The 115,343-nt window shown below is 61.6% G+C and carries 102 protein-coding genes (1 of these 102 only partly in view); 34 read left to right on the top strand and 68 right to left on the bottom strand.

Annotated elements, in window-relative coordinates; translation table 11 throughout:
* The first annotated feature begins 589 nt into the window (after positions 1-589).
* Together mutS and fdxA are read left to right on the top strand one after the other, a co-directional pair.
* Positions 590-3,157 carry a DNA mismatch repair protein MutS gene (gene mutS / locus AD662_RS05565; protein WP_174553530.1) on the top strand — a complete coding sequence of 856 codons (2,568 nt, stop codon included), beginning with the start codon at positions 590-592 and terminating at the stop codon, positions 3,155-3,157.
* A 142-nt stretch (positions 3,158-3,299) separates the two neighbouring features.
* A complete protein-coding gene (gene fdxA / locus AD662_RS05560) occupies positions 3,300-3,623 on the top strand; it encodes a ferredoxin FdxA (RefSeq protein ID WP_018603631.1) in 324 nt (107 codons plus the stop codon).
* A gap of 1,438 nt (positions 3,624-5,061) precedes the next feature.
* On the opposite strand, the gene rpoS is transcribed toward fdxA, so the two are convergent.
* The 8 genes from rpoS to AD662_RS05520 form a co-directional block, all read right to left on the bottom strand.
* The gene (rpoS, locus tag AD662_RS05555; RefSeq protein ID WP_003198289.1) at positions 5,062-6,069 is read right to left on the bottom strand and encodes an RNA polymerase sigma factor RpoS; all 1,008 of its coding nucleotides are present in this window, start codon (positions 6,067-6,069) and stop codon (positions 5,062-5,064) included.
* 106 nt (positions 6,070-6,175) lie between these two features.
* A complete protein-coding gene (locus tag AD662_RS05550; protein WP_053185918.1) occupies positions 6,176-7,024 on the bottom strand; it encodes a peptidoglycan DD-metalloendopeptidase family protein in 849 nt (282 codons plus the stop codon).
* Between the two features lie 211 nt (positions 7,025-7,235).
* Positions 7,236-7,871: a protein-L-isoaspartate(D-aspartate) O-methyltransferase gene (locus AD662_RS05545; protein WP_170862085.1), complete on the bottom strand. Its 636-nt coding sequence runs from the start codon at positions 7,869-7,871 to the stop codon at positions 7,236-7,238.
* 41 nt (positions 7,872-7,912) lie between these two features.
* The gene (gene surE, locus AD662_RS05540; RefSeq protein ID WP_038856712.1) at positions 7,913-8,662 is read right to left on the bottom strand and encodes a 5'/3'-nucleotidase SurE; all 750 of its coding nucleotides are present in this window, start codon (positions 8,660-8,662) and stop codon (positions 7,913-7,915) included.
* Positions 8,650-9,708 carry a tRNA pseudouridine(13) synthase TruD gene (gene truD, locus AD662_RS05535; protein ID WP_053185915.1) on the bottom strand — a complete coding sequence of 353 codons (1,059 nt, stop codon included), beginning with the start codon at positions 9,706-9,708 and terminating at the stop codon, positions 8,650-8,652. The genes surE and truD overlap by 13 nt, the downstream gene beginning before the upstream one ends.
* Complete coding sequence (gene ispF, locus AD662_RS05530; protein ID WP_003184863.1) at positions 9,705-10,178, bottom strand: 2-C-methyl-D-erythritol 2,4-cyclodiphosphate synthase; 474 nt, start codon at positions 10,176-10,178, stop codon at positions 9,705-9,707. The genes truD and ispF overlap by 4 nt, the downstream gene beginning before the upstream one ends.
* 43 nt (positions 10,179-10,221) lie before the next feature.
* On the bottom strand, positions 10,222-11,067 hold the full coding sequence (gene fghA, locus AD662_RS05525; RefSeq protein ID WP_018603685.1) for an S-formylglutathione hydrolase: 846 nt from the start codon (positions 11,065-11,067) through the stop codon (positions 10,222-10,224).
* Positions 11,068-11,075: 8 nt separating this feature from the next.
* The gene (locus AD662_RS05520) at positions 11,076-12,188 is read right to left on the bottom strand and encodes an S-(hydroxymethyl)glutathione dehydrogenase/class III alcohol dehydrogenase (RefSeq protein ID WP_018603686.1); all 1,113 of its coding nucleotides are present in this window, start codon (positions 12,186-12,188) and stop codon (positions 11,076-11,078) included.
* Between the two features lie 107 nt (positions 12,189-12,295).
* On the opposite strand from AD662_RS05520, the gene AD662_RS05515 reads away from it, so the two are divergent.
* A complete protein-coding gene (locus AD662_RS05515; RefSeq protein ID WP_018603688.1) occupies positions 12,296-13,192 on the top strand; it encodes a LysR substrate-binding domain-containing protein in 897 nt (298 codons plus the stop codon).
* A 172-nt stretch (positions 13,193-13,364) separates the two neighbouring features.
* Here the strand turns inward: AD662_RS05515 and ispD are convergent, their stop codons facing one another.
* The 23 genes from ispD to rpsB all read right to left on the bottom strand — a co-directional run bounded on the left by ispD (position 13,365) and on the right by rpsB (position 39,794).
* A complete protein-coding gene (gene ispD / locus AD662_RS05510; protein WP_018603690.1) occupies positions 13,365-14,072 on the bottom strand; it encodes a 2-C-methyl-D-erythritol 4-phosphate cytidylyltransferase in 708 nt (235 codons plus the stop codon).
* Positions 14,069-14,347, bottom strand: a complete 279-nt coding sequence (ftsB, locus tag AD662_RS05505) for a cell division protein FtsB (RefSeq protein ID WP_018603692.1) — start codon at positions 14,345-14,347, stop codon at positions 14,069-14,071. Before ftsB ends, ispD begins: the two co-directional genes overlap by 4 nt.
* A gap of 171 nt (positions 14,348-14,518) precedes the next feature.
* Complete coding sequence (gene eno / locus AD662_RS05500; protein ID WP_018603694.1) at positions 14,519-15,808, bottom strand: phosphopyruvate hydratase; 1,290 nt, start codon at positions 15,806-15,808, stop codon at positions 14,519-14,521.
* A 252-nt stretch (positions 15,809-16,060) separates the two neighbouring features.
* Entirely contained in the window at positions 16,061-16,906 is an 846-nt protein-coding gene (gene kdsA / locus AD662_RS05495) for a 3-deoxy-8-phosphooctulonate synthase (RefSeq protein ID WP_003198268.1), read from the bottom strand.
* Positions 16,907-16,910: 4 nt separating this feature from the next.
* A complete protein-coding gene (pyrG, locus tag AD662_RS05490) occupies positions 16,911-18,542 on the bottom strand; it encodes a CTP synthase (RefSeq protein WP_018603697.1) in 1,632 nt (543 codons plus the stop codon).
* Positions 18,543-18,816: 274 nt separating this feature from the next.
* Complete coding sequence (tilS, locus tag AD662_RS05485) at positions 18,817-20,142, bottom strand: tRNA lysidine(34) synthetase TilS (RefSeq protein WP_053185911.1); 1,326 nt, start codon at positions 20,140-20,142, stop codon at positions 18,817-18,819.
* 151 nt (positions 20,143-20,293) lie between these two features.
* A complete protein-coding gene (locus tag AD662_RS05480; RefSeq protein ID WP_003198261.1) occupies positions 20,294-21,241 on the bottom strand; it encodes an acetyl-CoA carboxylase carboxyltransferase subunit alpha in 948 nt (315 codons plus the stop codon).
* A gap of 149 nt (positions 21,242-21,390) precedes the next feature.
* On the bottom strand, positions 21,391-24,912 hold the full coding sequence (gene dnaE, locus AD662_RS05475) for a DNA polymerase III subunit alpha (protein ID WP_024619347.1): 3,522 nt from the start codon (positions 24,910-24,912) through the stop codon (positions 21,391-21,393).
* Positions 24,913-25,139: 227 nt separating this feature from the next.
* Positions 25,140-25,799 (bottom strand): ribonuclease HII, encoded by a 660-nt coding sequence (gene rnhB, locus AD662_RS05470; RefSeq protein ID WP_053185908.1) that lies wholly within the window; start codon positions 25,797-25,799, stop codon positions 25,140-25,142.
* Positions 25,796-26,926 carry a lipid-A-disaccharide synthase gene (gene lpxB / locus AD662_RS05465; protein WP_018603706.1) on the bottom strand — a complete coding sequence of 377 codons (1,131 nt, stop codon included), beginning with the start codon at positions 26,924-26,926 and terminating at the stop codon, positions 25,796-25,798. Before lpxB ends, rnhB begins: the two co-directional genes overlap by 4 nt.
* A gap of 2 nt (positions 26,927-26,928) precedes the next feature.
* Positions 26,929-27,705, bottom strand: a complete 777-nt coding sequence (gene lpxA, locus AD662_RS05460; protein WP_053178301.1) for an acyl-ACP--UDP-N-acetylglucosamine O-acyltransferase — start codon at positions 27,703-27,705, stop codon at positions 26,929-26,931.
* Positions 27,702-28,142: a 3-hydroxyacyl-ACP dehydratase FabZ gene (fabZ, locus tag AD662_RS05455; RefSeq protein ID WP_003184897.1), complete on the bottom strand. Its 441-nt coding sequence runs from the start codon at positions 28,140-28,142 to the stop codon at positions 27,702-27,704. The genes lpxA and fabZ overlap by 4 nt, the downstream gene beginning before the upstream one ends.
* 105 nt (positions 28,143-28,247) lie before the next feature.
* A complete protein-coding gene (gene lpxD, locus AD662_RS05450) occupies positions 28,248-29,303 on the bottom strand; it encodes a UDP-3-O-(3-hydroxymyristoyl)glucosamine N-acyltransferase (protein ID WP_046065024.1) in 1,056 nt (351 codons plus the stop codon).
* Positions 29,304-29,306: 3 nt separating this feature from the next.
* On the bottom strand, positions 29,307-29,810 hold the full coding sequence (locus AD662_RS05445; protein WP_003184901.1) for an OmpH/Skp family outer membrane protein: 504 nt from the start codon (positions 29,808-29,810) through the stop codon (positions 29,307-29,309).
* Positions 29,811-29,855: 45 nt separating this feature from the next.
* On the bottom strand, positions 29,856-32,243 hold the full coding sequence (bamA, locus tag AD662_RS05440; RefSeq protein WP_018603712.1) for an outer membrane protein assembly factor BamA: 2,388 nt from the start codon (positions 32,241-32,243) through the stop codon (positions 29,856-29,858).
* Between the two features lie 74 nt (positions 32,244-32,317).
* Complete coding sequence (gene rseP / locus AD662_RS05435; RefSeq protein ID WP_053185902.1) at positions 32,318-33,670, bottom strand: RIP metalloprotease RseP; 1,353 nt, start codon at positions 33,668-33,670, stop codon at positions 32,318-32,320.
* Positions 33,671-33,722: 52 nt separating this feature from the next.
* Entirely contained in the window at positions 33,723-34,913 is a 1,191-nt protein-coding gene (gene ispC, locus AD662_RS05430; RefSeq protein ID WP_053185899.1) for a 1-deoxy-D-xylulose-5-phosphate reductoisomerase, read from the bottom strand.
* A complete protein-coding gene (locus AD662_RS05425; RefSeq protein ID WP_018603719.1) occupies positions 34,910-35,716 on the bottom strand; it encodes a phosphatidate cytidylyltransferase in 807 nt (268 codons plus the stop codon). The genes ispC and AD662_RS05425 overlap by 4 nt, the downstream gene beginning before the upstream one ends.
* Entirely contained in the window at positions 35,716-36,471 is a 756-nt protein-coding gene (uppS, locus tag AD662_RS05420) for a polyprenyl diphosphate synthase (protein WP_018603722.1), read from the bottom strand. Before uppS ends, AD662_RS05425 begins: the two co-directional genes overlap by 1 nt.
* A 13-nt stretch (positions 36,472-36,484) precedes the next feature.
* Positions 36,485-37,042 carry a ribosome recycling factor gene (gene frr, locus AD662_RS05415; RefSeq protein WP_003198238.1) on the bottom strand — a complete coding sequence of 186 codons (558 nt, stop codon included), beginning with the start codon at positions 37,040-37,042 and terminating at the stop codon, positions 36,485-36,487.
* Positions 37,039-37,782, bottom strand: a complete 744-nt coding sequence (pyrH, locus tag AD662_RS05410) for a UMP kinase (protein ID WP_003184915.1) — start codon at positions 37,780-37,782, stop codon at positions 37,039-37,041. Before pyrH ends, frr begins: the two co-directional genes overlap by 4 nt.
* Positions 37,783-37,998: 216 nt before the next feature.
* Positions 37,999-38,862 (bottom strand): translation elongation factor Ts, encoded by an 864-nt coding sequence (gene tsf / locus AD662_RS05405; protein ID WP_024619613.1) that lies wholly within the window; start codon positions 38,860-38,862, stop codon positions 37,999-38,001.
* 194 nt (positions 38,863-39,056) lie between these two features.
* A complete protein-coding gene (rpsB, locus tag AD662_RS05400; RefSeq protein ID WP_003198231.1) occupies positions 39,057-39,794 on the bottom strand; it encodes a 30S ribosomal protein S2 in 738 nt (245 codons plus the stop codon).
* 375 nt (positions 39,795-40,169) lie between these two features.
* Here rpsB and map point away from each other — a divergent pair, with 375 nt between their 5' ends.
* The 3 genes from map (at position 40,170) to dapC (ending at position 45,021) form a co-directional block, all read left to right on the top strand.
* Positions 40,170-40,952, top strand: a complete 783-nt coding sequence (map, locus tag AD662_RS05395; protein ID WP_018603733.1) for a type I methionyl aminopeptidase — start codon at positions 40,170-40,172, stop codon at positions 40,950-40,952.
* 44 nt (positions 40,953-40,996) lie between these two features.
* On the top strand, positions 40,997-43,699 hold the full coding sequence (locus tag AD662_RS05390; RefSeq protein WP_053185895.1) for a [protein-PII] uridylyltransferase: 2,703 nt from the start codon (positions 40,997-40,999) through the stop codon (positions 43,697-43,699).
* A 122-nt stretch (positions 43,700-43,821) separates the two neighbouring features.
* Positions 43,822-45,021, top strand: a complete 1,200-nt coding sequence (dapC, locus tag AD662_RS05385) for a succinyldiaminopimelate transaminase (protein ID WP_053185892.1) — start codon at positions 43,822-43,824, stop codon at positions 45,019-45,021.
* 203 nt (positions 45,022-45,224) lie between these two features.
* Here dapC and AD662_RS05380 read toward each other — a convergent pair whose 3' ends face one another.
* Together AD662_RS05380 and AD662_RS05375 are read right to left on the bottom strand one after the other, a co-directional pair.
* The gene (locus tag AD662_RS05380; RefSeq protein WP_053178297.1) at positions 45,225-45,587 is read right to left on the bottom strand and encodes a DUF6124 family protein; all 363 of its coding nucleotides are present in this window, start codon (positions 45,585-45,587) and stop codon (positions 45,225-45,227) included.
* 503 nt (positions 45,588-46,090) lie between these two features.
* On the bottom strand, positions 46,091-47,446 hold the full coding sequence (locus AD662_RS05375; RefSeq protein WP_053185889.1) for a hypothetical protein: 1,356 nt from the start codon (positions 47,444-47,446) through the stop codon (positions 46,091-46,093).
* Positions 47,447-47,622: 176 nt separating this feature from the next.
* Here AD662_RS05375 and AD662_RS05370 point away from each other — a divergent pair, with 176 nt between their 5' ends.
* The 4 genes from AD662_RS05370 to AD662_RS05355 all read left to right on the top strand — a co-directional run bounded on the left by AD662_RS05370 (position 47,623) and on the right by AD662_RS05355 (position 50,838).
* The gene (locus AD662_RS05370; RefSeq protein WP_014336784.1) at positions 47,623-47,985 is read left to right on the top strand and encodes an ArsC family reductase; all 363 of its coding nucleotides are present in this window, start codon (positions 47,623-47,625) and stop codon (positions 47,983-47,985) included.
* A 32-nt stretch (positions 47,986-48,017) separates the two neighbouring features.
* The gene (dapD, locus tag AD662_RS05365) at positions 48,018-49,052 is read left to right on the top strand and encodes a 2,3,4,5-tetrahydropyridine-2,6-dicarboxylate N-succinyltransferase (RefSeq protein ID WP_003198211.1); all 1,035 of its coding nucleotides are present in this window, start codon (positions 48,018-48,020) and stop codon (positions 49,050-49,052) included.
* 179 nt (positions 49,053-49,231) lie between these two features.
* Positions 49,232-50,437 carry an aminotransferase class V-fold PLP-dependent enzyme gene (locus tag AD662_RS05360; RefSeq protein WP_053185886.1) on the top strand — a complete coding sequence of 402 codons (1,206 nt, stop codon included), beginning with the start codon at positions 49,232-49,234 and terminating at the stop codon, positions 50,435-50,437.
* On the top strand, positions 50,434-50,838 hold the full coding sequence (locus AD662_RS05355; RefSeq protein WP_018603747.1) for a SufE family protein: 405 nt from the start codon (positions 50,434-50,436) through the stop codon (positions 50,836-50,838). The genes AD662_RS05360 and AD662_RS05355 overlap by 4 nt, the downstream gene beginning before the upstream one ends.
* Positions 50,839-50,981: 143 nt before the next feature.
* Here the strand turns inward: AD662_RS05355 and tcdA are convergent, their stop codons facing one another.
* Entirely contained in the window at positions 50,982-51,794 is an 813-nt protein-coding gene (gene tcdA, locus AD662_RS05350) for a tRNA cyclic N6-threonylcarbamoyladenosine(37) synthase TcdA (RefSeq protein ID WP_018603749.1), read from the bottom strand.
* A gap of 378 nt (positions 51,795-52,172) precedes the next feature.
* On the opposite strand from tcdA, the gene dapE reads away from it, so the two are divergent.
* From dapE to AD662_RS05335, 3 genes are all read left to right on the top strand, one after another.
* Positions 52,173-53,324 carry a succinyl-diaminopimelate desuccinylase gene (gene dapE, locus AD662_RS05345; RefSeq protein WP_053185883.1) on the top strand — a complete coding sequence of 384 codons (1,152 nt, stop codon included), beginning with the start codon at positions 52,173-52,175 and terminating at the stop codon, positions 53,322-53,324.
* Positions 53,324-54,133, top strand: coding sequence for a putative RNA methyltransferase (locus AD662_RS05340; RefSeq protein WP_014336779.1), 810 nt, complete (start codon positions 53,324-53,326; stop codon positions 54,131-54,133). Before dapE ends, AD662_RS05340 begins: the two co-directional genes overlap by 1 nt.
* Positions 54,134-54,215: 82 nt before the next feature.
* Positions 54,216-54,593 carry a hypothetical protein gene (locus AD662_RS05335; RefSeq protein WP_003198200.1) on the top strand — a complete coding sequence of 126 codons (378 nt, stop codon included), beginning with the start codon at positions 54,216-54,218 and terminating at the stop codon, positions 54,591-54,593.
* Between the two features lie 162 nt (positions 54,594-54,755).
* On the opposite strand, the gene AD662_RS05330 is transcribed toward AD662_RS05335, so the two are convergent.
* On the bottom strand, positions 54,756-54,965 hold the full coding sequence (locus AD662_RS05330) for a cold-shock protein (protein WP_018603757.1): 210 nt from the start codon (positions 54,963-54,965) through the stop codon (positions 54,756-54,758).
* A gap of 226 nt (positions 54,966-55,191) precedes the next feature.
* Here AD662_RS05330 and plsB point away from each other — a divergent pair, with 226 nt between their 5' ends.
* The 5 genes from plsB (at position 55,192) to AD662_RS05305 (ending at position 59,982) form a co-directional block, all read left to right on the top strand.
* On the top strand, positions 55,192-57,690 hold the full coding sequence (gene plsB, locus AD662_RS05325; protein ID WP_053185880.1) for a glycerol-3-phosphate 1-O-acyltransferase PlsB: 2,499 nt from the start codon (positions 55,192-55,194) through the stop codon (positions 57,688-57,690).
* A 187-nt stretch (positions 57,691-57,877) separates the two neighbouring features.
* Positions 57,878-58,225 (top strand): hypothetical protein, encoded by a 348-nt coding sequence (locus AD662_RS05320; protein ID WP_018603760.1) that lies wholly within the window; start codon positions 57,878-57,880, stop codon positions 58,223-58,225.
* 114 nt (positions 58,226-58,339) lie between these two features.
* Positions 58,340-58,672, top strand: a complete 333-nt coding sequence (locus AD662_RS05315) for a YbaY family lipoprotein (RefSeq protein WP_053185878.1) — start codon at positions 58,340-58,342, stop codon at positions 58,670-58,672.
* Positions 58,673-58,855: 183 nt separating this feature from the next.
* Positions 58,856-59,260, top strand: coding sequence for a YbaY family lipoprotein (locus tag AD662_RS05310; protein WP_018603764.1), 405 nt, complete (start codon positions 58,856-58,858; stop codon positions 59,258-59,260).
* 32 nt (positions 59,261-59,292) lie between these two features.
* Positions 59,293-59,982 carry a DUF4197 domain-containing protein gene (locus tag AD662_RS05305; protein WP_018603766.1) on the top strand — a complete coding sequence of 230 codons (690 nt, stop codon included), beginning with the start codon at positions 59,293-59,295 and terminating at the stop codon, positions 59,980-59,982.
* Positions 59,983-60,152: 170 nt separating this feature from the next.
* Here the strand turns inward: AD662_RS05305 and AD662_RS05300 are convergent, their stop codons facing one another.
* A complete protein-coding gene (locus AD662_RS05300; RefSeq protein ID WP_053185875.1) occupies positions 60,153-63,218 on the bottom strand; it encodes an efflux RND transporter permease subunit in 3,066 nt (1,021 codons plus the stop codon).
* 6 nt (positions 63,219-63,224) lie between these two features.
* Positions 63,225-64,325: an efflux RND transporter periplasmic adaptor subunit gene (locus AD662_RS05295; RefSeq protein ID WP_053185872.1), complete on the bottom strand. Its 1,101-nt coding sequence runs from the start codon at positions 64,323-64,325 to the stop codon at positions 63,225-63,227.
* A gap of 94 nt (positions 64,326-64,419) precedes the next feature.
* Between AD662_RS05295 and AD662_RS05290 the strand changes: the two genes are divergently transcribed.
* A complete protein-coding gene (locus AD662_RS05290) occupies positions 64,420-65,055 on the top strand; it encodes a TetR/AcrR family transcriptional regulator (RefSeq protein WP_018603772.1) in 636 nt (211 codons plus the stop codon).
* 264 nt (positions 65,056-65,319) lie between these two features.
* On the opposite strand, the gene AD662_RS05285 is transcribed toward AD662_RS05290, so the two are convergent.
* Entirely contained in the window at positions 65,320-66,102 is a 783-nt protein-coding gene (locus AD662_RS05285) for a class I SAM-dependent methyltransferase (protein WP_053178290.1), read from the bottom strand.
* A gap of 108 nt (positions 66,103-66,210) precedes the next feature.
* Here AD662_RS05285 and AD662_RS05280 point away from each other — a divergent pair, with 108 nt between their 5' ends.
* A complete protein-coding gene (locus AD662_RS05280; RefSeq protein WP_053185869.1) occupies positions 66,211-66,831 on the top strand; it encodes a hypothetical protein in 621 nt (206 codons plus the stop codon).
* A 1-nt stretch (position 66,832) separates the two neighbouring features.
* On the opposite strand, the gene AD662_RS05275 is transcribed toward AD662_RS05280, so the two are convergent.
* The 7 genes from AD662_RS05275 to ppc all read right to left on the bottom strand — a co-directional run bounded on the left by AD662_RS05275 (position 66,833) and on the right by ppc (position 74,175).
* Complete coding sequence (locus AD662_RS05275) at positions 66,833-67,531, bottom strand: extensin-like domain-containing protein (protein WP_024617059.1); 699 nt, start codon at positions 67,529-67,531, stop codon at positions 66,833-66,835.
* A gap of 16 nt (positions 67,532-67,547) precedes the next feature.
* Positions 67,548-68,369: an isocitrate lyase/PEP mutase family protein gene (locus AD662_RS05270; RefSeq protein WP_053178289.1), complete on the bottom strand. Its 822-nt coding sequence runs from the start codon at positions 68,367-68,369 to the stop codon at positions 67,548-67,550.
* Positions 68,370-68,400: 31 nt separating this feature from the next.
* On the bottom strand, positions 68,401-69,261 hold the full coding sequence (locus tag AD662_RS05265) for a DUF72 domain-containing protein (protein ID WP_018603780.1): 861 nt from the start codon (positions 69,259-69,261) through the stop codon (positions 68,401-68,403).
* Positions 69,261-69,572 (bottom strand): hypothetical protein, encoded by a 312-nt coding sequence (locus tag AD662_RS05260; RefSeq protein WP_014336766.1) that lies wholly within the window; start codon positions 69,570-69,572, stop codon positions 69,261-69,263. The genes AD662_RS05265 and AD662_RS05260 overlap by 1 nt, the downstream gene beginning before the upstream one ends.
* Before the next feature lie 261 nt (positions 69,573-69,833).
* Positions 69,834-70,511: a tRNA (adenosine(37)-N6)-threonylcarbamoyltransferase complex dimerization subunit type 1 TsaB gene (tsaB, locus tag AD662_RS05255; RefSeq protein ID WP_053185866.1), complete on the bottom strand. Its 678-nt coding sequence runs from the start codon at positions 70,509-70,511 to the stop codon at positions 69,834-69,836.
* 94 nt (positions 70,512-70,605) lie between these two features.
* Positions 70,606-71,253 (bottom strand): adenylate kinase, encoded by a 648-nt coding sequence (gene adk / locus AD662_RS05250; RefSeq protein ID WP_018603784.1) that lies wholly within the window; start codon positions 71,251-71,253, stop codon positions 70,606-70,608.
* A gap of 291 nt (positions 71,254-71,544) precedes the next feature.
* Positions 71,545-74,175: a phosphoenolpyruvate carboxylase gene (ppc, locus tag AD662_RS05245; RefSeq protein WP_018603786.1), complete on the bottom strand. Its 2,631-nt coding sequence runs from the start codon at positions 74,173-74,175 to the stop codon at positions 71,545-71,547.
* Between the two features lie 180 nt (positions 74,176-74,355).
* On the opposite strand from ppc, the gene AD662_RS05240 reads away from it, so the two are divergent.
* The 3 genes from AD662_RS05240 to lptF all read left to right on the top strand — a co-directional run bounded on the left by AD662_RS05240 (position 74,356) and on the right by lptF (position 76,238).
* Entirely contained in the window at positions 74,356-74,700 is a 345-nt protein-coding gene (locus AD662_RS05240; RefSeq protein ID WP_003198166.1) for a hypothetical protein, read from the top strand.
* A gap of 284 nt (positions 74,701-74,984) precedes the next feature.
* Positions 74,985-75,398, top strand: coding sequence for a DUF4398 domain-containing protein (locus AD662_RS05235; protein ID WP_053185863.1), 414 nt, complete (start codon positions 74,985-74,987; stop codon positions 75,396-75,398).
* Positions 75,399-75,449: 51 nt separating this feature from the next.
* On the top strand, positions 75,450-76,238 hold the full coding sequence (gene lptF / locus AD662_RS05230) for a lipotoxin F family OmpA-related lipoprotein LptF (RefSeq protein WP_018603790.1): 789 nt from the start codon (positions 75,450-75,452) through the stop codon (positions 76,236-76,238).
* A gap of 192 nt (positions 76,239-76,430) precedes the next feature.
* Here lptF and AD662_RS05225 read toward each other — a convergent pair whose 3' ends face one another.
* The 15 genes from AD662_RS05225 to AD662_RS05155 form a co-directional block, all read right to left on the bottom strand.
* Positions 76,431-76,760 (bottom strand): PA3694 family proteiin, encoded by a 330-nt coding sequence (locus AD662_RS05225; protein WP_014336759.1) that lies wholly within the window; start codon positions 76,758-76,760, stop codon positions 76,431-76,433.
* Positions 76,757-77,662, bottom strand: coding sequence for an alpha/beta hydrolase (locus tag AD662_RS05220; protein ID WP_053178288.1), 906 nt, complete (start codon positions 77,660-77,662; stop codon positions 76,757-76,759). Before AD662_RS05220 ends, AD662_RS05225 begins: the two co-directional genes overlap by 4 nt.
* 152 nt (positions 77,663-77,814) lie before the next feature.
* Positions 77,815-79,092 (bottom strand): flavohemoglobin expression-modulating QEGLA motif protein, encoded by a 1,278-nt coding sequence (locus AD662_RS05215; protein WP_014336757.1) that lies wholly within the window; start codon positions 79,090-79,092, stop codon positions 77,815-77,817.
* Positions 79,093-79,128: 36 nt separating this feature from the next.
* On the bottom strand, positions 79,129-79,683 hold the full coding sequence (locus AD662_RS05210; protein WP_018611048.1) for a hypothetical protein: 555 nt from the start codon (positions 79,681-79,683) through the stop codon (positions 79,129-79,131).
* A 160-nt stretch (positions 79,684-79,843) separates the two neighbouring features.
* Positions 79,844-80,560 carry a TetR/AcrR family transcriptional regulator gene (locus tag AD662_RS05205; RefSeq protein WP_003198153.1) on the bottom strand — a complete coding sequence of 239 codons (717 nt, stop codon included), beginning with the start codon at positions 80,558-80,560 and terminating at the stop codon, positions 79,844-79,846.
* Positions 80,561-80,661: 101 nt separating this feature from the next.
* Positions 80,662-82,164, bottom strand: coding sequence for a lysine--tRNA ligase (lysS, locus tag AD662_RS05200; RefSeq protein WP_003198151.1), 1,503 nt, complete (start codon positions 82,162-82,164; stop codon positions 80,662-80,664).
* A 109-nt stretch (positions 82,165-82,273) separates the two neighbouring features.
* Positions 82,274-83,369 (bottom strand): peptide chain release factor 2 gene (prfB, locus tag AD662_RS29180; RefSeq protein WP_095963568.1). Its coding sequence is split into 2 segments (ribosomal slippage): positions 82,274-83,296 and positions 83,298-83,369, totalling 1,095 coding nucleotides; the frame shifts between segments, so codons are not numbered across the junction.
* 286 nt (positions 83,370-83,655) lie between these two features.
* Positions 83,656-84,657 carry a response regulator gene (locus AD662_RS05190; protein ID WP_053185859.1) on the bottom strand — a complete coding sequence of 334 codons (1,002 nt, stop codon included), beginning with the start codon at positions 84,655-84,657 and terminating at the stop codon, positions 83,656-83,658.
* 45 nt (positions 84,658-84,702) lie between these two features.
* Positions 84,703-85,710: a chemotaxis response regulator protein-glutamate methylesterase gene (cheB, locus tag AD662_RS05185; protein ID WP_053185856.1), complete on the bottom strand. Its 1,008-nt coding sequence runs from the start codon at positions 85,708-85,710 to the stop codon at positions 84,703-84,705.
* On the bottom strand, positions 85,707-87,971 hold the full coding sequence (locus tag AD662_RS05180; RefSeq protein ID WP_053185853.1) for a hybrid sensor histidine kinase/response regulator: 2,265 nt from the start codon (positions 87,969-87,971) through the stop codon (positions 85,707-85,709). The genes cheB and AD662_RS05180 overlap by 4 nt, the downstream gene beginning before the upstream one ends.
* Positions 87,968-88,639, bottom strand: coding sequence for a chemotaxis protein CheW (locus AD662_RS05175; RefSeq protein WP_053185850.1), 672 nt, complete (start codon positions 88,637-88,639; stop codon positions 87,968-87,970). The genes AD662_RS05180 and AD662_RS05175 overlap by 4 nt, the downstream gene beginning before the upstream one ends.
* Positions 88,636-89,901, bottom strand: coding sequence for a CheR family methyltransferase (locus AD662_RS05170; RefSeq protein WP_018611063.1), 1,266 nt, complete (start codon positions 89,899-89,901; stop codon positions 88,636-88,638). Before AD662_RS05170 ends, AD662_RS05175 begins: the two co-directional genes overlap by 4 nt.
* Positions 89,898-90,434, bottom strand: coding sequence for a chemotaxis protein CheW (locus tag AD662_RS05165; RefSeq protein WP_018611065.1), 537 nt, complete (start codon positions 90,432-90,434; stop codon positions 89,898-89,900). The genes AD662_RS05170 and AD662_RS05165 overlap by 4 nt, the downstream gene beginning before the upstream one ends.
* Positions 90,434-92,056 carry a methyl-accepting chemotaxis protein gene (locus AD662_RS05160; protein WP_018611067.1) on the bottom strand — a complete coding sequence of 541 codons (1,623 nt, stop codon included), beginning with the start codon at positions 92,054-92,056 and terminating at the stop codon, positions 90,434-90,436. Before AD662_RS05160 ends, AD662_RS05165 begins: the two co-directional genes overlap by 1 nt.
* A gap of 328 nt (positions 92,057-92,384) precedes the next feature.
* Positions 92,385-93,095, bottom strand: coding sequence for a tellurite resistance TerB family protein (locus AD662_RS05155; RefSeq protein ID WP_018611069.1), 711 nt, complete (start codon positions 93,093-93,095; stop codon positions 92,385-92,387).
* 182 nt (positions 93,096-93,277) lie between these two features.
* Here AD662_RS05155 and AD662_RS05150 point away from each other — a divergent pair, with 182 nt between their 5' ends.
* The 9 genes from AD662_RS05150 (at position 93,278) to AD662_RS05110 (ending at position 102,340) form a co-directional block, all read left to right on the top strand.
* Positions 93,278-94,192 (top strand): LysR family transcriptional regulator, encoded by a 915-nt coding sequence (locus AD662_RS05150; RefSeq protein WP_053185847.1) that lies wholly within the window; start codon positions 93,278-93,280, stop codon positions 94,190-94,192.
* Between the two features lie 203 nt (positions 94,193-94,395).
* On the top strand, positions 94,396-95,853 hold the full coding sequence (locus tag AD662_RS05145) for a gamma-aminobutyraldehyde dehydrogenase (RefSeq protein ID WP_053185844.1): 1,458 nt from the start codon (positions 94,396-94,398) through the stop codon (positions 95,851-95,853).
* 90 nt (positions 95,854-95,943) lie between these two features.
* Positions 95,944-97,095 (top strand): putative ABC transporter substrate-binding protein YdcS, encoded by a 1,152-nt coding sequence (gene ydcS, locus AD662_RS05140; RefSeq protein ID WP_018611078.1) that lies wholly within the window; start codon positions 95,944-95,946, stop codon positions 97,093-97,095.
* A 191-nt stretch (positions 97,096-97,286) separates the two neighbouring features.
* Positions 97,287-98,324 (top strand): ABC transporter ATP-binding protein, encoded by a 1,038-nt coding sequence (locus AD662_RS05135; RefSeq protein ID WP_053185841.1) that lies wholly within the window; start codon positions 97,287-97,289, stop codon positions 98,322-98,324.
* A 1-nt stretch (position 98,325) separates the two neighbouring features.
* On the top strand, positions 98,326-99,273 hold the full coding sequence (locus tag AD662_RS05130) for an ABC transporter permease (RefSeq protein ID WP_018611082.1): 948 nt from the start codon (positions 98,326-98,328) through the stop codon (positions 99,271-99,273).
* Positions 99,263-100,081, top strand: a complete 819-nt coding sequence (locus AD662_RS05125) for an ABC transporter permease (RefSeq protein ID WP_018611084.1) — start codon at positions 99,263-99,265, stop codon at positions 100,079-100,081. The genes AD662_RS05130 and AD662_RS05125 overlap by 11 nt, the downstream gene beginning before the upstream one ends.
* Before the next feature lie 162 nt (positions 100,082-100,243).
* Complete coding sequence (locus AD662_RS05120) at positions 100,244-101,668, top strand: gamma-aminobutyraldehyde dehydrogenase (protein ID WP_018611085.1); 1,425 nt, start codon at positions 100,244-100,246, stop codon at positions 101,666-101,668.
* 146 nt (positions 101,669-101,814) lie between these two features.
* Positions 101,815-102,078 (top strand): CopG family ribbon-helix-helix protein, encoded by a 264-nt coding sequence (locus AD662_RS05115; protein ID WP_003198119.1) that lies wholly within the window; start codon positions 101,815-101,817, stop codon positions 102,076-102,078.
* Complete coding sequence (locus AD662_RS05110) at positions 102,041-102,340, top strand: type II toxin-antitoxin system RelE/ParE family toxin (protein ID WP_053185839.1); 300 nt, start codon at positions 102,041-102,043, stop codon at positions 102,338-102,340. Before AD662_RS05115 ends, AD662_RS05110 begins: the two co-directional genes overlap by 38 nt.
* Positions 102,341-102,368: 28 nt before the next feature.
* Here the strand turns inward: AD662_RS05110 and AD662_RS05105 are convergent, their stop codons facing one another.
* Positions 102,369-102,554: a hypothetical protein gene (locus AD662_RS05105; RefSeq protein ID WP_003198116.1), complete on the bottom strand. Its 186-nt coding sequence runs from the start codon at positions 102,552-102,554 to the stop codon at positions 102,369-102,371.
* A 361-nt stretch (positions 102,555-102,915) separates the two neighbouring features.
* On the opposite strand from AD662_RS05105, the gene AD662_RS05100 reads away from it, so the two are divergent.
* Positions 102,916-104,541: a glucan biosynthesis protein D gene (locus AD662_RS05100; RefSeq protein WP_018611092.1), complete on the top strand. Its 1,626-nt coding sequence runs from the start codon at positions 102,916-102,918 to the stop codon at positions 104,539-104,541.
* A 202-nt stretch (positions 104,542-104,743) separates the two neighbouring features.
* Here AD662_RS05100 and AD662_RS05095 read toward each other — a convergent pair whose 3' ends face one another.
* The 3 genes from AD662_RS05095 to AD662_RS05085 form a co-directional block, all read right to left on the bottom strand.
* A complete protein-coding gene (locus tag AD662_RS05095; protein ID WP_024616782.1) occupies positions 104,744-105,850 on the bottom strand; it encodes an NADH:flavin oxidoreductase/NADH oxidase in 1,107 nt (368 codons plus the stop codon).
* Between the two features lie 395 nt (positions 105,851-106,245).
* A complete protein-coding gene (gene recJ / locus AD662_RS05090) occupies positions 106,246-107,955 on the bottom strand; it encodes a single-stranded-DNA-specific exonuclease RecJ (protein ID WP_053185836.1) in 1,710 nt (569 codons plus the stop codon).
* Positions 107,956-108,142: 187 nt separating this feature from the next.
* A complete protein-coding gene (locus tag AD662_RS05085; protein WP_018611098.1) occupies positions 108,143-108,685 on the bottom strand; it encodes a YaeQ family protein in 543 nt (180 codons plus the stop codon).
* A gap of 147 nt (positions 108,686-108,832) precedes the next feature.
* On the opposite strand from AD662_RS05085, the gene AD662_RS05080 reads away from it, so the two are divergent.
* Complete coding sequence (locus AD662_RS05080) at positions 108,833-110,032, top strand: CaiB/BaiF CoA transferase family protein (protein WP_053185833.1); 1,200 nt, start codon at positions 108,833-108,835, stop codon at positions 110,030-110,032.
* Positions 110,033-111,214: 1,182 nt separating this feature from the next.
* On the opposite strand, the gene AD662_RS05075 is transcribed toward AD662_RS05080, so the two are convergent.
* The 4 genes from AD662_RS05075 to AD662_RS05060 all read right to left on the bottom strand — a co-directional run.
* The gene (locus tag AD662_RS05075) at positions 111,215-111,502 is read right to left on the bottom strand and encodes a DUF3509 domain-containing protein (RefSeq protein ID WP_018611102.1); all 288 of its coding nucleotides are present in this window, start codon (positions 111,500-111,502) and stop codon (positions 111,215-111,217) included.
* A gap of 184 nt (positions 111,503-111,686) precedes the next feature.
* Positions 111,687-113,057, bottom strand: a complete 1,371-nt coding sequence (locus AD662_RS05070) for a transporter substrate-binding domain-containing protein (RefSeq protein WP_018611105.1) — start codon at positions 113,055-113,057, stop codon at positions 111,687-111,689.
* A 120-nt stretch (positions 113,058-113,177) separates the two neighbouring features.
* On the bottom strand, positions 113,178-114,587 hold the full coding sequence (thrC, locus tag AD662_RS05065) for a threonine synthase (protein WP_053185988.1): 1,410 nt from the start codon (positions 114,585-114,587) through the stop codon (positions 113,178-113,180).
* Between the two features lie 105 nt (positions 114,588-114,692).
* Positions 114,693-115,343, bottom strand: partial view of a homoserine dehydrogenase gene (locus AD662_RS05060; RefSeq protein WP_003198098.1) — the 3' portion only. The gene runs 654 nt beyond the window's last position; only the last 651 of its 1,305 coding nucleotides appear in the window; its start codon lies off the right edge, out of view; its stop codon occupies positions 114,693-114,695.

Raw genomic sequence — 115,343 nt, 5'->3', positions numbered from 1 at the left:
GCGATGTTGAATGTGCCGCCGTCATCGCGGGCAAGCTTTGCTCCCACAGATATGATGGGTGTACGACCGGGAGAGCCAAGTCGGCTATCAGGCCGCCTCGCGAGCAAGCTTTGCTCCCACAGATCTGATGGGGGTACGACCGCAAGAGCCAGGTCGGCTATCAGGCCGCCTCGCGGTGGACGTTGATCTCGGCGCCCCGTTAACCACGATGGCTGAACGAAGGTATTGCGCAGTGGGCAACCCGGCATGGATGCCGGGTTAGCCGCGCTGGGCCATGGATGGCCCTTCGCGGCGGCCCACGGAGCAATGCCTTCGTTCAGGCATGCCGAGCCTAGGCGAGGCACCGAGTGGTGGGGCATGAGCGTTTTGCTTACTTTTGCGCTTCTCAAAAGTGAGCCGCCGTCAGGGCGGAACCCTAAGCAGCCGTTACCGAAAAAACGGATAAGCCCCCAATCCCAAAAACCACTCACATATGGGTAGCACAGACCACCCATGTTAACCTTGCGCCCATCGCGGAAAAGCCGGGCCAATGCCCCTCCTTTTGCCCCACACCTTTCAACGAGCTTGCCTGACACCCATGAATACAGCCGTGAACGACCTCTCCAGCCACACGCCAATGATGCAGCAATACTGGCGCCTGAAGAACCAGCACCCCGATCAGCTGATGTTCTACCGCATGGGCGACTTCTACGAGATCTTCTACGAGGACGCAAAGAAGGCCGCCAAGCTATTGGACATCACCCTGACGGCACGTGGGCAATCGGCAGGCATGGCCATTCCGATGTGTGGGATTCCTTACCACGCGGCGGAAGGTTACCTGGCGAAGCTGGTCAAGCTCGGCGAATCCGTGGTGATTTGCGAACAAGTCGGCGACCCGGCCACCAGCAAAGGGCCCGTGGAACGCCAAGTGGTGCGGATCATCACCCCGGGGACGGTCAGTGACGAAGCCTTGCTGGATGAACGCCGGGACAACCTGATCGCCGCCGTATTGGGCGATGAGCGCCTGTTCGGCCTGGCGGTGCTGGACATCACCAGCGGTAACTTCTCGGTGCTGGAAATCAAGGGCTGGGAAAACCTGCTGGCGGAGCTGGAGCGGGTCAACCCGGTGGAACTGTTGATCCCAGATGACTGGCCCAAAGACCTGCCGGCAGAAAAACGCCGTGGCGTGCGGCGTCGGGCGCCGTGGGATTTTGAGCGGGACTCGGCGCTGAAAAGTCTCTGCCAGCAGTTTTCCACCCAGGACCTCAAGGGCTTCGGTTGCGAGAACCTGACCCTGGCCATCGGCGCGGCCGGTTGCCTGCTGGCCTACGCCAAGGAAACCCAGCGTACCGCCCTGCCCCACTTGCGCAGCCTGCGTCACGAACGCCTGGATGACACCGTGGTGCTGGACGGCGCGAGCCGCCGCAACCTGGAGCTGGACACCAACCTGGCCGGCGGGCGCGACAACACCCTGCAATCGGTGGTCGATCGCTGCCAGACCGCCATGGGCAGCCGATTGCTGACCCGCTGGTTGAATCGTCCGCTGCGGGACCTGACCGTGCTGCTGGCGCGTCAATCCTCCATTACCTGCCTGCTGGATCGTTATCGCTTCGAGCAGTTGCAACCGCAACTCAAGGAAATCGGTGACATCGAGCGGATCCTCGCCCGTATCGGCCTGCGCAACGCCCGTCCCCGCGACTTGGCGCGCCTGCGCGATGCCCTTGGCGCGTTGCCCGAGCTGCAAGTGGCGATGACCGACCTCGAAGCGCCGCACCTGCAACAACTGGCGCGCACCACCAGCACCTACCCGGACCTGGCTGCGCTGTTGGAAAAAGCCATTATCGACAACCCGCCAGCGGTGATCCGTGACGGTGGCGTGCTGAAAACCGGTTACGACGCCGAACTCGACGAGCTGCAATCGCTGAGCGAGAACGCCGGCCAGTTCCTGATCGACCTCGAAGCCCGGGAAAAAGCCCGTACCGGCCTTGCCAACCTCAAGGTCGGCTACAACCGCATCCACGGCTACTTCATTGAGCTGCCGAGCAAGCAGGCCGAGCAAGCCCCGGCCGACTACATTCGCCGCCAGACCCTCAAGGGCGCCGAGCGTTTCATCACCCCGGAACTCAAGGCGTTCGAAGACAAGGCGCTGTCAGCCAAGAGCCGCGCCCTGGCCCGGGAAAAGATGCTCTACGAAGCACTGCTCGAGGACCTGATCAGCCAATTGCCGCCCTTGCAGGACACCGCTGGCGCCTTGGCGGAACTGGATGTGCTGAGCAACCTGGCCGAACGCGCGCTGAACCTGGACCTCAACTGCCCACGTTTCGTCAGCGAGCCGTGCATGCGCATCAGCCAGGGTCGTCACCCAGTGGTCGAGCAAGTCCTGACCACGCCGTTCGTGGCCAACGACCTGAGCCTGGACGACAACACTCGCATGCTGGTGATCACCGGTCCGAACATGGGCGGTAAATCCACCTACATGCGCCAGACCGCACTGATCGTGCTGCTGGCCCACATTGGCAGCTTCGTCCCGGCGGCCAGTTGCGAATTGTCCCTGGTAGACCGCATTTTCACGCGGATCGGCTCCAGCGACGACCTGGCCGGTGGACGTTCGACCTTCATGGTGGAAATGAGCGAAACCGCGAACATCCTGCACAACGCCACCGAACGCAGCCTGGTGCTGATGGACGAAGTCGGACGCGGCACCAGCACCTTCGACGGTCTGTCCCTGGCCTGGGCAGCGGCCGAGCGCCTCGCGCACCTGCGGGCCTACACGCTGTTCGCCACCCATTACTTCGAACTCACCGTGTTGCCGGAAAACCAGCCGTTGGTGGCCAACGTTCACCTCAACGCCACCGAGCACAATGAGCGCATCGTTTTCCTGCACCACGTGCTGCCCGGCCCGGCCAGCCAGAGCTACGGCTTGGCGGTGGCGCAACTGGCAGGTGTGCCAAGTGAAGTCATTACCCGTGCCCGCGAGCACCTGAGCCGCCTGGAAACCACCAGCCTGCCTCACGAAGCACCGCGCCCGACCAAAGGCAAACCGGCCGCGCCGCAGCAAAGCGACCTGTTCGCCAGCCTGCCCCACCCGGTGCTCGATGAACTGGCCAAGCTCGATCTGGACGACCTGACGCCACGTCGGGCGCTGGATTTACTCTATACATTGAAGACACGGATCTAACGCACAGGCTTTCAAGCTGTTAGAATCTCGCGCGGTTTGGGATGCTGCGGGCCATTAGCCTAGCCTGCAGACTATCGCTCCCGAACCTGGCGAGCCCACCGTGAAGGGGTTCCGCTGCCGCCGCCTGAGGAGAGAATTAGAAATGACCTTCGTCGTCACCGACAACTGCATCAAGTGCAAGTACACCGATTGCGTAGAAGTCTGTCCGGTGGACTGCTTCTACGAAGGCCCGAACTTCCTGGTCATTCACCCGGATGAGTGCATCGACTGCGCCCTGTGTGAACCGGAATGCCCGGCGACTGCCATTTTCTCGGAAGACGAAGTGCCGGCTGGCATGGAGAACTTCATCGTGCTGAACGCTGAACTGGCGGACATCTGGCCGAACATTACCGAGAAGAAAGATGCGTTGCCGGACGCTGAAGAGTGGGATGGCAAGGAAGGCAAGATCGTAGACCTCGAACGCTGATCACCCCTGCGTTCGTCGAAAAGGCCCCTTGCGGGCCTTTTTGCTTTTCCGGATCAAGAAATCGCGGGCAAAAAAAAGGGGCGGTTTGACCCGCCCACATTTTTTCCCTAATCCCTTTAATCCTTTTCATCATCCTGATGAATCGCGTCCTGCGATGTCCTTCCTTCCCATCATCCTTGACGGGTGTGTCTGTCCGTCGACACAGGACTGATATTAGTATTTTCCCAGGCGAGTGCAACGCGGCTGATACAGGCGGCTTGCTCTGTAACGCTACGTTCATCAACAAATTTTCGTTATAAATCAGATGAATACAAAAAGATCACGGTGTTTATAGCGGTCTGTCCGGCCCATGGTGAACTGATCGCTTACGTAACACTAGGCAAAGGCTTACAAGCTGAACCTACAAATGGATCTCGGCTGGAAAAGCGATTCTTCAGAAACGCTCCAGGCCTAGTCGTTGTTGAGCTGTAGGTTTTATGAGTGGGATTTCAAAGAGGGGGTGTATATCCGTTGCTGCGGTAATGGCCGCTGACGGTTCCGCTCTTACAGCGGGTCACTTTCGAAAAGCCCGGAAGCCGGCCCAGTCGAAAGTAACCAAAGCGCTCATGCCCCACCACTTGGCACCTCGCCTAGGCTCGGTGTGCCCTCACTCCGGCATTGCTCCGTGGGCCCGCCGCGAAGGGCCATCCATGGCCCAGCGCGGCTACCTCGGCATCCATGCCGAGGTGCCCACTCCACAATGCCTGCGTTCGGCCAGCGTGGTTAACGGGGCGCCGAGATCAACGTCATCCCCGAGGCGGCCTGATAGCCGACCTGGCTCTCCCGGTCGTACACCCATCAGATCTGTGGGAGCAAAGCTTGCTCGCGATGAGGCCAGCAAACCCAACATCCATGTGACTGAACCACCGTCATCGCGAGCAAGCTCGCTCCCACATTCAATCTTCAGCGGACACAAAATTCATATCCAACACAGACCTCCTGTGGGAACGCGGTCCCACTAGGAACCAGGTCGGCTATAAGGCCGCCTCGCCCCGGCTTTTGATCTGGGCGCCCCGTTAAACCACGATGGCCGAACGCAGGCATTGCGCAGTGGGCACCTCGGCATGGATGCCGAGGTAGCCGCGCTGGGCCATGGATGGCCCTTCGCGGCGGCCCACGGAGCAATGCCGGAGTGAGGGCACACCGAGCCTAGGCGAGGTGCCGAGTGGTGGGGCAGAGCGTTTTTGGTTACTTTTGGCGCTCTTCCAAAAGTGACCCGCTGTAAGAGCGGAACCATTAGTGACCGTAACCGCAGCAACGGATATACACCCAAACCAAAACCAAAACCAAAACCAAAACCAAAAAAAACGGCACTTCCCATTCCTGAAAGAAGCACCGTTTTTTCCAAGTAAACAGCATCACAACCAGTCAGGGCGTTTCTGCTGCACTTGCCTTGGTATTATTGAAACAACGACTCGCTCGACAAGCCGTTCTTCTCCAGGATCTCTCGCAGGCGCTTGAGACCTTCAACCTGGATCTGCCTCACCCGCTCACGGGTCAAACCAATCTCCAGGCCTACATCTTCAAGCGTGCTGCTTTCATGACCGCGCAAGCCGAAGCGGCGAATCACCACTTCCCGTTGCTTGTCCGTAAGTTCCGAAAGCCACTGGTCAATGCTCTGGGACAAGTCATCGTCCTGGAGCAACTCGCACGGATCGGTCGGACGATCGTCGGTCAGGGTATCCAGCAGGGTCTTATCCGAGTCCGGCCCCAGCGAGACGTCTACCGAAGAGACACGCTCGTTGAGCCCAAGCATGCGCTTGACCTCTCCTACCGGTTTTTCCAGCAGGTTGGCGATTTCTTCGGGTGAAGGTTCATGGTCGAGTTTCTGGGTCAACTCACGGGCGGCCCGCAGGTAGACGTTCAGTTCCTTGACCACATGAATCGGTAACCGGATGGTCCGGGTCTGGTTCATGATCGCCCGTTCGATGGTCTGGCGGATCCACCAGGTGGCGTAGGTCGAGAAACGGAAGCCGCGCTCGGGGTCGAATTTCTCGACGGCGCGAATCAGGCCCAGGTTGCCCTCTTCAATCAGGTCCAGCAGCGAAAGCCCGCGATTGACGTAGCGTCGGGCGATTTTCACCACCAGGCGCAGGTTGCTTTCAATCATGCGTTTTCGGCCGGCCGGGTCGCCACTTTGCGACAGCCGCGCAAAATGAACTTCTTCCTCGGGGGAGAGCAGTGGCGAGAAACCGATTTCGTTGAGGTACAGCTGAGTGGCGTCCAGCGCCCGGGTATAGTCGATGTACTTATGTTGTTTAAGTGAAGCGGAGTGTTTGGATTTGGCACGAACGGAAGGTGGAGTCGCCCCTTCATCATTCGACATCGAATCCATAGCGATGCCGGTCTCCATAAGGAGAACCTCATCGTCGATGTCAAACTCCGGCACTTCTTTACTGAGAGCCATTGTTATAGTCCTTTGGTGAGTTCGACCTCAAGCTCAAGCGACGCCTTTATCCTTGGCAACGCTGGAGCCTGTTCCCTCTACGTGACGGAACAGGCTGACAATCAAATCAACGCCGAGGCAGGAATTGCAGCGGATCGACTGGTTTACCTTGCCGGCGAATCTCAAAATGCAGTTTCACCCGGTCTGTTCCCGTTGATCCCATTTCGGCAATTGTCTGTCCGACTTTGACCTGCTGCCCCTCCCGAACCAACAGCCTGCGGTTGTGACCGTAGGCACTGACGTAGGTATCGCTGTGTTTGATGATCACGAGTTCGCCGTAGCCCCTTAAACCACTCCCGGCGTACACAACCGTGCCATCAGACGCGGCTAAAACAGGCTGTCCCAAATCCCCGGCGATATCAATTCCTTTATTCAAACTACCGTTTGAAGAGAATTTTCCAATGAGAACGCCATTAGAAGGCCATCCCCAGCCTGTCGGGGCGGGGCCTGCCGGAGGCATCGGAGCGGGGGGCGATTTGCTCGCGACGGACGGTACTGCCGCCGTCCCAGCCCCCGCCGGCCGGCGAATGACCGTGGTTTTACTCGACGACGAAGCCGTCGAACCCGACTGCGTCACCACTGCGGTAGGCGTTGAACCGCTACGGCCATCGAAGCGAATCGTCTGACCGGGGTGAATCGTATAAGGCGCAGGAATGTTGTTGCGCGCTGCGAGGGCTTTGTAGTCCCAGCCGTAGCGAAAAGCGATGGAAAACAGGGTATCGCCGCGACGGACTGCATATTGACCCGTCGTTACTGTAGGACGTTGAGGTGTTGCGCTGTTGTTGCGATCGACAACCCGAACATTACCCGACGGCGTACTGGAACACCCGACCAGCAAAGTACTCAAGACAAGGCCAGTCACCAGGCGCTGAAAGCTCGTGATACCCATACGCTGCGCAATGACTGTGAGACTCACCCGCCGCTCCCTTTGTGGTGGCTGAAAAATTGGAAACTGCCTGTCCAGGCAGACCTCATACAAATATAGCTGGCAACGACTACGCCTCTATTAATGAAGCGCAATGTGTCGTCGCACACGTTTGCTCGACGCCGTTGGACTCTGTTCAGCAAATCGGTGCCGCTGTAAGACACAGGCCGGGCCACGGAATTCAGCGTCTGTATATAAATGCTCAGGCCAACGGCCCATTGAGTAATGGCACGAACCGCACCGCCCCCAGGACATGTCGCGAAAAACCGTGTTCTTCGCGCACGATCAGCATCAGTTGCTGGACTTCGCCGGCGCCCACCGGAATGACCAGTCGTCCACCGGGGGCAAGCTGATCCAGCAAGGCCTGGGGCACATCGGTGGCCACTGCGGTCACAATGATGCCGTTGTACGGCGCCAGGGCTGGCCAACCTTCCCAACCATCGCCCCAGCGAAACACCACGTTGCGCAGGTTCAGCTCAACCAGGCGTTCCTTGGCACGATCCTGCAGCACCTTGATCCGCTCCACGGAAAACACCCGCTCGACCAGCTGCGACAACACCGCCGTCTGGTAACCCGAACCGGTACCGATCTCCATCACCTTGTCCAGCGGCCCCGCCTCCAGCAGCAGCTCGCTCATGCGGGCCACCATGTACGGCTGGGAAATGGTCTGGTTGTGGCCGATCGGCAACGCCGTGTCTTCATAGGCGCGATGGGCCAGGGCTTCATCGACGAACAGATGGCGCGGCGTGCGGCGAATCACCTCCAACACCTGGGCGTTGGACAGGCCTTCTTCGTAGAGCCTTTGGATCAGTCGTTCACGGGTGCGCTGGGAGGTCATGCCGATTCCGCGGCGCAGCATATCGTCTTGCTCACGAGCCATCAGCGCAGCCCCTCCAGCCAGCCATCGAGATTTCGAAAGGCGTCGTTGAAGGTACGGTCCAACTGCAACGGCGTGATCGAGACATAACCTTGCATCACCGCATGGAAATCAGTGCCCGGTCCGCCGTCTTCGGCATCACCGGCGGCGGCGATCCAGTAACCGGCCTTGCCGCGCGGGTCGACGACGTGCATCGGCTTGGCGGCGCGGGCACGATGACCCAGGCGAGTGAGCTGGATGCCACGGATGTGATCGAGCGGCAGGTTGGGGATATTCACGTTCAGCACCGTGCGTGGCGGCAGCTCCAGTTCGCCGTGGGCTTCGACCAGTTTACGGGCGAAGTAGGCGGCGGTCGGCAAGTTGTCGACCTGCCGTGAAACGAACGAAAAGGCAAACGATGGCTTGTCCAGGAAGCGACCTTCCAGGGCGGCGGCAACCGTACCGGAATAAAGCACGTCGTCCCCCAGGTTGGCGCCCAGGTTGATACCCGACACCACCATGTCCGGCTCTCGCTCCAGCAAGCCGTTGAGGCCCAGGTGCACGCAATCGGTCGGGGTGCCGTTGAGGCTGATGAAACCGTTATCCAGATAGCAGGGGTGCAACGGACGGTCGAGCGTCAGCGAGCTGCTGGCGCCGCTTTTGTCCTGGTCCGGGGCGATGACCACGCACTCGGCAAAATCCGCCAGCGCAGCATAAAGCGCGGCAAGACCGGGTGCAGTCACCCCGTCGTCGTTAGAAATCAGAATACGCATGAGCTGTCCGTCTGCCCCACCGGCACCAGATCGACGAGTTCGCGCACCAAGACAGTGGCGAAACATCCGGCCGGCAGGACGAATTCCAGTTGCAGAATGTCCAGCGAGGGATAATGCCACGACAGCCCGCCAATGGGCAGTCGCAGGATGCGACGTTCGTGACTCATTCCCGCGTTTATCAACCAGTCCCGCAAATCGGCCTCGCCCGCGGCGATGGCTTGTTCCAGCTCGAACGTCGCGCCGGCGGCAGGCGAAGGTCCCTCGCCCCACTGCGGCCCGGTCGGGTGCAAGTCAAGAATGGCCAGGCGCGGGTCGCTGCACTCAGCCTCGCCGGCCGGGAAAAAACTGCGGCTGTCGGTGAAGGCAAGCAAATCGCCCACCTGGGCTTGCTGCCAGGTACCGTCGGCGACCCGCGCCGCCAGCACCCGGTTGAACAGAAAGCTGCGGGCGGTGGACAACAACCGCGAGCGCACATTGCGCTGTTCCGGCAACGCCTTGCGCGCCGCCCAGGCCCGGGCATCGACGACATTGCCGCCGTCATGGCCGAAGCGCTGGGCGCCAAAATAGTTGGGGATGCCCTGGCGGACAATCTGTTGCAGACGCGCATCGATCGCTGCCGTGTCGCCCTTGAACTGGGTCAGGCGCAGGGTGAAGCCATTGGCCGAATGCGCGCCGCGCTGCAGCTTGCGCCGGTGGCGCGCAGTCTTGAGGATCTTCAGCGTGTCGTTCTCTGCCGCCGACAGGTCCGGATCGGCCTTGCCCGGCAATTGGACGCTGAACCACTGGCGGGTCAGGGCCTGACGGTCCTTGAGCCCGGCGTAGCTGACGGTGCGCAACGGCACGCCAGCCGCCTTGGCGATTCGCCGGGCGGCCTCTTCGGTGTTCAAGCCACGTTTTTCAACCCAGATCCACAGGTGCTCGCCATCGCCGGTCAACGGGATATCGAGTACTTCATCGACCTGGAAATCTTCAGCGGTGGCCTTGAGTACCGCACTGCCCAGCGGCTCACCGTAGGCACGCGGCCCTAACAGTTCCAGTTCCGTCATGGGCGCAGCAACAAGGCGACGGAGTGGACGGCAATGCCTTCTTCGCGACCGACGAAGCCCAGCTTTTCGGTGGTGGTGGCTTTCACGTTCACTTGGTCCAACTCAACTTGAAGATCCTCGGCAATCAATTGACGCATCGCTTCGATGTGCGGCGCCATCTTGGGGGCTTGGGCAACGATGGTGTTATCGACGTTGCCGACCTTCCAGCCCTTGGCATGGATCAGCGAGACAACATGACGCAGCAACACACGGCTGTCGGCGCCCTTGAATTGCGGGTCGGTGTCGGGAAAGTGCTTGCCGATGTCACCCAGGGCAGCCGCGCCGAGCAATGCATCGCTCAAGGCGTGCAGCAGGACATCACCGTCAGAATGCGCGAGCAGCCCGAAGCCATGTGCGATTCGCACGCCGCCCAGAGTAATGAAGTCGCCTTCAGCGAAACGGTGAACATCGTAGCCGTGGCCAATACGCATAAAAAAACGCCCCGATTTTTGTCAGGGCGTGATTCTACCTGCATTAGGCGTTTAGAGCGCGCGCATGATGCTGCAAGTGGTCGTCAATGAAGCTGGCGATGAAGAAGTAGCTGTGGTCGTAGCCCGGTTGCAGGCGCAGCTCCAGCGGATGGTCGGCAGCCTTGGCCGCCTGTTGCAAGGCTTCGGGCTTGAGCTGGTTGGCCAGGAAATCATCGCGATCGCCCTGGTCCACCAGCAGTGGCAGCTTCTCCTGTGCCTCGGCAATCAATGCACAGGCATCCCATTCCCGCCATTTCGAGCGGTCTTCCCCCAGGTAACGGGAGAAAGCCTTCTGGCCCCATGGGCAATCCATCGGATTGTTGATCGGCGAAAAAGCCGACACCGAACGGTAACGCCCCGGGTTGCGCAAGGCGCAGACCAGCGCACCGTGGCCGCCCATGGAGTGACCACTGATGCCGCGTTTGTCCGAGGCCGGGAAATGCGCTTCGACGAGTGCCGGCAATTCCTGCACCACGTAGTCATGCATCCGATAGTGCCGCGCCCATGGATCCTGCGTGGCGTTCAGATAAAACCCTGCACCCAGGCCGAAGTCCCAGGCATTGTCCGGATCGCCCGGCACGTCGGCGCCACGAGGGCTGGTGTCCGGCGCGACGATGATCAGGCCCAGCTCGGCGGCCATGCGCTGGGCACCGGCCTTTTGCATGAAGTTCTCGTCGGTGCAGGTCAGCCCGGACAACCAATACAGCACGGGCAACTTGCCGCCCTGCTCGGCCTGCGGCGGCAGGTACACGGCAAACACCATGTCACAACCGAGCACGTCGGAACGGTGCCGGTAACGTTTGTGCCAGCCGCCGAAGCTTTTCTGGCAGGAGATGTTTTCCAGACTCATGACCGACCTCAGAAATGGATAACGGTGCGGATGCTCTTGCCTTCATGCATCAGGTCGAACGCCTTGTTGATATCTTCCAGGCCCATGGTGTGGGTGATGAAAGTATCCAGCGGGATCTCGCCCGTCTCGGCCATTGCCACATAGCTTGGCAACTCGCTGCGACCGCGCACGCCACCAAAGGCCGAACCACGCCAGACGCGCCCGGTCACCAACTGGAAGGGACGGGTGGCGATTTCCTGGCCGGCGCCGGCCACGCCGATGATCACCGACTCGCCCCAGCCTTTGTGGCAGCACTCCAGCGCGGCACGCATCAACTGGACATTGCCGATGCACTCGAAGGAAAAGTCCACGCCGCCGTCAGTCATATCGACGATGACTTCCTGGATCGGACGGTCGAAGTCTTTCGGGTTGACGCAATCGGTGGCACCCAGTTGCTTGGCGATTTCGAACTTGGCCGGGTTGATGTCGATGGCAATGATGCGCGCGGCCTTGGCCTTCACGGCACCGATCACCGCCGACAGGCCGATGCCGCCCAGGCCGAAGATCGCCACGGTGTCACCCGGCTTGACCTTGGCGGTGTTGAGTACCGCGCCGATGCCGGTGGTGACGCCACAACCCAGCAGGCAGACTTTTTCCAGCGGCGCTTCTTTTGGAATCTTCGCGACGGAGATTTCCGGCAGCACGGTGTACTCGGAGAACGTCGAGGTGCCCATGTAGTGGAAAATCGTCTCGCCCTTGTAGGAAAAGCGCGAAGTGCCGTCCGGCATCAGGCCTTTGCCCTGGGTGGCGCGAATCGCCTGGCAGAGGTTGGTCTTGCCCGACTTACAGAATTTGCACTGGCCGCACTCTGGTGTGTACAGCGGGATCACATGGTCACCCACCGCCACCGAGGTCACGCCTTCGCCGATGGCTTCGACAATAGCGCCGCCTTCGTGACCGAGGATCGACGGGAAGATCCCTTCCGGGTCGGCGCCCGACAAGGTGTAGGCGTCGGTGTGGCAGACACCGGAAGCCACCACGCGCAACAGCACTTCGCCCGCCTTGGGCATGGCGACGTCGACTTCAACGATTTCCAGGGGTTTCTTGGCCTCGAAGGCAACGGCAGCGCGCGACTTGATCATCCGGACTCTCCAGCAAATAAAAACAAGACCGGGAGTGTAATCCTCCGCCGGACGATGAATAATCCAATCAAAAGCAAAACATTATTGCTGTATAGGGATAATCCTTCATGTCCGATAACCGCTGGGAAGGGATCGACGAGTTCGTCGCCGTGGCCGAATGCAGCCAATTCACCGCCGCCGCCGAACGTCTCGGGGTCTCTTCCTCCCACATCAGCCGACAAATCGTACGGCTTGAAGAGCGCTTGCAGACACGATTGCTCTACCGCAGCACCCGGCGGGTCACCCTGACCGAGGCCGGCCAGACGTTTTTGCAGCATTGCCAACGCCTGCAGGACGGGCGCGAGGAAGCACTGCGGGCGGTGGGCGATCTCACCAGCGAACCCAAGGGCATGCTGCGCATGACCTGTGCCGTGGCCTATGGCGAACGGTTTATCGTGCCCCTGGTAACGCGGTTCATGGGGCTGTACCCGCAGTTGCGGGTAGACATCGAACTGAGCAACCGCCCTCTGGACCTGGTGCACGAAGGCCTGGACCTGGCGATTCGCCTGGGTCGCTTGCAGGACTCCCGCCTGGTCGCCACGCGCCTGGCACCGCGGCGCATGTACCTGTGCGCTTCACCCTCGTACCTGGAACGCTACGGGCGGCCCCACAGTTTGTCGGAACTGAGCCGCCACAACTGCCTGATCGGCAGCTCCGACGTCTGGCAACTGGAGCAGAACGGGCGGGAATTTTCCCAGCGAGTGCAGGGAAACTGGCGCTGCAACAGCGGGCAAGCGGTGCTCGATGCGGCGCTGCAAGGGGTGGGGTTATGCCAACTGCCGGATTATTACGTGCTGGAGCATTTGCACAGTGGTGCATTGATCTCGCTGCTGGAGGCTCATCAGCCGCCGAATACGGCAGTGTGGGCGTTGTACCCGCAGCAGCGGCATCTGTCGCCGAAGGTGCGCAAGTTGGTGGATTATTTGAAGGAAGGCTTGGCTGAGCGGCCGGAGTATCGGGGTTAGGCCAGTTTCTGTCCGGAGTTTATCCGGTGCCTGCATGATCGCCTTCGCGAGCAAGCCCGCTCCCACACGGGCCCTGTGTCTGGCCACACTTTTATGATCAACATAGACCTTTTGTGGGAGCGGGCTTGCTCGCGAAGGGCGCGACGCGGTCTTGGAACAGATACGGAGTTGATTAGCGACGATTCGCCCACCGCTGGCGCAACCACTCCAGATCTTCCGGCCGGGTGACCTTGAGGTTATCGGCTCGCCCTTCGATCAGCCGCGGCGCCTGTCCCGCCCATTCCATGGCGGACGCTTCGTCGGTGATCACCGCATCTGCAACCAGGCTGTCGGCCAAGGCCCGATGCAAGGCGCCGAGGCGGAACATCTGTGGCGTGTAGGCTTGCCAGATCACGCTGCGATCAACGGTTTCCAGCACACGGCCATGTTTGTCGACGCGCTTGAGGGTGTCGCGCGCCGGGACGGCCAGCAGACCGCCAACCGGGTCGTTCGCCAACTCGCTGAGCAGTGTGTCCAGGTCGGCCCGGGCCAGGTTGGGTCGGGCGGCGTCGTGCACCAGCACCCAGTCGTGATCGTCGGCGCCCTGCTCGTGCAGGTGCAGCAAGGCATTGAGCACTGAATCGGAACGTTGTTCGCCACCGTCGACGCGCTGGATGCGTGTGTCGCCGGCGCAGGCCAGGGTCGGCCAGTAGGGATCATCGTGTGCAAGGCTGACCACCACGCCCTTGACGGTGGGGTGATCGAGGAAACAGCCGAGGCTGTGTTCAAGAATTGTGCGTCCGCCCAACTGCAGATATTGCTTGGGACGGTCCGCGGCCATACGAGCGCCAACGCCCGCGGCAGGAATCACGGCCCAGAAGGCCGGCAAACGAATACTCATTGGGCCAACTGGTAGAGGGTTTCGCCCTCCTTGACCATGCCCAGTTCATGTCGAGCCCGCTCTTCAACGGTCTCCATGCCTTTTTTCAGCTCTGTCACTTCGGCGTCCATCACCCGATTACGCTCCAGCAGCGCCTCGTTTTCGGCGTGTTGGTCGGCAATTTGCTGAGTCAGGTCGGCCACTTGCGCAAAGCTGCCATTGCCCACCCACAGGCGGTACTGCAGGCCGGCCAGCAACAGGAGCAAGACAAGAAACAACCAATTGGGACTGCGCATCGAATATCAGGTATCCAGTGAAAAAAGACCGCCATGCCAAACTTTGAAGCGTCTGATAGCACGAAGCCTGGAGAACCCAGGCTTGTGCTTGATAAGGCATCAGATTAGAGGCAAAACCACCGCGATGGCGATTTTTGCGACCTAACCCGCTGTCTTTTTACCATTTACCGCTTAACCGCGAAACTCGGCGCGACCGTTGTACTTGGCCTTGCCATTCAATTGCTCTTCGATACGCAGCAGTTGGTTGTACTTGGAAACGCGGTCGGAACGGCACAGCGAACCGGTCTTGATCTGGCCTGCTGCAGTGCCCACGGCCAGGTCGGCAATGGTCGAGTCTTCGGTTTCACCGGAGCGGTGGGAGATCACGGCGGTGTAGCCGGCAGCCTTGGCCATCTGGATGGCTTCCAGGGTTTCGGTCAGGGTGCCGATCTGGTTGAACTTGATCAGGATCGAGTTGGCGATCTTCTTGTCGATGCCTTCTTTCAGGATCTTGGTGTTGGTCACGAACAGGTCGTCACCCACCAGCTGGGTTTTCTCGCCGATCTTGTCGGTGAGGATTTTCCAGCCAGCCCAGTCGGACTCGTCCAGGCCGTCTTCGATGGAGATGATCGGATAACGTTCGGTCAGGCCCTTGAGGTAGTCGGCGAAACCTTCAGCGGTGAACACCTGGCCTTCGCCGGACAGGTTGTACTTGCCGTCTTCGTAGAATTCACTGGCGGCGCAGTCCAAGGCCAGGGTCACGTCGGTGCCCAGCTTGTAGCCAGCGTTGGCCACGGCTTCGGAGATCACTTTCAGCGCGTCTTCGTTGGACGCCAGGTTCGGTGCGAAACCGCCTTCGTCGCCAACAGCAGTGCTCAGGCCACGGGCTTTGAGCACAGCCTTGAGGTGATGGAAAATCTCGGTGCCCATGCGCAGGCCTTCGGAGAAGGTCTTGGCGCCGACCGGCTGCACCATGAATTCCTGGATGTCGACGTTGTTATCGGCATGCTCGCCACCGTTGATGATGTTCATCATCGGCACCGGCATCGAGTAGACACCCGGGGTACCGTTGAGGTTGGCGATGTGAGCGTACAGCGGCAGGTCCTGATCCTGGGCAGCGGCCTTGGCAGCGGCCAGGGACACGGCGAGGATCGCGTTGGCGCCCAGGGTGCCTTTGTTTTCGGTACCGTCGAGCTTGATCATCGCGTGATCGAGGGCTTTCTGGTCGGCAGGATCCTTGCCCAGCAACAGCTCGCGGATCGGACCGTTGATGTTGGCGACGGCTTTGAGCACGCCTTTGCCCAGGTAACGGCTCTTGTCGCCATCACGCAGCTCCAGCGCTTCGCGCGAGCCAGTGGAAGCACCGGACGGCGCGCAGGCGCTGCCGATGATGCCGTTGTCGAGAAGCACGTCCGCTTCAACAGTGGGGTTGCCACGGGAGTCGAGAACTTCACGACCTTTGATGTCGACGATTTTTGCCATTGTTGTAAACACTCCAAAGTTGACTAGAACGTTGCAGAAAACTTGCTCACCCTCAGCGGCGATTCAGCCAAAACAGACCGAATGGGAGCGCTTCGCACTCCAGCGGGAGCAAGCTCCCTCGCCACAAGAGCACGAACTACCGGCGATGGGGACCTCAAGGACGCCATCGCTGGCAAGCCATGCTCCCACAAGAGCAGTGCGGCCAGCGGGCCAGAGCGATAATCGAGCGGTACTTTACCGGAGAAAACCGCGTTACGCGGTTTCTATCGTCGGAAAACTCTTGACCAGCTCGTCCAACGCCTTGAGCTGAGACAGGAAAGGTTCCAGCTTGTTCAAGCGCAAGGCACAAGGGCCGTCGCACTTGGCATTGTCCGGATCCGGGTGGGCTTCAAGGAACAGGCCAGCCAGGGATTGGCTGATGCCAGCCTTAGCCAGGTCGGTCACCTGGGCGCGACGACCGCCAGCGGAGTCGGAACGACCGCCCGGCATCTGCAAGGCGTGCGTCACGTCGAAGAACACCGGGTATTCGAACTGCTTCATGATGCCGAAGCCGAGCATGTCCACTACCAGGTTGTTGTAGCCGAAGCTCGAACCGCGCTCGCAGAGGATCAACTGGTCATTACCGGCTTCTTCGCACTTGCTCAGGATGTGTTTCATCTCCTGGGGTGCGAGGAACTGGGCTTTCTTGATGTTGATCACCGCACCGGTCTTGGCCATCGCCACCACCAGGTCGGTCTGGCGCGACAGGAAGGCCGGCAACTGGATGATGTCGCAGACCTCGGCGACGACCGCGGCCTGGGCCGGCTCGTGGACGTCGGTGATGATCGGCACGCCAAAGGCTTGCTTGATGTCCTGGAAGATCCGCATGCCTTCTTCCAGGCCCGGGCCACGGTAGGACGTCACGGACGAACGGTTGGCCTTGTCGAAGCTGGCCTTGAACACGTAAGGGATACCCAGTTTCTGGGTGACCTTCACGTACTCCTCGCAGACCTGCATCGCCATGTCGCGGCTTTCCAGCACGTTCATGCCGCCAAACAGCACCATGGGCTTGTCGTTGGCAATCTCGATGTCGCCGACACGAATGATCTTCTGGGCCATCGTCTTATGCCTTTTTCTGGTGTTGAGCCAAAGCGGCCTTCACGAAACCACTGAACAATGGATGACCGTCCCGTGGCGTCGAGGTGAACTCGGGGTGGAACTGGCAGGCGACGAACCACGGGTGATCCGGAGCCTCGACCACTTCGACCAGCGCGCCGTCACCGGAACGACCGGAGATTTTCAGGCCGGCTTCGATCAACTGCGGCAGCAGGTTGTTGTTCACTTCGTAGCGATGACGGTGACGCTCGACGATCACATCCTTGGCGTAGCAATCGTGCACCTTGGAGCCGGCTTCCAGCAGGCAATCCTGGGCGCCGAGACGCATGGTGCCGCCCAGGTCCGAGCTTTCGGTACGCACTTCCACGGCACCGGTGGCATCTTCCCACTCGGTGATCAGGCCCACGACCGGATGGCCGCTGGCACGATCGAATTCGGTGGAGTTGGCGTCTTTCCAGCCCAGCACGTTACGGGCGAACTCGATGACCGCCACTTGCATGCCCAGGCAGATACCCAGGTAAGGCACCTTGTTTTCGCGAGCGTATTGCACGGCAGTGATCTTGCCTTCCACGCCCCGCAGGCCGAAACCGCCCGGCACGAGGATCGCATCGGCGCCTTCGAGCAGGCCGGTGCCCTGGTTCTCGATGTCTTCGGAATCGATGTAGCGCAGGTTGACCTTGGTGCGGTTGCTGATACCGGCGTGACTCATCGCCTCGATCAACGACTTGTAGGCGTCCAGCAGCTCCATGTACTTGCCGACCATGGCGATGGTGACTTCGTGTTCCGGGTTGAGCTTGGCATCGACCACGGCTTCCCATTCCGAGAGGTCGGCGCTGGCGCATTGCAGGCCGAAGCGCTCGACGACGAAGTCGTCCAGGCCCTGGGAGTGCAGGATGCCCGGGATCTTGTAGATGGTGTCGGCGTCTTCCAGGCCGATGACCGCGCGCTCTTCAACGTTGGTGAACTGGGCGATCTTGCGACGCGACGAGATGTCGATCGGGTGATCGGAGCGGCAGATCAGCACGTCCGGCTGCAGGCCGATGGAACGCAGTTCCTTGACCGAGTGCTGGGTGGGCTTGGTCTTGGTTTCGCCGGCCGTGGCGATGTACGGCACCAGTGTCAGGTGCATCAGCATCGCGCGCTTGGCGCCGATTTCGAAACGCAACTGGCGGATGGCTTCGAGGAACGGCTGGGACTCGATGTCGCCCACGGTGCCGCCGATTTCGACCATCGCCACGTCGGCATCGCCAGCACCCTTGATGATGCGGCGCTTGATTTCGTCGGTGATGTGCGGGATGACCTGGATGGTCGCGCCCAGGTAGTCACCACGACGCTCCTTGCGCAGCACGTGTTCGTAGACACGGCCGGTGGTGAAGTTGTTGTTCTGGGTCATGGTCGTGCGGATGAACCGCTCGTAGTGGCCCAGGTCCAGGTCGGTCTCGGCGCCGTCGTGGGTGACGAACACTTCACCGTGCTGGAACGGGCTCATGGTGCCCGGGTCAACGTTGATGTACGGGTCCAGCTTGAGCATGGTGACCTTAAGTCCCCGCGCCTCCAGGATGGCCGCCAATGAAGCCGAGGCAATGCCTTTCCCCAATGAAGAAACAACACCGCCCGTGACGAATATGTAGCGCGTCATGAAAAACCCTAGAAGTCTGCGTTAAAGCGGTCCGAGCCGCCGGGGAAAGCGAAGGAAGGCCGAAGCCCCCGATCACCTGCATTAATCACAGTGCACCTTTCAAAAAAACCGCCGCGTTGGGACAGACCGGAAGTGAAATCACCGGTACGTTGCTCGCTACACATTTTTTGGAATCGCCCAGCAAAGACTGCTTGGTAATCGGCAACTCCTGCAATTCAGGCGAATCCACAGAAGTTGTATCAAGAAGGGAGCGTAGTCTACCGGAAAGCCCCATTCAGCTCAAACCCAGATCTTGGCTTCCTGGCGTCCAGATCAATTGCCAACTGCCATCAGCCTGTGCATCGAGCCCGGCCAGGTTGGCCACCGCCAGCAATTGCTGGCCCTGATAGAGCAGCGGCAATCGGCCGCGAACGAACGCCGGCACGGCCTTTTCATTGAGCAAACGCTTGAGGTCGCGATGACCACGACCCGCTAACGCCATCACCTCGCCGCCTTGACGATAGCGTACGCAAAGCGGTCCCGCAGGCGGCGTGCCGCTGAGCACCACCCGACCATTGCCTGGCAAGCGCAGTGCAACCGCCGGATCGGCCCAGTCGACGGTGCCTGGCAGCGGACATAGCCAGTGGTCGGATAACCACCAGACCCGCCCGGCGGCGCGGTGCAGCTCACCGCCGGCCAGTCGCCAGATCGGTCGGGCATCATCGGCGGCATCGCGCAGCGAGTCCCAGCCCGACCAGTGATCGCTGTCGGGCAGCAGGGTCATCGGTGCCAGCCAGTGACTCAAGGCGTTGCGCTGACGGGCCGGCGACAACGCCCGCAAAGGCGCCAGCGCCAGGGATTGCAGCCCGAGCCAGTCGAACGCGCCCGCGGTCGCGGCCTGGGTCAGGTCGATCTGCGCCAAATCGTCCAGCAAGCCTTGGGCTTCCCCCATGTGCGCAGCGCTGCGCGCCAGGGTCGCCGAGGCTTGCGGCCATTGCTCGGCCAACACTGGAAAAACTCGCTGGCGCAGGTAATTGCGCGCGTACCGGTGGTCGTTGTTGGACGGGTCTTCGATCCAGCTCAAGCCCTGTTGTGTCGCATAGGCTTCCAGCTCTGCGCGGGACACATCAAGCAACGGTCGCAGCAAATGCCCCTGGCCCAAAGGACGCTGCCGTGGCATCGCCGCCAAGCCCTTCACCCCCGCGCCCCTTAGCAGGCGAAACAGCAGGGTTTCGGCCTGGTCATCGCGATGCTGGGCGGTGAGCAGTACTTCATTGCTGTGCGTTGCCGCCACAAAGGCTTCATAGCGCGCCTCCCGGGCGGCGCGCTCGACGCTGGCACCGGGCCGGACTTGCACATTAATCACTTGCAACGACACCCCAAGACCCTCGCAGACGGTGCGGCAATGGTCCGGCCACGCCTCGGCCACCGCCTGGAGGCCGTGATGCACATGGATAGCACTCAATGCGGGCAAGGGTTCGCGTTGCGAAAGGGTTACGAGCAGGTGCAGCAGGACGGTGGAGTCGAGGCCGCCGGAGAAGGCGATGCGCCAGGTGGCGGCGTTGCGCCAGGGAATGAGCTGGGTAAGCAGGCGGCTTGGCAGATCGTTGCTTGCGTTCATGGGTTTCAGCCTTGGCACAAATCAAATGTGGGAGCGGGCTTGCTCGCGAAGGCGGTGAATCAGTCAACACATAGGTTGAATGTTAAACCGCTTTCGCGAGCAAGCCCGCTCCCACATTGGCTCCCCCACAGCTGCTGGAAGCTTGGTCAGATCAGAGGCCGTAGCTCATCAACCGCTCGTAGCGACGAGCCAGCAGCGCTTCGTTGTCGAACTTCTTGAGCATCGACAGTTGCGAGCTCAGCTCGGCACGGATCAGCGCCGCCGCTGCAGCCGGGTCGCGGTGAGCGCCGCCGACTGGCTCGTTGATCACTTTGTCGACGATGCCCAGGCCTTTGAGACGCTCGGCGGTAATGCCCATGGCCTCAGCAGCATCCGGCGCCTTCTCGGCGGTTTTCCACAGGATCGAGGCGCAGCCTTCCGGCGAGATCACCGCATAGGTGGAATATTGCAGCATGTTCAACTGGTCGCAGACGCCGATAGCCAGTGCACCGCCGGAACCACCCTCGCCAATTACAGTGGCGATGATCGGGGTTTTCAGGCGCGCCATGACGCGCAGGTTCCAGGCAATCGCTTCGCTCTGGTTGCGCTCTTCGGCGTCGATGCCCGGGTAGGCGCCCGGCGTGTCGATGAAGGTCAGGATCGGCATCTTGAAGCGCTCGGCCATTTCCATCAGGCGGCAGGCCTTGCGGTAGCCTTCCGGACGCGGCATGCCGAAGTTGCGGCGCACTTTCTCGCGCACTTCGCGGCCTTTCTGATGGCCGATAACCATCACCGGCTGGTCGTCCAGACGGGCGACACCGCCGACGATCGCGGCGTCGTCGGAGAAGTGACGGTCGCCATGCAGCTCATCGAACTCGGTGAAGATGTGGTCGATGTAGTCCAGGGTGTAGGGACGACGTGGATGACGCGCCAGGCGGGCGATCTGCCAGCTGGTCAGCTTGCCGAAGATGTCTTCGGTCAGCGTGCGGCTTTTGTCTTGCAGACGAGAGATTTCATCGCCGATATTCAGCGAATTGTCATTACCGACCAAGCGCAACTCTTCGATCTTGGCTTGCAGGTCGGCGATCGGCTGTTCGAAATCTAGAAAATTCGGGTTCATAGGCGTCCGTCTTGGGTCGACGTCCAAGAGAGCTTGGGCCGGCCGGTTGTCTATTCGCGCCTACCTTAAGGGAGAGGCGCGTTCAGGTCGAGATTAAAAATTCGGGTCGAGATCAGGGGTATTCCGGTTTCAGGAATGGCCCCTGGCCGTCAACGGTATTGGAGGAAGACGTTGTCTTTGCCGAACTGGTCACGCAAGGCTTGAATCAACGCATCCGCCGGATCGATTCGCCAGCCTTCGCCGAACTGCAACACAGCCTTGGCATCAGGGCGTACGTACTCCATGGTGATCGGGCAGGCACCGCGATGGCGCTTGAACAATTCACCCAACCAGCGTAGCTGATCGCCCTTGAGATCCTGGGTCTGCAACTTCAGGCGCAGGCTCTCGGCCAGGTTGGTACGGGCATCTTCCATGCTCATCACCCGCTTGACCCGCAGCCGCAGGCCACCGGAAAAGTCATCGTTGCTGACCTCGCCTTCCACCACCACCATCGCATCGGTCTGCAACAGCGACTGCGCCGAATGGAACGCATCGGCGAACAATGAGGCCTCGATGCGCCCGGAGCGGTCGTCGAGGGTGATGAAGCCCATCTTGTCGCCCTTTTTGTTCTTCATCACCCGCAGGGCGATGATCATGCCAGCGACGGTTTGCGTGTCGCGCGCCGGCTTGAGGTCGATGATGCGCTGACGGGCGAAGCGGCGGATCTCACCTTCGTACTCGTCGATCGGGTGACCGGTGAGGTACAGGCCCAAGGTGTCTTTCTCACCCTTGAGGCGCTCCTTGAGGGTCAGCTCCTTGGCCTTGCGATGGTTGCCATAGACATCGGCGTCTTCTTCGACGAACAGCCCGCCAAACAGGTCGGCGTGGCCGCTGTCATGGGTACGGGCAGTCTGTTCGGCGGCCTTGATCGCCTCCTCCATCGCCGCCAGCAACACCGCGCGGTTGCGGTCGATGTTGGCCTGGTAGGCCTTGGGCTCATCCTGGAAGTAAGGCCCCAGCCGGTCCAGGGCACCACTGCGGATCAAACCGTCGAGGGTGCGCTTGTTGATGCGCTTGAGGTCAACCCGGGCGCAGAAATCGAACAGGTCCTTGAACGGCCCATCCTGGCGCGCTTCGGTGATGGCTTCCACCGGCCCCTCGCCCACACCCTTGATCGCGCCCAGGCCGTAAATGATGCGGCCTTCGTCGTTCACCGTGAACTTGAACTCCGAGGCGTTCACGTCCGGTGCGTCGAGGCGCAGCTTCATGGTCCGCACTTCTTCGATCAAGGTCACGACCTTGTCGGTGTTGTGCATATCCGCCGACAGTACCGCGGCCATGAACGGCGCCGGGTAATGCGCCTTCAGCCACGCGGTCTGGTACGACACCAGGCCATAGGCGGCGGAGTGGGATTTGTTGAAGCCGTAGCCGGCGAACTTTTCCACCAGGTCGAAAATGTTACCGGCCAGGTCAGGGTCGATGCCGTTGGTGGCGCAACCTTCAATGAAACCGCCGCGCTGCTTGGCCATTTCCTCGGGCTTTTTCTTACCCATCGCCCGGCGCAGCATGTCCGCACCGCCGAGGGTATAACCGGCCATGACCTGGGCAATCTGCATCACCTGTTCCTGATACAGGATGATGCCGTAGGTCGGTGCCAGCACCGGTTTCAAGCCTTCGTACTGATAATCCGAGTGCGGGTACGCCAGCTCGGCGCGACCGTGCTTACGGTTGATGAAGTCATCCACCATGCCCGACTGCAACGGGCCCGGACGGAACAGGGCCACCAGTGCGATCAGGTCTTCCAGGCAGTCGGGCTTGAGCTTTTTGATCAGCTCCTTCATGCCCCGGGATTCAAGCTGGAACACCGCCGTGGTTTCGGCTTTTTGCAGCAGGCTGTAGGTCGGTTTGTCATCCAGCGGGATGAAGGCAATGTCCAGCGGCTCTTCGCCGACCTTGGCCCGCTCACGGTTGATGGTTTTCAGCGCCCAGTCGATGATGGTCAGGGTCCGCAGGCCGAGGAAGTCGAACTTCACCAGGCCCGCCGCCTCGACGTCATCCTTGTCGAACTGGGTCACCAGGCCGTCGCCTTCTTCATCGCAATAGATCGGCGAGAAGTCAGTCAGCTTGGTCGGCGCGATCACCACGCCCCCGGCGTGCTTGCCGACGTTACGCACCACGCCTTCGAGCTTGCGGGCCATCTCCCAGATTTCCGCGGCTTCTTCGTCGACCTTGATGAAGTCCCGCAGGATTTCTTCCTGCTCGTAGGCCTTCTCCAGGGTCATGCCGACTTCGAACGGAATCATCTTCGACAGACGATCCGCCAAACCGTAGGACTTGCCCTGCACCCGCGCCACGTCGCGCACCACCGCCTTGGCGGCCATGGAACCGAAGGTGATGATCTGGCTCACAGCGTTGCGGCCATATTTCTCGGCCACGTAGTCGATCACCCGGTCGCGACCGTCCATGCAGAAGTCGACGTCGAAGTCGGGCATGGATACCCGTTCCGGGTTGAGGAAACGTTCGAACAGCAGGTCATATTCCAGCGGGTCGAGGTCGGTGATCTTCTGCACGTAGGCCACCAGCGACCCGGCACCCGACCCACGACCTGGGCCCACCGGCACGCCGTTGCTCTTGGCCCACTGGATGAAGTCCATCACGATCAGGAAGTAACCGGGGAAGCCCATCTGGATGATGATATCCAGCTCGAAATTCAACCGATCGACATAGACCTGGCGCTTGGCTTCGTAATCTTCGGTGGTGTCCTTGGGCAGCAGGACGCTGAGGCGCTCCTCAAGACCGTCAAAGGACACTTTGCGGAAATACTCGTCGATGGTCATGCCATCGGGAATCGGGAAGTTGGGCAGGAAGTGTTTGCCCAGCTTCACGTCGATGTTGCAGCGCTTGGCAATCTCGACGGTGTTTTCCAGCGCCTCGGGCAAGTCGCTGAACAACTCGGCCATTTCCTCGGCGCTCTTGAGGTATTGCTGGTTGCTGTAGTTCTTCGACCGCCGCGGATCGTCGAGGGCCCGGCCCTCACCAATGCAGACGCGGGTTTCGTGGGCTTCGAAGTCTTCCTGCTTGATAAACCGCACATCGTTGGTCGCCACCAGCGGCGCGCCAATCTTGTCGGCCAGGGCTACGGCGGCATGTAGGTGTTCTTCATCATTGGGACGATTGGTGCGCTGCACTTCGATGTAGAAGCGGTCCGGGAACACCGACATCCAGTCACGGGCCAGGGTCTCGGCTTCCTCGGGATTGCCACTGAGCAGGGCCAGGCCGATTTCACCTTCCTTGGCCGCCGACAGCATGATCAGCCCTTCGCTGGCCTCGGCCACCCACTCGCGCTCGATGATGATCGAGCCGTTGCGCTGGCCGTCGATAAAACCACGGGAGATCAGCTCGGTGAGGTTGCGATAGCCCAGGGCGTTCATCACCAACAGGCTGATACGGCTCAGCGGAGCGTCCGGGTCCTTGTTCGACAGCCACAGGTCGGCGCCACAGATCGGCTTGATCCCGGCGCCCATGGCGGCCTTGTAGAACTTGACCAGCGAACACATGTTGTTCTGGTCGGTGACCGCCACGGCAGGCATGTTCATGCCCACCAGGGTCTTGACCAGGGGCTTGATCCGCACCAGACCGTCGACCAGGGAGTATTCAGTGTGCAGGCGTAGATGAACGAATGAAGCCGGCATAGTGATCCTGCGTTAAGTCATGAAAACAACAAGGCCCGGATTGTACCGGGCCTTGGGTAAAACATCAGCTATGAGTCTTCTGCCTGGCAAATACTGCCTTTGTGGCGAGGGGATTTATCCCCGCTGGGGCGCGAAGCGGCCCTTTAGCTGACAACCCGGTGCCTGATGGGCTTTGGGGCTGCTTCGCAGCCCAGCGGGGATAAATCCCCTCGCCACAAAAGCCTGCATCAAGAGACCGTAGCCCGATTACCCACGATCAAGCCACCACGCGCCTCATAAGCCAGCCGCACCGGCGCGAACGAACGCCTGTGGATCGGCGTTGGCCCAAGGCGCGCCAGGGCTTCGAGATGAACGGGGGTCGGGTAACCCTTGTGACCGCCGATGCCATAGCCCGGGTAAATCAATTCGAAGGCGGCCATTTCCCGGTCACGGCTGACCTTCGCCAGGATCGAGGCCGCCGCGATGGCCGGCACCTTGGCGTCGCCCTGGACCACCGCTTCGGCGCGCATCGACAGTTTCGGGCAGCGATTGCCATCGATCATCGCCAGTTTCGGCGTGATGTGCAGGCCCTGCACCGCACGCTGCATGGCAAGCATGGTGGCGTGCAGGATATTGAGTTCATCGATTTCTTCGACTTCGGCCCGGGCGATGCACCAGCTCAGGGCTTTCTCGCAGATCTCGTCGTAGAGCTTTTCGCGACGGGCTTGCGTGAGTTTCTTCGAATCGTTGAGGCCCAGGATCGGCCGCTTCGGGTCGAGAATCACCGCGGCCGTCACCACCGCGCCGCACAACGGGCCGCGACCCACCTCATCGACACCCGCCACCAGTTCTTCCACTTCGGCGACCAGGTTGAAATCCAGGCCCATCTGTAGCTTTGAGTTGCTCATGGTTTTGCGCCAATCAGGGTCAGTACCGCGTCAGCCGCCTGGTTGGAAGCATCACGACGCAAGGTACGGTGGATTTCATCAAAGCCCCGAGTCTGTTCCTCGCCGCCATCGATCAAGGGCAACAACGTGGTGGCCAGCGCCTCGGCGGTCGCGTCATCCTGCAGCAGCTCCGGCACCAACAAGCGCTGGGCCAACAGGTTCGGCAAGGACACGTAGGGGCTCTTGACCATGCGCTTGAGAATCCAGAACGTCAGTGGCGCCAGGCGATAGGCGACCACCATCGGGCGCTTATACAACAGCGCCTCAAGGGTAGCCGTGCCGGAGGCAATCAACACGGCATCGCAAGCCGCCAACGCTTCGTGGGAACGACCGTCGAGCAGCGTCACCGGCAAATCACGGCCAACCAGCAGCGCTTCCAACTGGGCACGACGCGGCGCACTGGCACACGGCAGGACAAAACGTACACCGGGGCGCAGCGCCCGAAGGCGTTCGGCAGCGTCGAAAAACAGACCGCCCAGGCGACTCACTTCGCCGCCCCGGCTGCCGGGCATCAAGGCCACCAGTGGTCCCTCGGGCAGGCCTAACGCCTGGCGGGCCGCATCGCGGTCGGCTTCCAGGGGAATGGTATCGGCCAGGGTGTGCCCGACAAACCGCACCGGCACGCCCTTCTCTTCATAGAACCGGGCTTCGAACGGCAGCAGCGTCAGCATCAGGTCGCAACCTTCGCGAATCTTCAGCACCCGCTTCTGCCGCCAGGCCCAGACCGACGGGCTGACGTAATGCACGGTCTTGATCCCGGCCTGACGTAGCTTGAGTTCGATATTGAGGGTGAAATCCGGCGCATCGATGCCGATGAACACATCCGGCTTTTCGTCGATCAGGGTCTGGATCAGCTTTTTGCGCCGGGCCAGCAGCTCGCGCAAGCGCCCGAGCACTTCCACCAGGCCCATCACCGACAGGCGTTCCATCGGGAAATAGGACGTCAGGCCTTCGGCCTCCATCAACGGCCCGCCAACCCCAATGAATTCGACAGCGGGATGCTGCGCCTTGAGCGCGCGCATCAGACCGGCGCCCAGAATGTCACCGGAAGCCTCCCCCGCCACCAGTGCAACACGCAAATTAGCCATGGTCAGCGAGTGATGCCGCGGGTCGAAGACTGGATGGAGTCACGGAAGATCGCGACTTCGGGGTATTGCGCCGAAGCCTCGGCCAGTTCGGCGAGTGCCTGCTCGACCGTCAAGCCCTGGCGATACACGACTTTGTAGGCGCGACGCAGCGCCGCAATCGCCTCTTCGCTGAACCCACGACGGCGCATGCCTTCGAAGTTCATGCTGCGGGCTTCGGCCGGGTTGCCGAACACCGTGACATAGGCCGGGACGTCCTTGCCGATGGCGGTGCCCATGCCAGAGAAGCTGTGGGCGCCGATATGGCAATACTGGTGCACCAGGGTGAACCCGGACAGGATCGCCCAATCATCCACGTGCACATGGCCGGCCAGCGCGGTGTTGTTGACCAGGATGCAATGGTTGCCAATCACGCTGTCATGGCCGATGTGCGCGTAGGCCATGATCAGGTTGTGGTCGCCCAGGGTCGTTTCGCAGCGATCCTGAACGGTGCCACGGTGAATCGTCACGCCTTCGCGGATCACGTTGTGATCGCCGATGACCAGACGGGTCTCTTCACCTTTGTACTTGAGATCGGGCGTGTCCTCGCCTACCGAAGAAAACTGGTAGATGCGATTGTGTCGACCAATCCGGGTCGGTCCCTTGAGAATTACGTGAGGACCGATCACCGTACCCTCGCCGATTTCCACACCTGCGCCGACGATCGACCACGGGCCGACCTCGACATCGGCGGCCAGGACGGCCGTCGGATCGATGATTGCGCGAGGGTCAATCAAACTCATAGCTTGCGTTCCGCACAGATGATTTCAGCGGAGCAGACTGGCTTGCCGTCGACCGAAGCCTGGCATTCGAACTTCCAGATCTGGCGCTTGCAACTGATGAACTTGGCTTCGAGGATCAACTGATCACCCGGGGTGACCGGCTGGCGGAAGCGCAGCTTGTCGGAACCGACGAAGTAGTAGAGCGTGCCGTCGGCAGGTTTTACGTCGAGCATTTTGAAACCAAGGATCCCGGCAGCCTGAGCCATTGCCTCGATGATCAGCACGCCCGGCATGATTGGATGCGCGGGGAAGTGACCATTGAAGAACGGCTCGTTGATGCTGACATTCTTGTAGGCGCGAATGCGCTTGCCTTCAACGTCCAGGTCCACCACCCGATCCACCAGCAGGAACGGGTAACGGTGAGGCAGGTATTCGCGAATCTCGTTGATGTCCATCATTTCGGGGGGAAGCCTATGTAAAGATTGGAAGCGCACGAGTGACGCGCACTCCGCTAGCAAATCAAGATGCCCTAACGGCTGTGCACACTTGATATGGAAATGGTATCAGCCATCTGATGAAGCATTACCGCCAGGGGTCACGTCCCCTACACGCTTTTCCACCTGCTTGAGGCGTCGCGCGATGTCGTCGAGCTGGCGGATACGCGCCGCGCTCTTGCGCCATTCGGCTGCCGGCTGCATGGCCGTACCGGAAGAGTAGGCACCTGGCTCGGTAATCGAGTGGGTCACCATGGTCATCCCGGTCAGGAACACGTTGTCACAGATATCGATATGGCCCACCAGCCCCACGCCACCGGCGAGCATGCAGTGCTTGCCGATCTTGGTGCTGCCGGAGATGCCCACGCAGGCGGCCATGGCGGTGTGGTCACCGACCTGGACGTTGTGGGCGATCTGGATCTGGTTGTCGAGCTTGACGCCATTGCCGATGACCGTGTCGGCCAGGGCGCCGCGGTCGATCGCGGTGTTGACGCCAATCTCGACGTCGTCGCCAACGGTGACGCCGCCGATCTGGGCGATCTTTTGCCAGATGCCCTTCTCGTTGGCGAAACCGAACCCTTCGCCGCCCAGCACTGCGCCGGACTGAATCACGACCCGCTTGCCGATGCGCACATCGTGGTACAGGGTGACCCGTGGCGCCAGCCAACCGCCTTCGCCGATCTCGCTGCGCGCGCCAATGACGCAATGGGCACCCAGCGTGACGCCGGCACCGATTCGGGCCGCACTTTCGATGACCACGAATGGGCCGACACTGGCCGTGGGATCAACCACGGCATCTGCTGCGATCACTGCGCTGGGATGAATACCAGCGGCCGATTTCGGCTTGGGATCGAACAGATGGGAAATACGGGCATACGCCAGGTACGGATCGGGCACGATCAGGGCATCGCCGACAAACCCATCGGCATCAGCTGCCTTGAGCAACAGCGCGGCCGCCCGGCTGTCAGCCAGGTACTTGCGGTATTGAGGATTTGCCAGAAAGCTCAACTGAGCTGGGCCAGCCTCTTGCAAAGTGGCTAGCCCAGTAATTGCCTTCTCCGGGTCGCCACGCAGGGTGGCGCCGAGGAACTCGGCCAACTGGCCGAGCTTGATAGTCGCTGTCATGGATTACTTCAGCTGATTCATGCGCTCGATCACCTGGCGCGTGATGTCGTATTGAGGCTTGACATCAATCACTGCGCCACGCTCGAACACGAGGTCAAAACCACCTTTCTTGATGACTTCTTCCACAGCGCTGTCGAGTTTCGGCTTGAGTTGCTTGAGCATTTCTCGGTCGGCAACAGCTTTGGCTTCGTTCAGCTCCTTGGACTGGAACTGAAAGTCACGGGCCTTTTGCTTGAACTCAAGCTCCAGACGCTCACGTTCGCCCTGGGCCATCTTGTCGCCACCGGCCACCAGACGATCCTGAATGCCCTTGGCGCTGCTTTCCAGGCCCTTGAGCTTGGTCAGTTGCGGGCCGAATTTCTTCTCCGCATCCACGGCGTATTTCTTCGCCGCGTCGGATTCCAGCAGGGCCATCTGATAATTCAGTACGGCGATCTTCATGTCGGCAAAAGCCGGACCTGCGACCAGTACGGTCGCCAGGAGAACCAATTGAGTCAACTTACGCACGATGTACTCCTACAAAATCCATTGTCGTTATCTTGGGTCAAACGCTTAGAACGTCTGGCCGAGGGAGAATTGGAACACTTGGGTTTCAGCGTCATCCGGCTTCTTGATCGGCATCGCCAATGCGAAGCTCAAGGGGCCCAGTGCGGTAACCCAGGTCACGCCCACACCCACGGAGCTGGCCAGGTTGCTCAGGCTGATGTCGTTGCACTTAGCATTGGACCGGGTGCCGTTGGCGTTGGTGGTGTCATCGCAACTGGAGTTGAACACGTTACCCACATCCCAGAATACCGAGGTACGCAAGGAGCGCTGATCTTTGACAAACGGCATCGGGAACAGGAGTTCGGCGCCGCCCTGGATGAGGACGTTGCCACCAAATGGCAGCGGATCCTGATCCGGGTCCGCGATGGTCCCCTGGTTGCCTGTAACAGCTGCACCCCGGCTCGGCGTACTGCGCGGGCCCAGGGTACTGTCCTTGAAGCCACGAACCGAGTTGAAACCACCAGCATAGTAGTTCTCGTAGAACGGCAGGCCATCAGTCGAGCCGTAACCATCGCCATAGCCCAGCTCGGTGTGCAGGCGCATGGTGTAGTTGTCGCTCAACGGCTGGAACAGCTGGCCACGGTAGTCGAGCTTGAAGAACGAGAGGTCACTGCCAGGGGTGGTCGTTTCCAATACCAGGCTCTGGGAATGACCACGGGTTGCCAACACACCTTTGTTCAAGGTCGACTCGGACCAACCGGCAGAGGCCTTGAAGTTCAGGTACTTGTCGCCTTCCTTCTCGACAAAATCGAAGATCTCGTCAACGGTATAGCGGCCAGTGCTGATCTCATCCTGCTGGGCAGTGAGACCGAATGTAAGCCGCGAAGTCTCGCTGATTGGATAACCCACGTTGACGCCGGCACCCAAGCTGTCTACTGCATAGCTGGAGACATCGGAATCGAGCTCGTCATAGTCAGTGGTGCGATAGAAGGCGTTGTAGCCCAGGCTCACACCATCAGCGGTCCAGTAGGGGTCCACGTAACCGAAGTTGTAGCGGGTCTGGTATTCGCTGCGGGTCAAGCCGATGCTGACCTTGTTACCGGTACCCAGGAAGTTGTTCTGGGTGATCGAGCCACCGAGGATCAGGCCGGCGCTCTGGGCAAAACCGACGCTGGCAGTGATCGAGCCGGAAGCTTGCTCTTCGACGCTGTAGTTCACATCGACCTGGTCATCGACGCCCGGCACGGCCGGGGTCTCGACGTTGACTTCCTTGAAGAAGCCCAGGCGCTCCAGGCGGGTCTTGGACTGGTCGATCAGGTAGGTCGACGCCCAGCCACCTTCCATCTGGCGCATTTCACGGCGCAGCACTTCGTCTTCGGACTTGGTGTTGCCACGGAAGTTGATACGGTTGACGTAGGCACGCTTGCCCGGGTCCACGGCGAAGGTGATGTCGACGGTGTGGTCTTCATCGTGCGGCTGTGGCACGCCGTTGACGTTGGCGAAGGTGTAGCCCTCGTTACCCAGGCGACGGGTGATCAGCTCGGACGTGGTGGTCATCAGCTTGCGCGAGAACACCTGGCCCTTCTGCACCAGCAGCAGCGACTTGACCTGGTCTTCAGGGACCTTCAGGTCACCGCTGAGCTTGACGTCACGAACGGTGTACTTGTCGCCTTCGTTGACGTTGACGGTAATGTAGACGTGCTTCTTGTCCGGGGTGATGGACACCTGGGTCGAAGCGATGTCCATGTTGATGTAGCCACGGTCCAGGTAGTAGGAACGCAGACGCTCCAGGTCACCGGAGAGTTTTTCACGGGCGTACTTGTCGTCGTTCTTGAAGAACGACAGCCAGTTGGTGGTCTTGAGCTCGAACAGGTCGACCAGGTCTTCTTCAGGGAAAACCGTGTTGCCCACCACGTTGATGTGCTGGATGGCCGCCACGGTGCCTTCGTTGATATTGACCTTCAGGCCGACGCGGTTGCGCGGCTGCGGCACCACTTCGGTGTCGACGGTGGCCGAGTAGCGGCCCTGGGCAACGTACTGGCGTTGCAGCTCGTTACGTACACCTTCGAGGGTGGCGCGCTGGAAGATCTCGCCTTCGGCCAGACCGGATTGCTTGAGGCCCTTCATCAGGTCTTCAGTGGAGATCGCCTTGTTGCCCTCGATCTCGATACTGGCGACCGACGGACGCTCGACAACGGTGATGACCAGGACATTGCCGTCACGGCCCAGTTGGATATCTTGAAAGAAGCCGGTCTTGAAGAGCGCACGCGTGGATTCCACCAGGCGCCGATCATCCGCCTGCTCGCCGACGTTCAACGGCAAGGCACCAAAGACGCTACCCGCGGAGACCCGCTGGAGGCCATTGACGCGAATATCAGAGATAGTGAAGGACTCGGCGTGAACTTCGGCGATCATCAATACGGTGAGAACCGCAGTTAGCAGCAGACGTTTCATGAAGTCCTTTCTTATTCCAACTGGCAATAAACAAACTGCCGCAAAATGCGGCAGATTCGCAATTCAGCGAAGCGTTACAGACGACCCAGATCGTTGACGAGGGCAAGCAACATGACCCCGACCACCAAGCTGATACCGATCTGTATCCCCCAACCCTGCACCCGATCCGACAAGGGACGACCACGCGCCCACTCGATCAGATAAAACAGCAGATGCCCCCCATCCAGTACCGGGATGGGCAACAAATTCAGAACCCCCAGGCTAATGCTCAGATAAGCAAGGAAATTCAGGAAATCAGCAACGCCCGACTGGGCAGAAGCGCCCGCCACTTTAGCAATGGTTATCGGTCCACTCAAGTTTTTTACCGAGAGCTCGCCGAACAACATTTTCTTGAGCGAGTCCAGCGTCAGGATGCTCATGGTCCAGGTACGCCGCGCACCCTCGCCAATCGCCGCCACAGGGCCGAAGCTGACCTCACGGATCATTTCCGGCGGCCAGTCGACCGCCTTGACACCCGCTCCCAGGTAACCGGTCGGCGCCTTGCTCTCGCCACGGGCGGCCAGGGTCACCGGGACGTCGATTGGAGCACCGTCGCGCTCAACGCGCAGCACAATTTTAGTATCAGGACGTACACGAACCGAATCGACCACCTGCTGCCAGTCGCTGACCGGCTGGCCGTCGAGCGCCAGCAAGCGGTCGCCGGTCTTCAGGCCTGCGGCGTGGGCCGGGCCTTTCGGATCGAGCTCGGCGAGGATCGGCGGCAACGCCGGACGCCATGGCTTGATCCCCAGGGAGCGGATCGGATCCGGCTCATCGGCACCCTTGAGCCAGTTGTCCAGGATCAGTTCGCGAGGCGAATCCACCGTGGAACCCTGCTCACGCACCATCAATTGCAACGAACCGCTCTCACCCAGGCGACGTACCAATTGCAGATTGACCGCCGCCCAGCCGGACGTCGCCTCCCCATCGATGGCAACGATTTCCTGCCCGGCACCCAGCCCGGCACGGGCGGCAACGCTGCCGGCCTCTACCCCACCAATGACCGGACGCACCTGCTCGCTGCCCAGCATGGCCAGGCCCCAGAAAAACACCATGGCCAGCAGGAAGTTGGCAATCGGTCCCGCCGCGACGATGGCGATACGCTGACGGACGGTCTTGCGATTGAAGGATTGATCGAGCTGGTCGGCCGGGACTTCGCCTTCGCGCTCGTCGAGCATCTTGACGTAGCCGCCCAGCGGGATGGCCGCCACGACGAACTCGGTGCCTTTCTTGTCGTGCCAGCGCAGCAAGGGCATGCCAAAGCCCACGGAAAAACGCAGGACCTTGACGCCACAGCGCCGCGCGACCCAGAAATGACCGAATTCGTGAAATGTGACCAACACCCCCAAGGCTATCAGGGTGCCAGCAATCATATAGAGCGCGCTCATCTGTTTTCTCCGCAATCCTGTCCAGGGCAACCCTGGCTAACGTATCGCAGCTTCAACGCCCGTGGCGCTGCAGCCATTGGCCCGCCAACTCACGAGCCCTGGCATCCGCCGTAAATACCGCATCGAGGTCATTGACCGAAACCACGGCCTCGAGATTCAAGACTTCCTCGATGATACTCGCGATCTCGAGGTAACGGACACGTCCATCGAGAAACGCTGCAACCGCCACTTCATTGGCGGCATTAAGCATCGCCGGGGCACTGTTGCCCGCCTCGGCCGCCTGACGCGCCAGGCGCAGGCAGGGGAAACGCTGCTCATCGGGCGCCTGGAAATCCAGGCGAGCGATGGCGAACAGGTCCAGCGGGGCAACACCTGAGTCGATGCGCTCCGGCCAGGCCAGGGCGTTGGCGATCGGCGTGCGCATGTCCGGATTGCCCAACTGGGCCAGCACCGAACCGTCGACGTAGTCCACCAGGGAGTGAATCACGCTCTGGGGATGAATCACCACCTCGACCTGGGACGGCTTGGCATCGAACAGCCAACAGGCCTCGATCAGTTCCAGCCCCTTGTTCATCATGCTGGCCGAATCCACGGAAATCTTGCGCCCCATGGACCAGTTCGGGTGCGCACAGGCCTGCTCGGGTGAAACATGCACCAATTCTTCCAGCGGTGTCTGCCGGAACGGACCACCGGAGGCTGTCAGCAAAATCCGCCGGACCCCTACCGCGCCGAGGCCACGGGAAAAATCCTGCGGCATGCATTGAAAAATCGCATTGTGCTCGCTGTCGATGGGCAGCAACACCGAACCACTTTTGCGCACAGCCTGCATGAACAGCGCGCCGGACATCACCAGCGCCTCTTTGTTGGCCAGCAGGATCTTCTTGCCGGCCTCCACCGCCGCCAGCGTCGGGCGCAAACCTGCCGCACCGACGATGGCCGCCATCACGGCGTCGACTTCGGGGTCGGAAGCCACTTGGCAGAGCCCCTCCTCGCCCACCAGCACGCGGGTTTGCAAACCGGCTGCGCGCAGATCGTCCTGCAACCCCCGCGCCAGACCAGCCTCAGGCACCACGGCAAACCGTGGCGTGTGGCGCACGCACAGCGCCAGCAATTCACTCAAGCGCGTGAAACCGCTGAGGGCGAACACCTGGTAACGCTCCGGGTGCCGGCCGATGACGTCCAGCGTACTCAGGCCGATCGAACCGGTCGCACCAAGGACCGTGATCTGCTGGGGGCGACTCACGATGCCGCCATCCACAACAGCACGGCAAAGACCGGGATCGCAGCGGTAAGACTGTCGATGCGATCCAGCACACCACCGTGACCGGGCAGCAGGTTACTGCTGTCCTTGATCCCGGATTGACGCTTGAACATGCTTTCGGTCAGGTCGCCGACCACGGACACAAAGACGATCAGGGCGGCGCCAATCAGGCCCATCAGCAATTGCGCGACCGTCCAGTCCCGCACGAAACCGACCACAGTGGTGATCACCAGGCTCAAGGCCAGGCCACCATAGACGCCTTCCCAGCTCTTGCCGGGACTGACTTTCGGTGCGAGCTTGCGCTTGCCGAAGGCCTTACCGGAAAAATAGGCACCGATGTCGGCACCCCAGACCAACACCATCACAGCCATGATCTGCCAGTTGCCCAGCGGGCCTTGCTTGATCCAGATCAGCCCCTGCCAGGCCGGCAGCAGGATCAGCAGGCCGATCACCAGCTTGGTCGCCGCATTGGCCCAATGATGGGTAGTCCGCGGATAGGTCAGGACCAGGAAGGTCGCTGTCGCCCACCACAGCACCGCGGCACCCAACACCCAAGGCCCGAGGCCGGGTACCACGTACATGATGAACAGCATGGCCGCCACGGCCGCTGCGTAGGCCACGCGCGCCGACTGCGCAGGAAAACCCGCCAGCCGCGCCCACTCCCACGCACCCAAGGTCACGACCAGCCCGATGAACAGCGCAAAACCGGCACCTTTGAGCAGGAAGAAACCGCCCAGGGCGATGGGCAACAGGATCAAGGCAGTGATGATTCGTTGTTTAAGCATTAAACCCGGGCTCCAGCTTCGATCTGCTCGCTCGTTTTACCAAAGCGACGCTGACGGGAAGCGAAATCGGCTAGCGCAGTGCGCATGGCTTCGTGTTTGAAGTCCGGCCAGAACAGGTCGGAGAAATACAACTCGGCATAAGCCAACTGCCAGAGCAGGAAGTTGCTGATGCGATGCTCGCCACCGGTACGGATGCACAGGTCTGGCAACGGCAGGTCGCCGGTCGCCAGACAGGTCTGCAGCAGTTCCGGCGTGATGTCTTCCGGGCGCAAGTGCCCGGCCTGGACTTCCCGCGCCAGCCGCTGGGCGGCCTGGGCAATGTCCCACTGACCGCCATAGTTGGCGGCGATCTGCAGGACAAACCGGTCGTTGCCCGCGGTCGCGGCCTCGACTTCGCGCATCGCAGCCTGCAACTCAGGATGAAAGCGCGAGCGATCACCGATGATCCGCAGGCTGATCTTGTTATCGTTGAGGCGCTTGGCCTCGCGACGCAGGGCCTTGAGGAACAGGTCCATCAAGGCACTGACTTCATCGGCCGGGCGCTGCCAGTTCTCGCTGGAGAAGGCGAACAGGGTCAGCACCTCGACCCCTGCCTCGGCGCACACCTCGATGACCGCACGAACCGCGTCGACCCCCGCCTTGTGCCCGGCGACGCCAGGCATAAAGCGTTTCTTGGCCCAGCGGTTATTGCCGTCCATGATGATCGCCACGTGGCGCGGCACCACGAACGGCACGGCCTGCTTGGTCTTTTCCATGAAAACGAGACCCTTATACGGCCATCAGGTCTTTTTCTTTCTGCGCCAAATCCGCGTCGATCTTAGCCACGTACTTCTTGGTCAGGTCGTCGATCTCGCCAGTGGCACGACGCTCTTCGTCTTCGCTGATTTCCTTTTCCTTGACCAGGTCCTTGAGCTGGCTGTTGGCATCACGACGGATGTTGCGCACGGCAACACGGGCGTCTTCAGCCACATCACGGGCCTGCTTGGTGAAGCCCTTGCGGGTTTCCTCGGTCAGGGCCGGCATGGAGATCAGCAGCAGCTCACCCAGGTTGGTCGGGTTCAGGTTCAGGCCGGCACTGCCAATGGCCTTGTCGACTGCGCCCAGCATGTTGCGCTCAAAGGCCACGACCTGCAGGGTACGCGCATCCTTGACGGTGATGTTGGCCACTTGCTTGATCGGGGTGTCGGAGCCGTAGTACGGCACCATCACGCCCTCGAGGATGCTCGGGTGCGCCTGGCCGGTGCGGATGCGACCGAAGTTGTGCGCCAGGGACTCCAGGGATTTCTGCATGCGCTGTTCAGCGTCTTTTTTGATTTCGTTGATCATTGTTGAGCTTCCTCGATCAGTGTTCCTTCGGCGCCGCCATGGACGATGTTCAGCAGGGCACCGGGCTTGTTCATGTTAAAGACGCGCAGCGGCATCTTGTGGTCGCGGCACAGGCAGATAGCCGTCAGATCCATTACACCCAGCTTGCGATCCAGCACTTCATCGTAGGTCAGATGATCGAACTTCTCGGCATGCGGGTCTTTGAACGGGTCAGCGGTATAAACGCCATCGACCTTGGTGGCCTTGAGCACGACATCGGCATCGATCTCGATCGCTCGCAGGCAGGCGGCCGAGTCCGTGGTGAAGAACGGATTACCGGTACCGGCGGCAAAAATCACCACTTCCTTGGCGTTGAGGTGGCGCATGGCTTTGCGGCGGTCGTAGTGATCGGTCACGCCCACCATGGAAATGGCCGACATCACGATGGCCGAGATATTGGCACGCTCCAGCGCGTCACGCATAGCCAGGGCGTTCATCACAGTGGCCAGCATGCCCATGTGGTCGCCCGTGACCCGATCCATGCCGGCCGCGCTCAGCGCTGCGCCGCGGAACAGGTTGCCGCCGCCGATGACCAGGCCGACCTGAACGCCGATCCCGACCAGTTGGCCGACTTCCAGGGCCATGCGATCCAGCACTTTCGGATCGATCCCGAACTCTTCCGAGCCCATCAGGGCCTCGCCGCTAAGCTTGAGTAGAATGCGTTTATAGCGAGCCTGATAACCACTGCCCTGCTGAGCCATTGCGAATCTCTCCTGCGGCGTATGTGTTCAAAAAATTCTTTGCAAGCTGTTTTCAGCCTGCGTTCACTCTAGCTTGACGCTGACACAGCGCCATCGGAACACGGCTTTGTAAGCCAGTTCCGACAGGAAACCAATAAAAATCGGCATCCCCATCCAAAAAGAGGCTGCGCGCGTTAAGCGGGCAGCCTCTTCAGGGCGACAGTTATAAAAACTGTCTTATTGCTTGCTGGCAGCCAGCTGAGCAGCAACTTCTTCAGCGAAGTTGTCTACTGGCTTCTCGATGCCTTCGCCCACTTTGAAGTAGGTGAAGGAAACGATTTCAGCGCCGCCTTTCTTGGCCAGTTCACCGACCTTGATTTCAGGGTTCTTGACGAACGCCTGCTCAACCAGGCTGGCTTCAGCCAGGAACTTGGTGATACGACCAGCAACCATTTTTTCAACGATTTCGGCTGGCTTGCCTTTGATCTTGTCTTCGTTGAGCTGCATGAACACAGCTTTTTCACGCTCGATGGCGTCAGCGGATACTTCCGACGGCAGCAGGAACTCAGGGTTGCTGGCAGCGACGTGCATCGCGATGTCTTTGGCCAGCTCGACGTTGCCGCCTTTGAGGGCCACGACGACGCCGATCTTGTTGCCGTGCAGGTAGGAACCGACAACATCACCTTCGACGCGAACCAGACGACGGATGTTGACGTTTTCGCCTACTTTGGCAACCAGGGCTTCACGAGCCGATTCCTGAGCGGCGATCAGCGGAGCTGCGTCGGTCAGTTTGTCGGCGAATGCTTTTTCTACACTGGCAGCAACGAATGCTTTGAAGTCGTCTTGCAGGGCCAGGAAGTCAGTCTGCGAGTTGACTTCGATGATAACGGCAGCTTTACCGTCATCCTTGATGCCGATCGCGCCTTCAGCGGCAATGTTGCCAGCTTTCTTGGCAGCCTTGATGGCGCCCGAAGCGCGCATGTCATCAATGGCTTTCTCGATGTCGCCGCCAGCCTTGGTCAAGGCTTTCTTGCAATCCATCATGCCTTCGCCGGTACGCTCGCGCAGTTCTTTGACCAACGCTGCAGTAATCTCTGCCATTTCAAAATCCTCTTGGATAGGTTTTCAACCATTCCACCCGATCGAACGGGCGATCAATTCTTCCTGGAAAACCACTGCTTATAGGCCGCGGCAGGTTACAAACAGGTCACTGCGCTGGCGGCAAATGGTTTTCGAGGTGGCAAAAAGGGGGCCAAGCCCCCTTTTTGCTTACTGAGTCAACGCCAGGGCGTCAATTACTCAGCGGCTGCTGCCGGAGCTTCTTCAGCGAAGACTTCGGTGCCGCCATTCACGTTGTTGCGACCACGGATAACAGCGTCAGCCATCGAACCCATGTACAGCTGGATGGCGCGGATGGCGTCATCGTTGCCTGGGATGATGTAGTCAACGCCTTCCGGGCTGCTGTTGGTGTCGACAACGCCGATGACCGGGATACCCAGCTTGTTGGCTTCGGTGATCGCGATGCGCTCGTGATCAACGTCGATCACGAACAGTGCGTCAGGCAGACCGCCCATGTCCTTGATACCGCCCAGGGAGCGGTCCAGCTTCTCAAGATCGCGAGTGCGCATCAGCGCTTCTTTCTTGGTCAGCTTGGCGAAAGTACCGTCTTCGGACTGGACTTCAAGGTCACGCAGACGCTTGATGGAAGCGCGAATGGTCTTGAAGTTGGTCAGCATGCCGCCCAACCAGCGGTGATCGACGTACGGCGAACCGCAACGTGCTGCTTCTTCAGCAACGATCTTGCCAGCGGAACGCTTGGTGCCGACGAACAGAATCTTGTTTTTGCCCTGGGCCAGGCGCTCTACGAAGGTCAGTGCTTCGTTGAACATCGGCAGGGTTTTTTCAAGGTTGATGATGTGGATCTTGTTACGCGCGCCGAAAATGTACTTACCCATTTTCGGGTTCCAGTAACGGGTCTGGTGACCGAAGTGCACACCGGCCTTCAGCATATCGCGCATGTTGACTTGGGACATGATAGTTCCTTGATAAGTCGGGTTTGGCCTCCACGTATCCCAATGACCAACCAGCGGCTATAAAAGCCAAAGGCACCCAGGTCATCGTGTCGACACGTGTGTGGATTTAAGCTTGCGGGGTCATCCCCGGAAAGCGGCGCATTTTATACCACAGCAAGGGCGAAAACGGAACACGGATTCTGAAATCCTGGTGAGGAGCCCCTCCCACAGCCCTTTCATGGGCAGTGGATGCACACCCTTATAGAGAGAAGCGATGCATGTGGACGCGGATTTGCGCTGATCGTCTGTTAGAATCGCCTCTTTCAGGGCCACGTGAAGCATCATCCGCCGCCCATTTCGTTTTGAACAGCGCCGTCGGGCGCAGAGAGAGCCTGTATGACCGTTACCCTCAAGACTCCCGAGGACATCGCCAAAATGCGTGTCGCCGGCAAACTCGCCGCCGATGTGCTGGAGATGATCGCCGACTACGTCAAGCCTGGTGTGACCACCGAAGAGCTGGACCGCATCTGCCACGACTACATCGTCAACGAGCAGAAAGCCATCCCGGCCCCGCTCAACTACAAAGGCTTCCCGAAGTCGATCTGCACCTCGATCAACCACGTGGTCTGCCACGGCATCCCCAACGAAAAACCGTTGAAGGATGGCGACACCGTGAACATCGACGTTACCGTCATCAAGGACGGCTTTCACGGCGACACCAGCCGCATGTTCCATGTCGGCAACGTGCCGGAGTGGGCCGAGCGCCTGTCCAAGGTCACCCAGGAATGCATGTACATGGCCATCGAACTGGTGAAACCGGGCTGCCGCCTGGGTGACATCGGCGAAGTGATCCAGAAGCACGCGCAGAAGAACGGCTTCTCGGTGGTACGCGAGTTCTGCGGCCACGGCATCGGCAAGGTGTTCCACGAAGAACCGCAGATCCTGCACTACGGCCGTGCCGGCACCGGCATGGAACTGCAGGCCGGCATGACCTTCACCATCGAGCCGATGATCAACCAGGGCCGCGCCGACACCAAGGTGCTGGGCGACGGCTGGACGGCCATCACCAAGGATCGCAAGCTGTCGGCCCAGTGGGAACACACCTTGCTGGTCACCGAGACCGGCTACGAGATCTTCACCCTGCGCAGCGATGACACCATCCCTCGCGTTTCCGCCTGATCCGAACCCAGCCTATAGATATAGATAGAAAGGAAAGTCATTCAATGCCGCAGGTGGATCCCGAACTCTTCGACCGCGGCCAGTTCCAGGCTGAACTGGCCCTGAAGGCAAGCCCCATCTCGGCGTTCAAGAAGGCGATCCGCCAGGCCCACGAAGTGCTCGACCAGCGCTTTCGCAATGGCCGGGACATTCGTCGGCTGATCGAGGACCGCGCCTGGTTCGTCGATAACATCCTGCAAAAGGCCTGGGAGCAGTTCGACTGGAGCGAAGACGCCGACATCGCCCTGGTGGCGGTGGGCGGCTATGGACGTGGCGAGCTGCATCCCTACTCCGACATCGACTTGCTGATCCTGCTGGACAGCGCCGATCATGAAGTTTTCCGTGACTCCATCGAGCGGTTCCTGACGCTGCTGTGGGACATCGGCCTGGAGGTCGGCCAGAGCGTGCGCTCGGTGCAGGAATGCGCCGACGAGGCCCGCGCCGACCTGACGGTGATCACCAACCTGATGGAAAGCCGCACCGTCGCCGGCCCCGAGCACCTGCGCCAGCGCATGCTCGACGTCACCAGCACGGCGCACATGTGGCCCAGCAAGGACTTTTTCCTGGCCAAGCACGCCGAGCAGAAGGCTCGCCACCACAAGTACAACGACACCGAATACAACCTGGAGCCCAACGTCAAGGGCTCGCCCGGCGGGCTGCGGGACATCCAGACCATCCTCTGGGTCGCCCGCCGCCAGTACGGGACGCTGAACCTGCGCGCCCTGGCCGGTGAAGGTTTCCTGGTGGAAAGCGAAAACGCCTTGCTGGCCTCCTCCCAGGAATTTCTGTGGAAGGTCCGCTACGCCCTGCACATGCTCGCCGGGCGCTCCGAGGACCGCCTGCTGTTCGACCACCAGCGCTCCATCGCCAGCCTGTTGGGTTTCGAAGGGCAGGATGCCAAGCAATCCATCGAAAATTTCATGCAGCAGTACTACCGCGTGGTGATGAGCATTGCCCAGCTCAGCGAACTGATCATCCAGCACTTCGAGGAAGTCATCCTCGCCCCCGAGGACGAAGAACCGCCGCAGCCGATCAACTCACGTTTCCAACTGCACGACGGCTACATCGAAGCGCGTCACGACTATGTGTTCCGCCGCACGCCCTTCGCCATGCTCGAAATATTCGTGCTCATGGCCCAGCAGCCGGAAATCAAGGGGGTGCGCGCCGACACCATTCGCCTGCTGCGGGAAAACCGTCACCTGATCGATGAAGATTTCCGTAACGACATCCGCAACACCAGCCTGTTCATCGAGCTGTTCAAATGCCGGATCGGCGTGCACCGCAACCTGCGGCGCATGAATCGCTACGGGATCCTCGGGCGCTATCTGCCGGAGTTCGGTTTCATCGTCGGGCAAATGCAACACGACCTGTTCCATATCTATACGGTCGATGCCCACACCCTGAACCTGATCAAGCACCTGCGTAAGCTGCAGTACACCCAGGTGTCGGAGAAATTCCCGCTGGCCAGCAAGCTCATGGCCAAGTTGCCCAAGCCCGAACTGATCTACATGGCAGGGCTGTATCACGATATCGGCAAGGGCCGCCAGGGCGATCATTCCGAGATTGGCGCGGTGGATGCCGAGGCGTTCTGCCAGCGCCATCAACTGCCCCTGTGGGACAGCCGGCTGATCGTCTGGCTGGTGCAGAACCACCTGATGATGTCGACCACCGCCCAGCGCAAGGACTTGTCCGACCCGCAGGTGATCCACGACTTCGCCCAGATCGTCGGCGATGAAACACGCCTGGATTACCTCTACGTGCTGACCGTGGCCGACATCAACGCCACCAACCCGAGCCTGTGGAATTCCTGGCGCGCCAGCCTGCTGCGCCAGCTCTACACCGAGACCAAGCGGGCCTTGCGCCGTGGCCTGGAAAACCCGGTGGACCGCGAAGAACAAATCCGTCAAACCCAAAGCGCCGCCCTGGACATCCTGGTACGCGGCGGCACCGATCCGGACGATGTCGAGCAGCTCTGGTCGCAATTGGGCGATGACTATTTCCTGCGCCACACCGCCGGCGACGTGGCCTGGCACAGCGACGCGATCCTCCAGCAACCGGCCGATGCCGGGCCGCTGGTGCTGATCAAGGAAACCACCCAGCGCGAGTTCGAGGGCGGCACGCAGATCTTCATCTACGCCCCGGACCAGCACGACTTCTTCGCCGTGACCGTGGCGGCGATGGACCAGCTCAACCTCAACATCCATGACGCCCGGGTCATCACCTCGAGCAGCCAGTTCACCCTCGACACCTACATCGTGCTCGACACCGACGGCGACTCGATTGGCGACAACCCGGCGCGGGTCAAGAAGATTCGCGACGGCCTGACCGAAGCCCTGCGCAACCCGGCGGACTACCCGACCATCATCCAGCGCCGGGTGCCGCGCCAGCTCAAGCATTTCGCCTTCGCGCCCCAGGTGACGATCCACAACGACGCCCAGCGCCAGGTCACCGTGCTGGAGCTCAGCGCCCCGGACCGCCCGGGCCTGCTGGCGCGGATCGGCCATATTTTCCTGGAGTTCGACCTGTCGCTGCAAAACGCCAAGATCGCCACCCTCGGCGAACGGGTGGAAGACGTCTTCTTCATCACCGACGCGCATAACCATCCGCTGTCCGATCCGCAGCTGTGCAGCCGCCTGCAGGAAGCGATCGTGCAGCATTTGAGCGTCAACCAGGAACCCGATGCTCACATGACACGTATCAGCATCTAAACGAACAAATTTCCCCTGTGGGAGCGAGCCTGCTCGCGATGGCGGCGGAACATCCAGCATTGATGTTTCCTGACACACCGCTATCGCGAGCAGGCTCGCTCCCACATTGAAAGAGGCCCTCGATGAACAACGCTCTGAACCAGCTCCAGCCCTACCCGTTCGAAAAGCTCCGCGCCTTGCTTGGCAGCGTCACGCCCAACCCGGACAAACGCCCGATCGCCCTGTCCATCGGCGAACCCAAGCATCGCTCGCCCAGCTTCGTGGCTGAAGCCCTGGCCAGCAATCTGGAGAAGATGGCGGTGTACCCGACCACCCTCGGCATCCCGGAGTTGCGTGAGGCCATCACCGGTTGGTGCGAGCGCCGCTTCAACGTGCCAAACGGCTGGCTGGACCCGGCGCGCCATGTGCTGCCGGTCAATGGCACCCGTGAAGCCCTGTTCGCCTTCACCCAGACCGTGGTCAACCGTGGCGACGACGCCCTGGTGGTCAGCCCGAACCCGTTCTACCAGATCTACGAAGGCGCCGCGTTCCTGGCCGGGGCCAAGCCGCACTACCTGCCGTGCCTGGACGCGAACGGCTTCAATCCGGATTTCGATGCCGTATCGCCGGACATCTGGAAACGCTGCCAGATCCTGTTCCTGTGCTCCCCTGGCAACCCGACCGGTGCGCTGATCCCGGTGGATGTGCTGAAGAAACTCATCGCCCTGGCTGACGAACATGACTTCGTCATCGCTGCGGACGAGTGCTACAGCGAACTGTACTTCGACGAACAAACCCCGCCGCCGGGGCTGCTCAGCGCCTGTGTCGAACTCGGTCGCAAGGATTTCAAGCGCTGCGTGGTGTTCCACAGCCTGTCCAAACGCTCCAACCTGCCCGGCCTGCGTTCCGGTTTCGTGGCTGGCGACGCGGAGATCCTCAAGGGTTTCCTGCTGTACCGCACCTACCACGGCTGCGCGATGCCGGTTCAGACCCAACTGGCGAGCATTGCGGCGTGGAACGACGAAGTGCACGTACGCGCCAACCGCGCGCTGTACCGCGAGAAATTCGACGCCGTGCTGGAGATCCTCAGCCCGGTGCTGGACGTACAGCGTCCCGATGGCAGCTTCTACCTGTGGCCGAACGTAGCGGGCGATGATGCGGCGTTCTGCCGGGACCTGTTCGAACAGGAGCACGTGACGGTCGTACCGGGCTCCTACCTGTCCCGCGACGTGGACGGCGTCAACCCAGGCGCCGGGCGCGTGCGCATGGCCCTGGTTGCGCCATTGGCTGAATGCGTGGAAGCGGCGGAGCGAATCCGCGCGTTCATCCAGCGTCGGGGTTGATGGCTGTATCGGGGCTGTTGTGGCGAGGGGATTTATCCCCTCGCCACAGGTTCAGTGCTTCACAGTTATTTTTGTATTTGCCTTCGATTTATCGCGAGCAAGCTTTGCTCCCACAGTGGATTTGTGTGGCTCACACAACCTGTGATCGATACCAGATCCTGTGGGAGCAAAGCTTGCTCGCGATGAGGCCGGCACTTATTACATCAAGTCCGAAGCTCTACCCGATCCAGGCACTTGTTCGCCAACAACATCCCCAACTCAATCATCTGGGCGACTCCCAATGCGACATGTCGTCGCGAGCCGTCCTGATCGAAGGCAAGGTCATTGAGCATCGCATTGGCCGAAGCCAGGGTTTCACTGAGGTTGGCCAGCAACACTTCGGTGTCGATACCGTCAGCCACGGTGAATAACTGTACTGAGGGCTTGGGTTCTGACTTGCTGTCGTCAGGTTTGAGGTAATGATCCAGCACACGGTCAGCGGCCTCTTGCAGCTTTTCGGGTGCGTAATCGCCGTAGGGGAAAGTGGATGCGGGCTTTGGTGCGTTTTGAGTCTCTTTCTTGTCCACCAAAATTGCTCCCTAGAGCTGAAGTATGTAAAGCCCCGCGCCCGGATAGCGCAGAAGCCCTTGCTCCTAGAGGTTTTTTATTCGGATTCTCACGTCCGGCCGCTGAATTGGCAGCGACACCCAGAGGCTAGGGCCCTCGCTTCCGACGGACAACCTTAAAAACTTGTCGGAAACTTCGGCGCGTCTGACAGACCACGATCGCTTGCTCAGACAAAAAAAGAAATAAAACCGGCCTCCATAGAACAACCCATTGATTTTATTGGTTTAGAAGCTCAACAGATCTCATGTAGCCCTGTTTCAAGAATCAAGCTGGCTTGAATTCGTTATTACCGGCAACCATGATCGCCCCGTCACCAGTGAACGCTGGCAGGAGTCTGGGTCCCTCTTCGGGTTGACCCAGCCACGCAGACGGGGCCAAGCACGCTCAGTTGCGTGTCGATTGAAGCCGCCCCCTGGCCGCTCCTAACCTCCATGCGGCAGGAGCGACCGGCGACTAGCCGACGCTAAACAGCTCGCTCAGCAGCACTGAGCGTCGAGCGGGCCGAGACAAAATCGACGCTGTCACCCTCGTTGTCGCTGTCTTCCACGATCGGTTCGGCCGTCGACCTTTCGACCAAGGGCAACATTCCCTCCAGCTCATCCGGATGCGCGGGACCGGCGGAAAGCCTGTCCAACGCAGCAGAAGCCTTGTCCGCCAACGGTTGGGTCATCACAGCCGTGGTCACCCAGGCGGCGAGCACCGGGGCCATCGTCGCCGTAACCGTCGCCTTGCCCGCCGCCGCAACACCCGCAGGCGAAATCCCGGCGCGCCTGGCGGCGTTGACAGCGGCGGTCTGGGCCATGCCGATCGCAGTAATACCGCCGGCCAACGCTCCGAGACCACTGACCAAGCCTGTCGGCGTAACCAAGGCTTGCAGCGATTTGCTGCCATCGCGCATCGCGTCCAGCGGCAGGCTGCCGACCCGCTTCGCAATGCCCATCGCTGCACTCCCTACGCCATAATTCTTGAGGTCCTTGTAACGCTGGTGCCAGTCTTGACGCCCCAGCAAGTATTCCGGGCCAACCCGGTGTTTGGATTTATCGATGGAATGTTGCAGGTCATAAGCGGCCATGCCTGAAAGCGGAGAGCCGATGGCAGCTATCACCGAGTCCACCTTGCTGCCCGTTTGCGCATCGACGGTCTTCGTCACGACGGGTTGGATGACCGTGCGCAACACGTTTCGCGCGGAGAAGGTCTGGAACGTCAGGCTGCCTTCGATAGCCTGGGTCGTCAGGCTCGGCTTCACCGCCTGGGCGGCTTCCTGCATGACCGGCTCCAGATCGGCATTTTCAGCCACCAGCCACTGGGTGTCGCTGGTGGCGCGCTTGATCAGGCCATTGCCGACCGTGTCGGTGGCGCTGCTGACCAGGCCGGCAATTGCCGACAGCGCCAACGGCGCGGTAATCGAGCCATTGCCGGTCACCGCCGGAACGAAGTCCAGCGCGATGGACGCCGCGCCGAAGGGAACCGAACGAAGGAATCCAACAGTGTCATGGGACGCGCGATCCAGCCGCGAGCCTTTAGTCAGCACGGCATCGACGCTTTCCGCGGTTTCCCCGTCATTGGCCAAGGTACGCGAACGATCGTCGATCAATGCTTCGAAGGCCTCGCGATTGGCACCGTTTATGTGCGGCTCGAATACCCGGGTGAGCTGGGCCTTGATTGCACCAGTGCGATTTGCCAGGTCCTGTTCAGCCGAGACAGGGCCGATCGGGACGGATGCGGCGGTCCTGGTGGTCGATGTCGTTGAATGGGGCGGGAGTGTTTCTTCAGTTTGATGCATCAGTGGATGGGGTAGTGTCAGAGAGATGGAATCCATGGGCGGGCCTCTTGTACGCAAAAGTGCTGGGTTTACCCGTGCTGTGTGGTCACCTCTTTCCTGTCGGTTCCGCCTCGTCCGATCCGTCGCGACAGTCAAGGCACTGAAAGGAACGACGTGGCATAATCGTCCGCTGATTTTCAGGACGATACCGGGAACGTTTTGGGGGAGCATTCATGCCCAAGGAAAACAAGCACTTACAGCTTTTCGGCATCAAAGCCTGCGATACGATGAAAAAAGCGCGTACCTGGCTCGATGAGCACGCGGTGCGCTATGACTTTCACGATTACAAAACTGCCGGCATCGACCGTGAGCACCTGACCCAATGGTGCAACGAGCATGGCTGGCAAGTGGTGTTGAACCGTGCCGGTACGACCTTTCGCAAACTCGACGACGAACGCAAAGCCGATCTCGACCAGCCGAAAGCCATCGAACTGATGCTCGCCCAACCCTCGATGATCAAGCGCCCGGTGCTTGACCTCGGTGACCGAACCCTGATTGGCTTCAAGCCAGATATTTATGCGGCAGAGATCAAGTAAGCCTGCCCAGTCCATTTTGTAGAGGTAATTTCATGTCCACTACCCTGTTCAGCCTGGCCTTCGGTGTCGGCACTCAAAACCGTCAAGGCGCCTGGCTTGAAGTGTTCTACGCACAGCCGCTGCTCAACCCGTCGGCTGACATCGTCGCAGCCATCGCGCCAATCCTTGGCTACAGCGAAGGCAACCAGGCCATCACTTTCACCACCGCCCAGGCCTCGCAACTGGCAGAAGCCCTCAAGGGCGTCGATGCCGCGCAAGCCGCGCTGCTGACCCGCCTGGCCGAAAGCCACAAGCCGCTGGTCGCCACGCTGCTGGCCGAAGACGCCCAACTGTCTTCCACACCTGAGGCTTACCTCAAGCTGCACCTGCTGTCCCATCGCCTGGTCAAGCCTCATGGCCTGAACCTGGCCGGCATCTTCCCGCTGCTGCCGAACGTGGCCTGGACCAGCCAGGGCGCGATCGACTTGAGCGAACTGGCCGAGCACCAGCTCGAAGCCCGCCTGCGTGGCGAGTTGCTGGAAGTGTTCTCGGTGGACAAGTTCCCGAAAATGACCGACTACGTGGTCCCGGCCGGCGTGCGTATCGCCGATGCCGCGCGGGTCCGCCTGGGCGCCTACGTGGGCGAAGGCACCACCGTAATGCACGAAGGTTTCGTCAACTTCAACGCCGGCACCGAAGGCCCGGGCATGATCGAAGGCCGTGTTTCGGCGGGCGTATTCGTCGGCAAGGGTTCGGACCTGGGCGGCGGTTGCTCGACCATGGGCACCCTGTCGGGCGGCGGCAACATCGTGATCAAGGTCGGCGAAGGCTGCCTGATCGGCGCCAACGCCGGCATCGGTATCCCGCTGGGCGACCGCAACACCGTGGAGTCGGGCCTGTACGTGACCGCTGGCACCAAAGTGAAGCTGCTGGACGAAAACAACCAACTGGTCAAAGTGGTCAAGGCCCGCGACCTGGCCGGCCAGCCCGACCTGTTGTTCCGCCGCAACTCCGAGACCGGTGCGGTGGAATGCAAGACGCATAAATCGGCCATCGAGCTGAACGAAGCACTGCACGCCCACAACTAAGCCGCTTCACACCCCACCTGTGGGAGCGAGCTTTTTTTGTGGGAGCAAAGCTTGCTCGCGATGAACGATGACGCGGTCTCACCGTAAACCGTGTCGCTGCCATCGCGAGCAAGCTTTGCTCCCACAAAAAAAAGCCCGCCCTCACAGGGGCCGGCGTACCTCCAGCAGGGCCCGAAAGCATGTTGATCCAATCCCCCTGGCGTGCCGATTTCCCGGCCATCGCCGCCCTGCAACGGCAAGGCCAGACCTACCTGGACAGCGCCGCCACCACGCAAAAACCCCAAGCCCTGTTGGACGCCCTGACGCATTACTACGCCAATGGCGCGGCCAACGTGCACCGGGCGCAACATTTGCCGGGCGCCCATGCCACCCAGGCGTTCGAGGACAGCCGCCTCAAGGTTTCGCAATGGCTCAATGCCGGAAACTGCGGGCAAGTGGTCTTCACCCACGGTGCCACTTCGGCGCTGAACCTACTGGCCTACGGGCTGGAGCATCTATTCAACCCGGGTGACGAGATCGTCATCAGCGCCCTGGAACACCACGCCAACCTGCTGCCGTGGCAGCAACTGGCCGAGCGCCGTTCGTTGACCCTGGTGGTGCTGCCACTGGATGCCAACGGGGTGATCGACCCTGGCGCCGCCGCCGAACTGATCGGCCCGCGTACGCGCTTGCTGGCGGTGAGCCAGTTATCCAATGTGCTCGGGGCCTGGCAGCCGGTGCCGGCGCTGCTGGCGCTGGCCAAGGCCCAGGGCGCGCTGACGGTGATCGACGGCGCCCAAGGCGTGGTCCATGGCCGCCACGACGTCGAGGCATTGGGCTGCGACTTTTATGTGTTTTCCAGCCACAAACTCTACGGCCCCGACGGGCTGGGCGTGCTGTTTGGCCGTACCGAAGCCCTCGGCAACCTGCGTCATTGGCAGTTCGGCGGCGAAATGGTGCAACAGGCCGATTACCACAGCGCCAGCTTCCGCCCGGCGCCGCTGGGTTTCGAAGCCGGCACGCCACCGATTGCCAGCGTGATCGGCCTGGGGGCGACCCTGGATTACCTGTCCGACCTCGACCCGCAGGCGATCATCGAGCATGAGGCAGCGCTGCATGACTACCTGCTCCATGGCCTGTTGGCCCGCAACGGCGTTCGCCTGGTGGGCAACCCGCGCCTGGCCCTGGTCAGCTTCGTGGTCGACGGCATCCACAACGCCGACCTGGCGCACCTGCTGACCGAGCAAGGCATCGCCGTGCGCGCCGGGCATCACTGCGCGATGCCGCTATTCAAACATTTGAAGCTGTCCGGGGCGATTCGGGTGTCGCTGGCGCTGTACAACGACTCCGCCGATCTCGAACGCTTCTTCGAGGCCCTGGACCAGGCCCTGGAGATGCTCCGATGAACCTGCCCGCCGAGGCCGCCACAGCGCTGCAGATTTTCCAGGAAGCCTCGGGCTGGGAACAACGCGCCCGGCTGCTGATGCAATGGGGCGAGCGCCTCCCGCCTCTGAGCGACGAGGACAAGTGCGAGGCCAACCTCGTCCACGGCTGTGAAAGTCAGGTGTGGTTAGTGGGTCAGTTGCACGACGGGCACTGGCAGTTTTGTGCCAGCAGTGATGCGCGGTTGATCCGTGGGTTGGTGGCGTTGCTGCTGGCGCGGGTCAACGGTTTGTCCGCCGCTGAACTACAACAGGTGGACTTGCCGGACTGGTTCAATCAGTTGGGATTGTCGCGGCAGTTGTCGCCGTCGCGTAGCAATGGCTTGAATGCGGTGCTACAGCGGATGCGCGAATTGACGCAATAATTGTGGCGAGGGGATTTATCCCCGTTGGGCTGCGAAGCAGCCCCTCTAAAGCTGTGACCTCAATCCTCTTGGCATACTGAGTTGCCTGGTTTGGGGGCCGCTTCGCAGCCCAGCGGGGATAAATCCCCTCGCCACAAGAGCGGTCACTGTTCGGGTTTGACCCTGTCCGCCGGCCGCCGCACGCCCGCCACGATCTTATCCACAGCCTTGGTCGCCGCGACCATGCCGAACGTCGCCGTGACCATCATCACCGCGCCAAACCCACCGGCGCAGTCGAGCTTGACGCCGTCGCCGACAAAACTCTTCTGCAAGCAAATGCTGCCGTCCGGTTTCGGGTAGCGCAGTTGTTCGGTGGAGAACACGCAAGGCACGCTGTAGTGGCGGGTCACGGTGCGGGAGAAACCGTAGTCGCGGCGCAAGGTGGAGCGCACCTTGGAGGCCAGCGGATCGTTGAACGTACGGTTCAAGTCGCAGACCTGGATCAGCGTCGGGTCGATCTGCCCGCCTGCGCCGCCGGTGGTGATGATCTGGATCTTGCGGCGCTTGCACCAGGCGATCAGCGCAGCCTTGGCGTTGACGCTGTCGATGCAGTCGATCACGCAGTCGATGTTCGGCGTGATGTACTCGGCCATGGTGTCGCGGGTGACAAAGTCGGCCACCGCGTGCACGGTGCAGTCGGGGTTGATCCCGCGCAGCCGCTCGGCCATGACCTCGACCTTGGGCTTGCCGACGGTGCTGTCCAGGGCATGCAACTGACGGTTGGCGTTGCTCACGCAGACATCGTCCAGGTCGAACAGCGAGATCTCGCCCACGCCGCAACGGGCGATGGCTTCCGCCGCCCAGGAGCCGACACCGCCAACCCCGACAATCGCCACATGGGCCGCCCGCAGGCGCTCCAGGCCTTCGATGCCATACAAACGGGCGATACCGGCAAACCGTGGATCTTCTGTACTCATGACCATTACCCCAAAAACCGGCGCGCATTATAGGGCTTTGTCTCGGCAATTTAAGCAAAACCTCTGTGGGAGCGAGCCTGCTCGCGATAGCGTCAGTTCAGTCAATATAAATGCCGGCTGATCCACCGCTATCGCGAGCAGGCTCGCTCCCACAGTTTTTGTGTTCCACCGGTCCCGCGCCAGGGGCCCATGGTGGTCGTTTTGCTATAAGATAACCGCCATTTTGTAAGCCTCGACCGAATACAATCCAACGGTCGAACTCAGGACCTGTGGGAGCGGGCTTGCTCGCGAAGCTTTTAGCGTCAGTGATGACGCCTTCGCGAGCAAGCCCGCTCCCACATGGACTGTGATCTCCTTTCCAGCTTTCCGGAGTTTTCCATGACGGCCCACGCCGACCTCTCGCCGACCCTGCAACTCGCCTGCGACCTGATCCGCCGTCCGTCCGTGACGCCGGTGGATGCCGATTGCCAGAAACTGATGATGCAGCGCCTGGGCAACGCGGGCTTTACGCTCGAGCCGATGCGCATCGAGGATGTGGATAACTTCTGGGCCAGCCATGGCAAACATGGCGGTCCGGTGCTGTGCTTCGCCGGGCACACCGACGTGGTGCCGACCGGTCCGGTGCAGGCCTGGCAGCTCGACCCGTTCGATGCGGTCATCGACGAACAGGGCATGCTCTGCGGCCGTGGCGCGGCGGACATGAAAGGCAGCCTGGCGGCGATGGTCGTGGCGGCCGAACGGTTCGTCGCCGACTACCCGGACCACAAGGGTTCGCTGACCTTCCTGATCACCAGCGATGAAGAAGGCCCGGCCCACCACGGCACCAAAGCCGTGATCGAGCGCCTCAAGGCCCGCCAGGAGCGACTGGACTGGTGCATCGTCGGCGAGCCGTCGAGCACCACGCTGGTGGGCGACGTGGTCAAGAATGGCCGACGCGGTTCCCTCGGCGCGAAGTTGACCGTGCGCGGCAAGCAAGGCCACGTGGCTTATCCACACCTGGCGAAGAACCCGATCCACCTGGCCGCGCCCGCCTTGGCCGAACTGGCCGACGAGCATTGGGACCATGGCAACGACTTCTTCCCGCCGACCAGTTTCCAGATCTCCAACCTCAATTCCGGCACCGGCGCGACCAACGTGATCCCCGGTGATCTGGTGGCGGTGTTCAACTTCCGCTTTTCCACCGAGTCCACCGTCGAAGGCCTGCAACAGCGCGTTGCCGATATCCTCGACAAGCATCAGCTGGATTGGCACATCGACTGGGCGCTGTCCGGCCTGCCGTTCCTCACCGAACCCGGTGCGCTGCTCGACGCCGTATCGTCGAGCATCAAGGACGTCACCGGGCGCGAGACCCAGGCGTCCACCAGCGGCGGCACGTCCGACGGTCGCTTCATCGCCACCATGGGCACGCAAGTGGTGGAACTGGGGCCGGTCAACGCGACCATCCACCAGGTCAACGAACGCGTGCTGGCCGCCGATCTCGATGTGCTGACCGAGATCTACTACAAGACGCTGATCAAGTTGCTCGCCTGATGCTCGCCTGCCCGATCTGCAGTGAACCGCTGAACGCGGTGGACAACGGTGTGGTGTGCCCGGCCGGCCACCGCTTCGACCGCGCGCGGCAGGGTTACCTGAACCTGCTGCCGGTGCAGCACAAGAACAGCCGCGACCCCGGCGACAACCAGGCGATGGTCGAAGCCCGCCGCGACTTCCTCAACGCCGGGCATTACGCCCCGGTCGCCCGGCGCCTGGCGGAACTGGCCGCCGAACGCGCGCCCGGGCGCTGGCTGGACATCGGCTGCGGCGAGGGTTACTACACCGCGCAGATCGCCGAGGCGTTGCCCCAGGCCGATGGCTATGCCCTGGACATTTCCCGCGAGGCGGTCAAGCGCGCCTGCAAACGCAACCCGCAGCTGACCTGGTTGATCGCCAGCATGGCCCGGGTGCCGCTGGCGGACGGCTGCTGCCAGTTCCTGGCCAGCGTGTTCAGCCCGCTGGACTGGCAAGAGGCCAAGCGCTTGCTCAGCCCCGGCGGCGGCCTGATGAAAGTCGGCCCCACCGCCGGCCACCTGATGGAGTTGCGCGAGCGCCTGTACGACGAAGTGCGCGAATACACCGACGACAAGCACCTGGCCCTGGTGCCGCCGGGCATGGTGCTGGATCACAGCGAAACCCTCGAATTCAAGCTGACCCTCGACAGTGGCCAGGACCGCGCCAACCTGCTGGCCATGACGCCCCACGGCTGGCGCGCCAGTGCCGAACGCCGGGCCAGCGTGATCGAGCAGGCCGAGCCGTTCCAGGTCACGGTGTCGATGCGCTACGATTATTTCGTTCTTCAATAACCTTTTGATTCCGGTCCCGGGCAACCGCTCGGGCCCCGTTAAATCCGCGAATGGATTTTTCAAGACCGCAGCGAGGACATCCATGCGCCAACCCGATATCGAGATTTACCTCAAAGACGCCGACGTCGACCACAAGGCTATCGCCGCCTGGCTCGGCCAGGCCCTGGGCCCGTGCAGCGACTGGGTGCAGAAAGGCCAGACCTACAAGTGCAAGGCCGGCAATATCCCGGTGACCTGGCTGCCCAAGGCCGTGGGCAAATGGAACAGCCTGTACCTGGAAAGTGACCAGACCCCGTGGGAAGACGACATCGCCTGCGCCCGCGCCGCCTTCGCCGCACTGAACGTCGAAGTGCGCTGCGCGCCTGGGTCATGGGTCGAGGAAGAAGGCGAGGAATCGGCAGATCGCTGGATTCGCATCAGCGCCGATGGGGAAGAAGAGATTACCTGGAAGACGGCGTGACGCCAGTCTCAGGTGCAGCCTAGCGCCAAATGTGGGAGCACTGTGGGAGCAAAGCTTGCTCGCGATGGCTGAAGTACATTCAACATTGGTGCAAGCCGACCGGGCGCTATCGCGAGCAAGCTTTGCTCCCACAGGGCATCTACTATGGCTTCAAGAGTGGGGTTACAACCCCACCACATCCTCAGCCTGCAAGCCTTTCTGCCCTTCCACCACCGCGTACTCGACCTGCTGGCCTTCGCTCAGTGAACGGTGGCCTTCGCCGCGGATGGCGCGGTAATGCACGAACACATCCGCCCCCCCTTCACGCTGGATGAAGCCGTAGCCCTTCGCGTCGTTGAACCACTTCACACTGCCGGTTTCCCGTGCTGCCATGATGCTCACTCCCACTTCTTATTTTTAAGTCGGCTTTTCGAGGGAAAGCCGTACGAACGTTAGCTGCCGTCCAGCCGTCCATAAGGGAGGCCATGGCAGTCACTGGCCGAGTATATGACACACGAGAAAACTCTCAACTGACTTTACTTCGGTGCTTTTTTGCCGATTTTCGGCGAATCCGGCACACTGGCGCCCGCCCCATCCCATTCACTCATGCAGAAGCCGTATGACCCGCTCCCCGTTCCGCCGTCTTGTGTTTGGCACCCTGCGCCGACTGTTGTATCTCTGGGTTCGCTCCGAGACGATCAACCAGTCGTCCTTCACCCTCAACCTCGACCGCAGTCGTCCGGTGTTCTACGTCCTGCAAGATCCTTCGCTCACTGACCTGGCGGTGCTCGACACCGAATGCACCAAGGCCGGCCTGCCCCGTCCGGTGCTGCCGGTCTCGGTGGGCAACCTGCTGGAGCCGGCGGCGTTTTTCTACCTGACGCCAGCGCCGGACTGGATCGGCCGCCAGGACAAGCGCGGTGCGCCGCCTACCCTGACGCGGCTGGTCAACGCCCTGACCCACAATGCCGCCGAAGACGCCCAGATCATCCCGGTCAGCGTGTTCTGGGGGCAGTCGCCCGACAGCGAATCCAGCCCCTGGAAACTGTTGTTCGCCGACAGTTGGGCCGTCACCGGGCGCCTGCGTCGCCTGTTGAGCATCATGATCCTGGGGCGCAAGACCCGCGTGCAGTTCTCCGCGCCGATCCACCTGCGCGAGCTGATCGAACACGACAAGGGCCACGAGCGCACTGTACGCATGGCCCAACGGATCCTGCGGGTGCACTTCCGCAATCTGAAAGCAGCGGTCATCGGCCCCGACATTTCCCACCGGCGCAACCTGGTCAAGGGCCTGTTGAACCAGACGCTGGTCAAGCAGGCGATTGCCGAGCAAGCCGAGCGGGAAAATATCTCCGCCGAAAAAGCCAAGGCCCAGGCCCTGCGCTACGGCAACGAGATCGCCTCGGACTATACCTACACCGCGATCCGTTTCCTGGAAGTGGTGCTGAGCTGGTTCTGGAACAAGATCTACGACGGCATCAAGGTCAACCACATCGAAGGCGTGCAGAAGGTCGCCCAAGGCCACGAAGTCATCTACGTGCCGTGCCACCGCAGCCATATCGACTACCTGCTGCTGTCGTACCTGCTGTTTCGCAACGGCCTGACGCCGCCGCACATCGCCGCCGGCATCAACCTCAACATGCCAGTGATCGGCGGCCTGCTGCGCCGTGGCGGGGCGTTCTTCATGCGCCGCACCTTCAAGGGCAACCCGCTCTACACCGCCGTGTTCAACGAATACCTGCACACGCTGTTCACCAAAGGTTTTCCGGTGGAGTACTTCGTCGAGGGCGGGCGTTCGCGCACCGGGCGCATGCTGCAACCCAAGACCGGCATGCTCGCCATCACCCTGCGCAGCTTCCTGCGTTCCTCGCGCATGCCCATCGTGTTCGTGCCGGTCTACATCGGTTATGAGCGCGTACTGGAAGGCCGCACCTACCTGGGCGAACTGCGCGGGGCCAGTAAGAAAAAAGAATCGATCTTCGACATCTTCAAGGTCATCGGCGCCCTCAAGCAACGCTTCGGCCAGGTGGCGGTGAACTTCGGCGAACCGATCAAGCTGACGGAATTCCTCGACGCCGAACAGCCGGATTGGCGCCAACAGGAACTGGGCCCGCAATTCAAACCGGCCTGGCTCAACGCGACCACCCACCGCTTGGGCGAACGCGTGGCCCGGCACCTGAACGAAGCCGCGGCGATCAACCCGGTCAACCTCGTCGCCCTGGCGCTGCTGTCCACCAGCCGCCTGGCCCTGGACGACCGCGCCATGGCCCGGGTGCTCGACCTGTACCTGGCGTTGCTGCGCAAGGTCCCGTACTCGCCCCACACCACCCTGCCCGAAGGCGATGGCCAAGCGCTGATCGAGCACGTGAAAGGCATGGACCTGCTGTCGGAACAGAGCGATGCCCTGGGCAAGATTCTGTACCTGGATGAGCAAAACGCGGTACTGATGACCTACTACCGCAACAACGTCCTGCACATCTTCGCCCTGCCGGCGTTGCTGGCGAGCTTCTTCCAGAGCAGCTCGCGCATGAGCCGCGAGCAGATCCTGCGCTACACCCATGCGTTGTACCCATACCTGCAATCGGAGCTGTTCATTCGCTGGTCGCTGGAAGAACTGGATGGCGTGGTCGACCAGTGGCTCGAAGCATTCGTCGAACAGGGCCTGCTGCGTTTCGAAAATGACCTGTACCTGCGCCCGGCGCCGAGTTCGCGGCACTTCGTGCTGCTGACCCTGCTGTCAAAAAGCATCGCCCAGACCTTGCAGCGCTTCTACATGACCGTCTCGCTGCTGCTCAACAGCGGCCAGAACACCATCAGCGCCGAAGAACTGGAAGACCTCTGCACCGTCATGGCCCAGCGCCTGTCGATCCTGCATGGCCTGAATGCGCCGGAGTTCTTCGACAAGAGCCTGTTCCGCCACTTCATCCAGACCATGCTCGACCTCGATGTGCTGCGCCGCGACGAGACCGGCAAGCTCAGCTACCACGAGCTGCTGGGCGAACTGGCCGAAGGCGCGGCCAAGCGGGTGCTGCCAGCGGAAATTCGCCTGTCGATCCGCCAGGTGGCGCTGCATCGCAGTGAAGATGCCGCGGACGTCGCCATCAGCCCCGACAGCTGAAGGTTGTCGATCACTCACCGAGGAACATGGAACAGTTCCGGTGAGTTTGATCGGGCAGCCAGCGAGTATTCCGACGCTGCCGAGCGGCTAAAGCGACGTCAAACGAAGAAAAGACCTACAGAGAACTCTTGAGCAGGCCTCTAGGATGGGCTCACGTCAATGTCGACGTACTGAAAAGGAATTCAGCATGAGCCTACACACCATTACAGCATCCATTCACCTGCCTGACGGCTATGAACTGCCTGAAAGCGGTGGTACTCACATCAGCTTCACAACACCGCATACCTCCGGTGGCAGTGGCTCCAACCAAATACCTAAAATGCCATGGATCGTCAGCCTGACCGTTGATGGCGATGTTGCCACCAAAGGGGAAGAGTTTTCACTGAACGTGCAAATCAATGGCCCGACCCCAGTGTTTCTTGATACCCCACACACCTTCATCTGGAACGGTGGTGATCAGGAAGTTGATGTCAATCTGACCCTTGCGCCCGTGTCGAACACCGAAAACACTCAGCCACTCTCGTTTGGTTCCTGAGTCCGCAACGTTCAATTGGATATGAGGCAGCGCCTCCAATCTCTTCGACGCCAGCATGTTGCTGGTGTCATCCAGCGCCACTGACGGCAAAAAACTTAATATAAGGACATTACGATGAACCACTACTACCTTTCTTGCATCGCCCACTACCTGGAAAAAATCGGCCTGGCTCCCAACTCGACTCTCTATGCGTCCCTTGAAGACATCAGTGTCGCCGACGCGCCGGCTGAAACCGTTGCGACTTGCGTGATTAACAACGCCGAAACCGCAGGCCTGGCCTTCGAACTCCGAGTGCCGAAATCGGCTGTCATCGAAAATCATACCTATGTGGTCAGGGCGCGTATCGAAACGGAAGGGGAACTGCGCTTTACCACTAAAATGGATCATACCGTCGACCCTCGCGGCAATTACTTGAAGGCGATCGAGATACTGATGTCTTCGGTTTAATACCTATGCTCCATAAACCCACCTATCAAGAATAGGCAACGTGTTTGGCGTTTGAGTTTCACCCATCGAGGGGTGGAAGAATCGTCTGGGCGGTGACGCTTCGGCTGGATTTTTACCTCTCGATGCTCCAGATTCGCTTTGGCGCCCACACGTTGCCAGGTCAAAGCAAAAAGGAACTTCCAAATGAAAAAGCTCGTTCTGCTCGCATTCTTTTCCTTACTGGCCGCATGCCAATCAGCAACGCCACCCGCCGCCTCCGTCGCGAGCCTCGATGGCGAAGTGTTCTATCTGCAACGCATCGCCCTGCCGCCCAACGCGACCTTGAGCGTGAGCCTGCAGGACGTTTCCCTGGCCGACGCCCCGGCGGTGGTGCTCGATGAGCAGAGCGGCCCGATCAAAGGCCAGGTCCCGCTGCCGTTCCACCTCAGTTATGATCCAGCCCAGGTCAAGCCCGGCCATCGTTATGCCGTGAGCGCCCGCATCGAAGTGGACGGCCAGTTGATGTTCATCACCACCGAACAACACGCCGTGCAACTCGATGGCAAGGATCCGCAGCCGTTGAAGATCCGCGTCAACGCCGCACGCTGATTCCTTTTTCCAACTTTTTCAAGGACGCCATCATGCTTCGCTCAACCCTCCGTTTCACCGGCCTGTGCGCAGGCCTGCTGATCTGCGCCAATGCCATGGCCCTGTCCCTGGGCGACCTGTCGCAAAAAGACGCCACGGGCGGTCTCAAGGACGCCTTGACCCAAGGCGCGCAGGTAGCGGTCAAGCAACTGGGTACCCCCGGCGGCTTCAGCAACAACCCGGATGTGAAGATCGAACTGCCAGGCAAGCTGGGCAAAGTCGCCAGCAAGATGAAAGCCTTCGGCATGGGTGATCAGGTCGATCAACTGGAAACCAGCATGAACCAGGCCGCCGAAGCTGCGGTGGTCCAGGCCCAGCCGATCCTGGTCAATGCCGTGAAGAACATGAGCGTGGACGATGCCAAGGGCATTCTCAGCGGCGGCCAAGACTCCGCCACGCAATACTTGAACAAGAGCAGCCGCGAGCAGATCCGCGCCAAGTTCCTGCCGATCGTCAAGCAAGCCACCGACAAGGTCGGCCTGGCGCAGAAATACAATGCTTTCGCCGGCCAGGCCGCGACCTTCGGCGTGCTGGACGCCAAAAGCTCCAACATCGAAAACTACGTGACCGAGCAGGCGCTGGACGGGTTGTTCGAGATGATCGGCAAGCAGGAAGCCACCATTCGCCAGAACCCGGCGGCTGCGGCGACCAGTTTGGCGAAGAAGGTTTTCGGCACCCTCTGATCTGGGTTTTCAATCCAGCTTCTTGACTGACTGTCACACCCTCTTCGCGAGCAAGCCCGCTCCCACATTCGACCGTATTCCCATGGAGGAACGCGGTTGACTGTGGGAGCGGGCTTGCTCGCGAAGGCGGCCGCACATTCAACAGAGAATGTGACTGAAACCCGCGGTTATCAGGTTTTCTTGACCCTGAACCACGCCGCATACAACGCCGGCAGGAACAACAGCGTCAACGCCGTCGCCACGATCAAGCCGCCCATGATCGCCACCGCCATCGGACCGAAGAACAGGCTGCGCGACAGCGGGATCATCGCCAGCACCGCCGCCAGTGCGGTGAGCACAATCGGACGGAAGCGGCGTACTGTCGCTTCGATGATCGCCTGCCAGGGCGCCAACCCCGCCTTGATGTCCTGTTCGATCTGATCCACCAGGATCACCGAGTTGCGCATGATCATCCCCGACAGCGCGATCGTGCCGAGCATGGCGACGAAACCAAACGGCTGGCGGAACATCAACAGGAACAGCGTGACACCGATCAACCCCAGCGGCGCGGTGAGAAACACCATGGCCGTGCGGGAGAAACTGCGCAGTTGCAGCATCAGCAAGGTCAACACCACCACGATGAACAGCGGCACACCGGCGTTCACCGATTTCTGGCCGCGGGCCGAATCCTCTACCGTACCGCCCACCTCCAGCAGGTAACCATCCGGCAGTTGCGCACGAATCGGCTCCAGGGTCGGGAAGATCTGCTGCACCAGGGTCGCCGGTTGTTCCTTGCCGTAGATATCGGCCCGTACGGTCACGCTCGGCAGGCGGTTGCGGTGCCAGATCACGCCCTCTTCGAAGCCGTACTCCAGGGTTGCGATCTGCGACAGGGCCACGCTCTTGCCGTTGTCAGTCGGCACCGCCAGGCTCGGCAGCAACGACAACTCGGTGCGCTCATGCAGCGTGCCGCGCAGCAGGATCTCGATCAGTTCGTTGTCTTCCCGATACTGGCTGACGCTGGAGCCGGTGAGGGAACTGCGCAGGAAACTCGCCAGGTTGGCAGTGCTCACGCCCAGGGCTCGGGCACGGTCCTGATCGACGTTCAGGTACACCACCTTGCTCGGCTCTTCCCAGTCCAGGTGCACATTGGTCACGTAAGGGTTTTCGCGAACTTTCGCCGCCACTTTGCGCGCCAGGGCGCGAACCTTTTCGATGTGCTCGCCCGTGACGCGGAACTGCACCGGATAACCGACCGGCGGGCCGTTTTCCAGGCGCGTGACCCGCGAGCGCAGGGTCGGGAACTGTTCGTTCAGGGTACTGATCAACCAACTGCGCAGGGGTTCGCGGTCTTCGATGGTCTTGGCCAGCACCACGAACTGGGCGAAGCTGGACGCCGGCAATTGTTGATCCAGCGGCAAGTAGAAACGCGGCGAACCGGTGCCCACGTACGCCACGTAGTTGTCGATGCCGGCATGGTCCTTGAGCAGCGCTTCAAGGCGCTTGACCTGCTCGGCGGTGTTGCTCAGGGAGGCGCCTTCCTGCAGTTTCAGGTCGACCATCAGCTCCAGCCGCCCCGATGCCGGGAAGAACTGCTGCGGCACGAAACGGAACAACACCACCGAGCCGATAAACAACAGCACGGTCAAGGTGATGACGGTTTTGCGGCGACGCACGCACCACTCCACCATCCGCCGGACACGCTGATAGAACGGCGTGCCGTACGGGTCGGTCTGGCCGTCAGCCGTGCCATGTTTGGCCGCGTGAATTTTCGCCAGGTCCGGCAGGAGCTTTTCCCCCAGGTACGGCACAAACACCACCGCAGCCACCCAGGACGCCACCAATGCCAGGGTCACGACCTGGAAAATCGAACGGGTGTATTCGCCAGTACCCGATTGCGCAGTGGCGATGGGCAGGAAGCCGGCCGCGGTGATCAACGTACCGGTGAGCATCGGGAACGCCGTGCTGGTCCACGCAAAGCTGGCGGCCTTGATCCGGTCGAAACCCTGCTCCATCTTGATCGCCATCATCTCCACGGCGATGATCGCATCGTCCACCAGCAGCCCCAGCGCCAATACCAGCGCGCCGAGGGAAATCTTGTGCAGGCCGATCCCCAGGTAATACATCGCGGCGAACGTCATCGCCAACACCAGCGGGATCGCCAGGGCCACCACCATCCCGGTGCGCAGTCCCAGGGAGAAGAAGCTCACCAGCAACACAATCGTCAGCGCTTCCACCAGCACCTGGACGAACTCACCCACCCCGGTCTTCACCGCCGCCGGCTGGTCCGACACCTTGCGCAATTGCATGCCGGCCGGGAGCGTGTCCTGGATACGGGCAAAATCGACCTCAAGGGCCTTGCCCAGCACCAGGATGTCACCGCCGTCCTTCATGGCCACGGCCAGGCCGATGGCGTCTTCGCCCATGAAACGCATGCGTGGCGCCGGTGGATCGTTGAAGCCACGGCGCACATCGGCCACATCACTGATACGGAACGTACGATCGGCGACCCGGATCGGGAAGTTGCGGATCTCTTCCACGGTCTGGAAATTCCCGGAAACCCGGAGCTGCAATCGCTCGCTGCCGGTTTCGAAGAAGCCGGCGGTCGATACGGCGTTCTGTTCTTCCAGGGCCTGCTGGACCGCCGCCAAGGGCAGGCCAAGGGTCGCCAGCTTCACGTTCGACAGCTCGATCCAGATCTTCTCGTCCTGCAAACCGAGCAGTTCGACCTTGCCCACGTCCTTGACCCGTTGCAGCTGGATCTGGACGCGGTCGGCGTAGTCCTTGAGCACGGCGTAGTCGAAACCATCGCCGGTCAGCGCGTAGATATTGCCGAAGGTGGTGCCGAATTCATCGTTGAAAAATGGCCCCTGGATACCCGGCGGCAAGGTGTGGTGGATGTCGCTGATCTTCTTGCGGATCTGGTACCACAGCTCGGGAATCTGCGCCGAATGCAGGGAGTCGCGTGCCATGAAGGTCACTTGGGACTCGCCCGGCCGGGAGAACGAGACGATCCTTTCGTAATCGCCGGTTTCCATGAGCTTCTTTTCGATGCGCTCAGTCACCTGCCGCGAGACTTCCTCGGCCGTGGCGCCCGGCCAGTTGGTGCTGATGACCATGGCCTTGAAGGTGAACGGCGGGTCTTCGCTCTGGCCAAGCTTGGTGTAGGAAAGCGCGCCAACGATGGCCAGCAACAGCATCAGGAACAGTACGATCTGGCGGTTGCGCAACGCCCATTCGGAAAGATTGAAACCCATCGGGGATTACTCCTTGGCCGTCAGGTTGACCACGCGGTTGGAGCGATCCACCGGCCGCACCTGCTGGCCGTCGAGGAGCACATGCACACCGGCCGCCACCACCCAATCATCGGGGCTGAGGCCTTCCAGCACCGGAACGGTCTTTTCGCCGAAGGCGCCGACCCGCACCGGGACTTTTTTCAGGGTGTTGTTGGCGTTGAGCACCCAGACATACGTCGCGCCGTTTTCAGCCGTCAGGGCCGACAACGGCACCGACAGCGGCACCTTGTCGGCGGTCTGGATAAACACCTGCGCGCTCTGGCCCAGCTCGGCCGGAACACTGCCGGCGGTGAAGGCCACGCGGGCGGCGAAGGTGCGGGACTTGGGGTCGGCGGCTGGCGACAGTTCGCGAATGCGTCCGCTGAAACGCTGGTCGGGCTGGCTCCACAGCTCGACCGAAACCGGCTGGCCGATCTTGAACCGGCCAAAACCCTGTTCCGGCAGGCTGATCAGCACTTCACGCTCACCGTCGGTGGCCAGGGTGAAGACGGTTTGCCCGGCTGCCACCACCTGCCCGACTTCTACCGAACGCCGAGCGACGACGCCATCCTGGGGCGCACGCAGCACCGAATAGCTGGCCTGGTTGTTGGCGACATCGAACTCGGCCTTGATCTGCTTGAGCCGCGCGGTGCCGGAGCGGTAAAGGTTTTCGGCGTTGTCGTACTGGGAGCGGCTGACCATCTGCCGTTCCATCAAGGTCTTGTAGCGGTCACGCTCGGCGCGGACCAGGTTCAGGTTGGCCTCGGCGGCGGCAACCTGGGCACGGGTTGCTTCCAATTGCAGGCGCACATCTTCGGGATCGAGTTCGGCCAGTGGTTGATTGGCCTTGACCCGCTGGCCCTCTTCGACCAGCCGTCGGCTCACCTTGCCGCCAATGCGAAAGGCCAGGTCGGGCTCGAATCGGGCTCGTACTTCGCCGGGATAACTGTCCATCGCCTGGGCCGAAGGCTCTGGATTGACCACCATGACCGGGCGCACGGCGACGGGCACCGGCTCGTCATGACCGCACGCAGACAATAAAAAAGCCAAGGCGACTGGCACGGCGAGGGGCAGGGCATAGCGGAACATGGCGAGTGACCTTTCGCTAATGGTGCTTGGAATAATTATACTGGCGAGTATGTTATTAATAGCAAACTCACCAGTCCAGTATTAAAGCGAAGAAATGTCGAACAATCCTCCAACTCCCTCCGGCCCCGGCCGTCCCAAGGACCTGGCCAAGCGCCAGGCCATCCTCGACGCGGCGAAGCGCCTGTTCGTGAGCATGGGTTACGCCAGTACCAGCATGGACGCCGTCGCTACCGAGGCTGGAGTCTCGAAGCTGACGGTCTACAGTCACTTCAACGACAAGGAGACGCTGTTCTCCGCTGCCGTGATCGCCAAGTGCGAAGAACAGGTGCCGCCGCTGTTTTTCGAATGGCAGGACGGCGTTCCGATCGAGCACGTGCTGCTGAACATCGCCCGTGGTTTTCACCAGCTCATCAGCAGCGAGGAGTCGGTGAACCTGCATCGGGTGATCATGGCCCTGGGTAGCCAGGATCCGAAACTCTCGGCGATTTTCTTCGAAGCCGGCCCGCAGCGGATGCTCTCAGGCATGGAACGCCTGCTGACCAAGGTCAACCAGAGCGGTGCCCTGTGCATCGACAAACCGCGCAATGCCGCTGAGCATTTTTTCTGCCTGATCAAGGGCGCGGCGAACTTCCGCCTGTTGTATGGCTGCGGCGCGCCACTGGAACCTGCTGCAGCCGAGGCCCATGTGCAGGAAGTGGTGGGGTTGTTTGTGCGGGCTTATCGGCCTTAGGCCTGCCACAGTTTTTTCTGACTGAGGTGGACCTGTAGGAGCAAAGCTTTCTCTGACTGAGGTGGACCTGTGGGAGCAAAGCTTGCTCTGACTGAGGTGGACCTGTGGGAGCAAAGCTTGCTCTGACTGAGATGGACCTGTGGGAGCAAAGCTTGCTCGCGATGGCGGCGGCGCGATCTCTCAGAAGACCGCGTCATCGTTCATCGCGAGCAAGCTTTGCTCCCACAGATCATTCTCCTCCCCCAGAACACCTTTTCCCACAGTTCAGGGCTTGAGCGCTTTCTTGGGGTAGATGTCGTAGCGACTGGATTTACCATCGAGCCCATGGCTCGGCTTCGGCCCTTCGATGCACGGGGCCTTGCGCGGGCGCTTGACCACCACCCGGTGGGTCGCCAGGGCCAGGGCCGCAGCAAGCAGCGCCGGGGCGTCCGGATCATCGCCCACCAGAGGGCGGAACAGGCGCATTTCCTTCTTCACCAGGGCGGTTTTCTCTCGATGGGGAAACATCGGGTCCAGGTAGATCACCTGGGGCGGCTCGCCTTCCCAGTTGCGCATCACCTCGATGGAGTTGCCCTTGAGCAAACGCATGCGCGCCACGATCGGCGCCACGTCGAAGTCCTCCGCCGCGCGGGCCAGGCCATCCTCCAGCAGGGCTCCAATCAGCGGTTGACGCTCGATCAGGCTCATTTCGCAGCCCAGGCTGGCCAGCACAAACGCATCCTTGCCCAACCCGGCCGTGGCATCCAGCACCCGCGGACGCACACCTTGGGCAATGCCGACGGCCTTGGCGATCATCTGGCCGCTGCCACCGCCGTACAAACGACGATGGGCCGCTCCGCCCTCGACGAAGTCCACCCGCACCGGTCCTGGCGCGTCCGGGCCCAGTTGCTGCAACTGCAACCCCTGCTCGCCGACCTGCAAGGCAAACTCGCCATCGTCCACTTGCAAAGGCAGGCCAAGCCGCTCAGCCCAGTGCTCGGCCTGCGGTTGGAAGGCCGGGGCCAGGGCCTCGACATGGATGCGGCAAACTGCGGGTTGCTCACTCATGGAAGTTGTTCATTCTTGGAAACATGCTCAAAAAATTAAGGATCGGCAAAAACGGCCGATAACAACGGTGAACGGCATTTTGCCAGAGCTGAGCGTCGACCGAGAAAAATGTCAGACATTCAATCCACATCGATAGGCGTTATCTCCCCTTACGGCGATTACAGCCTGCGTAACACCCAAGCGCTGAGCGGCGTCAGTCACCTGTGGCAGGATTTTTTTGCCCGGGCCCTGGCCGATCAACTGGATGATAACGCACCGGCACCTGGCAGCTACCAGCCAGTGGCCCTCGATGAGGCCGTTGAACCGACCCTCGGCGCCGAACTGCTGGAGCACATCGTCAGCCAGCGCACCTGCGAAGTGACCGAAACCCCGGTCAAGCCGCCTGAGCCGCTGTTCCTGCCCATCGCCGAATTCGAACTCGACCTGCTGGACAAGCCCTTCCCGCCCTTCCCAGCCGAAGAAATCGCGGCCCAGCAAAAACAGCAGACCTTCGAAAGCAACTGGGTTCGCCCACTCGTCCTCACCGCCGGCCAACCGCTGCCGGAACCCGGTCCGGCACCGCAACCGCGCCCACTGCACCTGCCAATCGCCGAGTTCGAACTCGACCTGCTGGACAAGCCGTTCCCGCCCTTCCCGGAAGAGGAATTGGTGGCGCAGCAGAAACAACTGGATTTCGACACCCGCTGGGCACGTCCGATCGTGCTGCAGAACCTGCGTATCGCCGCTTAAATCAACGACAGATCCACCATGGCCCCACGTCCAGATGAAAATGGTTGCGGTGCGCCGCGTTGTAATCCGGGCTCAAGACCACACTGAACATATCGCAGGCGCCGTCGCGGGCCTGACGCAGAAACCGCGCATCGGCATCGTCCTTGGGCCAGTCCTTGAGCACGCTGACCGTGCGGCCATCGGCCAGGCGAAACCCAGCGATGTCCAACGCACTGGCGGTGGCGTGCTGGCTGCGCGAGCCGCTCTCACGGCCATACATGTTGCGACAGGCGAAACTGCCGAGATGATCGACCCGCGTCACTTTCTGCCCGTAGACCGCCATTGCCGCCGGCTGCAACCCATGGCGCTCGAACAGCGCGAAGGCCACGGCCAGTGGGCAACTGGCGAGGAAACTGCTGCTCAGCGCCACTTCACCACCCTGCACCCTCAGCACATTGGTCAGCGGGCACGTCGAATTGGCGCCGCTGTCCGCCTGGCGGGCGGTGCGCAGCCCCGAGGTGGCGAGGGCCTGGTCGCACAGCTGTGGGTCATTGCGCAGGGCCATGAGCTTGAAGCGGGTCAGCAGGTTGGGCGCAAGGTTGACGTCCAGGGGCGCCCAGGGATTCCATTGGGGCGGCAGCGCCACCCAGCCACGCCATACCCCCAGCACTGCAACGCCAACGAGCAGTGCCACTACCGCAAGAACTTTCAAAAACCGCACGACGTTGCCTCGGGCCTCAACCCTTGAATAATTGATTGGCCTGCTTGAACGGCATCGAGCGGCGCGTGAAGGTGAACGTGCCTTGTTGCTGGATTTCCTCGGCGGCGCGGAAGAACTCGCCATACGCCGCCAGGGCCAACGCCGATCCGACGCTGATGCGCTTGACGCCCAACTCGCTCAACTGCGCCACCGTCAGGTCCAGCGCCCCGGACATCAGCACGTTCACCGGTTTCGGCGCCACGGCCTGTACCACCGCGAGCACTTGCTCGGCGCTGCTCAGCCCCGGGGCGTACAACACGTCGGCCCCCGCGTCTGCGAAGGCCTTCAAGCGGCGAATGGTGTCGTCCAGGTCCGGATTGCCATGCAGGAAGTTCTCCGCCCGGGCCGTCAGCAGGAAGGGATACGGCAAGCTGCGCACGGCCTCGGCGGCGGCCTTGACCCGCGCCACGGCATGGTCGAAGCAATAGATCGGGCTGTCTTCGCGCCCCGTGGCATCTTCGATCGAACCACCCACCGCACCGGCCCCCGCCGCACGGAGCAGATTACGCGCGCAATCGTCGGGGGCATCGGCAAAACCGTTCTCCAGGTCCACGGCCACGGGCAGGTTGGTGGCCGCCACAATCGCCCGCACATTGGCCAGCGTGTCCTCCAGGCCCAGCGCGCCATCGGGCCGGCCCAACGAAAAGGCGTGGCCGGCACTGGTGGTCGCCAGGGCTTCAAAACCGAGGCTGGCCAGCATCTTGGCCGAACCGGCATCCCACGGGTTGGGAATGACAAAAGCCCCTTCACGTTCGTGCAAGGCCTTGAACGCCTGGGCTCGACGAGTTTGCGCATCCATGTAGTTCGCTCCTGAGCAGGTAGGGTTGGCCTCAGAGCAAACCCAGTTGCTCGGCGGCGGGCTCTCTATATAGCTCAGGCAGGGCCGGCAAGCCAGGTAAACGACTCATCAGGCGAGTGTGGAAGCGTTGCGCGAGTTTGGCTGCCAGCAGGTTGTCGGCGGTGTGCAAGAAGATATAGGGCGTGCGCCCTTCTTCGATCCACGCGGCGATTTTTTCCACCCAGGGCGTCAGGAACGGTTCATTGGCTTCCAGCACCGGATGACCAATGAAGCGCACTTGCGGGCATTGGGTGAACGCCGCGGGCCGGGGTGGTACGCGGGGCTTTTTCGATTGCGCGTGGAGCACCGCAGGATCAGTCGAGGTGCAACTGAACAAGGCCCGGGGATCGAGGCAGATGCGTTCGACACCACGATCGAGCAACAGACGATTGAGGCGCCGTTCGGCGTCGCCCTTGGCAAAGAACTCATCGTGACGGACTTCCACAGCCAAGGGGCGCTGCAAGGCGTCGATGAACCCCGCCAATTCCGGCAACCGATTCGGGGTGAAGGCCTTGGACAGTTGCAGCCAGTACGGCGAGACACGCTCACCCAAGGGGCTGAGCAGTTGCAGGAAGGTTTCGGTGGCCGTCAGGCGCTCACGCAAGTCGCCGTTGTGGCTGATGTCACCGGGAAACTTGGCGGTGAAGCGAAAGTGCTCGGGCATGATTTCGGCCCAGCGCTGGACCGTGGCCGCAGAAGGGCTGGCGTAGAAGGTCGTATTGCCTTCCACGGCATTGAACACTTGGGAATAGAGATTCAGAAAGTCGGTGCTTTTCGCGTCCTGGGGATAGAGATAATCACGCCAGGCGTTTTCGCTCCAGGACGGACAGCCCAGGTAGTAAGGGAAGACCATCAGATGTAGAGATCGAGTCCCAGCACTTCCATATCCCAATCGACGAAACCGGCGGTGCTCAGGTAGCTCGCCAGGGCCGTGGCGACACTGCGGCTCATTGCACGGTGATAAAGCATGTCTTGCTGACGGGCGGGGAGATTGCTCAGGCGTTGCGCGGAGGCCTTGGCGGCGCGGGCGGCCAGTTGCTCTTCAGACGGGAACTCCAGTTCGCCATCGATATCATCATCGAAGGACTCTTGCTCAGCGATTTTGCCTGCACGAGGCTTGCGCTTGATGGGATAGGACTGGGATGAAACGCCGTCTATACGCATAACAGAATGCTCGGTATCAATGATGGCAATTTAGCGGCACTTTCACAGCCGCGCAAATGCGCAAGTGATAACTAGAACACATAAAGTCCAAAAGGTTTAAAAACGGGCTGAAAAAGTGACGACTGGCAATATTGGGTGTGACTTTTGGCAGGTGAAATGTCTTTGTGGGAGCAAGGCTTGCCCGCGATGAAGATGACGCGGTCTGCCCGGGAACCGAGGCGCCTGTATCGCGAGCAAGCTTTGCTCCCACAACGCCTGGGGTTATCGCTCGGATTTTGGCGTGGCGACTTTGTCCCGCAAGTAAACGGGTTGCGCATCATCGGCCACAATGGCTTCACCACGGGCCCAGGCGAAGCAGGCCAGGGCCAGCAGGTCTTCGGCGTGAGGCAGCAGGGTGGCGTCCTGGCCGGCCAGGTTGACGGTGATGCGCTCGCCGTAGCCCCAACCGGTGCCGGCGCCGAACCAGTCACCGCCGGCGTCGCTCGGCAACGCCGCCGCTTCGGGCGGCAATACCGCTTCAGCACCGACCAGGCGCATCTCGCCGTCGGTTTCGCGATAGCAGCCCCAGTACACCTCGTCCATGCGCGCATCGATGGCCGCTGCAACTTGGCGGGCGCCTTGTTCGCGCAAGGCGCGCTGGGCCAGCACCGCCAGGTTCGACACTGGCAACACCGGCCGCTCCAGGGCAAACGCCAGCCCCTGCACCACGCCGATGGCGATGCGCACGCCGGTAAAAGCCCCCGGCCCGCGACCGAAAGCAATCGCGTCCACTGCCTGCAAGGTCGTCCCGGCATCGCTCAGCAGTTTCTGGATCATCGGCAACAGTTTCTGCGCGTGCAGGCGCGGGATCACCTCGTAATGGCTCGTGACCTTGCCGTCGTGCAGCAAGGCAACGGAGCAAGCTTCAGTCGCGGTGTCCAGGGCCAGCAAGGTGCTCATCGATGTGTCCGTAAATCAGGTGGAAAAAAAGTGCGCCAGTATAAACAACTACGGCCCGCAAGCGGGCCGTAGTTGATGCAACTGATCAGACTTTTCAGCTCAGCGCTTCGAGCACCTTGCCGGTGATCGCATCGACCGAGCCAACGCCCGGGATGTGGCTGTACTTCGGCTTGCCCTGGGCTGCCGACAGATTCTGGTAGAACGCCACCAGCGGCTTGGTCTGGGAATGGTAGACCGACAGGCGATGACGCACGGTTTCTTCGGTGTCGTCCTTGCGCTGCACCAGCTCTTCGCCAGTCACGTCGTCCTTGCCGGCGACTTTTGGCGGGTTGTAGACGGTGTGATAGACACGGCCGGACGCTTCGTGAACGCGACGGCCGGCAATGCGCTGGACGATCTCTTCGTCGTCGACCGCGATTTCGACCACGTGATCGAGCTCGACACCGGCAGTCACCAGGGCTTCAGCCTGGGGAATGGTGCGCGGGAAGCCGTCGAACAGGAAGCCGTTGGCGCAATCGGCTTGAGCGATGCGATCCTTGACCAGGGCGATGATCAGGTCATCCGACACCAGGCCGCCGGCATCCATGATGCTCTTGGCTTGAACGCCCAGTGGCGTGCCCGCCTTGACCGCGGCACGCAGCATGTCGCCAGTGGAGATTTGCGGGATACCGAATTTTTCGGTGATGAACTTTGCCTGAGTACCTTTACCGGCCCCGGGAGCTCCCAGCAGAATGACGCGCATCGATGTGCTCCTCAATTTTTTTATGTAAAACGCTCGGATTCGCCTCGTGGGGCCAATCTTCGAAAAACAGGATCGTGACCGCCCAAACGGCCAAAGGCTGATCAAGATACACAGCAGGCCCGACCCACACAAGCCGCCGAAAGTCGGAGGAACCCGCGCCCGATACGACCTTCGCAGGGGGTGGCGAGAGTCGCAACCGGGCAACAAACTGTCGCCTGGCCAACCTGTCCCCTCCCCCGGCGGACAACGCCCGGGAACACCGGGCGAGCCGTTTCGGTGCGCTGCCTAACCTTAGCCGGTATTGCGCAAACCGGCGGCAATCCCCGCCACAGACACCAGCAACGCCTGTTCCACGGGGCTGCCCTGGGCCACATCCTGCTGCCGCGAGCGCGCCAACAGTTCGGCCTGCAACAGGTGCAGCGGGTCGAGGTACGTGTTGCGCAGGCGAATGAATTCCAGCGTGGCAGGGCTATGTGCCAGTAGCTGCGACTGACCGGTCAACCCAAGGACCACCCCACAAGCCTGCGACAATAGGTCGCGTAAATGCGCACCCAAAGGCAGCAGCCCAGGTTCCACCAAACGCTCGTCGTAGGAGCGGGCAATATCGGCGTCGGCCTTGGCCAGCACCATCTCCAGCATGTCGATGCGGGTCCGGAAGAACGGCCATTGCTCGCGCATCTGCCCCAGCAACTCACCTTCGCCGCGCTCCAGGGCCTTGCTCAGTGCGGTTTCCCAGCCGAGCCAGGCCGGCAGCATCAGGCGGGTCTGGGTCCAGCCGAAGATCCACGGGATCGCCCGCAGGCTTTCGATGCCACCGGCCCGACGCTTGGCCGGACGGCTGCCCAGGGGCAGGCGCCCCAGTTCCTGCTCGGGGGTGGACTGGCGGAAGTACTCGACAAATTGCGGGTTTTCCCGCACCACGGCGCGGTAGGCACGGACGCCATCGGCCGCCAGTTCGTCCATCAGGTCCCGCCACTGCGGCGTCGGCGGCGGCGGTGGCAACAGCGTCGCTTCAAGCACGGCGGCGAGATAAAGGTTGAGGTTCTGTTCGGCGATGTCCGGCAGGCCGAATTTGAAACGAATCATTTCGCCTTGCTCAGTGGTGCGGAAACGCCCGGCCACCGAACCCGGTGGCTGGGACAGGATCGCCGCGTGCGCCGGACCACCACCACGGCCCACGGTGCCGCCGCGACCATGGAACAACAGCAGTTCGACTTGCTGCTCGCGGCAGATGTCCACCAACCGCTCCTGGGCCCGATACTGTGCCCAGGCCGCCGCGGTGGTCCCGGCGTCCTTGGCCGAGTCGGAATAGCCGATCATCACTTCCTGTGGGCCTTGCAGCCGCGAGCGATAACCGGGCAGCAGCAACAGCCGCTCGATCACCGGCCCGGCGTTGTCCAGGTCGGCCAGGGTCTCGAACAGCGGCACCACGCGCATTGGCCGCAACACGCCAGCGTCCTTCAATAACAGCTGCACGGCGAGGACATCGGAAGCCGCACCGGCCATGGAGATCACGTAGGAACCCAGGGACGCCGCTGGCGCCGCAGCCACTTCCCGGCACGTCGCCAACACTTCCGCCGTATCGGCCGACGGTTTGAAATGGGCCGGCAGCAGCGGACGCCGGTTGCTCAGTTCCGCCAGCAAGAAGCTGATGCGCTGCTCCTCGTTCCAATCCTCATAGCGGCCCAGGCCCAGGTAGTCGGTTATTTCCGTCATGGCGGCGGTATGGCGCGTCGAGTCCTGGCGCACATCGAGGCGCACCAGGAACAGGCCGAAGGTCACCGCCCGGCGCAGGCAATCGAGCAGTGGCCCGTCGGCAATCACACCCATGCCGCATTCGTGCAACGAGTGGTAACACAGCTCCAGGGGGTCCAGCAGCTCGCGGTTGTGCTGTAACACGTCGGCGCCTGGCGGCGTGGCGGCGCTCAGGGAGGCGTGGGCCCAGTTGCGGGTGGCGCGCAGGCGTTCACGCAGTTGCTTGAGCACGGCGCGATAAGGTTCGGCGCTGTCGCCGGCCTGGGCGCGCAAGGCCTCGCTGGCGTGTTGCATCGACAGCTCGGCCGCCAGTTGATCGACATCACGCAGGTACAGGTCCGCCGCCATCCACCGCGCCAGCAACAGCACCTCGCGGGTCACGGCGGCGGTGACATTCGGGTTGCCGTCACGGTCGCCGCCCATCCACGAGGCAAAACGGATCGGCGCGGCCTCCAGCGGCAGGCGCAAGCCGGTCGCGGCATGCAGGGCCTGGTCGGCCTTGCGCAGGTAATTGGGGATGGCCTGCCACAACGAGTGCTCGATCACCGCGAAACCCCACTTGGCCTCGTCCACCGGGGTCGGTCGGGTGCGGCGGATTTCTTCGGTGTGCCAGGCTTCGGCGATCAACCGCTGCAGGCGCTCGTGAATCTGCGCGCGCTCGGCGCTGGTCAGGTCGCGGTGATCCTGGGCCGCCAGTTGCGCGGCGATGGCGTCGTATTTCTGGATCAGCGTACGGCGAGCCACTTCCGTGGGGTGGGCCGTGAGGACCAGTTCGATCTCCAGCCGCCCCAATTGCCGGGCCAGGGCTTCGGCGCCATGGCCCTCGGCGCGCAGCCGGGCGAGCAACTCGGGCAGCACCCGTGCCTCGAAGGGCGCCGGTTGCGACTCTTCGCGGCGGTGGATAAGTTGGTATTGCTCGGCGATGTTGGCCAGGTTGAGAAACTGGTTGAACGCCCGTGCCACCGGCAGCAGTTCGTCCTCGCTCAACTGGTTGAGGCTGGCGCTGAGTTCGGCGTCCACGGAACCGCGTCGGTCAGCCTTGGCGCCCTTGCGGATCTGCTCGATCTTGTCGAGAAACGTGTCCCCGTACTGTTCGCGGATGGTATTGCCCAGCAGTTCGCCGAGCAGGTGGACGTCCTCGCGCAAGCGGGCATCGATATCGGTCATCAGCATTTCTCCAGCAAAAAAGTCCGGACAGCTCTTGGATCAGAGAGTGCCGATGCCCGTCGCTTATGACAAGCGACGAAGGGACTTTAAACCTTGCACAACAAAGCTAGTCTCATGAGTAAGCCACACAACGGCTTGTCACTCACCGCGCCTGCCACGAGCAGACTGATTGAGGTCATCATGAAAATTCGTGAGCTTGCCCAGCATTGGGAAGAAAACGCCAAGGGCCGCCTGACCCAGACCGGCTACACGATCCATCTGGACGTGGAAGCCGCCGCCCGGCTGGCAGCGATCTGCGACATGTACCCCAAGCGCCAGCCCGAGGAACTGCTCGGCGAGCTGATCGGGGCGGCGCTGGAAGAGCTGGAAGCAAGCTTTCCCTACATCAAGGGCTCACAAGTCGTCGCCACCGATGAAGAAGGCGACCCGCTGTACGAAGACGTGGGCCCGACCCCGCGATTCCTCGCGTTGTCCCGCCGGCATCTGCACGAACTTTCCTCGCAGAACGACAAATCCAAACACTGACTTCTTTCATTCCTGGTTGCGACTTTCCGGCGCGGTGGCTTTTCCACCTGCGCCGCAATACCGCTGCGCGCCTTGAAAGTTCAGCTTTTCTGCCGCTGACCGATCAGTCAGTAATTCTTTTGGCGAATGGCCATCTTCGCTGAACTTTTGAAAAACGCCTCGGGTCACACCGAGTAACCATACTGGAACGGTTGTTTAAATAAACGCGCCTTGGCGCCAGCGCCAAACCAGACGTCACGGCTTCGGTCCCAGCATGGATTTGTCGTTTTTTCAGGAGTTTTCCAATGGAGTTGAAGCCTATGAATACCTGCACTGCCAAACCCTCATTCACTGGCCTGCGCGGCTTGAAGTTGGCTGCCCTGGCGATCGGTAGCAGCTTCATTCTCGCCGGTTGCGCCGGTAATCCACCTTCGGAGCAGTACGCGGTGACCCAATCGGCGGTCAACAGCGCCGTCAGCGCCGGCGGTACCGAATTCGCCGCCGTGGAAATGAAATCGGCCCAGGACAAGCTCAAGCAAGCCGAAATCGCCATGCATGACCAGAAGTACGACGAAGCCAAGCGACTGGCCGAACAGGCCGAGTGGGATGCCCGCGTCGCCGAGCGCAAGGCCCAGGCCGCCAAGGCCGAACAAACACTCAAGGACTCCCAGAAAGGGGTTCAGGAACTGCGTCAGGAAGGCATGAACAAGGTTCAGTAAGCCGTTCACGCCACGACGTACTTCTCATTGATAAAAGGACGACAGACTATGATGCACAAACACTTGATGATGCCCGCCCTGCTCGCTGCCTGCGTAGCCCTGGCCGCTTGCTCCCACGACCCGAACGCGAACCTGGAACAGGCGCGCACCAACTACAACGGCCTGCAGGCTGACCCGGCGGCGACCAAAGTGGCTGCCCTGGAAACCAAGGACGCGGCGGACTTCCTGGCCAAGGCCGACAAGGCCTACCTGGACAAGGAAGACGAAGCCAAGGTCGACCAGTTGGCCTACCTGACCAACCAGCGCGTTGAAGTGGCCAAGCAGACCATCGCCCTGCGCAACGCCGAAGCCGAACTGAAAAATGCCGGTGACGAACGTGCGCGTGCCTTGCTCGATGCGCGTAACGCGCAGATCAAGCAACTGCAGGACAGCCTCAACGCCAAGCAGACCGAACGCGGTACGCTGGTGACCTTCGGCGACGTGCTGTTCGCCACCAACAAGTCCGACCTGCGCGCCAGCGGCATGACGAATGTGAGCAAACTGGCGCAGTTCCTCCAGGAAAGCCCGGACCGCAAGGTGATCATCGAAGGCTATACCGACAGCACCGGTTCGGATTCCTACAACCAGTCGCTCTCCGAGCGCCGCGCCAGCTCCGTGCGCACTGCCCTGGTGAAAATGGGCGTGGACCCGGCCCGCATCGTGACCCAGGGGTACGGCAAGGAGTTCCCGGTGGCCGACAACACCAGCGTCTCGGGTCGTGCCATGAACCGTCGCGTGGAAGTGACCATCTCCAACGACAACCAGCCAGTGGCCCCGCGCTCGACCTTGAGCGCCAACTGATCGGCTGAGAGCAACAAAAAAGCCCCGCCTGACTTCAATCAGGCGGGGCTTTTTTATCGGCCAACACATCTCCCCTGTGGGAGCGGGCTTGCTCGCGAAAGCGTCCGGTCAGCTACACATACAGTGACTGACACACCGCCTTCGCGAGCAAGCCCGCTCCCACAAGGGAATGGTGGTGTCCTTGAGATTGGACTATGGCTGCAATTTCTGCGGCGTTTCCTGGCCCATGCAGCGCACCGCGCGTTTCTTCTCGTTGATCAGCACGCCGGTCAGGCCTTTCTGCTCGGTGTCGAACAGCACCAGCACGCCATCGATGCATTGGGCGACCTGGGGGGCCGGTTCCAGGGACACCTTGTAGTCCTCGCCTGGTACGGTCTTGAGCATGGTGAACTGGTTGAGCAGCAACGCGTCCTCGGGCTTGGCGAAGTGCAGGTAACCGTAGTACCAGAGCACCCCCACGGTGCCGAGGATGCTGCAGATACCGGTGATGATCAGGGGGATGGCGTTACGTTCTTCGCTCATTGCGGACTCTCTGGTGATTCAACGGGTGATTTCGGGTAGTTCGGGACCTCGCCCAGGCGGCGCAGGCCGTCGAAGTGCTGGGGGTCGTCGAGGTAGCGCAGCATCACGGTGCGCCAGGTTGGGTCGGCGAATGTCTGCACATGGCCGCCGCGTGTCAACTGCAAGACCCGCGGCGGCGGCGCAGCTTGATACAGACGGATGCCGTTGGAAAGGGGCACGATGGGATCGTCCAGGCTGTGGTAGATCAATTTCGGCACGCCATTCAATTGCGCCACGGAACTGATCGCGCTGTCACCGTCCGGCACCAGCCAGGACAACGGCACCTGGAACGGCCAGGTCAGCCACGAGGTACTCAGGGCAAAACGGCCAACGTCGCGATAACTGGCGGGCACGCCATCGAGCACCAGGGCCTTGAGCTGCCGTTGGCGCTGCGGGTGCTCGACCAGGTAATGCACCGCCAGCGCACCGCCCAGGCTCTGGCCGAGCAACACCAGCGGCTTGCCCTGCACCTCCGGCGCCTGGTCGAGCCATTGGAACGCCGCGTCGATGTCCTGATAGATCGCCGGCAGGCTCGGCTCGCCTTCGGACACGCCGTAACCCCGGTAGTCGACCATCAACACCTGGTAGCCCTGCTCCGGCAACCACCAGCTCCCGCCCAGGTGCCAGGCCAGGTTACCGCCGTTGCCGTGCAAATGCAGGACCGTGCCCTTGACCTCCACACCCGGTTTGACGGGTAGCCACCAGCCGTGGAGCTTGAGACCGTCGGCGGTGGTCAGGGTGACGTCGCGGTACTCGAGCTTGGCCCGCTCCGGGGTAAACGGCAGGCCGCGTTCGGGGTAGAACAGCAGTGAGCTGCAACCGCTCAGGGCCAGCAACAGGCAAATGATGCCGAGGGTTCGCATCCGGTGAAGCCTCGCAAAAATCAGGGTTGGAACACCGTCCCTGTGGGAGCGAGCCTGCTCGCGAAGGCGGCATTGCAGTCAACATTGATGTTGAATGTTCAATCGCTTTCGCGAGCAGGCTCGCTCCCACATTTTTCGGACAGTGTGGGTGTTCAGAGGATATTGGAATAATCCGCTTCGATCCGGTCCAGGCTCAGGTGGTTCAGGAAGTTGGAGAAACACATCCAGGCCGACAGGGCGTTCATGTCGCGGAACTGCTCGGGCAGGTACTTGGGTGGTACGACCAGGCCTTCGTCCACCAGTTGCCGCAACGTGCGCATGTCCTCGAGGGTGGTCTTGCCGCAGAACAGCAGCGGCACCTGTTCCAGCTTGCCCTTGCGCACGGCCAACTGAATGTAGTTGTAAACCATGATGAAGCCTTTGAGGTAGGACAAGTCTTTGGTGAATGGCAGACCCGTCGGCACCGACCCTCGGAAAACCCGACTGGCGTTGCCGTAGCTTTCGGCCATTTCAAAACCCTGCTCGCGGAAGAACTCGAAGACCTGCAGGAAATCGGCGCCCTCCTCCACCATGTGAATGGCCCGGGTGCGGTTGGTCAGTTTGCGCAGGCGACTCGGGTAGGAGGCGAAGGTGATGATTTCCATCAGGATCGCCAGGCCTTCCTGGGTCACGGTGGACGAGGGCGGGCCCTTGGACAGGAAGGTGCAGATCGGCTGGTTGAGGCCGTTGAGGGTGGTGCCGACGTGCACCAGCCCTTCGTGGACTTCCAGCGCTCGCACGTCGCGCTCGTTGAACATCGCATCGGTGCGGATCTTGATGTAGTCCGCACCCGCCGCTGCGTCGGCCACAATGCCATCGGACTCGAACACCCGGATGGTTTCCTCGGCTTCGCCAAACACCCGGTTGAGGCGGTGCTGCAGCAGGCTGACGGCTTCCTTGGCGCTGAGGACTTTCGGCTCGTCCTTGAGGTCGCCACGGCCATCGATGTTGTTCAGGTAATCGGAGAGCATCAGGCCCAGGTCGGCCAGGGTCGGGTCGCCGGCGTGGAAGGCATCGGAGGCGGCGCCATAGAGCTCCTGGGAGATCAGCCCGAAATCCTCGGTGCCACGCGCTTCGAGCATGCGCACCACCATGCGGTATTCCTTGCACATGCGGCGCATGATCTGGCCGACCGGGTTGAACTGCCCCAGTTGGCGGGTGATGTCACGCTCGATGTTCTGGAACTCCAGCTTCACCTTGCTGGAATCGAAGGACAGTGGCCGGTTGAGGTAATAGTCGCGATCCACCGCAGGCATTTCCTTGCCCTTGGCCTTGAGAAACCCCTTGCGGATGCTCTCGTCCCACTTCACCGCGTCGAGGATGCGAATCGGCGTTTGCGCCAGCACAATGCGATCGGACAAGGTGCGTATCGTCTGCTGGTAATCGTCCACCCGGAACTCCTGTGAAAAAACGTCCGCTTGTTGCTGTTATTGGGATTTGACCAGCCGCTGGTAGCGCACGGCCTCCGAGAACACGTCGGAATTGGCCGGGTCGTCGAGGTAACCGAAAACCTTGTTCATGTCGCTGTCCACCAGCACGCCGTCACCTTCCTCGCTCTGGTTCGGTTGGCCGCTGAGGATCTTCTGGCCGATGGCCTGGTTGATCTGCTCCAGGTCCAGGTTGTAAACCACCAGCTCCTGCTTGTCGGTCAACTCGAAACCGGCGATCAGATAATGGCCGCCAAACCGGGCCGGCACCTTGGCCGACACGTACCAGCGGCTGCCATGACGGGACACCGTCAGGGGAATGGCTTCGCGCTCATGGGGCCTGGCCCTGAAGTAGCTGATGGCCTGGTAGCGGTGCTTGCCGACCTGCGTCAGCTCCAGGTTCAACGGTTCACCCCAGGCATTGGTGCTGGTCCAGTCACCGAGCAGGCCCGCGGGCGCGGCTTCGCTGTCAGGCAACGGTGCCTTGAACGACACCAGGCAACCACTGAGCAGCAGCAACGACACGGCCAGTACAACGGCACGCCAGGCTTTCATTTGAACTCCCTATGGCACGGCACCTTGTCCTTACATGTGAGAGCAGGTGTGTGTGGGAGCAAAGCTTGCTCGCGATGAAAACACCTCGGCCTATCGAGGGACCGCGTTATCGTTCATCGCGAGCAAGCTTTGCTCCCACCTAGCCTACTCCCACAAGGGGTTACACCGACGCCAGTACCAGGTGCATGTAGCGGGTCAGGATGCCGAGCATATCTTCATCGGCTACCGGCTCGGCGCCATTGAGCAAGCCCTGATATTCCATCCGACCGATAATCGCCGTCAACACTTTGGCATCCTGTTGCGGCTCACGGGAGCCCAATACCTGGAAAAACTGACAGGTGCCGTGCAGCAAAATCTGCTGGTGGGAACGCACCAATACCGCCAGGCGCGGGTTGAGCAGCGCTTCCTGGCGAAAGGCCTGTTCGGCCATCAGGTACTCACGGCGACTGTCCAATTGGTGTTGCACGTAGTCGGCGGTCATCCGGGCAATGTCGTCCGCCAGTTGCGAGCGCGATTGGGCGCTGCCGTCCCCATAGGCGACCATTTCCCGCAGCAGGCCTTCGTTGTTGGTCCACAGCTTGGCCATGAACGCCGCGCTGCGTTCCACATACTGGGCGAAGGTATCGGTGAGCAAGTCATCGATGTCCTTGAAATAATACGTGGTGGCCGACAGCGGCACGCCGGCTTCGGCGGCCACGGCGCGGTGACGTACCGCGCGCACGCCATCACGCACCACAATGCGCATGGCCGCGTCGAGAATCTCCTGGCGACGCTGCTCGCTGCCCTGTCGGCTGGCCTTGCGGCCCTGGTACTGAACACTTTCAGCGACAGCCGTGGCGACGCCCGCTGCACCTTCTGAAGCCATTGCACGATTCACGACAGGTCTTCCTCGCTCTTTGAAAAAGTAACCAATTGATACGCTTGTACCAGACAGGCAATAAAAAGCCGCCCTTCCAGGCGGCTTTTTAGTTGAAGCACTTACGCTTGTGGCCGCATGTGCGGGAAGAGAATCACGTCCCGGATCGACGGTGAGTTGGTCAACAACATCACCAGGCGATCGATGCCGATACCTTCGCCAGCGGTCGGCGGCATGCCGTATTCCAGGGCACGCACGAAGTCGGCATCGTAGTGCATGGCTTCGTCGTCGCCGGCGTCCTTGTCAGCCACCTGGGCCATGAAACGCTCGGCCTGGTCTTCTGCATCGTTGAGCTCGGAATAGGCGTTGGCGATTTCACGGCCACCGATGAACAGCTCGAAACGGTCGGTCACGCTTGGGTTCTCGTCGTTGCGACGGGCCAGCGGCGACACTTCGAACGGGTACTGGGTGATGAAGTGCGGCTGTTCCAGCTTGTGCTCGACCAGCTCTTCGAAAATCATCACTTGCAGCTTGCCCAGGCCTTCGAAGCCGAGCACCTTGGCACCGGCCTTCTTGGCGATGGCGCGGGCCTTTTCGATGTCGTTCAGGTCATCGGCCGTCAGCTCAGGGTTGTACTTGAGGATCGAGTCGAACACCGACAGGCGCACGAACGGCTCGCCGAAGTGGAACACCTTGTCGCCGTACGGCACGTCGGTCGTCCCGAGAACCAGCTGCGCCAGCTCGCGGAACAGTTCCTCGGTCAGGTCCATGTTGTCTTCGTAGTCGGCGTAGGCCTGGTAGAACTCGAGCATGGTGAACTCGGGGTTGTGCCGGGTCGAAACGCCTTCGTTACGGAAGTTGCGGTTGATCTCGAAGACTTTTTCGAAGCCACCCACAACCAGACGCTTGAGGTAAAGCTCCGGCGCGATACGCAGGAACATTTCCATGTCCAGGGCGTTGTGGTGGGTTTCGAACGGCTTGGCCGCCGCACCGCCGGGGATGGTCTGCAACATCGGCGTCTCGACTTCCAGGAAGTCACGCTTCATCAGGAAGCTGCGGATGTGGGCGATGACTTGCGAGCGCACGCGGAACGTCTGGCGCACGTCTTCGTTGACGATCAGGTCGACGTAGCGCTGGCGATAGCGCTGCTCGGTGTCGGTCAGGCCGTGGTGCTTGTCCGGCAGCGGGCGCAGGGACTTGGTCAGCAGGCGCACGCTGGTCATCTCGACGTACAGGTCGCCCTTGCCGGAACGGGCCAGGGTGCCTTCGGCGGCAATGATGTCGCCCAGGTCCCAGGTCTTGACGGCGGCCAGGGTTTCTTCCGGCAGGGTCTTGCGGTTGACGTAGACCTGGAGGCGCCCGGTCATGTCCTGGATCACCATGAACGAACCACGATCGAGCACGATACGACCGGCCACCTTGACTGGAATAGCCGCCTCGGCCAGCTCTTCCTTGGTCTTGTCCGCATACTGCTTCTGCAAGACGTCGCAGTAGGCGTCGCGGCGGAAGTCGTTGGGGAAGGCCTGGCCCTTGGCGCGCTCGGCAGCAAGCTTTTCCTTGCGCAGGGCGATCAGGGAGTTTTCTTCCTGTTGCAGGGCTTGCGGGTCGAGTTCTAGGTCGCTCATGTCTTTAAGGATTCCATCACAGGTTCGTTGCCCCCGGCCCCGGGCCGGAGTTTGCGGGCGAGTCATGCTCCCTGATGGAAGCGTGCCTGCCCGCCGCATGGGTGTCGCGTTACAGCCCTTGTTTGAGGCTGGCGATCAGGTATTCATCGATATCGCCATCGAGCACCTTGTCGCAATCGCTGCGTTCGATGCTGGTCCGCAGATCCTTGATCCGCGAGGCATCGAGCACGTACGAACGGATCTGGTGACCCCAGCCGATGTCCGACTTGGTGTCTTCCAGCGCCTGGGACGCCGCGTTGCGCTTCTGCACTTCCTGCTCGTACAGGCGAGCCCGGAGCATCTTCATCGCGGTGTCTTTGTTGGCGTGCTGGGAACGCTCGTTCTGGCAACTGACCACGGTGTTGGTCGGTACGTGGGTAATCCGTACGGCCGAGTCGGTGGTGTTAACGTGCTGACCACCGGCCCCGGAGGAACGGTAGGTGTCGATGCGCAAGTCCGCCGGGTTGATCTCGATCTCGATGTTGTCATCGATTTCCGGCGAAACGAATACGGCCGAGAACGAGGTGTGGCGGCGGTTGCCGGAGTCGAACGGGCTCTTGCGCACCAGGCGGTGCACGCCGATCTCGGTCCGCAGCCAGCCAAAGGCGTATTCGCCCTTGATGTGCACCGTGGCGCCCTTGATCCCGGCGACTTCACCGGCCGACAGTTCCATGATGGTGGCGTCGAAACCGCGTTTGTCAGCCCAGCGCAGGTACATGCGCAGCAGGATGTTGGCCCAGTCCTGGGCCTCGGTGCCGCCGGAACCGGCCTGGATGTCCAGGTAGGCGTTGTTCATGTCCATCTCGCCGCTGAACATGCGACGGAATTCCAGCTTGGCGAGGTTCTCGTCCAGGCGTGTCAGCTCGGCGACGACATCGCCGACTGCACCTTCATCGTTCTCTTCGACAGCCATGTCCAGCAGGTCGCGGCAATCGGCCAGGCCGCTGGACAACTCGTCCAGGGTCTCGACGATCTGCGCCAGCGCAGAACGCTCGCGGCCCAGTTCCTGGGCGTACGAAGGGTTGTTCCAGACATTCGGATCTTCAAGCTCGCGATTGACTTCGGTCAGACGCTCATGCTTTTGATCGTAGTCAAAGATACCCCCGAATAGTTTCGGAGCGCTCGGACAGGTCCTTGATGGTGTTCAGGATCGGGTTGATTTCCATGGCGGGCAGCACTCGTTGGCGAACTTTTGAAAGCCGGCGAGTATAACGTAATCAAGCGCCAGCGGCAGCCCGCCTGGCGGCTTTAGGGGCAATGAGGTTCAGGGATTGATCTGCACAATCCCCCTGTGGCGAGGGGATTTATCCCCGCTGGGCTGCGCAGCAGCCCCAAATACAGTCAACTCAATTTGCCTGACACACCGAGTTGTCGGGCTTTAGGGCTGCTGCGCAGCCCAGCGGGGATAAATCCCCTCGCCACAAAAGCATTCAAGCCGACATTCAGGGTGGTTTATTCGAAACCCACCCGATTACGCCCATTGTGCTTGGCCAGGTACAACCCCTTGTCCGCCGCCGAGATCAGTTGCCGGCATTCGCCACCCTGCTGGGGGATGAAGGTCGAGACGCCGATGCTGACAGTCAGGCTTGCACCGTCGTCGGGGGTGGTGTGGGGGATTTTCAGGGCGGCGACGCCCTGGCGCAGTTTCTCGGCCATCAGCCGGGCGCCGCCCGGCGAGGTGCCGGGCAGGACCAGGGCGAACTCCTCGCCGCCGTAGCGGGCCGGCAAGTCGGACGGACGGCTGCACGCCTCGCGGATCGCCGTGGCGACCTTGCGCAGCGCTTCGTCGCCTTCCAAGTGGCCGAAGTTGTCGTTGTAGGACTTGAAGTAGTCCACGTCGATCATCAGCAGCGACAGTTGGCTCTGGTCGCGCATCGCCCTGCGCCATTCCAGCTCCAGGTATTCGTCGAAGTGCCGGCGATTGGACAGGCCGGTCAGGCCGTCGGAGTTCATCAAGCGTTGCAGCACCAGGTTGGTGTCGAGCAGTTGCTGCTGGCTGACCCGCAGCGCCCGATAGGCCGCGTCGCGTTGCAACAGCATCATGTAGGAACGCGAGTGATAGCGGATGCGCGCCACCAGTTCGATGTTGTCCGGCAACTTGACCAGGTAGTCGTTGGCCCCGGCGGCGAACGCCGCGCTCTTGATCAACGGGTCCTCCTTGGTGGACAGGACAATGATCGGGATATCGCGGGTGGCCGGATGGTTACGGTACTCGCGCACCAGGCTCAAGCCATCCAGGCCGGGCATCACCAGGTCCTGGAGAATCACCGTCGGCTTGATGCGAATCGCATGGGCGATGGCCTGGTGAGGATCGGAGCAGAAATGGAAGTCGATGTTGTCTTCGTTCGATAGCCCGCGCCGCACCGCTTCGCCGATCATCGCCTGGTCGTCGACGAGCAAGACCATGGCGGCGTTCTCATCGCGCTTGAATTCGTCGAGCTGCAGATCATTCATGGTGGCTTACCTGAGTACGCCCTGGCGCAAGGCTGGCGGGGTTCATCATGGGGTAAAAATCTCCAACAGCCGTGGCGCGATAGCGTCCAGGGCGAGAATATGGACGGCGGCGTCGATGGCGGCCGCCGCTTTGGGCATCCCGTACACCGCGCTGCTGCGCTGGTCCTGGGCGATGGTCACATAGCCCTGCTGGCGCATCAGTTTAAGCCCTTGCGCACCGTCGCGGCCCATGCCGGTGAGCAATACACCCACCGCGTCACCGCTCCAGTACTGGGCGACACTTTCAAAAAACACGTCGATGGAAGGCCGGTAGATCTCGTTCACCGGCTCGGCGGTGTAGGCCAGGGTGCCGTCCTTCAACAAGCGCAGATGATGATTGGTCCCGGCCAGCAACACCGTGCCGCTCTGTGGCGTCTCGCCCTGCCGGGCCAGGCGCACCGTGTGGCCCGAGACACTGCCCAGCCACTCCGCCATGCCGGCGGCGAACACTTCGTCCACATGCTGGACCAGCACGATGGCCGGGGTAAAGTCACGCGGCAGCGCCTTGAGCAGCACCTCCAGCGCCGCCGGCCCGCCCGCCGACGACCCGATGGCCACCAGGCTCTTGCGCGACACTGCCGCACGCTGCGCCGCTGGCGGTCGTTCACGCTTGTTGCGCTCACCGATCAACCAGCCGATGTTGGTGATCTTGCGCAGCAGCGGCGCTGCAGCGTCCGCCGGGTTACCGACCCCCAAGGCCGGGGTATCGACCACATCCAGCGCGCCATGGCCCATGGCCTCGAACACCCGGTGGACGTTCTGCTGGCTGTCCCCGGTGACAATCACAATAGCGCATGGGCTGTCGGCCATGATCCGCCGGGTGGCTTCCACGCCATCCATGATCGGCATGAACAAGTCCATGAGGATCAGGTCCGGGGTGTATTCGGCGCAGCGTTGCACCGCCTCGGCGCCGTTGGCGGCCACCCAGACCAGTTGATGCGCCGGCTCGAACGCCAGGGCACGACGCAGGGCCTCGACCGCCAGGGGCATGTCATTGACGATGGCGATCTTCAAGCGCGCGCCCCTCCGATCAATTCAACCACGGCGTCGAGCAGGGCGTCGTCGTGAAAACTCGCCTTGGCCAGATAATAGTCGGCCCCGGCGTCGAGACCACGACGGCGGTCTTCTTCACGGTCCTTGTAGGACACCACCATCACCGGCAGCGACTGCAAGCGGTTGTCGCGCCGCAACAGCGACACCAGCTCGATGCCGTCCATGCGTGGCATGTCGATGTCGGTGATCAGCAAGTCGAAATCCTCCGAGCGCAATGCATTCCAGCCATCCATGCCATCCACCGCCACCGCCACGTCGTAGCCGCGATTGAGCAACAATTTGCGTTGCAGCTCGCGCACGGTCAGGGAATCGTCCACCACCAGGATCCGCTTGCGCGGGGCCTGGGCCTGGTTCTGTCGGGCGATGCGTTCCAGGCGCCCGGTATCGAGCAATTTGTCCACCGAACGCAGCAGGTCTTCGACATCGACAATCAACACCACCGAGCCATCGTCGAGCAAGGCCCCGGCGGAAATGTCCTGGACCTTGCCCAAGCGTTCGTCCAGGGGCAAAACCACCAGGGTCCGCTCGCCGATGAAGCGCTCCACCGCCACGCCGTAGATCGTCTCGCGCTCGCGGATCACCACGACCTTGAGGGTCTGGCTACTGCCTTGCGTCGCCGGGCGATTGAGCAACTGGCTGGCGGCGACCAAGCCGATATGCCGGCCTTCGTGCCAGAAATGCTGGCGACCTTCGACCTGGACGATGTCTTCCGGCGCCAGGTCGCACATGCGTTCGATGTGGGCCAGGGGAAAGGCGTACGCTTCATCGCCGACTTCCACCACCAGGCTGCGCACCACCGACAGCGTCAGCGGTACCTCGAGGTGAAAGCGACTGCCCTCGCCCGCCGTCTGCTCCAGCACCACCGCACCGCGCAGTTGCCGGACCATGTGCTGGACGGCGTCCAGGCCGACGCCGCGCCCGGACACTTCGGTGACTTTGTCGCGCAGGCTGAAACCGGGCAGGAACAGGAAGGTCAGCAGCTCCTCTTCGCTCAGGCTGGCGGCGGTTTGCTCAGGGGAAAGGCCGCGCTCGACGATGCTGCGGCGCACCCGTTCCAGGTCCACCCCGGCGCCATCGTCCGCCAACTCCAACACCAACAGGCCAGCCTGATGGGAAGCCCGCAGGCGGATCAGGCCTTCGGCGGGCTTGCCGGCCAGCATTCGTTGCTCCGGGGTTTCGATGCCATGGTCCACGGCGTTGCGCAGCAAATGGGTCAGCGGCGCTTCGAGCTTTTCCAGCACATCGCGGTCGACCTGGGTTTTCTCGCCCTCAATCTCCAGGCGCACCTGTTTGCCCAGGCTGCGGCCCAGGTCACGGACCATGCGTGTCTGCCCCGAAAGCACATCGGCGAACGGGCGCATGCGACAGGCCAGCGCCGTGTCGTACAGCACCTGCGCCCGTTGACTGGCCTGCCAGGCGAACTCATCCAGCTCGGCGGTTTTCTGCGCCAGCCATTGCTGGGTTTCGGCGAGCAAACGGCGGGCATCGCCAAGGGCTTCCTGGGCTTGCAGGCTCAGGGCATGGTCCTTGAGGTGTACGTTCAGCTCTTCAAGGGCGCGCAGGCCGCTGCTTTGCTGGCGCTTGAGGCGTTGCATCGTCGCCAGCCAGGGCTTGAGGCGCTGGGTCTCCACCAGGGATTTGCTCGACAGATCAAGCAAACTGTTGAGGCGTTCGGCCGTGACCCGCAAGACCCGCTCGCCGCCTTCGGTGACCCGTTTGCGCTTGGGGGCAGGCTCCGTTGCCGGGGGCAGTTCCACTTCCGGCAGCTCGACGCGTAGCGGCTCGACCGGTGTCTCGACGGTTGGTAAGACCATTGCCGGGGCCTGTGGCGCGTTGGGATCAAGCAGACGCCCCATCAACCCCACATAGGCGTCGATGTCCGCGGCGCCGACGCTGTTGCCCGGGGTGGCGATGCGCGTCAGCAGGTCGGTGCCTTGCAGCAAGGCGTCGATGTGCTCGGCGCCCAACACCAGGCGCCGCTCCTGGGCGCTGACCAGGCAATCCTCCATCACATGGGCCACGCTGACCCCGGCGTCCACCCCGACAATGCGCGCCGCGCCCTTGAGGGAGTGCGCCGCGCGCATGCACGACTCGAGGTACTCGGCCTGGGTCGGGTCGCGCTCCAGGGCCAGCAGGCCGGTGCTCAGCACCTGGGTCTGGGCTTCGGCTTCCAGGCTGAACAGTTCCAGCAACGAGGCGTCACGCATCTGATCTGGGGTCATGACAGGCTCCGGGCCACGGCGGACAGCAGCTGTTCTTCATCCAGCCAGCGCAGGCTGCGGCCCTTGAAGGGCAGCACGCCACGGGTGTACTTGCCCGTCGATTGCGAAGCGCTCGCCAGGATGCGCTCATCGATGGCATGGATGCCGTCCACCTCATCCACCGGCACCACCACCGGCCCGCCCTTGGCCGCGACAATCAACATGCGCGGCATCACCCGTGCGCCGGCAGCCACCGCCGCGCCGGGCTCCAGGTCCAACAGCTCGACCAGCGACAGGCAGGCCACCAGCGCCCCGCGTACATTCGCCACGCCCAACAAGGCCCGCGAGCGCTGGTGGGGCAAGGAATGGATCGGCTGCAACGGCGCCACTTCCACCAGGCTGCGCGTGGTCAGGCCCAGCCATTCCTCGCCGAGGCGGAACATCAGCAGCGAACGCGTGACCACATCGGTGTCCACCGGGGCCAGGGACACCTCCCGCTGATCCTGCGGCAAGGCATAACGGTCGAGCAGCCGGGTGGCGGCCGCCGAATACACCGAGCAATTGCGGCAGTGGATATGCTCGACCAACAGCGGACAGGATTTGTCGCCATGCACGCCGATGCGATTCCAGCAGTCGTCGATTGCCTGGGCATCGTCATGGGTGACGGTGTAAGAAGCCGAACCGCTCATCGTTTGTGCTCACTGTCTGCCGCGCGCCCGCTACGGGCGGCGCGTTCCTGCAATCGACGGGCTCCGGCCGCGTCTCCCTGGGAAGCCAGCAGCGCCGCCAGATGCACCAGGGCCTCGGCGTGTTGCGGTTCAAGATAAAGCGCCTTGCGATAAAAACCCTGGGCTTCAAGGGCGCTGCCAGCCATGTCGCTGAGCAGGCCCAACCAATAGAACACCTGGGCGTTTGGCGCGTGGCTGCGCAAGTAGGCTTCGCAAGCCACGCGGGCCTCGGCGCTTTTGCCACCGTTGGCCAGGGCGGCGATATTGGCCAGCAAGGTCGCGGCATCGCTGCTTTTGGGCTCGACAATCGGCGTCACGCTCGCCGCAAACGGCCGCGGCCGAATCACCGGAGGGACAACGCGGGGCGGTGGCTGACGAACCGGCAGCGGGGTCGGCATCAAGGCCGGCAACGGTTGCGGCTCGGGGGCCCCCTGGCGGCTGAAGGCGAACGATTGGGCGATCCCGATCGAGCGCATGCCCAGTCGGCCCAGCAAGCTGCCCTCGGCGGGGCCGATGAACAGCACGCCGTCCTGATGGGTCAGACGCTTGAGCACCTCGAACACCTGCTGTTGGGTCGGCTGGTCGAAATAGATCAACAGGTTGCGACAGAACACAAAATCGTAAGGTGCCTCGTTCACCAGCAAAGCCGGATCCAGCAGGTTGCCTACTTGCAAACGCACCTGTTCACGCACCCGCTCGCTGAGGCGATAACCCTCGTCTTCGGCGTCGAAGTACCACTCGCGAAAACCCAGTTCCGCGCCACGGAAGGAATTCCTGCCGTAGCGCGCTTCCTTGGCCCGCGCCACCGACAGCGGGCTGACGTCCAGGCCGTCTACCTTGAACTGATGCGGTCCCAGGCCTGCGTCGAGCAAGGCCATGGCAATCGAATAAGGTTCTTCGCCAGTGGAACACGGCAGGCTGAGGATGCGCAGCGCGCGCAGGTGCTTGATCTCGGCCAGGCGCTTGACGGCCAGCCTGGCGAGGGTCGCGAAGGATTCCGGGTAGCGGAAGAACCAGGTCTCCGGGACGATCACCGCTTCGATCAGCGCCTGCTGCTCCTGGGCCGAATGCTGCAGGGCCTGCCAATATTCATCGGCGGTTCGCCCGGGCACGGCAATGATGCGCTGGCGCACGGCCCGCTCAATGATCGCGGTGCCGACGGAGGTCACATCCAGGCCGATGCGCTCCTTGAGGAAATCGAAAAAACGCTGGTCGTTGTTCATGGCGTGGCCTCGAGGTCATCGAGGTTCAGCGGCGGCGCAGGAAACAGCAGCGCCCGAACGGATTCATCGAGCAGGTCATTGACCCGCACCCATTGCAGCAACCCCAGGGCATCTTCACGGACAGGGCCGAGGTACGGCGCCTGCCGGTTGTCCAGGCCATAGGGTTTGAAATCGGCCGGGGCGCAGCGCACGGTGTCGGTCGCCTGTTCCAGGATCAACCCCAGCACTTGTCCCATTTGTTGTGCGTCGCCCTGATAGCGCACCAGCACCAATCGCGTACTGGTCCGGGCCTCGGCGCTCTGGCCGAAGGTCAGGGCGCACAGGTCGATCACCGGCACCACCGTGCCGCGCCAGGCAAACACCCCCGCCACCCAGGACGGCGCCCGGGCAATCGGCTTGAGAGGCAGGCGCGGCAGCACTTCCACCACATCGATGGCCTGCAGGGCGTAACGTTCGTTGCCGATGCAGAACACCAGGAACAACGACTGGCGGGCCGTCGGTGCGGCGCCACGGCGGGTCTCTAGTTCGCCCATCAGACTTTGAAACGCGAGACGCCGCTGCGCAGCCCTACGGCGACCTGGCTCAGCTCGTCGATGGCGGAACTGGCCTGGCGCAGGGAATCCACGGTCTGGCTGCTGGCATCGCCCAACTGCACCAAGGCGTGGTTGATCTGCTCGGCACCGGTGGCCTGGGCCTGCATGCCTTCGTTGACCATCAACACGCGCGGCGCCAGGGCCTGAACCTGATGGATGATCTGCGACAGTTGCTCACCCACCTGCTGCACTTCGGCCATGCCCCGACGCACTTCTTCGGAGAACTTGTCCATGCCCATCACACCGGCCGATACCGCGGACTGGATCTCGCGCACCATCTGCTCGATGTCATAGGTCGCCACGGCGGTCTGGTCGGCCAGGCGCCGTACTTCCGTGGCAACCACGGCGAAACCGCGCCCGTACTCACCGGCCTTCTCAGCCTCGATGGCGGCGTTGAGGGACAACAGGTTGGTCTGGTCGGCCACTTTGACGATGGTCACCACCACCTGGTTGATGTTGCCGGCCTTCTCGTTGAGGATCGCCAGCTTGGCGTTCACCAGGTCGGCGGCGCCCATCACCGAATGCATGGTTTCCTCCATGCGCGCCAGGCCTTGCTGGCCGGAGCCGGCGGCCACCGAAGCCTGGTCGGCGGCGGTGGACACTTCGGTCATGGTGCGCACCAGGTCCCGGGAAGTGGCGGCGATTTCCCGGGAGGTCGCGCCGATCTCGGTGGTGGTGGCGGCGGTTTCGGTGGCCGTGGCCTGCTGCTGGCGCGAGGTGGCGGCGATCTCGGTGACCGAGGTGGTGACCTGCACGGAGGAGCGCTGGGCCTGGGACACCAGCGAGGTCAGTTCGGCCATCATGTCGTTGAAGCCGGTTTCCACCGCACCGAATTCGTCCTTGCGCGCCAGGTTCAGGCGTCCGCTCAGGTCGCCGCTGCGCATGATCTCGAGAATCTCGACGATACGGTTCATCGGCCCCATGATCGCCCGCATCAACAACAACCCGCACAGCACGGCGATGATCAGCGCGACCAGGAACGACAGGCCCATGGCGATCTTGGCCGCGGTGACCGCATCGCCGATGGTCAGGGTGGCGTTTTCCGCCAGCTCACGATTGCGCTCGATGATCTGGTTCAAATGCCCGCGGCCGCCGATCCATTCTGGCGTCAGCTCTTTGTCCAAGGCCTGCCGCGCACCTTCGTAGTCCTTGCGCTGGTACAAGTCCAGGACCTTTGCCATGGCCTGGTTGAACGCCAGGTGATTGGCCTCGAACTCGTCGAAAGAGGCCTGGTCGGCGGGGTTCTGGATCAGTTTTTGATAGTTCTGTATTTCTTCGCGCAGGTGCTGCTCGAAGCCCTGGTAGCGGGCCTTGTCCTGGGCGGTGATTTCCCGGTTGCCCGAAAGGCCGACGATTTGTTGGGTCAAGACGTAGCTGTCGACCCAGCCGCCGCGAATCATGGAACTGAAATATACCCCCGGCACCGCATCGGTCCGGACCTTTTCTCCGCTGTCCTGGATCTTCAACAACCGTGAATACGAGACAACCACCATCAACAGCATGATGGCGATGATCACCGCAAAACTCGCCAGGATGCGTTGGCGCAATGTCCAATTCTTCACAGTAAAACCTCGGGCACTTGAAATGTTGGGCAGTATAGCCGAGGGCGGCGCCGGGCCAGTATGGCGGTGTGAGGGGATTTGACCTGTGGGAGCGAGCCTGCTCGCGATAGCGGTGCATCAGTCAAAAACACTGTGACTGACCGGGCCCCATCGCGAGCAGGCTCGCTCCCACAGGGAAATGGGTTGGACCCAAGACCGCCAAACACCACAAAACCACTGTGGGAGCGGGCTTGCTCGCGAAAACGGTGCATCAGTCGACATTTCCATTAACTGACACACCGCCTTCGCGAGCAAGCCCGCTCCCACAGGGGAATGAGTTGGGACTGATCTATACAGTCGCCTGGCGTACCTGTTTTTCCAGTTCCACCTTCAACCCTGGCTCCAGTTTGAGTTGGCGCGCCAGTTCGTCGAGGTAGGACTTCTCCATGAAGTTTTCCTCGTCCACCAGCATCACGCTGGCGATGTACATTTCCGCCGCCATTTCCGGGGTGCTGGCGGCGCGGGCGACGTCGGTGGGGTCCAGGGGCTTGTTGAGTTCGGCGTGCAGCCAGTGTTGCAGTTCCTGGTCGTTGTCGAGCTTGGTGAACTCGCCTTCGATCAACTGCCGCTCGCGCTCGTCCACATGGCCATCGGCCTTGGCCGCTGCCACCAGCGCCTTGAGGATCGCCTGGCTATGCTGCTCGACCTGCGCCGCAGGCACGCGGTCGAGGGTCTGCGGTTCGGTTTTCGGTGCGTTGCCCTGTTGGGCCTGCCAGTTGCCATAGGCTTTGTAGGCGATCACGCCCAAGGCAGCCAGGCCACCATAGGCCAGGGCCTTGCCGCCGAAGCTGCGGGCTTTCTTGTTGCCCAGCAACAGGCCCATGGCCCCGGCGGCCAGTGCCCCGCCGCCCGCGCCGGAAAGCATCCCGCCCAAGTTGCCGGAGCCACCGAGCAACCCGCCCAGACCGCCGGACGACTTGCCTTGGGAACCGCCAGCCTTGTTCTGCAACATTTCCTGGCCGGATTTGAGAAGCTGATCGAGCAATCCACGGGTGTTCATTTGTCGTCTCCACATTTCGGGTCAACGTAAGGCCCCCAGCCTAGATCGAAAGTGCCCCGGCGCCTCCGGCGAGATTGCTTCCAGATGTTGCCTGGCTCATTCAAAGACGCGCTCACCTACCCTTCTAAAAAAACGATATACACTCCAGCACATCGATAAAATCGCCCACTGGGTATTCGACCATGATGACCCTGCGTCAGATCCGTCATTTCATCGCCGTGGCTGAAACCGGCTCCATCTCCGCCGCTGCGCAAACGGCATTCATTTCCCAGTCCACCCTGACCCTGGCCATCCAGCAGTTGGAACAGGAAATCGGCGTCAGCCTGTTCAACCGCCACGCCAAAGGCATGACCCTGACCCACCAGGGCCATCAATTCCTGCGCCAGGCCCATCTGATCCTGGCCACCGTCGACAACGCCAAGCGCAGCCTGCAACAAAGCACCGACCAGGTCGCCGGCCAAGTCACCATTGGCGTCACCAGCCTGGTTGCCGGTTATTACCTGGCGGACCTGCTGACCCGCTTCCAGCGCGCCTATCCCAACGTGGATATCCGCGTGATGGAGGACGAACGGCCGTACATCGAGCATCTGCTGGTCAGCGGCGAAATCGATGTCGGGGTGCTGATCCTGTCCAACCTGGAAGACCGCCACGCCCTGCAGACCGAAGTCCTGACGCATTCACCCCACCGCTTGTGGTTGCCGGCGCAGCATCCGTTGCTGGAGCACGACAGCATCCACCTGGCCGATGTGGCCCGCGAGCCGCTGATCCAGCTGAACGTCGATGAAATGGACCGCAACGCCCAGCGCCTGTGGCGCGGTGCCGGCCTGCAACCGAAGATCACCCTGCGTACGGCCTCGACCGAAGCGGTGCGCAGCCTGGTGGCAGCGGGGCTGGGCGTATCGATCCAACCGGACATGACCTACCGCCCCTGGTCGCTGGAAGGCGACATCATCGAAGCGCGACCGATTGCCGACCTCAACCAGACCCTCGACGTCGGCCTGGCCTGGCGCCGAGGCACCGCGCGACCGGCGTCGGTCGACCCGTTCCTGGCCGTCGCCCGGGAACAGCCCCATGGCGGGCGAAAGCCATCTATTTAATCGAACGCAGCCTTGAGTATTTCGAATTTGTTGCCCTCGGATCTGAGCACTAATCTGACTACGCTACCCGTTCCTGTGGGAGCCGAGCTTGCTCGCGATAGCGGTGGGTCAGGCAACATTGATTCAACTGACAGACCGCTATCGCGAGCAAGCTCGCTCCCACAGGCTCTGTGTTTCAACCGATATAAAAAGAGAAATCGGACATGGCTGGCACGCAAACCCCGTTGTGCACCGCGTTGCTGATCAACGGGGAACTCGTTCCCGGTGAAGGCATTGTCGAGCCGATCCTCAACCCGGCCACCGGCGAAGTGGTGGCTCACATCGCCGAGGCCAGTACCGAGCAGGTCGAAGCCGCGATCCTCGCCGCCCATCAGGCCTTCGACGGCTGGTCGCGCACCACGCCGCAACAACGCTCGAACCTGCTGCTGGACATCGCCAGCGCCATCGAAAAGAACGCCGATGAGCTGGCCCGCCTCGAATCCCTGAACTGCGGCAAGCCGCTGCACCTGGCGCGCCAGGACGACCTCAGTGCGACGGTAGATGTATTCCGTTTCTTCGCCGGCGCCGTGCGCTGCCAGACCGGCCAGCTCAGTGGCGAATACCTGCCCGGCTACACCAGCATGGTGCGTCGCGACCCGATTGGCGTGGTGGCGTCCATTGCACCGTGGAATTACCCGATCATGATGGCCGCGTGGAAAATCGCCCCGGCCCTGGCCGCCGGCAATACGTTGGTGTTCAAGCCATCGGAGCACACGCCGCTGTCGATCCTCGCCCTGGCGCCGACACTGGCCCAGATCCTGCCACGAGGCGTCATCAACATCCTCTGCGGGGGCGGCGAAGGTGTCGGCAGCCATCTGGTCAGCCATCCCAAGGTGCGCATGGTCTCGCTGACCGGCGATATCGTCACCGGGCAGAAGATCCTCCAGGCAGCAGCGAAAACCCTCAAGCGCACGCACCTGGAGCTGGGCGGCAAGGCGCCAGTGATCGTGTGCAACGATGCCGACATCCAGGCCGTGGTCGAAGGCGTGCGCACCTACGGTTATTACAACGCTGGGCAGGATTGCACGGCGGCGTGTCGGATCTACGCCCAAGGCGCAATTCACGACCGTCTGGTGGCCGAACTCGGCGCTGCGGTCAGCAGCCTGCGCTTTGCCGGCAAGCGCGACGCCGACAATGAGATCGGCCCGCTGATCAGCACCCGCCAGCGCGACCGCGTGGCCAGTTTTGTCGAACGCGCCCTCGGCCAACCACACATCGAACGCATTACCGGCGCGGCGGTGCATTCCGGCGCCGGTTTCTACTACCAGCCCACACTGCTGGCCGGCTGCAAGCAAAGCGATGAAATCGTCCAGCGCGAAGTATTCGGCCCGGTGGTCACCGTGACCCGCTTCGACGAACTCAGCCAGGCGGTGGACTGGGCCAACGACTCCGAATACGGCCTGGCGTCCTCGGTATGGACCCAGAACCTCGACAAGGCCATGCAGGTGGCGGCGCGCCTGCAATACGGCTGCACCTGGATCAACAGCCATTTCATGCTGGTCAGCGAAATGCCCCACGGCGGCCTGAAACGTTCGGGCTACGGCAAAGACCTGTCCAGCGATTCGCTCCAGGACTACAGCGTGGTGCGCCACATCATGGCCCGCCACGGCCAGCATCTGTAGATAACAGCACTACTCTAATAACAGGCCATCCATGGCGCTTCACCCTGTTCGAACACTGCCCCGACCATAATTAAAGCAAGAGGGATTTCCATGTACGCGCACAAGACCGTATTGCTCAGCGCAATCACCACGGCGCTGCTGACCAGCGTCAGCCTCCAGGCCGCCGAACCACTCAAGGCCGTTGGCGCCGGCGAAGGCCAACTGGATATCGTCGCCTGGCCGGGTTACATCGAACGCGGCGAAAGCGACAAGGCCTACGATTGGGTCACCGGTTTCGAGAAGGAAACCGGTTGCAAGGTCAATGTAAAAACCGCCGCCACCTCTGACGAAATGGTCAGCCTGATGACCAAGGGTGGCTACGACCTGGTCACCGCCTCGGGCGACGCCTCGTTGCGGCTGATTGCCGGCAAGCGTGTGCAGCCGATCAACACCGCACTGATCAGCAACTGGAAAAACCTCGACCCGCGCCTCAAGGATGCGCCGTGGTACGTGGTCAACCAGCAGACCTACGGCACCCCGTACCAGTGGGGCCCGAACGTGCTGATGTACAACACCGAGGTGTTCAAGCAGGCGCCCACCAGTTGGAGCGTGCTGTTCAGCGCCCAGGACTTGCCCGACGGCAAGCCGAACAAGGGGCGCGTGCAAGCCTACGATGGCCCGATCTACATCGCCGACGCGGCGCTGTACCTCAAGACCGCCAAGCCTGAGCTGGGCATCAAGGACCCGTACCAACTCGACGAAACCCAGTACAAGGCCGTGCTGGAAGTGCTACGGGCCCAGCAGCCGTTGATCCACCGCTACTGGCACGACACCACCGTGCAGATGAGCGACTTCAAGAACGAAGGCGTGGTGGCGTCCGGCGCCTGGCCGTATCAGGTCAACGGCTTGATGAACGAAAAACAACCGATCGCCTCGACCATTCCGAAAGAAGGCGCCACCGGCTGGGCCGACACCACGATGTTGCACGCCGAGGCCAAGCACCCCAACTGCGCGTACAAATGGATGGACTGGTCGCTGCAACCGAAAGTCCAGGGTGACGTCGCCGCGTGGTTCGGCTCGTTGCCAGCGGTGCCGGCGGCGTGCAAGGGCAGCGAGCTGCTGGGCGCCGAGGGCTGCAAGACCAACGGTTTCGATCAGTTCGACAAGATCGCCTTCTGGAAAACCCCACAGGCCGAGGGCGGCAAGTTCGTGCCGTACAGCCGCTGGACCCAGGACTACATTGCGATCATGGGTGGGCGTTAAACCCAATCAGTCGGTGTAGTTCACTGTGTGGGAGTAAGGCTTGCCCGCGATGAAGATAATGCGGTCTCCCGGGGAACCGAGGCGCCTGTATCGCGAGCAAGCTTTGCTCCCACAGCACTGCTCCCACAGGTTTGGTGCACGGCAACTCACCTCCGATCCAACAGAAGTCGCGCTTTTTGGAGCCCCGCACCATGACGCTTGCAGTCCAATTCACCCAGGTATCCCGTCAATTTGGCGAAGTGAAAGCCGTTGACCGGGTTTGCATCGACATCCAGGACGGCGAGTTCTTTTCGATGCTGGGCCCGTCCGGTTCGGGCAAGACCACCTGCCTGCGACTGATCGCCGGGTTCGAACAACCCAGTGCCGGCTCGATCCGCATCCACGGCGAAGAGGCCACCGGGCTTGCGCCGTACCAGCGGGACGTCAACACGGTGTTCCAGGATTACGCCCTCTTCCCCCATATGAACGTGCGCGACAACGTGGCCTACGGCCTGAAAGTCAAAGGCGTCGCCAAGGCCGAGCGCATCAAGCGCGCCGACGAAGCGCTGGAGATGGTTGCCCTGGGCGGTTACGGCGAACGCAAGCCGGTGCAGCTTTCCGGTGGCCAGCGTCAACGGGTGGCCTTGGCCCGAGCGCTGGTCAATCGCCCGCGGGTGTTGCTGCTCGATGAACCCTTGGGCGCCCTCGACCTGAAGCTGCGCGAACAGATGCAGGGCGAGTTAAAGAAGCTGCAACGCCAACTGGGCATCACCTTCATTTTCGTCACCCACGACCAGACCGAAGCACTGTCGATGTCCGACCGCGTGGCGGTGTTCAACAAGGGCCGCATCGAACAGGTCGATACCCCACGCAACCTGTACATGAAACCGGCGACCACCTTCGTCGCCGAATTCGTCGGCACCTCCAACGTGATCCGTGGCGAACTGGCCCGGGAACTGAGCGGTTATCCACAGCCGTTCTCGATTCGCCCGGAACACGTGCGTTTCGCCGAGGGCCCGTTGGCCAGTGGTGAGATCGAAGTCCACGGCCTGCTGCACGACATCCAGTACCAGGGCAGCGCCACGCGCTACGAGTTGAAGCTTGCCAACGGCCAGACCCTGAACCTCAGCCAGGCCAACACCCAGTGGTTCGACAACACGGCCCAGCACCAGACCGGCCAGCACCTGAGCGTACGCTGGGCGCGGGAGGCGATGGTCGCGCTGCACGACACCGTCAGTGGCGAGGTGTGAGATGAACACCCTGGCCATCGCTCAAACGCCCACGCCCGGTTCACCGTTGCGACGCTTTTCCAACCTGCTGTACCGGCGCCCCAACCTGTACCTGTCGATGTTGCTGGTGCCGCCGCTGATCTGGTTCGGCGCGATCTACCTGGGCTCGCTGCTGACCTTGTTGTGGCAGGGTTTCTACACCTTCGACGACTTCACCATGGCGGTCACGCCGGACCTGACCCTGGCGAATTTCGCGGCGCTGTTCCAGCCGTCGAACTTCGACATCATTTTGCGCACCCTGAGCATGGCGATAGCGGTGTCCATCGCCAGCGCCATCGTCGCGTTCCCGATTGCCTACTACATGGCGCGCTACACCAGTGGCAAGACCAAGGCGTTTTTCTACATCGCGGTGATGCTGCCGATGTGGGCCAGCTATATCGTCAAGGCCTATGCCTGGACGCTGCTGCTGGCCAAGGGTGGCGTGGCGCAATGGTTCGTCCAGCACCTGGGCCTGGGGCCGGTGTTGCAGTTCGTGCTGGGGATTCCCGGCGTGGGTGGCAGCACCTTGTCCACCTCACACCTGGGGCGTTTTCTGGTGTTCGTCTACATCTGGCTGCCGTTCATGATCCTGCCGATCCAGGCGTCCCTGGAGCGTCTGCCGCCATCGCTGCTGCAAGCTTCGGCCGACCTGGGCGCCAGGCCACACCAGACGTTCATGCAGGTGATCCTGCCGCTGTCGATCCCCGGTATCGCCGCCGGCTCGATCTTCACCTTCTCGCTGACCCTGGGGGATTTCATCGTGCCCCAGTTGGTGGGCCCGCCGGGCTACTTCGTCGGCAGCATGGTCTACGCCCAGCAAGGCGCCATCGGCAACATGCCCATGGCCGCGGCGTTCACCCTGGTGCCCATCGTGCTGATCGCCCTGTATTTATCCATCGTCAAGCGACTGGGAGCTTTCGATGCACTCTGACTCTCAAGACCGGGCCTCGTGGGGCTTGCGGATCGCGGCGTGGGGCGGGCTGGTGTTCCTGCATTTCCCGATCCTGATCATCTTCCTCTACGCCTTCAATACCGAGGACGCCGCGTTCAGCTTCCCGCCCAAGGGCCTGACCCTGAAGTGGTTCAGCGTCGCCTTCGCGCGCCCGGATGTGCTGGAGGCGATCAAGCTGTCGTTGCAGGTCGCGGCCATCGCCACGTTGATCGCCATGGTGCTTGGCACCCTGGCCTCGGCGGCGCTGTACCGACGCGATTTCTTCGGCAAGCAAGGCATTTCGCTGATGCTGATCCTGCCGATTGCCTTGCCAGGCATCATCACCGGTATTGCGCTGCTGGCGACCTTCAAGACCTTGGGCATCGAACCAGGGATGTTCACCATCGTCGTCGGCCATGCCACTTTCTGCGTGGTGATCGTCTACAACAACGTCATCGCCCGCCTGCGCCGCACCTCCCACAGCCTGATCGAGGCCTCGATGGACCTGGGGGCCGACGGCTGGCAGACCTTTCGCTACATCATCTTGCCCAACCTGGGGTCGGCACTGCTGGCCGGCGGGATGCTGGCGTTTGCGCTGTCATTCGACGAGATCATCGTCACCACCTTCACCGCCGGCCACGAACGCACCTTGCCGCTGTGGCTGCTCAACCAACTCAGCCGCCCTCGCGATGTGCCAGTGACCAACGTGGTGGCGATGCTGGTGATGATGGTCACGATGGTGCCGATATTGGGCGCGTATTACCTGACCCGTGGGGGGGAGAGCGTGGCCGGTAGCGGCGGGAAATAGATTTCACTGTGGAACCGGATCCCTTGTGGGAGCGGGCTTGCTCGCGAAGGCGGTGTGTCATCCAACATTTGCGTCGACTGACACGCCGCCTTCGCGAGCAAGTCGGATCGCCGCACCGCCGCTCCCACCCAGATCAAAAGCAAGAATCAAGAGGACATGGACATGCAAACCAAACTGCTGATCAACGGCCATCTGGTGAACGGCGAAGGCCCTGGCCAGGCGGTGTTCAACCCATCGCTGGGCCGGGTGCTGGTGGAGATCAATGAAGCCAGCGAAGCCCAGGTCGATGCCGCCGTGCGCGCCGCCGATGCCGCCTTCGAGGCCTGGTCGCAAGTGCCGCCCAAGGACCGCTCCCTGTTGCTGCTCAAGCTGGCCGATGCCATCGAAGCCCACGGCGAAGAACTGGCGGAACTGGAGTCGGACAACTGTGGCAAACCCTTGAGTGCCGCGCTGAACGACGAGATCCCGGCGATTGCCGACGTGTTCCGCTTCTTTGCCGGCGCCAGCCGCTGCATGAGTGGTTCGGCAGGCGGCGAATACCTGCCGGGGCACACCTCGATGATCCGCCGCGACCCGGTGGGCGTCATCGCCTCCATCGCGCCGTGGAACTACCCGCTGATGATGGTCGCCTGGAAAATCGCCCCGGCCCTGGCGGCCGGCAATACCGTGGTGCTCAAGCCGTCGGAGCAGACCCCGCTGACGGCGCTGCGCCTGGCGGAACTGGCGTCGGAGATTTTCCCGGCCGGCGTGCTCAACGTGATCTTCGGTCGTGGGCAGACCGTCGGCAACCCGCTGGTCACCCACCCGAAAGTGCGCATGGTGTCGCTGACCGGCTCCATCGCCACTGGCTCGAACATCATTTCCAGCACATCCGACAGCGTCAAACGCATGCACATGGAACTGGGCGGCAAGGCCCCGGTGATCATTTTCGACGACGCCGATATTGACGCGGCGGTGGAAGGCATTCGCACTTTCGGTTTCTACAACGCCGGCCAGGACTGCACCGCCGCCTGCCGCATCTATGCCCAGAAAGGCATTTACGAGCAGTTCGTCGAGAAGCTCGGCGCCGCGGTGGGGAGCATCAAGTACGGCCTGCAAACCGCGCCAGACACCGAGATGGGCCCACTGATCACCGCCCAGCACCGCGACCGCGTGGCCGGTTTCGTCGAACGGGCCATCGCCCAGTCGCATATCCGCCTGATCACCGGCGGCAAGGCCGTCGACGGCAACGGGTTTTTCTTCGAGCCGACGGTGCTGGCCGACGCCCAGCAGGATGACGAAATCGTCCGTCGGGAAGTCTTCGGGCCAGTGGTGTCCGTCACGCAGTTCCTCGACGAGGCACAAGTGCTGGCCTGGGCCAACGATTCGGACTACGGCCTGGCCTCATCGGTGTGGACCGCCGACATCGGCCGTGCCCATCGCCTGTCAGCACGCCTGCAGTATGGCTGCACCTGGGTGAACACCCACTTCATGCTCGTCAGCGAAATGCCCCATGGCGGTCAGAAACGTTCCGGCTATGGCAAGGACATGTCCATGTATGGGCTGGAGGATTACACGGTGGTGCGGCATGTGATGTTCAAGCATTGACGCCAAGACAACCTTGGCAACACATGCCCACGCCTGCCCCGCGTTCGTCCTGCTAAGGTTTTCGTCGATCGGTGCACGCTCGCCGGTTGACGCAAATCCTGGCAGCACCTAGGGTGTCTACAACGTATACACCTTGGAGATCAGCCATGGCCTCGCCCGTTTTGTCCTTTCGTGTGGAAGAAGGTCTGGCCCAACAGCTGGACTTGCTGGCCGCCGCCACCGACCGCGACCGTCAGTATCACCTCAAGCGTGCACTGGTCCGATATGTGGAGGCCGAATCCTGGCATCTGCAAGCCATCAGCGAAGGCATAGCCGATGCCGACGCTGGAAACCTGACCGATCTGGACGCCGTGAAGGCTAAGTGGGCAAAACGTGCCGAGCATCGTACTGACCGACAAAGCACAGAGTGACCTCGACTCGATCCACGAACATTACCAAGGCGCCATCGGTGCAGAAGGCGCCGATGCTGTCATCAGCGCCATCCTGGAGACACTGCGCCAACTGCAACGCTTTCCCGGCTCGGGGCGTCCGTCAGTCGTTCCTGATATTCGAGAGCTGGTACTGACGCGCTACCCATTCGTAGCCCCCTACCGGCTCATGCATGGGCAACTGCAGGTCCTGCGGATACTGCACCAGCGCACCGAACGTCGCCAGGACTGGTCGTTGGAGTGATGTCGGCCGGTGCTCCCCGCCCCGGCCGCTAAAACCGCGAAACACTGCGCATCGCATCCACCAGATAGCGCATGGCGATGCGGTCGTTTTCCGACAACTCCCGATAGCGCTCCACCAGTCTCAATTCTTCCAGGCTGAGCCGGCGTGTCCTGCGTGGGTTGGTCAGGCCTGGAAAGATCCCCAGCATTTCGGTAATGCCCTGTATTTTTGTCATGAGTTGTCCTTCTTTACGTCGAGGTTGACCTGATAACGCCGTCTGAATCCGGGTTAGATCGCCTATCACGCTAAAGAATAGGGAGGATTCAAAGCGTGAAAAGGGAGTTTTAGAGTAATTAGTCAAAAAAAGTCGGAATCGACATAAAAAAAGAAATAACTGTAAGAAAATTTGACCAAGCCACGCTTTCCTTGCTCTCAAAGCCCGTATTTCCCCTATGATTTTGCGCCTCGGTGAACCGATCCTGCTCTCAGGCATCTGTTCTAACGTTCGTCGCGTTTGGCCAAAGGCATGTCCGAACTCATTTATCAGTCTCTGTAGCCAGGATCGGCTCGGGACTGTTTCGAGAAAGGTTGTATTTATGCACCGCAGGAATCTGCTCAAGGCCTCCATGGCCTTCGCCGCCTACACTGGGCTGTCGGCCTCCGGCCTCATGGCCGCACGCGCCTGGGCCGCCGATCAGACTGCCGACGGCGAAGCCCGCCCCTTCGATTTCAACGGTTTGAAGGATCAGGCCAAGCGGCTGGCCGAGAGCCGCTATGTCGACACCAAGCAAGTCCTGCCAGAAACCCTGGCCCAAATGTCGCCGCTGCAGTTCAACGCCATCCAGTACGACGTCAATCACTCGCTGTGGAATGAGCTGGACGGGCAACTGGACGCACAATTCTTCCACGTCGGCATGGGCTTCAAGCAGCCGGTGCGCATGTACAGCGTCGACCCGAAGACGCGCATGGCCCGTGAGGTGCACTTCCGCCCGGAGCTGTTCAACTATCAGAAAACCACGGTCAACACCTCGCAATTGAAGGGTGACCTGGGCTTCGCCGGCTTTCGCGTCTTCAAGGCGCCGGAGCTGGACCGGCACGACATCCTTTCGTTCCTGGGGGCCAGCTACTTCCGCGCCGTGGATGCCAGCGGCCAGTACGGGCTGTCGGCCCGCGGTTTGGCCATCGACACCTATGCGAAGAAGCGCGAGGAGTTCCCGGACTTCACCAAGTTCTGGTTTGAAACCCCGGACAAGAACAGCACCCGCTTCGTGGTCTATGCCCTGCTCGACTCCCCCAGCGCCACCGGTGCCTATCGGTTTGACATCGATTGCCAGCCGACCCGGGTGGTGATGGAGATCGACGCGCACGTCAATGCCCGTACTGCCATCGAGCAGCTGGGCATCGCCCCCATGACCAGCATGTTCAGCTGTGGCACCGTCGAACGGCGCATGTGCGACACCATTCACCCGCAAATCCACGATTCCGACCGACTGGCCATGTGGCGCGGCAACGGCGAGTGGGTGTGCCGGCCGTTGAACAACCCCGCTACCCTGCAATTCAACGCCTTCGCCGACAAGGACCCGAAAGGTTTCGGCCTGGTGCAGACCGACCACGACTTCGCCAGCTACCAGGACACCGTGGACTGGTACAGCAAGCGCCCAAGCCTGTGGGTCGAACCGACGACGGCCTGGGGCGAAGGCTCGGTCGACTTGCTGGAGATTCCTACCACCGGCGAAACCCTGGACAACATTGTCGCGTTCTGGACGCCGAAAAAACCGGTGGCCGCCGGCGACTCGCTGAACTATGGCTACAAGCTCTACTGGAGCGCACTGCCGCCGGTCAGCACCGACCTGGCCCACGTCGACGCCACCCGCTCAGGCATGGGCGGTTTCATCGAAGGCTGGGCACCGGGCGAGCATTACCCGACCGTCTGGGCCCGTCGCTTTGCCGTGGACTTCAGCGGCGGCGGCCTCGACCAACTGCCGCCGGGCACCGGTATCGAACCCGTGGTGACCTGCTCCCATGGCGAAGTGAAGGACTTCAACGTGTTGGTGCTGGATGCAATCAAGGGCTACCGCATCACATTCGACTGGTACCCGACCGACGACAGTGTAGAGCCGGTGCAGATGCGCCTGTTCATTCGCACCAAGGACCGGACCTTGAGCGAGACCTGGTTGTACCAGTACTTCCCGCCGGCGCCGGATAAGCGCAAGTACCCCTGAGCCCTGCTGCGTCCGGGATGACGCCTTCGCGAGCAAGCCCGCTCCCACATGGAGGTGGGTGTAAATCAGAAGTTCTATGATCAACAAAAATCCCTTGTGGGAGCGGGCTTGCTCGCGAAGACGGCGGTACAAGCACTAAAGATTCCAGATAAACAAAAGCCCCGGCCAATGACGACCGGGGCTTTTTTGTTTTACCAAACACTCAATCGCGCAAATCCGACTCATGAATCGGCTGGTCCCGATGCGTGGCCCGCTGGTACTGCGCCGGCCACGTGGCCTTGCGGCCGCCCAGGTCATCATCGGCATGCAAGGCCCAGTACGGATCACGCAACAATTCGCGGGCCAGGAAAATGATATCGGCCTGGCAGGTGCGCAGGATGTGTTCGGCCTGGGCCGGCTCAGTGATCATGCCGACGGTGCCGGTGGCGATTTCCGACTCCTTGCGCACCCGCTCGGCGAAACGGGTCTGGTAACCCGGGCCGGTGGGAATTTCCGCATTGGCGGCGGTGCCGCCCGATGACACATCGATCAGGTCCACCCCCAGCGCCCTGAAGCGCCGCGCCAGCTCCACGGTTTCGTCCGGGTTCCACCCGTCCTCGACCCAATCGGTGGCGGAAACACGAACGAACACCGGCAGTTCTTCAGGCCATACGGCCCGCACCGCTTCGGTGACTTGCAGCACCAGGCGGATGCGATTTTCGAACGAGCCGCCGTATTGATCGCGCCGCTGATTGCTCAAGGGCGAGAGGAATTGATGCAGCAGATACCCATGGGCCGCGTGAACCTCGACCACTTTGAAGCCGGCCGTGAGGGCGCGCTTGGCCGAATCGACGAAGGCCTGGATCACACCGGCGATCTGCCCGTCGTCCAATTGGACTGGCTGGGTGTGCTGCGGGTCGAAGGCAATCGGCGATGGACCGACCGGCATCCAGCCGCCATCCGCCGGCTTGACGCTGCCATGCTTGCCCAACCAGGGTCGCCAGGTGCTGGCCTTGCGTCCGGCATGGGCCAGTTGTATGCCCGGCACGGCCCCTTGGGCGGTGATGAACCGGGTGATGCGTTGCAAGGGTTCGATCTGTTCATCGTTCCACAGCCCAAGGTCCTGGGCGGTGATGCGGCCGTCGGCGGTAACAGCGGTGGCTTCGGTGAACACCAGGCCGGCACCGCCCACGGCACGGCTGCCCAAGTGCACCAGGTGCCAATCGTTGGCCAGGCCATCGGTGCTCGAATACTGGCACATCGGCGATACCGCGATGCGATTGGGCAGGGTCAATTGGCGAAGGGTATAGGGTTCCAGCAGCAGACTCATGGGGCACCTCTCGAATCAGTGGGCAGGCTCCAGGGTTCTGTTTGAAAAGTCGACGAGTGACAAAAGGTGCAACACCCGCCCCCGCGGGCAAAAAACTCGACAAGACGTCACAAGGGCTATCAAGCAGTGCTTAGAGCCTAGTCGACAACCCGGCAGGACGGAGGGTTCAGAACTTAAAAACCGACGGTGTGGCGAGGGCGCTTGCTCCCGCTTAGGTCGGTCACTGTGTGGCGAGGGGATTTATCCCCGCTCGACTGCGAAGCAGTCGCGAACCCGGCCAACGCCGTTTGACTGGAGAAATGCGGTGCCGGGACATTTTGGGGGCTGCTGCGCAGCCCAGCGGGGATAAATCCCCTCGCCACAAGAAGTCATCACTTAATCGATAGCACTTGTGGCTACCGCGGCTCGATATGGGCAATCATCAATTGCACCGTTTCCTGACCGCGGAACTCGTTGAGGTCGAGCTTGTAGGCCAGTTCCACCCAGCGCACGGTAGGGTTGGGCCAGATCTCGCGGTCGATGCCAAAGGCGATGCCATCAAGCTTCACCGAGCCGCACTCGCTCTTGAGGACGACCTTCAGGTGCCGCTCGCCCACCACGCGCTGTTCGACCAACTGGAACAGGCCGTGGAACATTGGCTCAGGAAAATGCTGGCCCCAGGGGCCGGCGTGGCGCAGTGCCCGGGCCAGTTCCAAGTGGAACTCCTCGACCGCCAGGGTGCCATCCGACAACAGTCGGCCGGTCAGGTCTTCTTCACGCAATTGCCGGCGCACTTCCGCGTCGAACGCTTCGGCGAACAACGGAAAATTCGCCTCCGGCAGCGTCAGTCCCGCCGCCATGGCGTGACCGCCGTACTTGCTGATCAGGGTGGGATGCTGCGCCGCCACCACGCTCAGCGCATCGCGAATGTGAAAGCCCGGCACCGAGCGGCCCGAGCCCTTGAGCAAACCGTCCCCGGCATCGGCAAAGGCGATGGTCGGACGGAAATAGCGCTCTTTCATCCGCGAAGCGAGGATGCCGATGACCCCTTGGTGCCACTGCGGATCGAACAGGCACAAACCGAACGGCATCGACTCCACCGGCAGGTCCTTGAGCTGGGCCAGGGCTTCGCGCTGCATGCCCTGCTCGATGGACTTGCGGTCCTGGTTCATGCCGTCCAGTTGCGCGGCCATCTCCCGCGCCAGGGCCGGGTCGTCGGTGAGCAGGCATTCGATGCCCAGGCTCATGTCGTCCAGGCGCCCCGCCGCATTCAGACGCGGCCCGAGGATAAATCCGAGGTCGGTGGAGGTAATCCGTGAAGCATCGCGCTTGGCCACTTCCAGGATTGCCTTGATGCCGGGCCGGGCACGTCCGGCGCGAATCCGTTCCAGGCCTTGGTGCACCAGGATCCGGTTATTCGCGTCCAGGGGCACCACGTCGGCCACGCTGCCCAGGGCCACCAGGTCGAGCAATTCGCCGATGTTCGGCTGGGGTGTGCTGGCATACCAGCCCAGGTTGCGCAGACGCGCCCGCAGCGCCATCAGCACATAGAAAATCACCCCGACACCGGCCAGGGCCTTGCTCGGGAACTCGCAGCCCGGCTGGTTCGGATTGACGATGGCGTCGGCTGCCGGCAGTTCAAGGCCGGGCAAGTGGTGGTCGGTGACCAGCACCTGGAGCCCCGCCGCTTTCGCCGCCGCCACGCCTTCCACACTGGAAATACCGTTATCCACGGTGATCAGCAACTGCGGTTCGCGGGCCAGGGCGACTTCGACGATTTCCGGGGTCAGCCCGTAGCCATATTCGAAGCGATTAGGCACCAGGTAGTCGACATGGGCCGCACCGAGCAGACGCAACCCGAGCATGCCCACGGTGCTGGCGGTCGCGCCATCGGCGTCGAAGTCACCCACGATCAGGATGCGCTGGCGTTGCTCCAGCGCCGTCACCAACAGATCCACCGCGGCGTCGATCCCCTTGAGCTGCTGGAAGGGAATCAAGCGCGCCAGGCTCTTGTCCAGTTCAGCCTCGGACTGCACGCCACGCGCTGCGTACAGGCGGGTCAACAGGGGCGGCAGGTCACCGAGAAATGGCAGGGTATCGGGCAGTTGGCGGGGTTCTATGCGCATGGGGTGACGAAAACTTCTCTTTAATGGTGAAAATCCTGGTGGCGAGGGAGCTTGGCACTGTAGGAGCTGCCGAAGGCTGCGATCTTTTGATCTTTTGATCTTTCGCTTGAGACTCAAGCGTCAGGGGAAAGATCGCAGCCTCGTTGCACTCGACAGCTCCTACACAGCTCCTACAGTCCCGGTGGGCTCAGCCACGCTCGCCCAGCAACCATTGCAGCTGGACTTCATGTTGGCCACGGTCGTCGGTCACGAAAATCGTGCCCTCGCTGATCATCACATCCCACTTGATCACCCGCGGCATGTCCTGGGCCAGGGTTTCGAGCACTTCCTGGGGCACGGCGGCGATGTTGACGTTTTTCAGGTTCTTGACCGCCGGGATCACCTTGCCTTCCCAGACCCGCAGGCTGCCGTAGGCCAGCAGGCTGGTGCGCTCGGTCCGGCGCGAGCACCAGGTCAGGCGATCGGCATCCGGCTGACCGACTTCGATCCAGTGCAGCACACGGTCATCCAGGCTTTTTTCCCACAGCGCCGGCTCATCGACGTCTGACAGACCACGACCAAACGCCAGCAGTTCGTTGTACCAGAACGCGTAGGCCAACAGGCGCACGGTCATGCGCTCTTCGGTTTCCGAAGGGTGGCGGGCGATGGTCTGCTTCACACTCTCGTACACATTGCGGTCAAGGTCGGTGAGGTTCAGTTCAAACTTATAGGTCGTGGACGGCTGGGCCATGAACGGGCTTCTTGATACGAGGAAAGGCGGCAAGTCTAACCGATGACGCGGGCAATCCACGAATTGCCGACCATCAACCTGCGGCGACCGGCCTTGGCCTATGATAAAACGCTCTATTCGTTCTGCCTTTGTCCTACAGGATCTGTCATGTCGCTTACTGCCAAACCCCTTGCCGGCGTCAAAGTCATCGAACTCGGCACCTTGATCGCCGGGCCCTTCGCCTCGCGCATCTGCGGTGAATTCGGTGCCGAAGTCATCAAGGTCGAATCGCCCGACGGCGGTGACCCCCTGCGCAAGTGGCGCAAGCTGTACGAAGGCACCTCGCTGTGGTGGTTCGTCCAGGCACGCAACAAGAAGTCCCTGACCTTGAACCTCAAGCACCCCGAAGGCCTGGCGATCCTGAAAAAACTGATCGGCGAAGCCGATATCCTGATCGAGAACTTTCGCCCCGGCGTACTGGAAAAGCTCGGCCTGGGCTGGGATGTCCTGCACGCACTGAACCCGAAACTGGTGATGGTGCGGCTTTCGGGCTTCGGCCAGACCGGGCCGATGAAGGATCAACCGGGGTTTGGCGCGGTGGGCGAATCCATGGGCGGCCTGCGCTACATCACCGGCTTCGAGGACCGTCCGCCGGTGCGCACCGGAATTTCCATCGGCGACTCCATCGCCGCCCTCTGGGGCGTGATCGGCGCATTGATGGCCCTGCGTCACCGCGAGATCAACGGCGGAACGGGGCAAGTAGTGGACGTGGCCTTGTACGAGGCGATTTTTGCCATGATGGAAAGCATGGTGCCAGAGTTCGACGTGTTCGGCTTCATCCGTGAGCGCACCGGCAACATCATGCCCGGCATCACCCCCTCGTCCATCCACACCAGCGCTGACGGCAAGCACGTACAGATTGGCGCCAACGGCGACGCGATCTTCAAGCGCTTCATGCAGATCATCGGCCGTGACGACCTGGCCAATGACCCGCAACTGGCCAGCAATGATGGCCGCGACAGCCGGCGTGACGAGCTCTACGGCGTCATCGATCGCTGGGTCAACTCGCTGCCGCTCGATAGCGTTATCGACCAACTGAACCAGGCCGGAGTGCCGGCCAGTCGGATCTTCAGCGCCGAGGATATGTTCAGCGACCCGCAGTTTCTGGCTCGTGAAATGTTCCTGCAGGCCAAGTTGCCCGACGGCAAGGCGTTCAAGATGCCGGGGATCGTACCGAAACTCTCCGACACCCCGGGCACCTCCGAATGGGTCGGGCCGGCGCTGGGTGAACACAACGCACAAGTGCTCGGCGAGCTTGGCTACGACGCGCAGCAGATCACCAAACTGCGCGCCGACGGGGCCATTTGACGCTCTGTAGGGGCCAGTCACCGAAGATCAAACGGTGGGAGCGGACTTGCTCGCGATAGCGTCCGTTCAATCGACTTGATGTTGACTGGCACACCGCAATCGCGAGCAAGCTTTGCTCCCACAGGTCCTGCTCAAACAGATCTGACGGGTGTACGACCAGGAGAGCCAGGCCGGCTACTAGGCCGCCTCGCGGTGGACGTTGATCTCGGCGCCCCGTTAACCACGCTGGCCGAACGCAGGCATTGCGCAGTGGGCATCCCGGCATGGATGCCGGGATAGCCGCGCTGGGCCATGGATGGCCCTTCGCGGCGGGCCCACGGAGCAATGCCGGAGTGAGGGCACACCGAGCCTAAGCGAGGTGCCGAGTGGTGGGGCAGAAGCGTTTTGCTTACTTTTGACTGGGCCGGCTTCCGGGCTTCTCAAAAGTGAGCCGCCGTCAGGGCGGAACCCTAAGCCGCCGTTACCGCAGCAATGGATATGTACCGACCATCAGGCCGCCTTCGCGAGCAAGCCCGCTCCCACAGTTGGGTCCGAGTACGACCGGGAGAGCCAGGTCGGCTGTCAGGCCGCCTCGCGAGCAAGCTTTGCTCCCACAGGTCCTGCTCAAACAGATCTGACGGGTGTACGACCGGGAGAGCCAGGCCGGCTGTTAGGCCGCCTCGCGGTGGACGTTGATCTCGGCGCCCCGTTAACCACGCTGGCCGAACGCAGGCATTGCGCAGTGGGCAACCCGGCATGGATGCCGGGTTAGCCGCGCTGGGCCATGGATGGCCCTTCGCGGCGGGCCCACGGAGCAATGCCTTCGTTCGGGCATGCCGAGCCTAGGCGAGGCACCGAGTGGTGGGGCAGAAGCGCTTTGGTTACTTTCGCGCTTTTCGAAAGTGACCCGCCGTCAGGGCGGAACCCTAAGCCGCCGTTACCGCAGCAATGGATATGTACCGACCATCAGGCCGCCATCGCGAGCAAGCTTTGCTCCCACAACGGCGCCAGCGCCTGACAGAACGCGCTAAAAACGTAAAAGCCAGGCAAAAAGAAACCCCGAGAAGTGGGGAGACGACTCGGGGTTAAACGTAACCAATCAAGGTTCGTACAACAAGCGACAAGCACCGGAGCACAATGCTCGCTCTTGTTGGTAAAGAGTCTGACTCATCAGGACGTAGGAAGGTTCCCACAAAACCCCAGTCAATTCGCCCCGACCATGACCTTGTCGCGCGCCAGATTGCGCAGCGCCGCAATCACACAGGGCTCCAGGCGGCCCTCGGCAATCAATACATCGCGATGCAGGCCATCGACCACATCCGTCAACTGACGCTTGTCGGTCAATTGGGCCTGATTGAACACTCGCTCGACCATGATGGCCCCGGAGGTATTCTTCAGCGTCACCAGGCATTCGCCCTTGGCGCCGGAGGGAGTCAGCGTGACCTGATACGGGCTCAAGGCTTCATTCAGCAATAGGCTGATACTTTCCATTCGCTCACCCTTCAATAGTCCGAAAACAACTGCATGTTCACAGTAAGTGACCGTGGGCCGCAGCAGAAAGTTCGTCAGCGCACCGAACCGGCACGCCTCCAACCTGTTCAACCGAGCATGCGCGCCCAATATGACAGGCAAACAACAGCCTTCTCTTGAAGTCTTGGCGTGGTGACGGTCGGCGTCAGGCCATCAACTTGTCGCAACGGCGCCATCGACGCCCGGCATCGGTCCAGCCCCCCAGAATGCCGCGCAACTGCCCGTCAGCCCCATAGAAGGGCACCGACCAATGATAGATTTCCCGCAATCCGCTGCTGAACATCAATTGTCGGTCGACGAACCGGGACTGGCCGGTGCGCAATTGCTCCATCACCTCCCCATGCAGCAACTCGGCAGTGGCCGGCGGGAATGCCGCCGAATCCGTCAGCCGCGTGCCCCGCAGCTTTTCGAAGCGGGTCGCAAACTGGTCCTCGTAGCTTTTGTTGCACATGATCAGGCGCCCTTCCAGATCCCGGATGAAAATCGGGTCGGGAATGGCATCCATCAAGGCCCGCTGGAGCATCAACTGGTCCTTGAGGACCGCCTCGGCCTTGAGGCGCTGGTCGATCTGTATCTGCAGGCGACGGTTCCATAGCAGGGACAGGAGGCCGAACACCACGACCACGGTCACGCACCAGTACCCCCAGCGGGACACCCGCTCCCAGATCGATGGCGCCTGGACGGGTGTGATGCCGGCCATCCATTTGGAACGCAGCGCGCGCATGTCCTTGGCCGGGAAGGCTTCCAGGGCTTTGTTCAAGATGCTCAGCAGCACGGTCAGGTCCTGGCGTACCGCGAGGTAATCGGGTTCCCACTTGCCTTCAAGGCCCCTTCCTACCTGCAATTGTCCCGCCGGATAGAGATGCACCCCGGTTTCATTTTCGATGGTGGCATAGGCTTCCCGACTCTCGACCAATGCCCGCGCCTCGCCATAGGTCTTGGTCGTGCGCAATTCGATGGCCGGGTAGTCGCGCCTGATCTCCGCTTCCAAGGCATGCCGCGCCGGCAACGCCAGGACCTTCCCTTCCAGCTGTTCCAGCGAATGGAGAATCGACTCTCCGTCACGGCCGACAAATACCCAGCCCGAGCCACCAAATGCATGGCTGAAACTCAGGAAATCCCTGCGTTCGTCATTCATCGCCAAGAGGGTCGTCATGTCGGCTTCGCTGTTCTCCAGCAGCGTCAGCAACTCGCCGGGGGAGAACGACTCTCGATGCACGAACTCAAGGCCAGTCATTTGCGTAATGCGCTGGAGAATGTCGTGGTTCAGACCGTTCCACTGCCCCAGTTCATTCTTGAACAGGTACAACGGAAACTGCGTCGTGGCCACGATGACGCGGGGGTTCTCCTTGATCCACTTCAATTCCTGCACATCCAGCACCAGCCGTTCGCCAGGATTGAACGGCGGCGTGTCGAAAGCCGCCAACTGTGCCGCATTGCCCCCTTGCGCCCAGTACATCAGGGCCAGGCCCATTACCCAGCCCCGGGCTGGCTTGCCTTTGCTAAAAAACGACATCTGCATTTCCTTCGAGATGACTCGCCCGTTCCTCCAAGGGCGAAAACCCGACCAGTTTGGCATGCAGAAACAAGAAAGCCCGTCAGGAGACGGGCTTCAAAATGTGACAGGTTTGCGCGGTCAGAGTGGCTTGCCGCGGTTCCCATGCTGACTGACAAAGGCCTGCACGGCCTTCAAGTCGTTGGGCAACACGGTGCAACGCTCATCTCGCTCAAACAAATCAGAAAGATGCGCAGGCAGTTCGAGCGCTTTTCCTACACCGGCTTTCTCCACGGCTTCCGGGAACTTGACCGGATGCGCCGTGCCCAGGATCACCATCGGGATGTCCAGGCTACGACGGCACTCACGAGCGGCCCTGACGCCAATGGCCGTGTGCGGATCGAGCAACTCACCGCTCTGCTCGAACACCTCGGCGATGGTTTCGCAAGTCTGCTCATCGTCCACGGCCAGGGAGTCGAACAACTTGCGGGCTTCGGTCCAGCGCTCAGGCTCGACGCTGAAACCGCCGCCCTGGCGGAAGCTGTCCATCAGGCCGGCAATCGCCGCACCATTGCGACCGTGCAGGTCGAACAGCAGGCGTTCGAAGTTCGACGACACCATGATGTCCATCGAAGGCGACAGCGTGGCGTGCAGGGTTTCCTTGACGTACTGGTTGCCGCTCATGAAGCGGTGCAGGATGTCGTTGCGGTTGGTGGCGACGATCAATTGATTGATCGGCAGGCCCATGTTGCGCGCCAGGTAGCCGGCGAAGATATCGCCGAAGTTGCCGGTCGGCACCGAGAACGACACGGAGCGGGCCGGGCCGCCCAATTGCAGGGCCGCGTGGAAGTAATAAACGATCTGGGCCATGATCCGCGCCCAGTTGATCGAGTTCACCGCCACCAGCCGCGTGCCCTTGAGGAAGCTCTGGTCGGCGAAACTGGCCTTGACCATTTCCTGGCAGTCATCGAAGTTGCCTTCGATGGCGATGTTGTGGATGTTATCGCCGAATATCGTCGTCATCTGCCGACGTTGTACTTCCGAGACCCGGTTGTGCGGGTGCAGGATGAAAATGTCGACGTTATCGCAATGCTTGCAGCCTTCGATGGCCGCCGAACCGGTGTCGCCAGACGTGGCACCGACGATCACCACACGCTCGCCACGCTTTTGCAGCACGTAGTCCAGCAGGCGACCGAGCAATTGCAGGGCGAAGTCCTTGAACGCCAGGGTCGGGCCGTGGAACAGCTCCATGACCCATTCGTTACCGTTGAGCTGACGCAGCGGTGCGATGGCATTGTGGGAAAAGACGCCATAGGTCTCTTCCAGGATTTTCTTGAAATCGGCGTCCGGGATGCTGCCGGTGACGAACGGGCGCATGACCCGGAACGCCAGCTCGTGATACGGCAGGCCGGTCCAGGAAGCGATTTCTTCCTGGGTGAAGCGCGGCAGGTTTTCCGGCACATAGAGACCGCCGTCCGTGGCCAGGCCGGCCAGGAGGACATCTTCGAAATTCAGGGCCGGTGCCTGGCCGCGGGTGCTGATATAGCGCATGGGGCAAACCTTCGGTTTGGGCTTCAAGCGTTGAAGCAGCAGGCGATACATTCAAAGGCAAGTGTGCCTTCGTTCGCAGCCTGCAACTTACCGCTTGCCGCTAAATTAATTCAAATGTTCGACGCGGATACGGACCACCGGGCCAACGACACCCTGGAGCGCTTCCAACGCCGCAATCGCGTCGTTGATGCGCTGCTCGACCACACGGTGGGTCAGCAGGATCATCGGCACCAGGCCGTCGTGTTCCTCGACTTCCTTCTGCATGATCGACTCGATGTTGATGCCGCGTTCCGAGAGGATGCTCGCCACTTGGGCCAGCACACCCGGATGGTCCTTGGCCTGGATGCGCAGGTAGTAGGAGCTTTCGCACGCCTCGATCGGAAGAATCGGGTGAGCCGACAGCGAGTCTGGCTGGAAGGCCAGGTGCGGCACACGGTTTTCCGGGTCCGAGGTCATGGCGCGAACCACGTCCACCAGGTCGGCAATCACCGAAGAGGCCGTCGGTTCCATGCCCGCACCAGCGCCGTAGAACAGCGTCGAGCCGGAGGCGTCGCCGTTGACCATCACCGCGTTCATCACGCCGTTGACGTTGGCGATCAGGCGATCGGCCGGGATCAAAGTCGGGTGCACGCGCAGCTCGATGCCGTTGGCGGTGCTGCGCGCCACGCCCAGGTGCTTGATGCGATAGCCCAAGGCTTCGGCGTAGTTCACGTCAGCGGTGGTCAGCTTGGTGATGCCTTCGGTGTAGGCCTTGTC

This window comes from Pseudomonas kilonensis (assembly GCF_001269885.1).
Taxonomy (GTDB): Bacteria; Pseudomonadota; Gammaproteobacteria; order Pseudomonadales; family Pseudomonadaceae; genus Aquipseudomonas; species Aquipseudomonas kilonensis.
Note: the sequence above shows the minus strand (reverse complement) of the source record. Positions and strands in the feature narration are given on the sequence as shown.

Excerpts from the sequence above, each read along its gene's own strand:
- ftsB (WP_018603692.1), bottom strand. The coding sequence starts at position 14,347 with ATGCGCAGTCCCAATTGGTTGTTTCTTGTCTTGCTCCTGTTGCTGGCC.
- AD662_RS05320 (WP_018603760.1), top strand. The coding sequence starts at position 57,878 with ATGAGCCTACACACCATTACAGCATCCATTCACCTGCCTGACGGCTAT.
- dapC (WP_053185892.1), top strand. The coding sequence starts at position 43,822 with ATGAACAACGCTCTGAACCAGCTCCAGCCCTACCCGTTCGAAAAGCTC.
- ispD (WP_018603690.1), bottom strand. The coding sequence starts at position 14,072 with ATGAGTATTCGTTTGCCGGCCTTCTGGGCCGTGATTCCTGCCGCGGGC.
- rnhB (WP_053185908.1), bottom strand. The coding sequence starts at position 25,799 with ATGAGCAACTCAAAGCTACAGATGGGCCTGGATTTCAACCTGGTCGCC.
- AD662_RS05145 (WP_053185844.1), top strand. The coding sequence starts at position 94,396 with ATGGCTGGCACGCAAACCCCGTTGTGCACCGCGTTGCTGATCAACGGG.
- lpxD (WP_046065024.1), bottom strand. The coding sequence starts at position 29,303 with ATGACAGCGACTATCAAGCTCGGCCAGTTGGCCGAGTTCCTCGGCGCC.
- ydcS (WP_018611078.1), top strand. The coding sequence starts at position 95,944 with ATGTACGCGCACAAGACCGTATTGCTCAGCGCAATCACCACGGCGCTG.
- dapE (WP_053185883.1), top strand. The coding sequence starts at position 52,173 with ATGACGGCCCACGCCGACCTCTCGCCGACCCTGCAACTCGCCTGCGAC.
- AD662_RS05075 (WP_018611102.1), bottom strand. The coding sequence starts at position 111,502 with ATGGAAAGTATCAGCCTATTGCTGAATGAAGCCTTGAGCCCGTATCAG.
- AD662_RS05070 (WP_018611105.1), bottom strand. The coding sequence starts at position 113,057 with ATGTCGTTTTTTAGCAAAGGCAAGCCAGCCCGGGGCTGGGTAATGGGC.
- AD662_RS05125 (WP_018611084.1), top strand. The coding sequence starts at position 99,263 with ATGCACTCTGACTCTCAAGACCGGGCCTCGTGGGGCTTGCGGATCGCG.
- AD662_RS05280 (WP_053185869.1), top strand. The coding sequence starts at position 66,211 with ATGTCAGACATTCAATCCACATCGATAGGCGTTATCTCCCCTTACGGC.
- AD662_RS05300 (WP_053185875.1), bottom strand. The coding sequence starts at position 63,218 with ATGGGTTTCAATCTTTCCGAATGGGCGTTGCGCAACCGCCAGATCGTA.
- AD662_RS05355 (WP_018603747.1), top strand. The coding sequence starts at position 50,434 with ATGAACCTGCCCGCCGAGGCCGCCACAGCGCTGCAGATTTTCCAGGAA.
- lysS (WP_003198151.1), bottom strand. The coding sequence starts at position 82,164 with ATGAGCGACCTAGAACTCGACCCGCAAGCCCTGCAACAGGAAGAAAAC.
- AD662_RS05115 (WP_003198119.1), top strand. The coding sequence starts at position 101,815 with ATGGCCTCGCCCGTTTTGTCCTTTCGTGTGGAAGAAGGTCTGGCCCAA.
- AD662_RS05545 (WP_170862085.1), bottom strand. The coding sequence starts at position 7,871 with ATGACCTCCCAGCGCACCCGTGAACGACTGATCCAAAGGCTCTACGAA.
- lpxB (WP_018603706.1), bottom strand. The coding sequence starts at position 26,926 with ATGGCTAATTTGCGTGTTGCACTGGTGGCGGGGGAGGCTTCCGGTGAC.
- AD662_RS05260 (WP_014336766.1), bottom strand. The coding sequence starts at position 69,572 with ATGCGTATAGACGGCGTTTCATCCCAGTCCTATCCCATCAAGCGCAAG.
- AD662_RS05165 (WP_018611065.1), bottom strand. The coding sequence starts at position 90,434 with ATGGGCGAACTAGAGACCCGCCGTGGCGCCGCACCGACGGCCCGCCAG.
- dapD (WP_003198211.1), top strand. The coding sequence starts at position 48,018 with ATGTCCACTACCCTGTTCAGCCTGGCCTTCGGTGTCGGCACTCAAAAC.
- pyrG (WP_018603697.1), bottom strand. The coding sequence starts at position 18,542 with ATGACGCGCTACATATTCGTCACGGGCGGTGTTGTTTCTTCATTGGGG.
- uppS (WP_018603722.1), bottom strand. The coding sequence starts at position 36,471 with ATGGAAAAGACCAAGCAGGCCGTGCCGTTCGTGGTGCCGCGCCACGTG.
- thrC (WP_053185988.1), bottom strand. The coding sequence starts at position 114,587 with ATGCGCTATATCAGCACCCGCGGCCAGGCACCGGCCCTGAATTTCGAA.
- kdsA (WP_003198268.1), bottom strand. The coding sequence starts at position 16,906 with ATGGCCCAGAAGATCATTCGTGTCGGCGACATCGAGATTGCCAACGAC.
- AD662_RS05130 (WP_018611082.1), top strand. The coding sequence starts at position 98,326 with ATGAACACCCTGGCCATCGCTCAAACGCCCACGCCCGGTTCACCGTTG.
- AD662_RS05085 (WP_018611098.1), bottom strand. The coding sequence starts at position 108,685 with ATGGCCCAGCCGTCCACGACCTATAAGTTTGAACTGAACCTCACCGAC.
- ppc (WP_018603786.1), bottom strand. The coding sequence starts at position 74,175 with ATGACCGATATCGATGCCCGCTTGCGCGAGGACGTCCACCTGCTCGGC.
- fghA (WP_018603685.1), bottom strand. The coding sequence starts at position 11,067 with ATGAGTCTGGAAAACATCTCCTGCCAGAAAAGCTTCGGCGGCTGGCAC.
- AD662_RS05265 (WP_018603780.1), bottom strand. The coding sequence starts at position 69,261 with ATGGTCTTCCCTTACTACCTGGGCTGTCCGTCCTGGAGCGAAAACGCC.
- AD662_RS05515 (WP_018603688.1), top strand. The coding sequence starts at position 12,296 with ATGTCCGATAACCGCTGGGAAGGGATCGACGAGTTCGTCGCCGTGGCC.
- AD662_RS05135 (WP_053185841.1), top strand. The coding sequence starts at position 97,287 with ATGACGCTTGCAGTCCAATTCACCCAGGTATCCCGTCAATTTGGCGAA.
- AD662_RS05170 (WP_018611063.1), bottom strand. The coding sequence starts at position 89,901 with ATGAACAACGACCAGCGTTTTTTCGATTTCCTCAAGGAGCGCATCGGC.
- AD662_RS05155 (WP_018611069.1), bottom strand. The coding sequence starts at position 93,095 with ATGAACACCCGTGGATTGCTCGATCAGCTTCTCAAATCCGGCCAGGAA.
- AD662_RS05295 (WP_053185872.1), bottom strand. The coding sequence starts at position 64,325 with ATGTTCCGCTATGCCCTGCCCCTCGCCGTGCCAGTCGCCTTGGCTTTT.
- bamA (WP_018603712.1), bottom strand. The coding sequence starts at position 32,243 with ATGAAACGTCTGCTGCTAACTGCGGTTCTCACCGTATTGATGATCGCC.
- tsf (WP_024619613.1), bottom strand. The coding sequence starts at position 38,862 with ATGGCAGAGATTACTGCAGCGTTGGTCAAAGAACTGCGCGAGCGTACC.
- AD662_RS05240 (WP_003198166.1), top strand. The coding sequence starts at position 74,356 with ATGAAAATTCGTGAGCTTGCCCAGCATTGGGAAGAAAACGCCAAGGGC.
- AD662_RS05480 (WP_003198261.1), bottom strand. The coding sequence starts at position 21,241 with ATGAACCCGAATTTTCTAGATTTCGAACAGCCGATCGCCGACCTGCAA.
- AD662_RS05305 (WP_018603766.1), top strand. The coding sequence starts at position 59,293 with ATGCTTCGCTCAACCCTCCGTTTCACCGGCCTGTGCGCAGGCCTGCTG.
- AD662_RS05120 (WP_018611085.1), top strand. The coding sequence starts at position 100,244 with ATGCAAACCAAACTGCTGATCAACGGCCATCTGGTGAACGGCGAAGGC.
- AD662_RS05375 (WP_053185889.1), bottom strand. The coding sequence starts at position 47,446 with ATGGATTCCATCTCTCTGACACTACCCCATCCACTGATGCATCAAACT.
- map (WP_018603733.1), top strand. The coding sequence starts at position 40,170 with ATGACCGTTACCCTCAAGACTCCCGAGGACATCGCCAAAATGCGTGTC.
- tcdA (WP_018603749.1), bottom strand. The coding sequence starts at position 51,794 with ATGAGTACAGAAGATCCACGGTTTGCCGGTATCGCCCGTTTGTATGGC.
- dnaE (WP_024619347.1), bottom strand. The coding sequence starts at position 24,912 with ATGCCGGCTTCATTCGTTCATCTACGCCTGCACACTGAATACTCCCTG.
- eno (WP_018603694.1), bottom strand. The coding sequence starts at position 15,808 with ATGGCAAAAATCGTCGACATCAAAGGTCGTGAAGTTCTCGACTCCCGT.
- fdxA (WP_018603631.1), top strand. The coding sequence starts at position 3,300 with ATGACCTTCGTCGTCACCGACAACTGCATCAAGTGCAAGTACACCGAT.
- rseP (WP_053185902.1), bottom strand. The coding sequence starts at position 33,670 with ATGAGCGCGCTCTATATGATTGCTGGCACCCTGATAGCCTTGGGGGTG.
- AD662_RS05360 (WP_053185886.1), top strand. The coding sequence starts at position 49,232 with ATGTTGATCCAATCCCCCTGGCGTGCCGATTTCCCGGCCATCGCCGCC.
- AD662_RS05310 (WP_018603764.1), top strand. The coding sequence starts at position 58,856 with ATGAAAAAGCTCGTTCTGCTCGCATTCTTTTCCTTACTGGCCGCATGC.
- AD662_RS05225 (WP_014336759.1), bottom strand. The coding sequence starts at position 76,760 with ATGAGCGAAGAACGTAACGCCATCCCCCTGATCATCACCGGTATCTGC.
- tilS (WP_053185911.1), bottom strand. The coding sequence starts at position 20,142 with ATGAACGCAAGCAACGATCTGCCAAGCCGCCTGCTTACCCAGCTCATT.
- AD662_RS05390 (WP_053185895.1), top strand. The coding sequence starts at position 40,997 with ATGCCGCAGGTGGATCCCGAACTCTTCGACCGCGGCCAGTTCCAGGCT.
- lpxA (WP_053178301.1), bottom strand. The coding sequence starts at position 27,705 with ATGAGTTTGATTGACCCTCGCGCAATCATCGATCCGACGGCCGTCCTG.
- AD662_RS05220 (WP_053178288.1), bottom strand. The coding sequence starts at position 77,662 with ATGCGAACCCTCGGCATCATTTGCCTGTTGCTGGCCCTGAGCGGTTGC.
- surE (WP_038856712.1), bottom strand. The coding sequence starts at position 8,662 with ATGCGTATTCTGATTTCTAACGACGACGGGGTGACTGCACCCGGTCTT.
- pyrH (WP_003184915.1), bottom strand. The coding sequence starts at position 37,782 with ATGGCTCAGCAGGGCAGTGGTTATCAGGCTCGCTATAAACGCATTCTA.
- ispF (WP_003184863.1), bottom strand. The coding sequence starts at position 10,178 with ATGCGTATTGGCCACGGCTACGATGTTCACCGTTTCGCTGAAGGCGAC.
- rpoS (WP_003198289.1), bottom strand. The coding sequence starts at position 6,069 with ATGGCTCTCAGTAAAGAAGTGCCGGAGTTTGACATCGACGATGAGGTT.
- AD662_RS05335 (WP_003198200.1), top strand. The coding sequence starts at position 54,216 with ATGCGCCAACCCGATATCGAGATTTACCTCAAAGACGCCGACGTCGAC.
- AD662_RS05340 (WP_014336779.1), top strand. The coding sequence starts at position 53,324 with ATGCTCGCCTGCCCGATCTGCAGTGAACCGCTGAACGCGGTGGACAAC.
- truD (WP_053185915.1), bottom strand. The coding sequence starts at position 9,708 with ATGACGGAACTGGAACTGTTAGGGCCGCGTGCCTACGGTGAGCCGCTG.
- tsaB (WP_053185866.1), bottom strand. The coding sequence starts at position 70,511 with ATGAGCACCTTGCTGGCCCTGGACACCGCGACTGAAGCTTGCTCCGTT.
- AD662_RS05520 (WP_018603686.1), bottom strand. The coding sequence starts at position 12,188 with ATGATCAAGTCGCGCGCTGCCGTTGCCTTCGAGGCCAAGAAACCCCTG.
- AD662_RS05210 (WP_018611048.1), bottom strand. The coding sequence starts at position 79,683 with ATGAAAGCCTGGCGTGCCGTTGTACTGGCCGTGTCGTTGCTGCTGCTC.
- AD662_RS05270 (WP_053178289.1), bottom strand. The coding sequence starts at position 68,369 with ATGGATGCGCAAACTCGTCGAGCCCAGGCGTTCAAGGCCTTGCACGAA.
- AD662_RS05315 (WP_053185878.1), top strand. The coding sequence starts at position 58,340 with ATGAACCACTACTACCTTTCTTGCATCGCCCACTACCTGGAAAAAATC.
- AD662_RS05100 (WP_018611092.1), top strand. The coding sequence starts at position 102,916 with ATGCACCGCAGGAATCTGCTCAAGGCCTCCATGGCCTTCGCCGCCTAC.
- AD662_RS05180 (WP_053185853.1), bottom strand. The coding sequence starts at position 87,971 with ATGACCCCAGATCAGATGCGTGACGCCTCGTTGCTGGAACTGTTCAGC.
- AD662_RS05080 (WP_053185833.1), top strand. The coding sequence starts at position 108,833 with ATGTCGCTTACTGCCAAACCCCTTGCCGGCGTCAAAGTCATCGAACTC.
- AD662_RS05105 (WP_003198116.1), bottom strand. The coding sequence starts at position 102,554 with ATGACAAAAATACAGGGCATTACCGAAATGCTGGGGATCTTTCCAGGC.
- AD662_RS05285 (WP_053178290.1), bottom strand. The coding sequence starts at position 66,102 with ATGAGTGAGCAACCCGCAGTTTGCCGCATCCATGTCGAGGCCCTGGCC.
- AD662_RS05425 (WP_018603719.1), bottom strand. The coding sequence starts at position 35,716 with ATGCTTAAACAACGAATCATCACTGCCTTGATCCTGTTGCCCATCGCC.
- AD662_RS05330 (WP_018603757.1), bottom strand. The coding sequence starts at position 54,965 with ATGGCAGCACGGGAAACCGGCAGTGTGAAGTGGTTCAACGACGCGAAG.
- AD662_RS05175 (WP_053185850.1), bottom strand. The coding sequence starts at position 88,639 with ATGAGCGGTTCGGCTTCTTACACCGTCACCCATGACGATGCCCAGGCA.
- AD662_RS05095 (WP_024616782.1), bottom strand. The coding sequence starts at position 105,850 with ATGAGTCTGCTGCTGGAACCCTATACCCTTCGCCAATTGACCCTGCCC.
- recJ (WP_053185836.1), bottom strand. The coding sequence starts at position 107,955 with ATGCGCATAGAACCCCGCCAACTGCCCGATACCCTGCCATTTCTCGGT.
- adk (WP_018603784.1), bottom strand. The coding sequence starts at position 71,253 with ATGCGCGTCATTCTGCTGGGAGCTCCCGGGGCCGGTAAAGGTACTCAG.
- plsB (WP_053185880.1), top strand. The coding sequence starts at position 55,192 with ATGACCCGCTCCCCGTTCCGCCGTCTTGTGTTTGGCACCCTGCGCCGA.
- frr (WP_003198238.1), bottom strand. The coding sequence starts at position 37,042 with ATGATCAACGAAATCAAAAAAGACGCTGAACAGCGCATGCAGAAATCC.
- AD662_RS05150 (WP_053185847.1), top strand. The coding sequence starts at position 93,278 with ATGATGACCCTGCGTCAGATCCGTCATTTCATCGCCGTGGCTGAAACC.
- AD662_RS05235 (WP_053185863.1), top strand. The coding sequence starts at position 74,985 with ATGGAGTTGAAGCCTATGAATACCTGCACTGCCAAACCCTCATTCACT.
- AD662_RS05190 (WP_053185859.1), bottom strand. The coding sequence starts at position 84,657 with ATGAATGATCTGCAGCTCGACGAATTCAAGCGCGATGAGAACGCCGCC.
- fabZ (WP_003184897.1), bottom strand. The coding sequence starts at position 28,142 with ATGATGGACATCAACGAGATTCGCGAATACCTGCCTCACCGTTACCCG.
- AD662_RS05370 (WP_014336784.1), top strand. The coding sequence starts at position 47,623 with ATGCCCAAGGAAAACAAGCACTTACAGCTTTTCGGCATCAAAGCCTGC.
- lptF (WP_018603790.1), top strand. The coding sequence starts at position 75,450 with ATGCACAAACACTTGATGATGCCCGCCCTGCTCGCTGCCTGCGTAGCC.
- AD662_RS05290 (WP_018603772.1), top strand. The coding sequence starts at position 64,420 with ATGTCGAACAATCCTCCAACTCCCTCCGGCCCCGGCCGTCCCAAGGAC.
- rpsB (WP_003198231.1), bottom strand. The coding sequence starts at position 39,794 with ATGTCCCAAGTCAACATGCGCGATATGCTGAAGGCCGGTGTGCACTTC.